The organism is Pseudomonas sp. s4 (assembly GCF_046764235.1).
Lineage (GTDB): Bacteria > Pseudomonadota > Gammaproteobacteria > Pseudomonadales > Pseudomonadaceae > Aquipseudomonas > Aquipseudomonas asiatica.
Genome location: NZ_CP177209.1, coordinates 5763934 through 5879276 on the forward strand (window position 1 = coordinate 5763934; position 115343 = coordinate 5879276).

Here is a 115343-nt window from a genome sequence, read left to right on the forward strand (position 1 = left end):
AGCGGCGAGCCGATGATCCGCAAGGGCGTCGACATGGCCATGCGCCTGATGGGCGAGCAGTTCGTCACCGGCGAAACCATCGCCGAAGCCCTGGCCAATGCCAGCCGCTTCGAGTCCAAGGGCTTCCGCTATTCCTACGACATGCTCGGCGAAGCCGCACTGACCGAGCACGACGCACAGAAGTACCTGGCGTCCTACGAGCAGGCCATCCACTCGATCGGCAAGGCCTCCCATGGCCGTGGCATCTATGAAGGCCCGGGCATCTCGATCAAGCTGTCGGCGCTGCACCCGCGCTACAGCCGCGCCCAGTACGAGCGCGTGATGGAAGAGCTGTACCCGCGCCTGCTGTCGCTGACCCTGCTGGCCAAGCAATACGACATCGGCCTGAACATCGACGCCGAAGAAGCCGACCGCCTGGAGCTGTCGCTCGACCTGCTCGAGCGCCTGTGCTTCGAGCCTTCTCTGGCCGGCTGGAATGGTATCGGCTTCGTAATCCAGGCCTACCAGAAGCGCTGCCCGTATGTGATCGACTATGTCATCGACCTGGCCAAGCGCAGCCGCCACCGCCTGATGATCCGCCTGGTGAAAGGCGCCTACTGGGACAGCGAAATCAAGCGCGCCCAGGTCGAAGGCCTGGAAGGCTACCCGGTCTACACCCGCAAGGTGTACACCGACGTGTCCTACGTTGCCTGCGCCCGCAAGCTGCTGGCCGTGCCAGAAGCCATCTACCCGCAGTTCGCCACCCACAACGCCCACACCCTGTCGGCCATCTACCACATTGCCGGTCAGAACTACTACCCGGGCCAGTACGAGTTCCAGTGCCTGCACGGCATGGGCGAGCCACTGTACGAGCAGGTGGTCGGCAAGATTTCCGAAGGCAAGCTGAACCGTCCGTGCCGCGTCTATGCACCGGTCGGCACCCACGAAACGCTGCTGGCCTACCTGGTGCGTCGCCTGCTGGAAAACGGCGCCAACACCTCGTTCGTCAACCGCATCGCCGACCACTCGATCTCCATCCAGGAACTGGTCGCCGACCCGGTCGCCAGCATCGAGCGCATGGGCACCCAGGAAGGCAGCATCGGCCTGCCGCACCCACGCATCCCGCTGCCGCGTGAGCTGTATGGCAGCGAGCGGGCCAACTCGGCCGGCATCGACATGGCCAACGAACACCGCCTGGCATCGCTGTCCTGCGCCATGCTGGCCACCGCCCACAACGACTGGAAAGCCACGCCACTGCTGGCCTGCGCTGCCAGCGAAGGCACCGCCGCACCGGTCCTGAACCCGGCGGACCACCGCGACGTGGTCGGCCATGTTCAGGAAGCCACGGTCGCCGACGTCGACAACGCCATCCAGTGCGCACTGAATGCCGCTCCGATCTGGCAGGCCACCCCGCCTGCCGAGCGCGCCGCCATTCTGGAACGCACCGCCGACCTGATGGAGGCCGAAATCCAGCCGCTGATGGGCCTGCTCATCCGCGAAGCCGGCAAGACCTTCGCCAACGCCATCGCCGAAGTGCGTGAAGCCGTGGACTTCCTGCGCTACTACGCGGTGCAGGCACGCAACGACTTCAGCAACGACGCCCACCGCCCGCTGGGCCCAGTGGTGTGCATCAGCCCGTGGAACTTCCCGCTGGCGATCTTCACCGGCCAGGTAGCCGCAGCGCTCGCCGCCGGCAACCCCGTACTGGCCAAGCCGGCCGAGCAAACCCCGCTGATCGCTGCCCAGGCCGTGCGCCTCCTGCTGGAAGCCGGCATTCCTGAAGGCGTGCTGCAGCTGCTGCCTGGCCGCGGTGAAACCGTCGGTGCCGGCCTGGTGGGTGACGAGCGCGTCAAGGGCGTGATGTTCACCGGTTCCACTGAAGTGGCCCGCCTGCTGCAGCGCAACGTCGCCGGCCGCCTGGACAACCAGGGCCGCCCGATCCCGCTGATCGCCGAAACCGGCGGCCAGAACGCGATGATCGTCGACTCCTCGGCACTGACCGAACAGGTGGTGATCGATGTGGTGTCCTCGGCCTTCGACAGCGCCGGCCAGCGTTGCTCGGCACTGCGCGTGCTGTGCCTGCAGGAAGACTCCGCCGACCGCGTGATCGAAATGCTCAAGGGTGCCATGGCCGAAAGTCGCCTGGGCTGCCCGGACCGCCTGGCCGTGGACATTGGCCCGGTGATCGACGCCGAAGCCAAAGCCGGCATCGAGAAGCACATCCAGGGCATGCGCGAGAAAGGTCGCTCGGTCTACCAGGTGGCCATTGCCGATGCTGCCGAGCTCAAGCGCGGCACCTTCGTCATGCCTACCCTGATCGAGCTGGAGAGCTTCGACGAGCTCAAGCGTGAAATCTTCGGCCCGGTGCTGCACGTGGTGCGCTACAACCGTCGCAACCTGGACCAGTTGATCGAGCAGATCAACAACTCCGGCTACGGCCTGACCCTCGGCGTGCACACCCGCATCGACGAGACCATCGCCAAGGTGGTGGAAACCGCCAACGCCGGCAACATGTACGTCAACCGCAACATCGTCGGTGCAGTGGTGGGCGTGCAGCCGTTCGGTGGTGAAGGCCTGTCCGGCACCGGCCCGAAAGCCGGCGGCCCGCTGTACCTGTACCGCCTGCTGTCGACCCGCCCGGCCGACGCGATTGGCCGCCACTTCCAGCAACAGGACGGCGAAGGCAAGCCTGACCGCGCCCTGCACGAACAGCTGATCAAGCCGCTGCACGGCCTGAAGGCATGGGCCGAGAGCAACCAGCTGTCCGACCTCGCCACGCTGTGCAGCCAGTTCGCCAGCCAGTCGCAGAGCGGCATCGCCCGCCTGTTGCCAGGCCCGACCGGCGAGCGCAACAGCTACACCATCCTGCCGCGGGAGCACGTGCTGTGCCTGGCCGATAACGAAGCCGACCTGCTGGCGCAGTTCGCCGCAGTGCTGGCTGTTGGCAGCTCGGCGGTATGGGCGGACGGCGAGCCGGGCAAAGCCCTGCGTGCCCGCCTGCCGCGAGAGCTGCAGGCCAAGGTCAAGCTGGTGGCGGACTGGAACAAGGATGAAGTGGCGTTCGACGCCGTGATCCACCATGGCGACTCGGACCAGCTGCGCGGCGTGTGCCAGCAGGTGGCCAAGCGTGCCGGGGCGATCGTGGGTGTGCACGGGCTGTCCAGCGGCGACCACCAGATTGCGCTGGAGCGCCTGGTGATCGAGCGGGCAGTGAGTGTGAACACTGCTGCTGCCGGTGGTAATGCCAGCCTGATGACCATTGGCTGAGGTTGAGGGTTGTTAACGAAAAAAGGAGAGCTTCGGCTCTCCTTTTTTTTATGGGGGCTGGGGTTGGGCTGACAGGTGTTCATTCAATCGGAAGCCAAACCCTCACTGCTTCATCCCCAACTCAGCATCATCCATCAGTGCCTTGGCCATCGCACTCAGGTAATGGGCAGCCCAGATCATCATCGGCTTCTCATCCATCAGCCCGGTAATGGTCAATTCGCGGACATTACCCATCAACTCCGACGACTGCTCACGGGCGTCCCTGCACGGGATGCCAGGCTCGATGCGGCTTGGGTGTCTTCTGTTGTCATTGTTCAACCCCCTGATAATTCTCGAGTGCCTGGCCGGGCCTATTCGCGGGCGCGCCCGCTCCCACAGGATCACCACAAGCTTCATGACTTGCACCGTACCTGTGGGAGCGGGCATGCCCGCGAAAGGGCCGGCTCAGGCGACACATCATTAAGCCTCAGTGCGAAGTTCGCGACCTAGATTAGGATCTTCGAGTGAATCTGCGTTCAGGGGTGGATCAGGAACTATCACCACCTGCTGTCAAACAAGAGGGTGGCAGCTGTGCATGGGTTGACTGACCGGTAGAAAAATCCAAAAAACCCGGCGCACACCGTTACCCGCGCTTTCGCCAGAGCCACAATAGGCACCAGCCTTTCCCAGCCTCCGAAATCAGCATCAGCCCAATCCACACCGAGTTACTGATACTGGAAGCCAGCATCGGCAACAACAGGATTATGGATATCGACGGAACGATAAAAAAGATGCGAAAGGGGATCTGCACCATCGCCAAGTAGACAGCCAACCGGCAACGCATAAGAAACAACCCGCAGGTCGCTATCAACGAAAGCTGCAGAATCAGGCCTAGCCAGACGATTAGCTCTAGCCCTCCTCCCCAGATCTGCATGTTGCTCAATGCGTCCTTGAAATCCGTCCAGAAAGGTATGGCACCTCGCTCCGTACTGCGGAAAACATAAAGGCAGATGTAGAACGCGTCCATGCCTCCCCAAAACAGGAAAGCGATCGCATGCCAGCTCAAGTTCGAGTTCTTCAATATGCTCCCTCTTCGAACCGCGCCGGAATACCGAGCTTCGCAGGGGCGGCCTTTCGCCGCGAAAGGGCCGCAAAGCGGCCCCGGCAAATTCTGCTGCGACGCTGCTCAAGCCATGGACGAAAGTGTGATCAAAGCAAACAGCTGCGCTGCTGTAATTACGGCAGCCAGCAGCATCCACAACCAATTGGCCAGCGTGAAACGGCTGTTGGCCACTCCTGCCTCATCCCCCGCGCTGAAATTGGCGCCTTTCTGCATGGACACCAGAATGACCAACCAAGCTGCTTGAATGACTACACCCGCAAAATACGCCGCCCACAACTGATCATCCAGAATCACAGTGGCAGCCACCCAGACAGCACACATACCGTAGTAGCCCAGCGTGAGCCCCAGAATGGACCAAGGGTAGGTTCTGCCTGACTCGCGAATATGATCATTCACCCTTCTCAATAACGGGTAGATGAAGAACACTGCAAAAGCGCTTCGCCAGAATGGGCTGACCTTTTCTCCTGTCCTCACTCCATACAGCTTCCAGCTCTGATAAAAGCAATACAGCCAGTAAAAACCAAGGGTGAAGAAGGTCATTACGCCAAACTTCAGGGGCGAGACTACGAAGAAGGGAAGTTGCTTGCCCTCGAAATCAGTCAAGTCGTTCTTGTGGACATCACTCATCAGAAAAGCCTCATTGCGAACACCAAAGCACACATTCAAGGCCAAATGGCATTCGATCCGCAGTAGTCCAGTTCCACTCTGACTTGTGGGAAACGTCTCTACATTTTCCTGCGCCTGCTCCGGCCCTTTCGCGGGTAAACCCGCTCCTACAGGTGCAGCGTTGATGGCTGGGGCTGCGCAGTACTTGTGGGAGCGGGTTTACCCGCGAAAGGGCCCGAACAGGCAAAACAACAACTGCCCCCACCCCGCGTGATCTGTTCGACCAACCACCAGGCATCCCGGAGTTCTCAACCCATATCACCCAAACCTATTAACCTGTCCCCCACCCCACCACCCTCCTACACTCGCAGCATCCCGCCTCAGGACCGCGACCATGCCCGAGACCCTGCTCAACCCCCGCAACCTCGCCTTCGAACTCTACGAAGTCCTCGACGCCGAGGCCCTGACCCAACGCCCGCGCTTCGCCGAGCACAGCCGCGAAACCTTCGATGCGGCGCTTTCAACTGCCCGCACCATCGCAGAGAAATTTTTCGCCCCGCACAACCGCAAGGCCGACGAAAACGAGCCGCGCTACGTGGATGGCCGCGCCGAACTGATCCCTGAAGTGAAACCCGCCGTCGACGCCTTTCTCAAAGCCGGCTTCCTCAACGCCAACCGTGACTTCGAAGCCGGCGGCATGCAGCTGCCGAGCCTGGTTTCGCAGGCCTGCTTCGCCCACTTCCAGGCGGCCAACGCCGGCACCACGGCCTACCCGTTCCTGACCATGGGCGCGGCCAACCTGATCGAGAGCTTCGGCAGCGATGAACAGAAACGCCTGTTTCTGCAGCCGATGATCGAAGGCCGCTACTTCGGCACCATGGCCCTGACCGAACCCCACGCTGGCTCGTCGCTGGCCGATATCCGCACCCGCGCCGAACCTGCCGGTGACGGCAGCTACCGGCTCAAGGGCAACAAGATTTTCATTTCCGGCGGAGATCACGAGCTGTCGGAGAACATCGTGCATATGGTTCTGGCCAAGCTTCCGGATGCTCCGCCCGGCGTGAAGGGCATCTCGCTGTTCATCGTACCCAAGTACCTGGTCAACGAAGATGGCAGCCGTGGCCCGCGCAACGATGTGCTGCTGGCAGGGCTGTTCCACAAGATGGGCTGGCGCGGTACTACCTCCACCGCGCTGAACTTCGGCGACAACGGCCAGTGCGTCGGCTACCTGGTCGGCCAGCCGCACCAGGGCCTGGCCTGCATGTTCCAGATGATGAACGAGGCACGCATCGGTGTCGGCATGGGCGCAGTGATGCTCGGTTACGCCGGCTACCTGTATTCGCTGGAGTACGCCCGCCAGCGCCCGCAGGGTCGGTTGCCGGACAACAAAGACCCGCACAGCCCCGCTGTGCCGATCATCGAGCACAGCGATGTGAAACGTATGCTGCTGGCACAGAAGGCCTACGTGGAGGGCGCCTTCGACCTGGGTCTGTATGCCGCGCGCCTGTTCGACGACACCCAGACTGCCAGCGACGAAAGGGCCCGCAAGCAGGCGCAGGAACTGCTCGACCTGCTGACCCCGATCGTCAAATCCTGGCCCTCGACGTTCTGCCTCAAGGCCAATGAACTGGCGATCCAGATCCTCGGGGGCCACGGCTACACCCGCGAGTACCCGGTAGAACAGTACTACCGCGACAACCGCCTGAACCCGATCCATGAAGGCACCGAGGGCATCCAGTCGCTCGACCTGCTGGGCCGCAAGCTGGCGCAGAACAATGGCGCCGGCCTCAAGCAGTTGATCCGGTCGATCGCTGCCACCGGTGAGCGCGCCAGCCACCATGCGAACCTCGACCCACTGCGCCAGCCGCTGGAGCAACTGGTCAACCGCCTGCAAGGTGTGACGCTGGCGTTGCTGGGTGACCTGGCCGAGGGCAAAGTCGCCGGCGCCCTGGCCAACTCGGCTCTCTACCTCAAGGCCTTCGGCCACTGCGTGATTGGCTGGCGCTGGCTGGAACAGGCGATCCATGCCGAACTCGGCCTGCTCAAGGGCAAACCCACCGACCGCGACTTCTACCTCGGCAAGCTGCAGGCAGCGCGTTATTTCCTGACCTGGGAGGTACCTGGCTGCCATAATGAGCTGGCATTGCTCGAGGCGCGCGACGACACTTGCCTCGCCATGCAGGACGAGTGGTTCTAAGGGGGAGCCACCGTGTACACGGAGGCTTCCACATGTTCGATACCAGCGCCCTGCTGCGCCAGCGCTTTGCCACGCTGCGCAGTACGGCCGAGCTGTTTTCCCTGCGCCATGTGAAACAGTCGCACCAGGCGCTGTCGGTTCGCCGCAACGTCGCGGAACCACCCTTCTTCAGCCAGGACGAGGGCGCCATGCTCACCGTGCGGGTGAATGGCGTGGAAGCCTATGCCGCCACCGCCGACCTGTCCCAGGCCGGCCTGCAGCGCGCCCTGGAGCAGGCCGAGGCGCTGGCTAGGCAGATCGCCCGATACAACCTGCTGGACCTGCGCGAGCAACCGGTGACCAGCGCACGCCACGACCACATTTCGCCCAACTTCGACCAACCCGTGCCCAACCTTGCCGACTGCCTTGGCCTGCTCGCTGCCGAATCGGCCAGCGTGCCCAAGGACAGCCGCCTGGTGGACTGGCAGGCCAGCCTGGGCCTGAGCCTGGTCGAGCAGACCTACCTGAACTCGGCCGGCGCCGAGCTACGCCACGCCCAGCGCTTCCTGTTCCCGGGCCTGGGGGTGACCGCCAGCGACGGCCAGGACAGCCAGAGCCGCAGCCTGGGCCGCGACAACTTCGGCCAGCAGGGCGGCTTCGAGGTCATCGAGCGCTGCGGCCTGGTCGGTGCTGCCCGCCGGGTGGCCGACGAGGCGCTGCAACTGCTGCTGGCGCCGAACACCCCCAGCGGCCCGCGCGACCTGCTGTTGATGCCGGACCAGATGATGCTGCAGATCCACGAATCCATCGGCCACCCGCTGGAGATGGACCGCATTCTCGGCGACGAACGCAACTACGCAGGTACCAGCTTCGTCAAAGCCGATGACTTCGGCCACCTGCAGTACGGCTCCGCGCTGCTCAACGTGACCTTCGACCCGACCATCGGCGAAGAGCTGGCCAGCTACAGCTTCGATGATGACGGCACCCAGGCCAGCAAGCAGTTCCTGATCCGCGATGGCCTGCTGCTGCGCCCGCTGGGTGGTGCGCTGTCGCAGTTCCGCTCCGGCCTCGACGGCGTGGCTAACAGCCGCGCCTGCGGCTGGAACCGTGCGCCGATCGACCGCATGGCCAACCTCAACATCGAGCCGGGCGACCAGAGCCTGGATCAGCTGGTGAAAGGCATCGAGCACGGCATCCTGATGCGCACCAACCGTTCCTGGTCCATTGATGATGCTCGAAACAAGTTCCAGTTCGGCTGTGAATGGGGCCAACTGATCGAAAACGGCGAGCTCAAGGGCATCGTCAAGAACCCCAACTACCGTGGTATCTCCGCGCAGTTCTGGCGCAACCTGGCGGCGGTCGGCGACAGCAGTACCTTCCAGGTGCTGGGCACGCCCAACTGCGGCAAGGGCGAACCCAACCAGGTGGTACGGGTGGGGCATGCCTCGCCGGCCTGCGTGTTCCGCCAGATCGACGTATTCGGAGGAGACGCCTGATGAAACACGCTTTCGAAACCCTGGTCGGGGATGTGCGCAAAGCCCTGCAGACGGGCGAACAGTTCACCCTCGGCTACAGCGCCGAACAATCGCAATTCGTGCGTTTCAACCATGCCAAGGTGCGCCAGGCCGGCACCGTGAACCAGGCCGGCGCGCAACTGCGGCTGATCCGCGATGGCCGCCAGGCAGAGCAACAGGTGACCTTGAGTGGTGACACGCAACTGGATAGCCAGCGTCTGTTCACGGCCCTGGAGCAACTGCGCCAGACCTTGCCACTGCTGGCGGTCGATCCGTACCTGCGCCTGGACGAAAGCGCCTGGCACAGCCACAGCCAGCAGGAGCAGCCGCTGCCCGAACTGAGCGATGTGCTGACCTTGCTCGAGCGCGAAGCCGGCGACCTTGACCTTGTCGGCATCTACGCCGCCGGCCCCATCTGCCGGGGCTTCGCCAGCTCGTTCGGGGCCTTCGGCTGGCACCAGGCCAACAGCTTCAACTTCGACTGGAGCCTGTTCCACGAAAACGGCGAGGCGGTGAAGGCCAATTATGCCGGGCAAGTGTGGAGCGCCGACGACTTCACCGCACGCCTGCGCCAGGCGCGGGAACAGCTGGGTTTCCTTGGCCGCCCTGCCGTCACGCTGAAGCCTGGCAGCTACCGCGCCTACCTGGCCCCGGCGGCCATGGACGAAATAGCCGGCATGCTGTGCTGGGACGGTTTTTCCGCACAGGCCCTGGCCACTGGCAACAGTGCCCTGCAGCGCCTGTACAACGGCGATGCGCGGCTGAGCCCACTGGTGAGTTTCACCGAGCAGGTCAGCGGTTCGCTGAGCCCTGCGTTTTCCGATGAAGGCTCGCCGCGCCTGGATGTGCCGTTGATCCAGCAAGGCGAGGCCCGGCAGCGATTGATCAGTGCGCGCAGTGCGGCCGAGTTCGAGCTGTTGGCCAATGGCGCCGATAGTTACGAGTCACCGTGTGCGCTGAGCCTGGCAACAGGTAGCCTGCCGAGCGAGCAGATTCTGGAGCGGCTCGGTACCGGGCTGTACATCAGCAACCTGTGGTACCTGAACTATTCCGACCTGCCGGCGGCACGCATGACCGGGCTGACCCGCTTCGCCACCTTCTGGGTGGAGAACGGGCAGATCCAGGGCCCGGTGAGCACCATGCGCTTCGATGACAGCCTGTACAGCTTGCTCGGCAGCCAGCTGGAGGACCTGACAAGCGAGCGCGAGATGATCCTGTCGACCAGTACCTATGGACAGCGCAGTACCGGGTCGAGTCATTTGCCGGGGGCACTGGTCAAAGGCCTGACCCTGACACTGTGATAGGCATTACCGGCCTCTTCGCGGGCATGCCCGCGAAAGGGCCGGCACTGACAAACGAGGAAGTCATGCCCGAACGCACCCCGCTGGACCCTGTCACCGCCCGCTGGATCCCTTGGGTGGTGGCCATCGCCTTTTTCATGCAGTCCCTGGACGGCACCATCCTCAACACCGCACTGCCAGCCATGGCCCGGTCGCTGGCCGAAGACCCGCTGCGCATGCAGGGCGTGATCATCGCCTACATGCTCACCGTGGCCCTGCTGATCCCCGCCTCAGGCTGGATCGCCGACCGCTTCGGCACCAAGCGCATCTTCTTCAGCGCCATCCTGCTGTTCAGCTTCGGCTCGCTGCTGTGCGCCGCCGCCAACAGCCTCGGTTTCCTGATCTTTGCCCGTGTCGTGCAAGGGCTGGGCGGTGCGCTGATGCTGCCGGTCGGGCGCTTGGTAGTCCTACGTGCCTACCCGCGCACCGAGCTGGTGCGCATCATGAGCTTCATCACCATCCCCGGCCTGCTCGGGCCGCTACTGGGCCCGACGGTTGGCGGCTGGTTGGTGGAAATACTGAGCTGGCACTGGATCTTCCTGCTCAACCTGCCGGTCGGCCTGATCGGCTGCTATGCCGTGTGGAAGTTCATCCCCGACCTGCGCGGCGCCGAGCGCACCACGTTCGACGGCCCTGGGTTCCTGCTGTTTGGCGCAGCGATGGTATTGATCACCATCGCCATGGAAGGCCTGGGCGAACTGCACCTGCCGCACCTGCGGGTGATGTTGCTGCTGTTCGCCGGCATGGCCTGCCTGGCGGCCTACTGGCTGCGCGCCGGGCGCGACCCGGAGCCGTTGTTCTCACCCAGCCTGTTCCGCGTGCGCACCTTTGCCATCGGTATTCTCGGTAACCTGTTCGCCCGCCTGGGCAGCGGCGCCCTGCCGTTCCTGGTGCCGTTGCTGCTGCAAGTGGCGCTGGGCTACTCGCCGGCCCAGGCCGGCATGAGCATGATCCCGCTGGCGGCTGCGGCGATGCTGGCCAAGTCCATCGCCCGGCCACTGATCGAACGCTTTGGCTACCGCATCATCCTCACCGGCAACACCCTGCTGCTGGGCCTGCTGCTGGCCAGCCTCGGGCTGGTCGACGAACAGACGCCCTATGCCGTGCTGCTGATTCAGCTGGGCCTGCTCGGCGCGGTCAACTCGATGCAGTTCACCGCGATGAACACGGTAACCCTGATCGACCTCGACGACGCCAGCGCCAGCAGCGGCAACAGCCTGTTGTCGGTGGTCGCGCAGCTGGCCCTGAGCCTGGGCGTGGCATGTGCAGGGGCATTGCTCGGCGGCTTTACCGCAGCCGGAAACGCCGACGGTGTGGAAACCACCTTGGGTGCATTCCAGCTGACCTTCGTTACCATCGGCGTGATGGCCATGCTGGCGGCGGCAATATTCCTGCAGCTGTCGCCGACGGACGGAAGGCGTGCCCGTCGTCCGGAACAACACATGGAGTCGTAGGGTGAATGGCCATGAGGCTGGTAGACTATGCGGCATTTTTCGCTTCGCACCGCAGGCCCGCCTCGTGACCACCGAATCCACCGCCTTTGCCACCTTGCCGCTGTCCACTGCCATGCTGGCCAACCTGGACGCCCTCGGCTATGCCTCGATGACACCGATCCAGGCCCAGAGCCTGCCGGTCATCCTCAAGGGGCAGGACCTGATCGCCCAGGCCAAGACCGGCAGCGGCAAGACCGCCGCCTTCGGCATCGGCCTGCTCAACCCGATCAACCCGCGCTACTTCGGTTGCCAGGCGCTGGTGCTGTGCCCTACCCGCGAACTCGCCGACCAAGTGGCCAAGGAGCTGCGCCGCCTGGCCCGCGCCGAGGACAACATCAAGATCCTGACCCTGTGCGGCGGCGTTTCGCTGGGCCCGCAGATCGCTTCGCTGGAGCACGGCGCACACATCATCGTCGGCACCCCAGGGCGCATCCAGCAGCACCTGGACAAAGGCACCCTGGTGCTCGACGGGCTGAACACCCTGGTGCTGGACGAGGCCGACCGCATGCTCGACATGGGCTTCTTCGATGCCATCGCCAGCATCATCGGCAAGACCCCGTCGCGCCGCCAGACCCTGCTGTTCTCGGCCACCTACCCGGCCGGCATCAAGCAACTGGCCGCCGACTTCATGCGCAACCCGCAACAGGTCAAGGTCGAGAGCCTGCATGCCGACAATCAGATCGAGCAGCGCTTCATCGAGATCGACCCGCAACAGCGCCTCGAGGCGGTCACCCGCGTGCTCGGCCACTACCGCCCGCAGTCCTGCGTGGCGTTCTGCTTCACCAAGCAGCAGTGCGAGGATGTGGTCGCCCACCTGACCGCCAAGGGCATCGTTGCCCAGGCCCTGCATGGCGACCTGGAGCAGCGCGACCGCGACCAGGTGCTGACCATGTTCGCCAACCGCAGCAGCTCGGTGCTGGTGGCTACCGATGTGGCCGCCCGCGGCCTGGACATCGATGGCCTGGACATGGTCATCAACGTCGAACTGGCGCGTGATGCGGAAATCCATGTGCACCGTGTCGGCCGCACCGGCCGTGCTGGCGAGAAAGGCATTGCGGTCAGCCTGGTGGCACCGGCCGAAGGCCACCGCGCCCAGGCCATCGAAGACCTGCAGAAGAGCCCGCTGCGCTGGGACCAGCTGGACAGCCTGAAGCACAAGGGTGGCGAACCGCTGCTGCCGCTTATGAGCACCCTGTGCATCGCTGCCGGGCGCAAGGACAAGCTGCGCCCGGGTGACATCCTCGGGGCGTTGACCGGTGATGCCGGTATCCCCGGCAAGCAGGTGGGCAAGATTGCGATCTTCGATTTCCAGGCGTTCGTGGCCGTGGAGCGACCGCTGGCCAAGCAGGCCATGCAGCGCTTGAACAGCGGCAAGATCAAGGGGCGCTCCCTGAAAGTCCGCATCGTCTGACCTAATTTTGGGGCCGCTTTGCGGCCCTTTCGCGACACAAGGCCGCTCCTACAGGGGATCGCAAACTCCTGTAGGAGCGGCCTTGTGTCGCGAGAGGGCTGCAAAGCAGCCCCCAGCAATCCTGAAGAGGTAACACCGTGCACTCCACCGACGTGATCATCCTCGGCGCCGGCGCCGCCGGCCTGATGTGCGCACAGCTCAGCGCCCGCCGTGGCCGCCGGGTACTGGTGCTCGACCACGCCAACAAACCGGGCAAGAAAATCCTCATGTCCGGCGGCGGCCGCTGCAACTTCACCAACATGTATACCGAGCCGGGCAACTTCCTCTCGCAGAATGCGCATTTCTGCAAGTCGGCCCTGGCTCGCTACACCCAGTGGGACTTCATCGAGCTGGTGTGCAAGCACGGCGTGGCCTACCACGAGAAGAAACTCGGCCAGCTGTTTTGCGACAACAAGGCCAGTGACATCCTCGACATGCTGCTGGCCGAATGCGATGAGGCCGGCGCCGAGATCCGCATGCACACCAGCATCGAGCAGATCGAGAAGACCGAAGGGGGCTACCTGCTGCAGACCAGCGGCGGCCAGTTCGCCTGCCAGTCGCTGGTGATCGCCACCGGCGGCCTGTCGATCCCGACCCTGGGTGCCACCGGCTTCGGCTACCAGGTGGCCCGCCAGTTCGGCCACACCCTGCTGCCGACCCGCGCCGGACTGGTGCCGTTCACCATCACCGAGCCCCAACTGAAGGCACTGTGCACCGAGTTGTCCGGCACATCGCTGGATTGCACCGCCAGCTGCAACGGCACCAGCTTCCGCGAGAACCTGCTGTTTACCCACCGCGGCCTCAGCGGCCCGGCGATTTTGCAGATTTCCTCGTTCTGGGAAGCAGGCGACACAGTCGAGATCAACCTGCTGCCCGACCGTGATGCACTGACCTGGCTGCAACAGATGCAGGCCGAACGCGCCAACACCGAGCTGAAAACCGTGCTGGGCGAGGTATTTACCCGCAAGCTGGCCAACCTGCTGGCCGAGCAGTGGTTCGAGTCCCGGCCCATGAAGCAGTACACACCGGCGGAACTGGCACAGATCGCCGAGAAGCTGGCGAACTGGCAGGTGGTACCGGCCGGTACCGAGGGCTATCGCACTGCCGAAGTGACCCTGGGCGGCGTGGATACCCGAGAGGTGTCGTCCAAGACCATGGAATCGCTGAAAAGCCCTGGGTTGTATTTCATTGGTGAAGTGCTGGATGTGACTGGCCATTTGGGCGGTTTCAATTTCCAGTGGGCCTGGGCCTCCGCCAACGCCGCGGCGCAGTTCGTGTAGAGTAGAATCCATTCAGCAGCACGGAATGCTTCTTGCCGGCCCGTGCTGGGAGTGCCGAAATTCGCATGGGGCTGCCATGCAGCCCATTCGCGGCACAAGGCCGCTCCTACAGGGGACGCGATCGACTGTAGGAGCGGCCTTGTGCCGCGAATGGGCCGCACAGCGGCCCCAATGACACGGCCTCGAACGGTATTTCTCTGATCACTGCCTAGCAGGCCATCATGTCATCGAGCTCGTTCCGTCAGTCACTGCGTCGCCTGTGGGGTCAAGACAAGTTCAGCTACAGCATCCGGGTCACCATCGCCCTCACCGGCAGCCTGGCCCTGTGCTGGTACCAGAACGAAATGGCCCTGCTGATTCCGCTGTTCCTCGGCATCATCGCCAGCGCCCTGGCCGAAACCGATGACAGCTGGCAGGGCCGCCTCAGCGCCCTGGCCGTCACCCTGGTGTGTTTTGCCATCGCCGCACTGGCGGTCGAACTGCTGTTCCCCTACCCGTGGGTATTCGTCATTGCCCTGGCCTTGGCGGCCTTTGGCCTGACGATGCTCGGTGCCTTGGGCGAACGCTATGGTGCCATCGCTTCAGCGACCCTGATCACTGCGGTGTACACCATGATCGGCGTGGACCAGCGCGGCGGCCAAGTCACCGATTTCTGGCACGAACCGCTACTGCTGGTGGCGGGCGCAGCCTGGTATGGGCTGCTGTCGGTGCTGTGGCAGGCGCTGTTTTCCAACCAGCCGGTGCAGCAGAGCCTGGCCAAGCTGTTTTTCGAGCTGGGCAGCTACCTCAAGCTCAAGGCCAGCCTGTTCGAACCCGTCCGCACCCTAGACGTCGAAGCCCGGCGCCTGGAGCTGGCCCAGCAGAACGGCAAGGTGGTGGCGGCGCTCAACGCGGCCAAGGAAATCATCCTGCACCGGGTGGGCAACAGCCAGCCGAACTCCAAGGTCAGCCGCTACCTCAAGCTGTACTTCCTGGCCCAGGACATCCATGAACGGGTCAGTGCTTCGCACTATCCCTACAACGCCCTGACCGAGGCTTTTTTCCACAGCGACGTGATGTTCCGCTGCCAGCGCCTGCTACGCAAACAGGGCTCGTCCTGCCAGGAGCTGGCCCGATCGATCCGCCTGCGCCAGCCGTTCGTGCTGGCCAGCGGTTATCCCGAAGCCCTCGAAGACCTCAACGCCTCGCTGGAACACCTGCGCACGCAGAACAACCCGGCCTGGCGTGGCCTGCTTCGCTCGCTGCGGGCACTGGCGGCCAACCTGGCGACGCTCGACCGCCTGCTCAGCGCCGCCAGCAACCCGGACAGCCTGGCCGACACCAGCGATAGCAGCCTGCTCGACCGCTCGCCACGCTCGCTGAAGGATGTGTGGACCCGACTGCGCACCCAACTGACGCCGACCTCGCTGCTGTTCCGCCATGCCCTGCGCCTACCCCTGGCGTTGTCGATCGGCTATGGCATGGTGCACCTGATCCACCCCACTCAGGGCTACTGGATCATCCTAACCACGCTGTTCGTGTGCCAGCCCAACTACGGTGCGACCCGACGCAAGCTGGTGCAGCGGATAGCCGGCACCGCCGTCGGCCTGACAGTAGGCTGGGCATTGTTCGACCTGTTCCCCAACCCGGTCATCCAGTCGTTGTTCGCCGTGGTCGCCGGGGTGGTGTTCTTCGTCAACCGCACCACCCGTTACACCTTGGCAACAGCCGCGATCACCCTGATGGTGCTGTTCTGCTTCAACCAGATCGGCGATGGCTATGGCCTGTTCCTGCCGCGTCTGTTCGATACCCTGGTCGGTAGCCTGATCGCCATCCTTGCGGTGTTCCTGTTCCTTCCCGACTGGCAGGGGCGACGGCTGAACAAGGCGCTGGCCAATACGCTGGCCTGCGCCAGCGTGTACCTGCGGCAGATCATGCAGCAGTATGCCCACGGCAAGCGCGATGATTTGGCCTACCGCCTGGCCCGGCGCAACGCCCACAACGCCGACGCGGCGCTGTCCACCACCTTGGCCAACATGCTGATGGAGCCGGGGCATTTCCGGAAGGAGGCCGACGTCGGCTTCCGCTTCCTGGTGCTGTCGCATACCTTGCTCAGCTACCTCTCGGGGCTGGGCGCGCACCGCGACACCGCCTTGCCGGCGGAGGTGCAGGAGCAATTGATCGAAGGTGCCGGGCAAAGCCTGGCCAGCAGCCTGGACGAGATTGCCAACGGCCTGGCCGCGCGGCTACCAGTGGCGATTCACAGTGATGCCGAAGAGGCGCTGGCCAATGCCCTGGAGCAGATGCCGGAAGAGCTGGACGAGCACCAGCGGCTGGTACAGACGCAGTTGGCGTTGATCTGCCGGCAGTTGGGGCCGCTGCGGACCTTGGCAGCGCATTTGATCAAGGAAGGTGCACCGGCCTGAGTTGTAATATCGTCTGTGCCGGCCTCTTCGCGGGTGAACCCGCTCCCACAGGAACCCCACAAGTTTCAAGTCCTGTGTAATACCTGTGGGAGCGGGTTTACCCGCGAAGAGGCCGGCACAGGCGATATAGATCAAAAGCCATGCTGGCGCATGAGCCGCGCATAGCTGCCATCCGCCTTCATCGCCGCAATCGCCTGCTCGAACCGCTCGACGATCCGCGCATGCTCCGGGTTTTTCAGGCTGACCAGGATATGCAGGGTGTTCTCTCCCAACGGCGGCTCCACCAGCATCACCCCATCGCGTACCTCCGGCAGCTCGCGCTGCAAGTTGTAACGGGCCACGTACTCGTCTTCCACCGCCAGGTCCACCCGCCCTGCCGCCAGCATGCGTACCGCAGAGGGAAAGTTGCGCACCGCCACCTTGTGCAGGCGAGTGTCGCGGTCGAACGCGGGAGAATAGGCGTAATCACGCACCACAGCGATGCTGTAGGGGTACAAATCTGACTGGCGCTTGTAACGAAACGCCTCGCCCTTGCGTTGCAACAGGCGAATGCGGTTGACCAGGTAGGCTTCGGAAAACTGCCCGATGCTGGCGCGCGAGTCGTTGTACCAGGCGTTGATCAGTACGTCGTAACGCCCCTCGCTCACCCCCAGCAGAGCCCGCGCCCAAGGAGCCTCTTCGACCCCACTGGTGTAGCCGGCCCGGGCCAGCGCCGTGGTGACGATGCTGGTCGCCAGGCCACCGCCCGGCATGCTGGCATCGGTGAACGGCGGCCAATTGTCGGCCACCAGCCGCAGCTTTTCGTGACCCAGGGCGGGTGTTGCAAGCATCATTGCCAACAATCCCAGAACACAAAGCAGTGGCCGCATGCTCACGTCCTTTCGCAATGGAGGGCACACACTGCCAATGAGATTACACAAAGGCGTCGCCGAGGGCAGCGGCCAATAGTGTCATTTAGCCTCTATTTTGGCCGTGGCACGTGCATCATGCGATGATCGACGGTCCACTCAAGGAGTTCGCACCAATGTCCATCGACTGGCTTTGCAAGCACCACACCGATCTCAGCAAGGACCAGCTCTACGCCATTCTGCAGTTACGCACGGAAGTGTTCGTGGTCGAGCAACGCTGCGCCTACCAGGAAGTCGATGGCCAAGACCTGACCGGCGATACCCTGCACCTGATGGGCTGGCAGGATGACAAGCTGGTGGCCTACCTGCGCCTGCTCGACCCGCAATCCCAGGGTGGGGATGTGGTGATCGGGCGGGTGGTGACTGCACCCGCGGCGCGCAAGCTGAAGCTGGGGCATACCTTGCTGCTCAAGGGGTTGAAGGCAGCGGAGCATTGCTGGCCGGGGGTGCCGGTTTATCTGTCGGCGCAGGCGCATTTGCAGGCGTTCTATGCCCGGCATGGGTTCGCTGTGGTGGGCGAGGAATATCTTGAGGACGACATTCCGCATATCGGGATGCGCAAGGGATGAGATCGCCGGGCTGCAAAGCAGCCCGCAGTGGATCAGGGATACCCCAGCACTTCGCGAACCTGCCGCAGATGCTGGATGATCCACTGCTTGTCGATCGCCCCCCAGTCATGAATGCGGTAATGCCCGGCGTGGTTGCGCGCGCCTTCCTGCTGTTCGAACTCGCAGACGATATCCAGGTCGGCTAGTGCCGCAATGGTGTCCTGGGCGGTGCGCCGGGGCATGCCGGTCGCTTCCATCAGGGCCGGAACGCTGGTCGCGGTCTGGCTGTCGATCAGCCAGGCTACGTACAGGCGCCGGTAGAAGCTGCTCTTGGTCTTGCTCACTTCCATGCTGCGTGGTCCTTAACAGTTGCCCGGCAGCTCCCGATAGGTCAGGTAGACGCGCAGGTCGAATTCCAGTTGGTGGTAGTCCGGCTCCATGTGCTGGCAGAGCTGGTAGAACGCCTTGTTGTGGTCGCGCTCGCGCAGGTGTGCCAGTTCGTGCACCACGATCATGCGCAAGAACTGCGGCGCGGCCTCCTTGAACAGCGAGGCAATGCGGATTTCCTTCTTCGCCTTGAGCTTGCCGCCCTGCACCCTTGATATCGCCGTATTCAGGCCCAGGGCCCGATGGGTCAGGTCGAGACGATTGTCGAACAGCACCTTGTCCAGGTTCGGCGCGCTGCGCAGGTATTGCTGGCGCAAATCCTGGGCATAGCCGTACAACGCCTTGTCGTTCTGCACGTCATGGCGGTCGGGGTAGCGGCGCTGCAGGTACTCGCCCAGGCGGTCGCTGTCGATCATCTGCCGCACTTGCTGCTGCAGGTGCGGCGGATAAGCTTGCAAATATCGTAATACGGTCATGGCGCTGCATTCGGTGTAACGAATGCCGATTCTAGCCAATCATGGCCCCGGCCAGGAGAAAATCGCCGGGAAGCTGCTGGCATCCGTGGCGGTCATCGGGTAAGCCACCAGGAACCCCTGCACGTACTCACAGCCATTGGCTTTGAGCCAGGCTGCCTGAGCCGGGGTTTCCACCCCCTCGGCGATCACCGTGATGCTGTAGTCGAGGCACAGGCCGATGACGCTGCGCACCAGCGCGGCATCCACCACCGAGTCGGGCAAGCGCGCCACCAGGTGGCGGTCGAGCTTGAGGGTATCGATCGGCAGGTCGCGCAACATGCGCAACGAACAGTCGCCGGCACCAAAGTCATCCAGCGCCACCCGCACACCCAGCTCACGCAAGCGGTGTATCTGTTTCACCGCCGCATCGATGTTGTACATCAGCGAGGTTTCCGCCACTTCCACCTCCAGCTGCGCCGGGTCCAACTGGTAAAGCTGGATGACCCGGTGCAGTTCGTCTACCAGGCTGGGCATGGCGAACTGCGCGCGGCTCAGGCTGATACCCAGCACCAGGTCCGCCGAGAAACGCTGGCACCAGGCCTGGCGCTGGGCCGCGCCCTGGCGGTAGATCCAGCTGGCCAGGCGGTTGATCAAGCGCGCCTCTTCCAGCAACGGGATGAACAGCCCCGGCGGTACGTCGCCGACACTGGGATGCTGCCAGCGCAACAAGGCCTCGAAGCCACGCAGGCGGCCATCGATGAAGCCGACCTGCGGTTGATAAACCAGAGTGAAGTCTTGCTGCTCCACGGCCGTGCGTACGCTGTCCTCGAGCATCAGCCGCGAACGTGCCCTGCCATTGAGTTCCTGATCGTAGAAGCGATATTGCTGGCGCCCGGCCTGCTTCGCTGCGTACATCGCCGCATCGGCCGCGCGCAGCAGGCCTTCGACATTGGCCCCGCAATCCGGATAAGTGGCGATGCCAATGCTCACCCCAAGGCTCACATCCAGCCCTTCCACCTGGTGGCTGATGGAAATGCGTTCCAGCAACCGCTCGGCATAGCGCCCAGCCTGCTCCGGGTAAGGCAGGCTGTCGAACAGTGCAGTGAACTCGTCCCCGCCCATGCGCGCCAGCAGCGCTTCACTGCCCAGGCAATCCTTGAGCTGTTCGGCCACCCAGTGCAGCACCCGGTCGCCCGCGTCGTGGCCGAGCGAGTCGTTTATGCGTTTGAAGCCATCCAGGTCCATGTACATCAGCGCCTGTGCCTTGTCCGAGCGCTCGTTGCGCAGCAGCGCACCTTCGGCGGCCTGGTAGAACCCGCGGCGGTTGAGCAGGCCGGTAAGCGGGTCGGTGACGGCCTGGTACTCCAGCTGCTGGTGCAGGTTGCGCACCACCGACATGTCCAGCACGGTGACCACCATGGCCTGTTGCTCGGCCGGCAGTGGAGCACAGGACAACGCCACCGGCACCAGCTCCCCGCCAAGGGTGCGCAGCTGGGCATCGTGAACACGGAAGATGCGCCCCCCTAAGTAAGCCTGGTAGAACTCCGACTCGTTCCACAAGCAGGCACTGGCCAGTTGCACCAAATCGAGCAGATGGGCGCCCTGCAACTGCTGGACTGGCGCTGACAACAAACGGGAAATGGCCGGGTTGGCAAAGCTGATGATGCCTTGGGCATCCACCACCAGAATGCCCTCGGCAGCGTTCTCCAGGATCGACGCGTTGAAAGCCCTGGCCGTTTCCAGCTCACGGGTCAGGCGCTGCAGCATGCGCCGATTGCGCTGCTGGTCGAGCAGGGCCTGGACCTTGGGCTTGAGAATTTGCGGGTCGAACGGTTTGAACATGTAGTCCACGGCGCCACTGGCGTAACCCTTGAGCACGGCCGCTTCGGACTGTTCATTGGCGGTGAGGAAAATGATCGGGGTCAGCCGAGTGCGCTGGCTGCCGCGCATCAGTCGGGCGACTTCGAAGCCGTCCATCTCCGGCATCTGTACATCCAGCAGCACCAGGTCGACATCGTGTTCAAGCAAAGCACCCAGGGCTTCCATCCCCGAGTTTGCCGTCAACACCTGCCAATCCTGACGGGCCAGCAATGCCCGCATGCTGATGAGGTTTTCGGGGTAATCGTCTACCACCAGAAGAACCGAGTTGCCATCCAGTGGCTGAGGGTGAGGTTGAGCGCCATCCATGCTGCTTCTCTATTATGTGACCGACTTCAAGATACGGTTGGATCCACTAGTACTCTAGACCTGAGCGGATAACACGCAATGCAATCAGAACGCTATCAGTGCCTCAACTATACGGTAGCCGACTAACGGTCGCTTTGCCGGGAATATGTGCCGGCCTTTTCGCGGGCATGCCCGCGCAAGGTTCTAACACCCAAAAATGAAAAAACCCGCATCGCTGCGGGCTTTTTCATTAATACCAGAAGATCAGTTGACCTTGGCGGCCAGCTCACCTTTCAGGTAGCGCTGGTACATGCCTTCCAGGGAGATCGGCTTGATCTTCGAGGCATTGCCAGCGGTGCCGAAGGCTTCGTAACGAGCGATACACACGTCACGCATGGCCTTGATGGTTTCACCGAAGAACTTGCGCGGGTCGAACTCGCTCGGGTTCTGCGCCATCAGGCGGCGCATGGCACCAGTGGAAGCCAGACGCAGGTCGGTGTCGATGTTGACCTTGCGCACGCCGTACTTGATACCTTCGACGATTTCCTCGACCGGTACACCGTAGGTTTCCTTGATGTCGCCGCCGTACTGGTTGATGATCGCCAGCCACTCTTGCGGCACCGAGGACGAACCGTGCATCACCAGGTGGGTGTTGGGGATGCGCTTGTGGATTTCCTTGATGCGGTCGATGGCCAGCACGTCACCGGTTGGTGGCTTGGTGAACTTGTAGGCACCGTGGCTGGTACCGATGGCGATGGCCAGGGCGTCGACCTGGGTCTTCTTGACGAAGTCGGCAGCCTCTTCCGGGTCGGTCAGCATCTGGCTGTGGTCCAGCACGCCTTCGGCGCCGATGCCGTCTTCTTCACCAGCCATGCCGGTTTCCAGCGAACCCAGGCAGCCCAGCTCGCCTTCTACCGAAACACCGCAGGCGTGCGCCATGGCAACAGTCTGCTGGGTAACGCGAACGTTGTACTCGTAGTCGGTCGGGGTCTTGCCATCTTCACCCAGCGAGCCGTCCATCATCACCGAGCTGAAGCCCAGCTGGATCGAGCGCTGGCAGACGTCAGGGCTGGTGCCGTGGTCCTGGTGCATGCACACCGGGATATGCGGGAATTCTTCGATGGCCGCCAGGATCAGGTGACGCAGGAACGGGGCACCGGCATATTTGCGGGCACCGGCCGAAGCCTGGACGATCACCGGGGAGTCGGTCTTGTCGGCCGCTTCCATGATGGCGCGCATCTGCTCGAGGTTGTTGACGTTGAAAGCTGGTACGCCGTAACCGAACTCGGCGGCGTGGTCCAGCATCTGGCGCATGCTAATGAGTGCCATTGTGTATCTCTCTCCCGACAAGCGTCGTTTGTTTCGTGCAAGCCTGCCGCAGGGGCGGTTGCTGTTCAAGTAGTGTGGGCCACCCTCGCGGCCCGGCCAGTCACGGTGCCTTGCAGCCCCGCCCAATCAGATCGTTGGTTGCCACCCAGTACACCAGGCCTTCTTCGCCCTTGGTATGGAAGGCCAGCATGCCATCGCTGTACAGCGCACCCGAGGCACCCGGCTCGGCCTTGAGCCGGTAGACCTGGTCGCCGCCACCAAGGCGCACATCGACCTGATCGCGCTGCACATCGGCGAAGCGCCACAGCACTTCAGCCTGAGTGTCGCAGACCCAGCGGGTCCAGTCGTCTGCCGGAGCGGGTTGCGCCGGCTTCAGCAGCGAGCATCCTGCCAGTGTCGCCAGGGCCGTCACGGCCAAAAGCGCTTTCATTACATATCCTCTAGATGACCATGCAGCGGCCGCTTGGTTGCCCGACCCGACGAAATGCCGGGTTCAAGGGCAACCAGGCGCCTTGCGCTGGTGGTCTTCGTCGTACTTTTCCAGGCCTTCCGGGCCCACGCGCTTGCTGATTACCGGCACGGTCTCGGCCTGCCACTCGGACTGGTAGCAACCGCCCTTGGGCGGCTGCGCCGGGTCGGTATCCGAGGACGGGCTGCCGGCGCATGCGCTCAGCAGGCCAGCCAGCATCATCACAGGCAATTGCTTGACCATCAGGCCGCTCCCTTTGCCAAGCGCCGACGTCATCAGGCCTTGGCCCGCTCTTCCAGGATCGCCACGGCCGGCAGTACCTTGCCCTCGACGAACTCGAGGAAGGCGCCACCACCGGTAGAAATGTAGGAGATATCGGCGCCAACGCCATATTTGTCGATGGCAGCCAGGGTGTCACCGCCACCGGCGATGGAGAACGCAGCGCTGTCGGCGATGGCCTTGGCCAGCACCTTGGTGCCGTTGCCGAACTGGTCGAATTCGAACACGCCGACCGGGCCGTTCCACAGGATGGTCTTCGACGACTTCAGCAGCTCGGCGAAGTGGGCTGCGGTTTGCGGGCCGATGTCCAGGATCATGTCGTCAGCGGCAACGTCGGCAATGGCCTTGACGGTGGCTTCGGCGCTCTCGGCGAATTCCTTGGCAACCACGACATCGACCGGCAGAGGAACGCTGACCTTGGCAGCGATGGCCTTGGCGGTATCGACCAGGTCAGGCTCGTACAGCGACTTGCCTACCGGGTGGCCGGCTGCGGCCAGGAAGGTGTTGGCGATGCCGCCACCGACGATCAGCTGGTCGCACACCGAGCTCAGGCTGTTCAGCACATCCAGCTTGGTGGAGACCTTGGAACCGGCAACGATGGCCGCCATCGGCTTGGCCGGGGCCTTCAAGGCTTTGCCCAGGGCATCCAGCTCGGCTGCCAGCAGAGGGCCAGCAGCAGCGACCTTGGCAAACTTGGCAACACCATGGGTCGAACCTTCGGCACGGTGGGCAGTACCGAAAGCGTCCATGACGAACACGTCGCACAGGGCGGCGTATTTCTGCGCCAGCTCGTCGGCGTTCTTCTTCTCGCCCTTGTTGAAGCGCACGTTCTCGAACAGCACCAGGTCACCAGCCTTGACCTCGACACCGTACAGGTAGTCGGCAACCAGCGGCACGTCGCGGCCCAAGGCCTTGCTCAGGTAGTCGGCGACCGGCTTGAGGCTGTTCTCGGCGGAGAATTCACCCTCGGTCGGGCGGCCCAGGTGCGAGCAGACCATTACCGCCGCACCCTTCTCCAGGGCCAGCTTGATGGTCGGCAGCGCTGCCAGGATACGCGCGTCGCTGGCTACCACACCGTCCTTCACAGGCACGTTGAGGTCTTCGCGGATCAGTACGCGCTTACCTTGCAGGTCGAGGTCGGTCATCTTCAACACGGTCATGAATGCAGTCCTTCAGGGCTGTTTGTTGCGGGTTGGGTGGACGACGTGCAGATAGTGTTCGGCAACGTCGAGCATACGGTTGGCGAACCCCCATTCGTTGTCGAACCAGGCCAGCAGGTTCACCAGGCGAGGGCCGGAAACACGGGTCTGGCTGGCATCGACGATCGCCGAATGCGGGTCATGGTTGAAATCACAGCTGGCGTGGGGCAACTCGGTGTAGGCCAGCAAGCCTTTCAGCGGGCCTTCCAGCGCCGCCTCGCGCAGCACCCGGTTGACTTCGGCCGCGCTGGTATCGCGGGCGGTCTGCAGGGTGATATCCAGGCACGAGACGTTGACGGTCGGTACGCGTACCGCTTTGGCCTGGATTCGCCCGGCAAGTTCCGGAAGCAGGCGTTCGATGCCTCGCGCCAGACCAGTGGACACCGGGATCACCGACTGGAAGGCCGAGCGCGTGCGGCGCAGGTCTTCGTGGTGGTAGGCGTCGATCACCGGCTGGTCGTTCATCGCCGAGTGGATGGTGGTGATCTGCACGTACTCGATACCGAATGCCTGGTCCAGCACACGCAGCAGCGGCACGCCGCAGTTGGTGGTGCAAGAGGCGTTGGACACCAGGCGCTCGCTGCCGGTCAGGCAGGCCTGGTTGACGCCGTAGACCACCGTGGCATCGACATCGGCCTCGCTGGCCATCGGCTGCGAGAACAGCACCCGAGGCGCGCCGGCGTCGAGGAAGCGCTGGCCATCGGCGCGGGTGTGGTAGGCGCCGGAGCACTCCAGTACCAGGTCGATGTCCAGGGCGGCCCAGTCGATGCCCTCGGGGGTGGCACTGCGCATCACCTTCACGCAGTCGCCATTGATATGCAGACAGTCCCCATCGACCTTCACCTCACCGGGGAAGCGCCCGTGGGTGGAGTCGAAGCGTGTCAGGTATTCAAGGCTGGCCTGGTCGGCCAGGTCGTTCAGCGCGACGATCTCGAAACCGGCCTTTGCCCCCCGCTCGAACAGCGCGCGCAGGACACAGCGGCCGATACGGCCATAACCGTTGAGTGCAACTTTGTAGGGACGCAGGTGGGGCATAGGTAGCTCTTGAACTCCGGCAGTTGAACGGGGCCGCTGCGCAGCCCATTCGCGGCACAAGGCCGCTCCTACAGGGGACGGCGTGCGCAATACCCTGTAGGAGCGGCCTTGTGCCGCGAACGAGGGCCAAAGGCCCTCGCCTTCCTTGTATCAGTCTTCCAGCAGCTCTTCGGCAGTACCGAGGATGTTCTCCAGGGTGAAGCCGAACTCTTCGAACAGTGCCGAAGCCGGCGCCGACTCACCGTAGGTGGTCATGCCGATGATACGACCTTCCAGGCCGACGTACTTGTACCAGAAGTCGGCGTGAGCGGCCTCGATGGCGATACGCGCACCCACTTCCAGCGGCAGCACGGACTGCTTGTAGGCAGCGTCCTGGGCATCGAACACGCTGGTGCACGGCATGGAAACCACGCGCACCTTGCGGCCTTGCTCGGTCAGCTTGGCGTGCGCCTGAACAGCCAGGCCCACTTCGGAACCGGTGGCGATCAGGATCAGCTCAGGCTCGCCGGCGCAGTCCTTGAGCACGTAGCCACCGCGGCTGATGTCGGCGATCTGCTGGGCATCGCGGTCCTGGTGCTGCAGGTTCTGGCGCGAGAAGATCAGCGCCGAAGGGCCGTCCTTGCGCTCCAGGGCGCTTTTCCAGGACACGGCAGATTCCACCGCGTCGGCTGGGCGCCAGGTGTCCAGGTTCGGCGTGCTGCGCAGGCTGGTCAGCTGCTCGATCGGCTGGTGAGTCGGGCCGTCTTCGCCCAGGCCAATGGAGTCGTGGGTGTAGACGTGGATCACGCGCTGCTTCATCAGTGCCGACATGCGCACGGCGTTACGGGCGTATTCCATGAACATCAGGAAGGTCGCGCCGTAAGGCACCAGGCCACCGTGCAGGGCAACGCCGTTCATGATGGCGGTCATGCCGAACTCGCGCACGCCGTAGAACACGTAGTTGCCGCTGGCGTCGTTGGCTTCGACACCCTTGCAGCCCTTCCACAGGGTCAGGTTGGAACCGGCCAGGTCGGCCGAACCGCCGAGGAACTCTGGCAGCAGCGGGCCGAAGGCGTTCAGGGCGTTCTGGCTGGCCTTGCGGCTGGCGATGGTTTCGCCCTTGGCGGCCACTTCGTTGATGTAGGCCTGGGCCTTCTCGCTGAAGTCGGCCGGCAGCTCGCCGCTGTCACGGCGCTTGAACTCGGCAGCCAGCTCCGGGTAGGCCTTGGCGTAGGCGTCGAAGCGCTGGTTCCAGTCGGCTTCAACCTTGGCACCGGCAGCCTTGGCGTCCCACTCGGCATAGATGTCGGCCGGGATTTCGAACGGGCCGTGGTTCCAGTTCAGTTCCTTGCGAGCCAGGGCGATTTCGTCGTTGCCCAGCGGTGCGCCGTGGCAGTCTTCCTTGCCCTGCTTGTTCGGCGAGCCGAAACCAATGATGGTCTTGCAGCAGATCAGGGTCGGGCGATCGCTCTTGCGAGCGGTCTCGATGGCGGTCTTGATCTCGTCGGCGTCATGGCCGTCGACGTTGCGGATCACCTGCCAGTTGTACGCTTCGAAGCGCGCCGGGGTGTTGTCGGTGAACCAGCCGTGCACTTCGCCGTCGATGGAAATGCCGTTGTCGTCGTAGAAGGCGATCAGCTTGTTCAGGCCCAGGGTGCCGGCCAGCGAGGCGACTTCATGGGAGATGCCCTCCATCATGCAGCCGTCGCCGAGGAACACGTAGGTGTGGTGGTCGACGATGTTATGGCCATCACGGTTGAACTGGGCAGCGAGCACTTTTTCGGCCAGGGCGAAGCCCACGGCGTTGGCGATACCCTGGCCGAGCGGGCCGGTGGTGGTCTCGACGCCTGGGGTGTAGCCGTATTCCGGGTGGCCCGGGGTGCGGCTGTGCAGCTGGCGGAAGCCTTTGATGTCATCGATGGTGACGTCGTAGCCGGTCAGGTGCAGCAGCGAGTAGATCAGCATCGAACCGTGGCCGTTGGACAGTACGAAGCGGTCACGGTCGGCGAAACTCGGGTTGCTCGGGTTGTGCTTCAGATAGTCGCGCCAAAGCACTTCGGCGATATCCGCCATGCCCATGGGGGCACCTGGGTGGCCGCTGTTGGCCTTTTGCACGGCATCCATGCTGAGGGCACGAATGGCGTTGGCACGTTCACGACGGCTGGGCATCGCTGATCTCCTGGGGGCTTGAATAGGTGGTGTCACGAAAAAAGGCGGCCATTTTCGCCCACTGGGGGGGCTTGGGGCAATGACGTATGGTCGCAGTCGGGGGATTTTCCTGCGATTGGCATTCAATTCGGGGTAAAACCGGGAGAACCACCCCACTCATCACTCAATATCAAAACTTTTTGATATTGCCCTTGCTAGGGCAACGATGCCTGTCTAGACTGCCGCACCATGAACCTCCGTGCGCAATCGATCCCCGAGCAACGCGAAGCATTGGCTGCCCTGTGCAAAGCCAGTGGCGACGAGCTGCGCCTGAACGTATTGCGCGCCCTGGCCAACGACTCGTTCGGCGTGCTGGAGCTGGCGCAGATCTTCGACGTGGGCCAGTCGGGCATGAGCCATCACCTTAAAGTGCTGGCCCAGGCCGAGCTGGTGGCGACCCGCCGCGAGGGCAATGCCATCTTCTACCGCCGCGCCCTGCCCGACAGCTTGCGCCTGGGCGGTCGGCTGCACGCGGCGCTGCTCGAAGAGGTGGACGACCTGACTCTTCCGCCTGACGTGCAGGCGCGCATTGCCCAGGTGCAGCAACGCCGCGCAGCCACCAGCCAGGACTTCTTCCTGCGCGTGGAAGAGAAGTTCCGCGCCCAGCAAGACCTGATCGCCGGCCTGCCGCAGTACCGCGAAAGCCTGCTGGCGCTGCTCGACAAACTGAATTTCGACCCGGCCGCCAGCGCCCTGGAGGTCGGCCCCGGTGACGGTGGCTTCCTGCCCGACCTGGCCCGGCGCTTCGCCCAGGTCACCGCCCTGGACAACAGCCCGACCATGCTCGAACTGGCGCGCCAGGTGTGCCAGCGCGAAGGGCTCGACAACGTGAACCTGCAGTTGGCCGATGCACTGGGTGCAACGGATGTGGCCGCCGACTGCGTTGTGCTGAACATGGTGCTGCACCATTTCAGCGACCCGGCCCTGGCCTTGCGCCAGCTGGCCAAACGGGTGAAGGCAGGCGGCAGCCTGCTGGTAACCGAACTGTGCAGCCATGACCAGGGGTGGGCGCGCGAAGCCTGCGGCGACCTGTGGCTTGGCTTCGAACAGGACGACCTGGCCCGTTGGGCCAACGACGCCGGGCTGGCCCCCGGGGACAGCCTGTACGTGGGCTTGCGTAACGGTTTCCAGATCCAGGTCCGCCATTTCCAGCGGACGGCTGGCGACATACACCATCGGTAAATTTCAGGAACCTTCGAGATGAGCGAATACTCCCTTTTCACCTCCGAGTCCGTGTCCGAAGGGCATCCGGACAAGATCGCCGACCAGATTTCGGACGCCGTCCTTGATGCCATCATCGCCCAGGACAAATACGCCCGCGTAGCCTGCGAAACCCTGGTCAAGACCGGCGTCGCCATCATCGCCGGCGAAGTCACCACCTCCGCCTGGGTCGACCTGGAAGAGCTGGTGCGCAAGGTCATCATCGACATCGGCTACAACAGCTCCGACGTCGGTTTCGACGGCGCCACCTGCGCCGTGATGAACATCATCGGCAAACAGTCGGTGGACATCGCCCAGGGCGTCGACCGTTCCCGCCCGGAAGACCAGGGCGCCGGTGACCAGGGCCTGATGTTCGGCTACGCCAGCAACGAAACCGATGTGCTGATGCCGGCACCGATCTGCTTCTCGCACCGTCTGGTCGAGCGCCAGGCCGAGGCGCGCAAATCGAAACTGCTGCCATGGCTGCGTCCGGACGCCAAGTCGCAGGTCACCTGCCGTTACGAAAATGGCAAGGTGGTCGGCATCGACGCCGTGGTGCTGTCGACCCAGCACAACCCTGAGGTTTCGCAGAAAGACCTGCAGGAAGCCGTGATGGAGCTGATCGTCAAGCACACCCTGCCTGCCGAACTGCTGCACAAGGGCACCCAGTACCACATCAACCCGACCGGCAACTTCATCATCGGTGGCCCGGTGGGTGACTGCGGCCTGACCGGGCGCAAGATCATCGTCGACTCCTACGGCGGCATGGCCCGCCATGGGGGTGGCGCGTTCTCCGGCAAGGACCCATCCAAGGTCGACCGTTCCGCCGCCTACGCCGGCCGCTACGTGGCCAAGAACATCGTCGCCGCCGGCCTGGCCGAGCGTTGCGAGATCCAGGTGTCGTACGCCATCGGCGTGGCCCAGCCGACCTCCATCTCGATCAACACCTTCGGTACCGGCAAGGTCTCCGACGACAAGATCATCCAGCTGGTGCGCGAGTGCTTCGACCTGCGTCCTTACGCCATCACCACCATGCTCGACCTGCTGCACCCGATGTACCAGGAAACCGCTGCCTACGGCCACTTCGGCCGTACCCCGCAGCAGAAGACGGTCGGCGACGACACCTTCACCACCTTCACCTGGGAGCGTACCGACCGCGCCCAGTCGCTGCGTGACGCTGCCGGCCTGTAAGTTTCCTACAACGCCAGGCGAAAGCCCCTGCCGAGCAATCGGCAGGGGCTTTTTTGTGACATATGGGCTGACAAACGCTGCATGGCGACCCGCACGCTACCTGCCTAGGCTGAGGGCTCACACCCGCCATGCAAGGATGCTGGCCATGCCGCTCATGCTGCTTTTCGCCCTACTGTTGACGTTGAATGCTCCCCTGGCCCGTGCCGCCACATGCCCCACCTGGAACCCGCAACAAGTCGAGGCTGAAGTGAGCCGACTGCGCGCCACGCTTGCCCGCTGGGACGACCATTATCATCGTAAGGGCATCGCACTGGTGGCCGATGAACTGTACGACCAGAGCCGCCAGCACCTGGCGCACCTGCAGCAATGCTTTGGCATCACGACTACCCCGTCCCCGCTGGCCAGCGCTGGCGGGCCAATTCCGCATCCGGTGCCGCACACCGGCGTCGACAAGCTGGCCGACCGTCAGGCTGTAGAACGCTGGCTGGCCGGCAAGGCAGATGTCTGGGTGCAACCAAAGGTCGATGGCGTAGCAGTCTCCCTCATCTACCGAAAGGGCCGGCTGGTGCAGTTGATCAGCCGGGGGGACGGCGTGCAGGGGCACGACTGGAGCCGCCACATCCCCCTGCTCGTCGAACTCAACCGGCAGCTGCCCCAGGCCATTGACCTGCAACTGCAGGGCGAACTGTACCTGCGCCTGGACGCGCATGTGCAAGCCCGGGCAGGCAGCGCCAACGCCCGAGGGACAGTAGCCGGGCTGCTGGCTCGCAAGCAGCTGGGTCGTGAGCAAGGTGAGCGCATCGGCCTGTTCGTATGGGACTGGCCGCAGGGCCCAGACCAGCAGGCCGAGCGCCTCGCGCAGCTGGCGGATCTGGGTTTTGCGCACAGCCAGGATTACAGCGTCGCCATAGAAACAGCGGACGATGCAGCGCACTGGCGTGAGTACTGGTACCGCTCACCCCTGCCTTTCGCCACCGATGGCGTGGTGTTGCGCCAAGGCGTCCGGCCTCCGTCCGAGCGCTGGCAGGCCAAGGCGCCCTACTGGATCGCGGCGTGGAAGCACCCGTACACGCAGGCCTTGGCCGAAGTGCGCGAAGTACGCTTCCGCGTCGGCCGTACCGGCAGGGTTACGCCAGTCTTGCATGTACTGCCGGTTACCCTGGATGACCGGCGAATCACCCAGGTGAGCCTGGGATCGCTGGCACGTTGGCTCAAGCTCGACATCCGCCCCGGTGACCAGGTGGCCGTCAGCCTTGCCGGGCTGACCATCCCACGCCTGGAGCAAGTGGTGCACCGCGCCGCCGAGCGCCAACCGGTGATCGCACCAGCGCCCGGCCAGCATCATGCCCACAGCTGCTGGCAGATCAGCGAAGGCTGCGAAGAGCAGTTCATTGCTCGTCTCACCTGGCTCAGCGGCAAGCAGGGGCTGGCCCTGCCGCGCACCGGCCCTGGTACCTGGCGCCGACTGGTGGCTGCCGGGCTGGTGACCTCGATGACCGACTGGCTGCATCTGGATGCCGAGCGCCTGGCCCAGGTAGCGGGTATCAGTGACACAACGGCTTCGCAGTTGCTGGGCAGTTTCGACCAAGCCCGCTCACGGCCCTTTGCGCAATGGCTGCGCGGACTCGGCGCGCCTACACCCACCGGCATGCAGGTAACAGGCGACTGGCTGGAGCTGGCTGCCCGCACGAATCTTGAATGGCAAGCCATGCCCGGTATCGGCGAAAAGCGCGGGCAACAGCTTGCTGGATTTTTTGCAACCACCGAGGTTCAAGCCATTGCAACGCAACTGGCCACGGCAGGGATCGATGGATTCCGGATCGACAGGCAAAGCATCGAGCAATGATTATTTACCAATTTACCTGTAGGAAAATCCCGAGATTAAGCCGGAAAACCCCAACAAGGGTTTCTAAATGGGCAAAACCAAGGCAGGATTTCCCCCAACTTTTGCTGCCCCGCCCCCTCAAGGAGGCTTTTCATGAAACGTATTTCGACCCTTTTCCTGATCGCGACACTGGGCCTGGCCGCTGGTGCCGCACAAGCCGCCCAGCCGGATGCCGGCCTGACCGGTTGCGCCGCCAAGCGTAGCGCCATCGAGAACCAGTTGAAGATTGCCCGTGACCACGGCAACAACGAACAGGCCGCAGGGCTTGAAGAGGCACTGCGAGGGGTCGATAACTGCACCGACGCCGGCCTGCGCAAGGAACGTGAGCAGAAGGTGCTCGACGCCCGTCACGAAGTGGCGCAGCGGGAAAAGGACTTGAAGAAAGCCGAGAAGAAAGGCGATTCGGAGAAGATCAACAAGCGCAAGGACAAGCTGGCCGAGTCGCGCAAGGAACTGCAGGAAGCGGTGGAGGATCTGGATCGCTGAGGCTCCGACCGGGCAAACGCGATCATTGTAGGAGCGGCCTTGTGTCGCGATGGGCCGCAAAGCGGCCCCGGCCATTTGTGCATCAGCTGAAATCCTGGGGCCGCTGCGCAGCCCTATCGCGACACAAGGCCGCTCCTACACAGGGCAATGCAGTCCATCAATGATTGCGGAATTCCGTATGACAGGCCTTGCAAGCCGCTTCGACCTTGTCCATCGGTGCCTTCAACTGCGCAGCGTCCAGCGGCTGACCGCGGGTGACATCGACCAGTTCGCCAGTGACGCCTTCCAGCTGGCGGGCCAGGTCATGAAAGCGCGTCTGCCGCTCCCATACCTCGGCACGCGCACTACTGTCGCCACCATCACGAGCCTGTGGGAAGTGCTGCCAGGGCTGGTGCGAAAGGTTGTCCAGCTTCAGCGCACCGTCGGCAAACTTCACCCCGTCGAACGGCAACCGCCCACGCAACATGCCGCCCAGGTCTTCGCTGGTCTTGAGCATGTCCTTGAAGATCACCTTGCGCTTGCCCAGCGGGGAGTTCGGGTCAACCCGGTCACAACCACCCAGAGCCAGTGCTGCCAGCAGAACAATGGTCAATCGCTTCAACATCACGGTCACTTCGGCCTACGCAAATGGGCGGCCAGTATCGCCGCCCAGCGGCCAAAGACCAATAGCCACATAAAAAACAGGGGCGAATATCCGTGTTCACCCATGACAGGAACGTACTCATGAAATCTGCCCTGCGCCATCTGGCCTGGACACTTCCGGCGCTGGCCCTGCTGGCCGGCTGCAACGGTGGCGAAAGCACCAAACCCGAGCCCCATGCCATCGCCACCTACGCCAATGCCACTTGGCAGGACCTGCCCACCGTCAGCGACAGCGACCTGGTGGCGGGCTTCCAGGCCTGGCGCAACGGCTGTGAAAAGCTAAAGCGCGACACCGTCTGGGCCAGCACCTGCGAAGCAGCCGCCAGCGTGCCCGACAATGCCTTGCAGGTGCGTGCCTTCCTGCAACAGAACCTGCAGGTATACGGCCTGCGCTCGGCCGAGAATAACGCCAACGGCCTGATCACCGGTTACTACGAACCGGTCTACCCTGGCAGCCTGAGCCAGTCGGCAACCAACCACGTGGCGGTCTATGGCATCCCCGACGACATGATCGTGGTCGACCTGGCCAGCGTGTACCCCGAACTCAAGGGCAAGCGTCTGCGCGGTCGCCTTGATGGCCGGGTGCTCAAGCCATACGACACCGCCGAGGTGATCAACCGTGACGGCGTCAAGGCACCGGTGCTGGCCTGGCTGACCGACCCGATGGACCTGCAGTTTCTGCAGATTCAGGGTTCCGGCCGGGTACAACTGGAAGACGGGCGCCAGCTGCGCCTGGGTTACGCCGACCAGAACGGCCACCCCTACCGGCCGATCGGGCGCTGGCTGGTGGAACAGGGCCAGTTGAAGAAGGAAGAAGTGAGCATGGGCGCCATTCATGCCTGGGCCCAGGCCAACCCACAACGGGTGCCGGAACTGCTCGCCAGCAACCCCAGCTACGTGTTCTTCAGCACCCGCCCGGACAGCAACGAAGGGCCACGCGGTTCGCTGAACGTACCGCTGACCGCTGGCTACAGCGTGGCCATCGACCGCAAGGTGATTCCGCTGGGCAGCTTGCTGTGGTTGTCCACCACTCGCCCGGACGGTACGCCGGTGGTACGCCCGGTGGGGGCCCAGGATACCGGCGGGGCAATTACTGGCGAGGTGCGCGCGGACCTGTTCTGGGGCACTGGGCCGGAAGCTGGAGAACTGGCCGGGAACATGAAGCAGCAGGGGCAGATCTGGATGCTGTGGCCCAAGGGCAAGCCGCTGCCCGAGGTGCCGAAAGTACCTTGATCGACGGTGGATTCTTCGCGGGCTTGCCCGCGAAGAAGGCGACGCGGTATCAGATTGAAACCACGAAGAAAGCCACGATCATCGCCATCCCGGCAAACCACACCAGCGATCGCAGCATGGCCCAGTCGGCCAGGTAACAGATGATGTAAAGCAGCCGGCTGGTGATGTACATCACCCCCAGCACATCCTGGGTCACCTGCTCGGCATTGCCGACGATATCCGCCACCAGCACCGCCGCGGCAAATGCCGGGAAGGCCTCGTAACTGTTCTGCTGGGCAGCATGCGCGCGCCGCGGCAGCCCGGACAGGGTATCCAGGAACGCACGCGGGTCGTGGTTGTCGCGCAGTCGGAAGCGGCCACTACCGGCCTTGGCGATCAACGCGCACAGTGGCGGCAAGAGCAGCGCGATCAGGATGCACCACAGGGCAACAGTCATGGACAGGACTCCTTGTTCAGTCTTCGGGTCAAAGCTTCATTACCAGCATGCCGGCCAACACCAGCCCGCAAGCTAGGAGTCTCGGCCCGCCAAAAGGTTCTTTCAGGTAGCGCATGCCCAGCAGCACCACCAGAATCACACTCAACTCGCGCAACGCCGCCGCTTCGGCCACCGACCCGAGGTGCATGGCCCACAGCACCAGCGCGTAACTGAGCAGTACACACAGCCCCACCGCCAGCCCCAGGCGCCACTGAAGGCGCCAGAACAAGATGAATGGCGCACGTCGGGCCACGCTGGCCAGCAACGGGAAGGGCCAGGCACTGAGCAAGGTCAGCCATACCAGATAATCCCAAGGCTTGCCCCACAAGCGCACGGCCTGGCCGTCGAACCAGGTGTAGCAACCAATACACAGGCCAATCAGGACAACCACCGGCAGCATCGACCAAGGCAGCCGGTCACCGCCACCGCCCTGCCACAACAGGCAAGCCATGCCACAGGGGATCAGCAGGATGCCGATGATCTGCTGCTGGCTCAGCGATTCGCCGGCAAAGGCCAGGGTCAGCCCCAGCACCACCAACGGCGACAGCCCGCGCATCAGAGGATAGACCAGCCCCAGGTCGCCCACGCGGTAGGCCTGGATCAACAGGAAGCGGTACAACTGCTCGGCCAGCGCCGAAGCCAGAAGCCAGGGCCAGATATTAGTCGGCGGTACCGCGGCGAAGGGCACCGCCAGCACCGCGAAGGCCAACGCCACCGTATCCATGCTGGCGATCACCAGCAGGCGCTCGCCGCTGAATTTGATCAGGGTATTCCAGGTCGCATGCAGCAGGGCAGCGACCAACACTAGGGAAGTTGCCAGCACGCGAAATCGTCCTTGCCTTCGAGTCAGATTCGTTTGCAGCACTATACATTGGGTAAAAGGTACGACTAAGGAAAAAGACTACAAACTCTGTGGAAGTTTCAATACGCCTTGCAAGCCGGGGCTTACCCCAAAACGCAATACACTCATCGCTCGCTGTGCCGCATGGAAACGCGTGATACCTCAAGGCGGCCACCCAAACGGAAACACACTCGCTTACGAAACGCGATTGACGCTTCAGGCTTTGCAGGATTAGGATCGCCGTAACGCATGGGGTTACCCGTGCCTACCTTCCGAGGCCCGCGATGCGCAAGCATGCGGGCTTTCGTGTTTCTGGGCCAAGGACACCCAGAAATCATGACGCATTATGTGGCCTACCTCGACGAATTCGGCCATGTCGGGCAATACATCTCGCGCACTCATACCCAGTTCAAGACCAGTCCAGTGTTCGGGCTGGGTGGGGTGCTACTACCTGCAGAAGAAGTACGGGAGTTCGCCATCTTCTTCTATCAGCTGAAATGCCAGTTACTTGCCTGGGATATAAACCATGAAAACCCCAGAAGCCTCCCTCCCTATCAATGGGAAAAGAAGGGCTCAAAGTTATTCACGACACGTAACGTCACACAATATCGATCGTTGAGACAGGCAACGTTTCGCCTGCTCAACCACATCAGAAAGATTGGTGGGTATGTCATTTATGCGGGTGAACATAAGACCGGCCCGGCCAGGCAGCACGACGCGACCAAGACATTCAGACGCCAACTGCTGCATGCGGTGCGAACGATCGATCGTTACTGCACGCAGTCCCGCTCAACCTTCATGCTCCTGCTGGATGAGCAGCGTGCTGGCAACGAGTGGCGTGAGCAAAATGTAGAAGCCTGCACCCTGGCAATGTTCGAGGATCCCGCAGAAAAATGTCGGAGCCTGATAGAGCCGCCGCTGCAGGGCGAAAGCCACCTCTTCCAGACCCTGCAATGCGCAGACTGGATCTGCGGCCTTGTAGGTCGTTTGATGGCAATGGCTGTCTCGCCCGAGGAATATCCCGACTGGGAGCCTTTCGACAGGTACTTCTCGACACGAATCGCCGAGGTCGCCCTACCGGGCTCCGGCTTGCAGCACCAGCCCGTCGAGCCAGAAAGCCATGAGTGCTCGACAGCAAGAACCGAAGCATGATGAAACCCGATGGAAACCTCACAACAGAAACGCGGTCTACCTGCACAGTCAAATAGTGTGTCCCGAACCCTGCGCCAGGTCATCAAAGAACTGCCCGAGCCATTCGGGTTACGACTTGGAAGCCACTGTTACAGGATTCGGGATGCTTGAACTAGTTGCCGCGTTTATCTGCCTCACCACCCTCCTCACCTATGTAAATTACCGTTTCATCGGCCTGCCCCCTGCCATCGGCGTGATGGTCACGGCGCTGCTGTTTTCCCTGATGCTGCAGGGCCTGAGCCTGATCGGCTTCCCTGGCCTGGAAGCGCGCGTCGAAGGGCTGATGAACCAGATCGACTTCAATGACCTGCTGATGCACTGGATGCTGGCGTTCCTGCTGTTCGCCGGCGCCTTGCACGTGAACCTTTCCGACCTGCGCAGCTACCGCTGGCCCATCGGCCTGCTGGCCACCGTCGGCGTACTGATTGCCACCGTCGTCATCGGCTACCTGTCGCACTGGGTGTTCGCCCTGTTCGGCTGGCAAGTGCCGCTGATCTACTGCCTGCTGTTCGGTGCACTGATCTCGCCCACCGACCCGATCGCCGTGCTTGGCGCGCTACGTACCGCCAACGCCTCCAAACCACTGAAAACCACGATCGTCGGCGAGTCGCTGTTCAATGACGGCACAGCGGTAGTGGTGTTCACCGTGTTGCTGGGCATCATCCGTTTGGGCGAAACGCCGAGCATGACCGATACGGCGATCCTGTTCGCCCGCGAGGCCATCGGCGGGGTGCTGTTCGGCGGCCTGATCGGCTATGCCACCTACCGCATGATCAAGAGCGTCGAGCAATACCAGGTGGAAGTGATGCTGACCCTGGCGCTGGTCATCGGCGGCTCGGCAATGTGCTACGAACTGCACGTTTCGGCGCCGATCGCCATGGTGGTGGCCGGGCTGATAATCGGCAACCTGGGGCGCAACCTGGCGATGAACGACATGACCCGTCGCTACATGGACGGCTTCTGGGAGCTGATCGACGACATGCTCAACGCCTTGCTGTTCGCGTTGATCGGCCTGGAGCTGTTGCTGCTGCCTTTCAACTGGATGCACATGGTAGCCGGCGGCGTGCTGGCGCTGGCGGTGCTACTGTCGCGGTTGCTGACCGTGGCCCCGGCGATCGTGCTGCTGCGGCGCTGGCGCCCGGTGCCAAAGGGCACGGTTCGGGTGCTGACCTGGGGTGGCCTGCGCGGTGGGGTATCGGTTGCCCTGGCACTGTCGCTGCCACTGGGCGAGGAACGTGACCTGCTGCTGTCGATCACCTACATCGTGGTGCTGTCGTCGATCCTGGTGCAGGGGTTGAGCATCGGGCGGGTGGTGCGCAAAGTGAGCGCTCAGCCTTGAGAATGCAGGGGCCGCTTTGCGGCCCCAGAATGTTCATTCCACTGCCGAATCCGGGAACTGGTCCTGGATGTACTTGATCTCGGTCCGCCCATGCGCCGCCGGCAACCCATCCTCGCCAAGGTTGACGAAGACCATCTTGTCGACCGTGAGGATGGCCTTGCGGGTGATCTTGTTGCGCACTTCGCACTTGAGGGTGATCGAGGTACGGCCGAACTCGGTGGCAGTGATGCCCAGCTCGATGATGTCGCCCTGACGCGAGGCACTGACGAAGTTGATTTCCGATATGTATTTGGTCACCACACGCTGGTTGCCCAACTGGACGATGGCGTAGATCGCAGCCTCTTCGTCGATCCAGCGCAACAGGCTGCCACCGAACAAAGTGCCATTTGGGTTGAGGTCTTCGGGTTTAACCCACTTGCGGGTATGAAAGTTCATCTGTACTCCTGACCTGCTTGGCTAACGTGCAGCAATGATGGCAGAGCGGCCGCTGCCGCTCCATTGAACATCGACTATCGTCGCGATTAATCGACAGAAAACCTTGGGCAAGCCGACGGGCGCGGCTATAATCTCCGCCGCTTCACATGGCCGCCCACAGCGGCGCCATGCCCGCCACCCGTCCGAGGGGCGCTGCAGCAGGCTAGGCCTGTCAGGCTCGGATGGGGCGTTGCTCGCTCTCGCGAGCGCTTAACGCACAACGGCGCCCATTCGCACACTACGAATGGAGGCTCTCATGAGCGCTGCAAACATGCCTGCTGGTTTTACCGATTACAAAGTCGCCGACATCTCCCTGGCCGCCTGGGGGCGTCGCGAAACCATCATCGCCGAGTCGGAAATGCCTGCACTGATGGGCCTGCGTCGCAAGTACCTGGCCGAGCAACCGCTCAAGGGTGCGAAGATCCTGGGCTGCATCCACATGACCATCCAGACCGCCGTGCTGATCGAAACCCTGGTTGCGCTGGGTGCCGAAGTGCGCTGGTCGTCCTGCAACATCTTCTCCACCCAGGACCAGGCCGCCGCGTCCATCGCCGCCGCCGGTATCCCGGTTTTCGCCTGGAAAGGTGAAACCGAACAGGAGTACGAGTGGTGCCTGGAGCAAACCATCCTCAAGGATGGCCAGCCATGGGACGCCAATATGGTCCTCGACGACGGTGGCGACCTGACCGAGCTGCTGCACAAGAAATACCCGCAAGTGCTGGAGCGCGTGCACGGTGTGACCGAAGAGACCACCACCGGCGTGCACCGCCTGCTGGACATGCTGGCCAAGGGCGAGCTGAAAGTCCCGGCGATCAACGTCAACGACTCGGTTACCAAGAGCAAGAACGACAACAAGTACGGCTGCCGTCACAGCCTGAACGACGCCATCAAGCGTGGTACCGACCACCTGCTGTCGGGCAAGCAGGCCCTGGTGATCGGCTACGGTGACGTGGGCAAGGGCTCGGCCCAGTCCCTGCGCCAGGAAGGCATGATCGTCAAGGTCACCGAAGTTGACCCGATCTGCGCCATGCAGGCCTGCATGGACGGTTTCGAAGTGGTTTCGCCGTTCATCGACGGTATCAACAATGGCACCGAAGCCAGCATCGACAAGGCCCTGCTGGGCAAGATCGACCTGATCGTGACCACTACCGGTAACGTCAACGTCTGCGACGCCAACATGCTCAAGGCGCTGAAGAAGCGTGCCGTGGTGTGCAACATCGGCCACTTCGACAACGAGATCGACACCGCCTTCATGCGCAAGAACTGGGCCTGGGAAGAGGTCAAGCCGCAGGTGCACAAGATCCACCGCACCGGCGCTGGCAGCTTCGACCCGCAGAACGACGACTATCTGATCCTGTTGGCCGAAGGTCGCCTGGTCAACCTGGGTAACGCCACTGGCCACCCAAGCCGCATCATGGACGGTTCGTTCGCCAACCAGGTACTGGCGCAGATCTTCCTGTTCGAGCAGAAGTTCGCCGACCTGCCGGCCGAGAAGAAAGCCGAACGCCTGACCGTCGAAGTACTGCCGAAGAAGCTCGACGAAGAAGTGGCACTGGAAATGGTCCGCGGCTTCGGTGGCGTGGTCACCCAACTGACCAAGCAGCAGGCCGACTACATCGGTGTCACCGTCGAAGGCCCGTTCAAGCCACACGCCTACCGCTACTAAGCGGCCAGCTTGAAGCGTCAAGCGGCAATCAAAGGCAGACCGTGCCATTGCCGCTTGCAGCTCAAGCATCAAGGATCTTGAACGATGCCCAAGCCAGGCCGGCCATAACCGATCTGGCTTTTACTTGCAGCCTGCCGCTTGAAGCTTGCTGCTAGAGGAACGCCAGATGTCCCAGGAACGCCGTTACAGTTTCGAGTTCTTCCCGACCAAGACCGATGCCGGTCACGAAAAGCTGATGGGCGTCGCCCGCCAGTTGGCCGCTTACAACCCGGACTTCTTCTCCTGCACCTACGGTGCCGGTGGCTCGACCCGCGACCGCACGCTGAACACCGTGCTGCAGCTGGAAAGCGAAGTGAAGATACCTGCCGCGCCGCACCTGTCGTGCGTAGGCGACACCAAGGCCGAACTGCGTGCCCTGCTGGCCGAATACAAGGCTGCAGGCATCAAGCGCATCGTCGCCCTGCGTGGCGACCTGCCATCGGGCATGGGTATGGCCAGTGGCGAACTGCGCTACGCCAGCGACCTGGTCGAATTCATCCGCCAGGAAACTGCCGACCACTTCCACCTGGAAGTGGCCGCCTACCCCGAGATGCACCCCCAGGCCCGCAACTTCGAGGCTGACCTGGCCAACTTCGTGCACAAGGTCAAGGCCGGTGCCGACAGCGCCATCACCCAGTACTTCTTCAACGCCGACAGCTACTTCTACTTCGTCGAGCGCGCACAGAAGCTGGGCGTGGACATCCCGGTGGTACCCGGCATCATGCCGATCACCAACTACAGCAAGCTGGCGCGTTTCTCCGACGCCTGTGGCGCCGAGATCCCGCGCTGGATCCGCAAGCAGCTGGAAGCCTATGCCGACGACACCGCCAGCATCCAGGCATTCGGCGAGGAAGTGATCACCGGCATGTGCGAACAGCTGTTGCAAGGTGGCGCACCGGGCCTGCACTTTTACACCTTGAACCAGGCCGAGCCGAGCCTGGCGATCTGGAACAATCTGCAGCTGCCGCGCTGAAATTTTTTGCAAAATCTGTTTAAGATTTGATTAAGGCTTTGGTCATAGACTAAAGCCTTATTCATTTTCCGGTTAAACAGGTCTTGCCTGCCATGCAGCCCCCTCAGCCATTGCGTCCCCAGCTCGTCTACCTGGCTTTTGGCCCGGCAACCTACCATCAGGAAGCCTGCTTCAGCATCATCAGCGCCCTCGCCCATCTGGGCACGGGCGAAGCCATGGACATTCAGGTTTACACCGACAACCCGCAGCCCTATGCCGGTCTGCCGGTCACCGTGCACCTGTTGGACGAAGCCACACGCCAGGCATGGAACGCGCCTCACGGTTATCACTTTCGCAGCAAGCATGTGCTGTTGCGCCAGGTGCTGCAGCAACACCCGCTGGCAGTGCTGATCGACACCGACACCTTCTTCCGCAAGTCGCCGCTGGAGCTGTTCGCTCGGGTAGCCCCTGGCCGCCTGCTGTGCAATGCCATCGGTGCGCGCTACGGCAGCAACCAGAAGTGCCTGCTGTACAAGAACCTGCTGGCCATCCTCGAGTCCAGAGGCCTGGCTGATTGCCAGATGCCACTGGTCAATTCGGGGGTGATCGGCCTCACCGTCGAAGACGCCGGCACCCTGGACCGCTCCATCGCCATGATGGACGAGTTCCACCCCCTGGCTCGCGAGGCCTATACCCTCGAGGAGTTCTGCCTGGCGGTGGCGGCCTACCGCACGCTGGAATTGGCCGAATGCACAGATGTCATCCACCACTACTGGAGCCGCAAGGCGCAGTTCCGCGCCAAGATCCAGGCCTGGCTGCGCAAGCACGGCCACGAGCCGCTGAGCCAGGCGGCGCTGGCTGATGTGTCCCTGGTCAATGACCAGTTGCCTCGCCCCCCGGCTCTGCAACGCCTGGGTTACAAGGCACTGAGCATGACCCTGCCCAGCCACGAGCGCCAGTTCGCCCGCGAGCTGCTTTATGGCTGCTACCCCTACCCCAATGAGTTCGACCGCGCCTGCGCGCCGGCCTGGTGGGACAAGGCCCTGGAAAACCTCAACGCCCGCCATGGCCACGTGGAGCCCGAGCAACTGCGCCAGTGCCTGCGCCACCCGGGGTTGCGCCTGTCGCTGGGCGAGCGGCGCAAGGATATCGAGGCGCACCTGCTGAGGTCATCCCACACTTGAGTAAACCTGTGCCGGCCTCTTCGCGGGTAAACCCGCGCCCACAAGTACATCGCGAGCCTGCAAGCCAGCAGAGATCCTGTGGGAGCGGGCTTACCCGCGAAGAGGCCGGCACAGGAGAACATCATCCTCACTGGCCTTGAACAGGCCGAGCGCGTAATCTCCGGCCATGCCACACGTCGCCCGTCTGTTCTGGATCCTGTTGCTCGCCTGCCTGAGCCCGCTGGCCCTGGGCGAGCGCCTGCGCCTGGTGACCGACGACTGGGCACCTTATGCGTACCAGCACGACGGCCAACCGCGCGGCATCGACTACGAAGTCACCACCCAGGTGTTCGAGCGCCTTGGCGTCGAGGTGGAGTGGGAGTTCCTGCCGTGGAAGCGCTGCCTGGCAATGATCGAGCAGGGCTTGGCCGACGGCATCATGGATATCTTCCAGAACGAGTCGCGCCAGCACTACCTGGTGTACGCCCCCGAGCCCATGTCGGAGGTAGAGTTCGTCCTGTTCCACGCCCGCACTCGACGCCATGCCGTCAAGACTCTCGATGACCTTGCCGGCCTCACCGTCGGCACCTCACCCGGCTACGCCTACGGTGCCGCTTTCAACGAAGCCGTACATTTCCGGCGCGAAGCTGCACCTACCCATGAAGCCAACTTCGGCAAGCTGATGCTGGGCCGCATCGATCTGGCAATCACCGACCGCAAGGTCGGCCATTACCTGCTGCGGCATCTGGGCCTCCAAAAGCAGGTCGAGGAGCTGCCCTTGGTGATCAGCCGCCAGCCCCAATACCTGGCGCTGGCGCGCAAGCCAGGGCGGGAGGCACTGGCCCAGGCCTTCGCCGTGGAACTGCGGCGCTTCAAGCAGGAACCGGCCTATGCAGCGATCAGCAACCGCTACACAGGCGACATCGGAAACATTCTCAACGCCGTTGAGCAGCAGGAAAGCAGCACAGCGCGATAGCTCTGTTATACTCGGGCCTTCCCGCCCGGCTCACGCCCGGACGCTCGGCCTCGCAACAGGCATCCCGATCGGCATCGACGCACTTTCGCGTCCACCCTCTGCTACCCGGATGTGCAGTGAAAGCCCAGCTGGACCGGACGCGATCGCATCCCACCGATGCCCGTCGCGCCAGGCAGAACATCCCAAACGGGCCCAGCCCACACGAGAACAGGATTGCCCATGTCCTTTGCTTCCCTCGGTCTCTCCGAGGCTCTTGTCCGCGCTATCGAGGCTGCGGGCTATACCCAGCCGACCCCCGTGCAACAGCGGGCGATTCCCGCCGTGTTGCAAGGCCGCGACCTGATGGTCGCCGCACAGACAGGTACTGGTAAAACCGGCGGTTTCGCCCTGCCGATCCTCGAGCGCCTGTTCCCGGCCGGCCACCCCGACAAGTCGCAGCGCCATGGCCCGCGCCAACCTCGCGTGCTGGTCCTGACCCCGACCCGCGAACTGGCAGCCCAGGTGCATGACAGCTTCAAGGTCTATGCCCGTGACCTGCCACTGGTCAGCGCCTGCATTTTCGGCGGCGTCGGCATGAACCCGCAGATCCAGGCCATTGCCAAGGGTGTGGACGTGCTGGTCGCCTGCCCTGGCCGCCTGCTCGACCTGGCCGGCCAAGGCAAGGTTGACCTGGCCCACGTGGAAATCCTGGTGCTGGACGAAGCCGACCGCATGCTCGACATGGGCTTCATCCATGACGTCAAGAAAGTCCTCGCCCGCCTGCCGGCCAAGCGCCAGAACCTGTTGTTCTCGGCCACCTTCTCCAAGGACATCACCGACCTCGCCGACAAGCTCCTGCACAACCCGGAGCGAATCGAGGTCACCCCGCCGAACACTACCGTCGAGCGTATCGAGCAGCGCGTCTACCGCCTGCCCGCCAGCCACAAGCGCGCGCTGCTGGCGCACCTGATCACCCAGGGTGCCTGGGAACAGGTACTGGTGTTCACCCGCACCAAGCACGGCGCCAACCGCCTGGCCGAGTACCTGGAAAAGCACGGCCTGACCGCCGCCGCAATTCATGGCAACAAGAGCCAGAACGCTCGCACCAAGGCCTTGGCCGACTTCAAGGCCAACAGCGTGCGCGTACTGGTCGCCACCGACATCGCCGCCCGTGGCCTGGACATCGACCAGCTGCCGCACGTGGTCAACTTCGAGCTGCCGAACGTAGAGGAAGACTACGTCCACCGTATCGGCCGTACCGGCCGTGCCGGGCGTTCGGGCGAGGCCATTTCCATGGTCGCGCCGGATGAAGAGAAACTGCTCAAGAGCATCGAGCGGGTAACCAAGCAGAAGATTCCTGACGGCGACCTGATGGGTTTCGACGCCAGCCAGGTTGAAGCAGAAAAGCCTGAAGTACGCGAACGCCAGCAGAACAATGGCCGTGGTGGCCGTAACCAGCAGGCCCGCGGCGAAGGCGGCAAAGACGCCAACGGCGGCCGCAAGGACAAGGGCAAGGATAAAGGCAAGGCCAAGCAACAGGCTGCGGACAAGCCGGCCGACAAGGAAAAGAGCGGCGACAAGCAACAGCAGCAACGCAAGCCGCGTGACAAGAAGCCACGCCAGCAGCAACAGCAGGCCAGCAACGGCAGCGTGCCGAAAGTGCCTGCCGACCGTGATCCTGAAGAGTTCCTGGACGACGATATCGACAACTTCGGCAACCGTGCCGACTATGTCAGCCCGTACCAGGGCAAGAACCAGGGCCGGAATCGTCGCCCGGGTGCCAATGCCGGCCAAGGTCAGGGCCAGGGTAATGGCCGCAGCAACACCGGTGGCCAAGGTCGCAACAGCGGCCAGCAGCGCAACGGCGGTGGCGGCGAGAAACGTCCAGCCCGCGCTAACAACGGTGGCGGTGCCCGTCGTGATGGGGGTGGCCGTGGCCGCCCGGCCCGTGACGATGCTGCCCGGCAAGAGCCAGCCGTTCGCAACCCGCGCCAGCCGGAAAAACAGCCAGTGATCATCCGCAAGGAATCCAAGCTCGACCGTTACCCGACGCCTGAGCAGCTGGATGATCTGCCGAGCCGCCCGCGCGGTGAGCGCCCGGCGCTGTTGACCCGCAAGGGCTGACAGAAGCACCGAGGGGGCTGCTTCGCAGCCCTATCGCGACACAAGGCCGCTCCTACAGGGTTACGTAAATCCCTGTAGGAGCGGCCTTGTGTCGCGATAGGGCCGCAAAGCGGCCCCCTCGGTTTTCAGCAGGTAAGAATTACTTCTGCTTCACACCTTCAACACTGATATCCAGGTCCAGGGTCTGCGAGGTAGCGCCCGGGCCCTTGATGCCGAAGTCGTTCAGGTTCAGCGTGGTGGTAGCGTTGAAACCAGCGCGCTCGCCGCCCCATGGATCCTTGCCTTCACCGTTGAAAGTGGCCTTGAAGGTGACCGGCTTGGTCACACCGTGCATGGTCAGGTCGCCAGTCACGTCAGCAGTCTTGTCGCCAGTCGGCTTGACGCTGGTGGAGACGAACTTGGCTTCGGGATACTTCTTCACGTCGAGGAAGTCGGCGCTGGCAATGTGCTTGTCACGCTCGGCGTGGTTCGACCACAGGCTGGCGGTTTTCAGGTCGACGTTGATCTTGCTGGCTTCAGGCTTTGCACTGTCCCAGGTGAAGTTGCCGTCGAAGTCCTTGAAGGTACCGTGAATGAAGCTGTAGCCCAGGTGGCTGATCTTCCAGTCAACGAACGCGTGCTGGCCTTCCTTGTCGATCTTGTACTCGGCAGCCATGGCCTGGCCGGCGGAGAGCAGAGCGGTACCGAGCGCCAGAGCGGCAAAAGTCTTTTTCAACATCCTTACTTCCTTCCTTTGCAATTGAGGTTGAGAGTCAAGCTTTGCGGCCCAGCATGCGGGTCAGGGTCGCGTCACGGTCGATGAAATGGTGCTTGAGCGCTGCCAAGCCATGCAGCACGGCAAAAATCACCAAGCCCCAGGCCAGCCAGAGATGGATCACGCCTGCCAGGTCTGCCTGGTCGGGCAGGTCGCTGACCAGTGCCGGCACTTCGAACATGCCAAACACCGGAATGCCGACACCGTCGGCGGTGGAAATCAGGTAACCGGCGATCATTACCGCGAACAGCCCCAGGTACAGGGCCAGGTGGCCCAACTTGGCTGCCAGGCGGGTGAATGCGCCGTGGCTGGCTGGTGCCGGTGGTGGCGGGCTGATGAAGCGCCAGAGCACCCGCAGCAGCATCACCGCCAGCAGCACCAGACCAATGCTTTTGTGCAGGTCCGGGCCGGCCTTGCGCCAAGGGCTGTAGTAGTCGAGGCCGACCATCCACAGGCCCAGGCCGAACAGGCCGAAGACTGCCAGAGCCACGCCCCAGTGCAGGACGATGCTGACCACGCCGTAGCGAGAAGGTGAATTGCGCAGTTGCATGTTGCGTGTTTCCCCGTGAAAGCTGTGCACAGACTAACGCGTAACGCATCGAATAAAAGCGTAAAAAACTGCTTTGGATTATCGATAAATACGATATGTATTCTGTAAGTTTCCCATTAAGGAAACATTAACGATAGACGGAGCGTTCGCGGTTGCCAGTGCCGCCCCTTTCGCAGCACAAGGCTGCTCCTACAGGACGGCGCAGAACCTGTAGGAGCAGCCTTGCGCTGCGAAGGGGCCAGCACTGTAATAAATCAACCCGCTTTGGCCTGGGTATTGGCCACAGCTTTCTTGGCCGGTTCGGACTTGGCAGTCGCCTTTTTGGTCTGGGCTGGCTTGTGCGCCGGTGCGCGCTTGGCAGGCGCAGCCTTGGTCGCAGCAGGCTTGGCCGCTGCTTCCTTGACCACAGGCGCTGGCGCAACCGGGGCCGGCGCTGCTTGCGGGGCTGGGGCTGGCGCAGGCGCCACTTCCTCGGCCTTGGCAATCGGCTCGGCCTTCACCTCAGGCTTGTCCGCCCCACCAAAAAGGCGCTTGAAGAAGCCCGGCTTATCCTGCTTGGCCTCATCGACCGGCTTCGGCTCGGCCTTGACCGGGGCCTTGTCAGCCTTGTCGCCCTTGTCGGAAGAACCACCGAACATGTTGGAGAAGAACCCGCCCTTGCTCTCCTTGGCCGCCACGGCGCCTGCAGCTGCCGCCGCCGCCACTGGTGCCGCCTTGGCCGGGTCGAACGACTTGCCGGCCAGCAGGTCCTGCACCTGGCTGGCCGCGCGCTGGCCACTGCGCAGGGCGCCTTCCAGGGTGCCTGGGTAGAGGGCGTCGGTATGCTCACCGGCAAAGGTGATGCGCTGCACCGGGCGCTCCCACAGGCGCCAGTACTTGCTGATCTGGCCCGGGCCATAGGCCAGGTAGGCGCCGCCGGTACCGGCGTCGGTGCTGTAGCGCTTGACCTCGTAGCCGGTGAACGAGCCACGGGCCTGTGGGTAGAACGCATGCAGGCGGATCAGCACCTGGTCGACCATCTGTTTGTCGCCGAACGCCTGCAGCAGGCGGGCGTTGTCGCCCGACAGGTTGATCACCACGTTGGCGCCACCCTTGAGCGCGGGTTCGATCCACAGCATGCCCAAGCCTGCGTTACTGAAGATTTCGCCCGACATGCGCGCCCGGCTTTCCCATACCGGCTTCTTGAACTTGAGCATCAGCTGGTCGCGCCAGCCATAGTTGGTACCCTTCAACGCCGCCAGGTGCTGGCTGTCCAGGCCCGGGGTCATCTGGATCTTGGCCAGGGCGCGCAGGGGCACGGCCATGACCAGGTAATCCGCCTGGTAGCCGACGCTGCCGACCTTGACCGTGACACCGTCCTTGTCCTGGACGATGGAGGTCACGGGTGAACTGGTCTTGATGGTCTTCAGTTGCTTGACGAACGCTTGGGCCAGCACCGGGCTGCCACCAGGCAGGCGCGCGGCACGCAGGTCACGGTCGCTGACGCCGCGATACACGCGGTTCTGCTGGGCAAAATACAGCAGCGACAGGCGCGATGGCTCATCGTAGCGGGTACGGATCTGCTGGTTGACCAGCTGGCGGGCGGTGGTCGGCAACTGCAGCTTGTCCAGCCAGGTGGAGACGTTGATCTGGTCGAGGGCGAACAGCGTGCTGTTGGCTTGCGGGTTCAGCGGGTCTTCGATCGAACGGGCCAAGTCATCAAGGGTTTTCTCGTAACGCTTGAGCGCCTCGGCAGTGGCCGGTTGCTTGGTAGCCAGGTCGGTGGCACTGAAATACTCGCCGTCGATCAGGTAACCGGGGGTACGCACGAACTCCGGTGCCGGCAGTGTTTCAAGTTTGAAACGGTCGAGGTACTGGTTGAGCACCGGCTGCGCCTTGGCGTTGCCGATCCACTCGCTGGTGGCCAGGCCCGAGCGCCCGCCCATGCCTGCCTTGGCTTCCAGCAGCGTCACCTGCCAGCCTTTGTTCTGCAGCTCGTAGGCGGCCGTCAGGCCCGCCAGGCCGCCACCCACGACGATCGCCGAAGGTGTCTTGTCCTTTGCCAGCGCGGCGCCGCTGGACACACCAATCAATACCAACGCGCACAGGCGCACCCAAGCAGCAGCCATGTCGGCGAACTCCGAGTCAGGGGGTTACAGAAACGTGGAGAGGCAGGAATGCCCCGGGAGAGATGCGTTAAGAATACGTCAGGTCTACCGACCCTGCCAGCGCAGTGACATCAAGTCCTTTTCGCCACAGACATTTTTGCCTGCAGCGTTTCCACGCGGTAGCAAGCGTAGCTGGCAACCCGATGAACAGCGGCGGTTGTCCTGCCCTGCGGCATTGCTTAGGCTTACGCGGTCGAACCAAGCCGCAAAGCCAGGAGAAGTGCCCATGGGCCTCAATGATCAGTGGATGCAACGCGACCTCAAGGTCCTGTGGCACCCCTGCACCCAGATGAAAGACCACGAGCAGCTGCCGCTGATCCCGATCAGGCGCGGCGAAGGCGTGTGGCTGGAAGACTTCGAAGGCAAGCGCTACCTGGATGCGGTGAGCAGCTGGTGGGTCAACGTGTTTGGCCACGCCAACCCGCGTATCAACCAGCGCATCAAGGACCAGGTCGACCAACTGGAGCACGTGATCCTGGCCGGTTTCAGCCACCAGCCGGTGATCGAGCTGTCCGAGCGCCTTGTAGCCATGACCCCGGCCGGCCTCGACCGGGTGTTCTATGCCGACAACGGTTCGTCGTGTATCGAAGTGGCGCTGAAGATGAGCTTCCACTACTGGCAGAACGTCGGCAAGCCGGGCAAGAAGCGCTTCGTCACCCTGACCAACAGCTACCACGGCGAAACCATCGCCGCCATGTCGGTCGGCGATGTGCCGCTGTTTACCGAAACCTACAAGGCGCTGCTGCTCGACACCCTCAAGGTGCCCAGCCCCGACTGCTACCTGCGCCCCGAAGGCACGAGCTGGGAAGAGCACTCGCGCACCATGTTCCAGGCCATGGAACAGACCCTGGCCGAGCACCACGCCTCGATCAGCGCGGTGATCGTCGAACCACTGATCCAGGGTGCCGGCGGTATGCGCATGTACCACCCGGTGTACCTCAAGCTGCTGCGCGAGGCCTGCGACCGCTACGACGTGCACCTGATCCACGACGAAATCGCCGTGGGCTTCGGCCGCACCGGCACCATGTTCGCCTGTGAACAGGCCGGTATTCGCCCGGACTTCCTGTGCCTGTCCAAGGCCCTGACCGGCGGTTACCTGCCACTGGCCGCCTGCCTGACCACCGACAAGGTGTACCAGGCGTTCTACGACGACTACCCAACCCTGCGTGCGTTCCTCCACTCGCACAGCTACACCGGCAACCCGCTGGCCTGCGCCGCGGCGCTGGCGACCCTGGATATTTTCGAGCAGGACAACGTGATCGAGGCCAACAAGGCCCTGGCCACACGCATGGCCAGCGCCACCGCGCACCTGGTCGACCACGCGCATGTGGCCGAAATTCGCCAGACCGGCATGGCACTGGCCATCGAGATGGTCCAGGACAAGGCCGGCAAGGTCGCCTACCCGTGGCAGGAGCGTCGTGGCCTGAAAGTGTTCGAGCATGCCCTGACGCGTGGCGCCCTGCTGCGCCCGCTGGGCAGCGTGGTGTACTTCCTGCCGCCGTATGTGATTACGCCAGATCAGATCGACTTCCTGGCAGAAGTGGCCAGCGAAGGCATCGACATTGCCACCCGCGATAGCGTCAGCGTGGCCGTACCGGCCAACTTCCACCCCGACTTCCGCGACCCGGGCTAAGCCCGGAAGCCCGCCGCGTACTCTGTGGGAGCGGGTTCACCCGCGAATGCAATAGTGGAGTCACCGCCGCATTCGCGGGTGAACCCGCTCCCACAGGGACCACCTTCTCCCTTTAGCTTGAGCTCAACCATGAGACTGTCCCGCTTTTTCATCGACGCCCCCCTGAGCCTTGGCGAGCATGACCTGCCCGAAGCCCAGGCCCACTACATCGGCCGCGTACTGCGCATGGCCCCCGGCGACGCCGTGCAGCTGTTCGACGGCAGTGGCCAGGAGTACCGCGGCCAGTTGCTCGAAGTGGGCAAGAAAACCGTGCGCGTCAGCCTCGACCAGGCCCTCGCCGGCCAGGCCGATTCACCACTGCACGTACACCTCGGCCAAGGCTTGTCCCGTGGCGAGCGCATGGACTGGGCGATCCAGAAAGCCACCGAGCTGGGCGCCAACGAAATCACCCCGATCGTCAGCGAACGCTGCGAAGTGCGGCTGAAGGACGAACGCGCCGACAAGCGTCTGGCCCACTGGCGACAGGTGGCAATCAGCGCCTGCGAACAATGCGGCCGCTCGACCTTGCCGGTCATCCACCCGCCAGTGACCCTGGCCGAGTGGCTGAGCAGTGCCAAGGCCGACCTGAAACTGGTCCTGCACCCGGTGGCCGAACCGCTCACCAGCCATGGCAAGCCGGCCACCCTGGCCTTCCTGATCGGCCCCGAAGGCGGCCTGAGCGAAGCGGAGGTCGAGCAGGCCAAGGCTGCCGGTTTCCACGCCGCACGCCTCGGCCCACGCGTGCTGCGCACCGAAACCGCACCGGTGGTGGCACTGTCGGTGGCACAGCAACTGTGGGGTGACTTTTAACTAACGCACGTAGAACGACACCGCCACGAAATGCATGAGGCTGCCGGCGATCACGAACAGGTGCCAGATGCCATGCCAGTGGCGGAAGCGGCTGTCGAAGGCGAAGAAGATGATGCCGACGGTGTAGAACACCCCACCGGCAGCCAGCCAGGCAAAGCCGGCGCTACCGAGCGAGTGCAGCAGCGGCTTGACCGCCACCAGCACGATCCAGCCCATCACCGCATAGATGATGATCGACAGGATGCGCGCCTCGGAGCGCGGCTTGATCTCCTGCAACATGCCGATCACCGCCAGCCCCCAGACCACCCCGAACAGGCTCCAGCCCCAGGGCCCGCGCAGGCTGACCAGGCAGAACGGCGTGTAGCTGCCGGCGATCAGCAGATAGATCGACAGGTGATCGAGCTTGCGCATGATCACCTTCGCCCGCCCGCGAGTGCTGTGGTACAGGGTAGAAATGCTGTACAGCAACAGCAAGGTGCTGCCGTAGATGGAGAAACTGACGATCTTCCACGGGTCGCCCTGCAGGCCCGCGACCACGATCAGCCAGATGGCACCGATACAGGCCAGGACGGCACCGACCAGGTGGGTCCAGGCGTTGAAGCGTTCACCGTAGTACATGCAAACACAGACCTCCTGAGGTGGGCTGGGTTCCTGTTGTGATGCTGATGGCCTCTTCGCGGGCACGCCCGCTCCCACAGGTATCCACTTGCCTTGAAGTGTATGATTTTCCTGTGGGAGCGGGCGTGCCCGCGAAAGGGCCCTGTGCCTTACATCCTAACCAATCTCAGGTTGCAGTTCCGCGTCACGCACCAGCCGTTCCAGCCCGGCCAGGTCCGGCACACGCGCTACCTGTTCGCCCACCTGCACCGCCGCCAGTTCCAGGCGACCCAGCGCCACGTCCACGTAGTTCAGCTGGCTGTCCAGCTTGCAGGAGCGCGGTATGTCCTGCAGCAACAACGCCAGGTAGCGCAGGCCGGTATCACCCAAGGCATTGAGCACCACCACGCGTGCCCGCTCGCCGCAGGGTGTCTCGCCACCGCACGCGGCTTCGAAGCCGATCAGCGGCAGGCGCTGCTGGCGCCAGTCGATCCAGCCCAGGTGCCAGGCCGGCTCGCCGCGTTGGCACACCACGTTGCGCTGGCCACTCAACTCCGCCACCGCCACGTTGGGCAACACCAGGGTACGGTCGCCCAACGGCAGCAAAAGCCCGGTCAGGCTGCTGCGTTGGCCGGCGATCAGTTCAAGCATGGGTCTGGCTCCAGTGGGCAATGCTCTGCAACAGGACCGACTCCTGGTACGGCTTGCCCAGGTATTCGTTGACGCCGATGGCCATGGCACGGTCGCGGTGCTTCTGCCCGGTGCGCGAAGTAATCATTATGATCGGCAAGTCTTTCAGTCGTTCATCACGGCGGATACGTGTGGCCACCTCGAAGCCGTCCATGCGCGGCATCTCGATGTCCAGCAGCAACACATCGGGGCGGTGTTCTTCCAGCAGGGCCATTGCATCGACCCCGTCCTTGGCCGTCAGCACACTCATGCCGTGGCGTTCCAACAGGCGGCTGGTGACCTTGCGCACAGTCACCGAATCGTCCACCACCATTACCAGCAACGCCCGCCGTGGCGCCGGGCCGAACACCTGGCGCCGAGCCGCACCGCCACCCGGCAGGCGCGCCAGGCGCCGCTGCTGGCCACGCAACTGGCCCAGCAGGTCGAGAATCAGTACCACCCGACCATCGCCCAACAGCGTTGCCCCCGACAACCCGGCAACTGCGGCAAACTGCGGCCCCAGGCTCTTCACCACGATCTCGCGGCTGGGCGACAGGCTATCGGCCTGGATGGCGAACGACTGCTCCTGGGAATGCACCAGCAGCACCGGCAGCGGCACGCTCTGCCCGAGCAATGCCGGGCGCGGCATGCCCTGCAGCAGCTCACCCAGGTAGCGCAGCTCGTATTCGTGGCCGGCGTACACATAACGCGGGGCGTCCAGCTGGTAGCACGCCGCCAGTTCGGCCGGCGGCACGCGGACGATGCCCTCGATGGTATTCAGCGGAATGGCGTACTGCTCTTCGCCCAGGTGCACCATCAGCGCGCGGTTCACCGACACGGTGAACGGCAGGCGGATCAGAAAGCGCGCGCCCTTGCCCTGGGCTGACTCGATACTCATCGAGCCGCCCAGCTGCTTGACCTCCTCGTGCACCACGTCCATGCCCAGGCCACGCCCGGAAATCTGGGTAATCTTCTCGGCAGTGGAAAAGCCCGGGCGCAGAATGAATTGAAGGATCTCGTGATCGCTCAATTGCGCCTGCGGGTCTAGCAGGCCGCGCTTGATGGCCTTGCGGCGCACCGCTTCCAGTGGCACGCCGGCACCGTCGTCGGTCATTTCGATAACGATATCCGCGCCTTCGTGCAGCAGATTCAGGTGAATGGTGCCCTGCTCCGGCTTGCCCGCAGCCAGGCGCATTTCGCGGCTTTCCAGGCCATGGTCGACGGCGTTGCGCAGCATGTGCTCCAGCGGTGCCACCATACGTTCGAGCACGCTGCGGTCGAGTTCACCCTCGGCATTGCCGACCACCAGCTCCACCTGCTTGCCCAGCTCGCTGGCCACCTGCCGTACCACACGCTGCAAGCGCGGCACCAGGCGCTCGAAGGGTACCATCAGGGTAGCGGTCAGGCCTTCCTGCAACTGGCTGTTCACCCGCGCTTGCTGCTGCAGGAGGCTGTGGGCTTCCTGTGCGCGCTGTGCCAGGGTTTCCTTGAGGTCGAGCAAATCCGAGGCGGACTCGAACAAGGCCCGCGACAGCTGCTGCAGTTGCGAGTGGCGGTCCATTTCCAGCGGGTCGAAGTCGTCATAGGCATCGCCTTCGAACTGCTGCCGGCTGGACATCCGCCCTTGGGTCTCGATATCCAGGCGCAGCAACTGGTCGCGCATGCGCTCGAGGGTGGTTTCCATCTCGTTGAGGGTGAACTGCGCATCGTTCACCTGCTGCTCGATGCGCCCACGGATGATCGAGTGCTCACCGGCCAGGTTGCCCAGGTCGTCGAGCAGCTCGGCATCGACCTTGACCATGTCGCCCGGTGCCCGCTCCGGTGCCACCGCCGGGGCCTCACTGGTTGCGGCTTCGACCGGCCCCTGGCCGGCGGCGCTATCGGCCAGGGCCGAGAAGCTGAAGTTGCGGATGTAGTCGATCAGCGCGGTGGCGGCATGCAGCGGTTGCCCCAGGCGCACGGCATCGAGCATGTGCGCCAGGCGGTCATGGCAGTTCTGCAGCAAGGCGAACAGTGGCGCGCTCGGTGGCATACGGCCTGCGGCCAGCAGTTCGTAGAGAAACTCCAGCTCGTGGGCCAGGTCGCCGATCGGCGCAATTTCGACCATGCGCGCCACACCCTTCAGGGTGTGCAGGTCGCGCATCAGGTTGTCCACCTCGACACTGTTGCGCGGGTCGGCCTGCCAGCGCGCCAGGGCTGCGGCGGCACTCTCGACGATGTCCGAGCTTTCTTCGAGGAAGACTTCCAGCAGCTCTTCGCCTGGGCTTTCCGGCTCTTCGACCAGCGGCTCGGCCACAACCGGCAGCAAGGGGTTGTGCGCAGGCCCCAGGCCAAGGGTATCGGCCAGGTCCATGTCCGGATGCAACGGCGTGACCGTGTCGATGCCCACCAGGCCAGTGGCCTCCGGTGCCAGGGCCTGGCCAAGCAGGTGGCGCAGGCTGTCGACCAGCTCTGGCCTTGGCGGGATGTCCTGCCCGGCCGCCACTTCGTCGAGCATGTCCAGCAGTGCTTCATGGGCCCGCTGCACGTGGGCGAAGAACCGTGCATCGGCGGGCAGGCTGCCCTCCTCCACGGCGCCGTACAAGTCGAGCAAGGCCTCGCACACGTCATCCATCTGCCACAGGTCGGCCAGATGCGCGGCGTGGCCCAGGGTAGTCAGTTCGTCGAGCAGGGTGTCCAGCGCATCGCGCTGGCCGGGCTGTTCCTGCCAGCGCGACAGCAACGACTCGGCATCAAGCAGGATATCCATGGCCTGGGCCAGGAAACTGGCAATCGATTGCGGGTCGCGCTTGCTGCGCCGCCCATGCTGCGGGTCGTCATGCAAGCTGGCCAGGTGCCCGTCAACCGCCTGGCCGACCTGCTCGATCAGTTCTGCGGCACCGGGGATGGCTGCCAACGGCGTGCTGTCGAGTTGCACCAGGCCCAGGTGGAACAGCGAGCGCGCAGCTTCCAGCCATTCGATCTCGGCCATTCGCAGGGGCAGTTGGTGGCCCTTGTATTCACGTGCCAGGCGGTCGAAGGCGGTGGCCAGTTCGGCGACCGGCATCACCCCGGCCATGGCGGCACTGCCCTTGAGCGTGTGCAGGGCGCGCTGCAGGCCATCGCTGACCTGCGTATCGTGGCCGTCGGCGCCCTGCAGGAAAGCATCCAGGCTGGCCAGGTGGCCCTGCGCCTCGCTGCGGAAAATGTCGAGCAGTTGCGGATCGAGGCCGTCGATGTCGGCCGCCACCGGGGCATCGTTTTCGGCGAGGGCATGCAGGTGCCCGGCCAGTTGCTCGATTTCCGTCAGTTGCGGCAACTGGCCTGCGGCGAAGTCGGCCAGCAGGTCGGGCAGGTAGACGAATACCTGCTGCAGGGCCACCACGCCTTCCGGGCTGAGCACGCTGCGGCCCTCGAGTACCCGGTTCAGCAGGTGTTCTGCGCCCCAGGCCAGCTCGGCCACCGCCTCGGCATGCACCATGCGGCCGCTGCCCTTGAGCGTATGCAAGGCGCGGCGTACTTCTCCCAGTGCCTCGCGCTGCTGGTTGTCGGCACGCCAGCGCAACCAGTGGCGCTCGATTTCAGGCAGCAGTTCACCGGCCTCGTCGAGAAACACTTCACGCAGCTCGTCATCGATGCCATCAGCGCTGCCATCCTGGCCTGCGGTGGCCTCGACCATCGCGCAGTGCACACCCAGTGTCGCCAGGCTGGCGCGCGCCATGTCGATGAAGGGCTGGCCATCCGCCAATGGGTCCGCCACCCGCCATTGCAGGTAGCATTCGGCGGCGCTCAAGGCCTCGGCCAAGTGCGTCAGCTCATCGGCTGGCGGCTCCACCTCCAGGTGCTGCAGCCACCGCTGCACATAGCTGGCGCAACCGGCAAACAGCTCGGCCACGGTCGGCAGCATCAACATCGCCAGTGCACCACGAATCTGCTGCAACAGCCCTGGCAAAGGTTGCAGGCGTTGCCGAGGCCAGCCGGATTCCAGGCAATCGCCGATCAGGTCCTTGGCCTGCTGCAGCACGTTCAGCGACTCGTTCAACACCAGCTGGCGGATTTCGGCCAGGTCCGAGCCCGGCAGGCCGCCCTGGCCGTTTTCCTCCAGCGGGCCGACCATGCCATTGAGCGTGGCCTCCACGTACAGCAGGGCCCCCGCTACATCCATCAACACCGCGTCGTCCACGGCCCGCTCGCCCTGGGCCAGGGCCTGCAGCGCCAGCACCTGGTCGATGATCACCCGGCGTGGCTGCTGGAAGCCAAGCACCGCCAGGGTGTCGGCCACGTGGCGCAGCGGTGCCAGCAGGGCATCGAGCTGCTCGCTGTGCTGGCGATCGCCACGCACGAACTGGTCCAGGCGCTCCTTGATGCGCATCAGGTCGTCGCACAGCGCGGTCACCACCGAGCGCAGGGCATCGCGGCCAGGCCCTGCCTGCAGCTGCTCGCGCCAGTTGCCCAGCGACAGGTCGAGGTTGGCCAGGTCGTCGGCACCGGCAAAGCGTTGGGTGGCGCCGCTGATCAGGCTGGCCTGGGCCAACGGCTCCTCGCCACGGCAGGCACGCAGTTGGTTGAGCAGCGGCAGCATCACCAGTGGCAGGTCGTGGCGGGCGCCGCGTAGGCGCTCCAGATACGACGGCAGTTGCTCCAGGCCGCGAAACAAAGCGCCCAGGCAATCACCGCGGGGGCTGACCTGACCATCGGCCAGGGCCTTGGCGAACAGCTCCAGTTCTTCAGCCAGGCGCGTGGCACCGCGCAGTTCGAGCATGCGCAGGCAGCCGTGCACCTGGTGCAGGTTGTCTACCACGAATGCCAGCATCGACAGGTCGCCAGGCTCGCCGGCAAAGCGCTCCAGCGCCTGGCGCGCCTGGCCCAGGCAGTCGAGGATGGCGGCTTTGGTCCAGGCCAGCGCCACTGTGTCGTGGCGTTCGGGGCTTACAGCTGCTACAGCCATGGGCACTCCTCGGCGCGGCTTTTCAGTAGAGCTCATCAGTAGGGCTCTTCACTTGGGCTCTGCTGGTGGCGGCAGGGTGAACCCGGACACCGAACGGCGCATCTCGCTGGCCATGCGTGCCAGGTGGCGGATGCTGTCGGCAGTGGCGCCGGAGCCGGCGGAGGTCTGCGCGGTAATCTGCTGGATGACCGCCATGGTGTGGGAGATCTGCCCGGCAGACGAAGTCTGCAGCTGGGCGGCATCGGAGATGCTGTGGATAAGGTCGGCGAGGTTCTGCGAGACGCCTTCGATCTCGGCCAGCGCCACCCCGGCATCCTGGGCCAGGCGGGCACCGCGCACCACCTCGGCGGTAGTCTGCTCCATGGAGATCACCGCCTCGTTGGTGTCGGCCTGGATGGTGCGCACCAGCGCTTCGATCTGCCGGGTGGCCGATGACGAGCGCTCGGCCAGGCGCTGCACTTCGTCGGCGACCACGGCGAACCCACGGCCGGCCTCGCCGGCCAGCGAGGCCTGGATCGCCGCGTTGAGGGCGAGGATGTTGGTCTGGTCGGCAATGTCGTCGATCAGGCTGACGATATCGCCGATTTCCTGGGAAGACTCACCGAGGCGCTTGATCCGTTTGGCGGTGTCCTGGATCTGTTCGCGAATGTTGTCCATGCCGTTGATGGTGTTGTGCACCACCTCGTTGCCCTTGTTGGCGATCGCCACCGAGCGCTCGGCCACCTTGGCCGACTCGTAGGCATGCGCCGAAACCCGGTCGATCGATTCGACCATGTCGCCAACCGCCTCGGAAGCCTCGCTGATCTGCTCGGCCTGGTGTTCAGAGGCCTTGGCCAGCTGGCGTGCGGTGTTCTGTGTGTCCTGCACGGCGGCAGCGACCTGCATGGCACTGTGGTTGATGGTGGCGACCAGGTCGCGCAATTGGTCCACGGAATAGTTGATCGAGTCGGCAATGGCGCCAGTGAAGTCTTCGGTCACCGATACGGTCACGGTCAGGTCGCCGTCAGCCAGCTCTTCGATTTCGTCGAGCAGGCGCATGATCGCCTGCTGGTTGCGTTCGTTCTTTTCCGCCGTCTCACGCAGCTGGCGGTTGGTGGTGCGTACCATGACCAGGCCGATGAGGATGATCGAAGCCAGCGCCAGAAGGCCCAGGACATAGCCGCCGACGGTGTCGAGCGTGCGCCCGCCGGCCAGGTTCTCGAAACCGTTGGCCAGGTGCGAGGCCTCGTCGAGCAGGGTTTGCGACAGGCTGAAGATGTTGCCCGCAGCCTCGCGCACGCGGAACAGTTCCGGCGAGGTTTCGAGGATTTCATCCACCGAGCCGGCAACGAACTGGAACAGCTCTGCAATTTCAGCCAGGCGCGCACGGGCATCGGCGTCCTCGACACGGGTCACCTGGATCGCCGCGTTGCCACTGAGCATGCCCTCGAGCACCTGGCCGAAGCGCCCGGCATCGCGGCCGAAGGCATCCGCCGCCTGGGCCGCGGCGTCGTCACCGGCCAGCACAGTGTTGACCGAGCCGAGAATGCGTTCGGCCAGCAGCAACTGGCGCTGGGCCACCGCCACCTGGCTGGCCGGGGCGCCACTCTGCAGCAGGATCTCGACCACTTTCTCGTATTCCACCTGCAACTGCGGCACGGTCTCGGCCAGGGTCGCCGCCACCTGGTGCAGCGACAGCACGGTCTGCTCGCTGGCCAGGATGGTGTCGGTGTTCTTGCGCAGGTTTTCCCAGTCGCGGCGTACCGCTTCCATTTCGTCACGCACCATGGGCGGCGCAGGTGGCAGGCCGGTGGACTTGTCACCTTCACGCAGGTAGCCCCAGCGCCGTTCGAAATCGTTGCGCGCGTCCGACAGCAGCTTGAAGGCCAGGGCCTTGCCGGTGGCGGCTTCGGTGGCGTTCTTGGCGATGCGCTGCGACAGCACCCGCAGTTCGCCGGCGTGGCCGATGTACTGCTTGTCGTAGTTGGACTGGGTGTTCAGGTAGGCAAAGTTGGCGAACAGCAGAATGATCGACAGGATCAGGATCAGGAACAGCACGGTGATCTGCGCGATGCTGCGGGTACGTGGGGTCACGGTGGTGACGGGGGTGGCAGGCTTGTTCACGTTCGCAGGTCCTATAACGCCACATCGAGAAAGCCCGGCGCCTGGGCCAGGGCGAAGGGGCTGAAGATCGCCCAGTTGCGTTCACGCGGGAAGTGCCCCTGCACGAAAGGTGCAGCGGCGCGGATCAGGGGCTGTGGCGGCGACAGTTGCAGGCTGTCGAGGGCAAAGTGCTGCAGGCCCAGCACCTCGTCTACCAGCAGGCCGACGAACAGGTCCTCGTGGTCCAGCACCAGCACCCGCCGCTGCTTGCCCGGGGCGGCGTGGCCCAGGCCGAAGAAACTGCTCAGGTCCATCACCGGTAGCAGCCGTCCGCGCAGGTTGGCTACCCCGCACACCCACGGCTGCACGCCGGGGACGCGGCTGCTGCGCGGTTCGCGCAGCACCTCGGCAACCTCGCCCATGGGCGCGACGAACCATTGCCCGGCTATGCGGAAGCCGATGCCGCTCCACTGTTGCAGGCGGTTGTCCTGCGGCGGCTGGTCGGCGACCAGCAGGCGGCAGCGCCGGTCGATGTCCAGCAACAACTCGAAGGCGGTCAGCGACGCGCCCTGCGGGCGGGTGGTCAAGCCCCGAGCACTTCTTTGAGCTTGGCGATCAGCGCGTCCTCTTCCACCGGCTTGGTCAGGAAGTCACGAGCGCCCTGGCGCGTGGCCCAGATACGGTCGGTTTCCTGGTCCTTGGTGGTGACCACGATCACCGGGATGGTGCTGGTTTCCGGGTCCTTGCTGAGCTGACGGGTTGCCTGGAAGCCGTTCATGCCGGGCATCACGATGTCCATCAACACCGCGTCGGGCTTGTCCTGCCGTGCCAGGGCCACGCCATCGGCACCGTTGTTGGCCTTGAGCACCTGGTAGCCGTGCTTTTCCAGCCATTCGGTCAATCGGTACATCTCTGTCGGCGAGTCGTCGACAATCAGAACTCGGGCCATGCTGGTTCCCCATCAGGAAAGAAAGACCGTGCCATGGCGAGGCGCGGTCAGGGTGCGTGTTGTTGGGCTGCGGCAAAACCGGGCACGTGGGCGCGGATCGCGTCGAGCAGTTCTTCCTTGCTGAACGGTTTGGTCAGGAACTGGTCGGAGCCGACCACCCGGCCGCGGGCCTTGTCGAACAGGCCGTCACGTGACGACAGCAGAATGACCGGGGTGTCCTTGAAGGCACTGTTGTGCTTGATCACCGCGCAGGTCTGGTAGCCGTCCAGGCGCGGCATCAACACATCGACGAAGATGATGCTGGGCTGGTGGTCGACGATCTTGGCCAGGGCATCGAAGCCATCGCTGGCGGTGATCACCTCGCAGCCCGCTTCACCGAGCAACATCTGTGCGGTGCGGCGGATCGTGCGCGAGTCGTCGATCACCATCACCTTCAGGGGTTGTTCCATCACTTGGGCTACCGTCGCTGCTTATGCCGAATTCCTGGAGCTGCTGCGCAGCCCCAAAGGCCTGTTGTATAGCGCTATGACTGGCATTTTTAGCACACTCCGGGTGGCCGTTCCATCTGCGGCGCCCCTTGACCGGCGGCGTTCACGGCGCCACCCTGAGCCACTTTTCTTTCGATCCATCGCGGCCACGTGCCGCCAAGAGGAACCACCCCATGAGCGTTCGCCTCGGCATTGTCATGGACCCCATCGCGTCCATCTCCTACAAGAAGGACAGCTCGCTGGCCATGCTGCTGGCCGCACAGGCGCGCGGCTGGAGCCTGTTCTACATGGAACAGCGAGATATGTACCTGGGCGCCGGCCAGGCCCGTGCGCAGATGCGCCCGCTGAAAGTGTTTGCCGACCCGGCCCGCTGGTTCGAGCTGGGCGAGGAGCAGGACAGCGCGCTGGCCGAGCTGGACGTGATCCTGATGCGCAAGGACCCGCCCTTCGACATGGAGTTCGTCTACAGCACCTACCTGCTGGAGCAGGCCGAGCGCGAGGGGGTACTGGTGGTCAACCGCCCGCAGAGCCTGCGCGACTGCAACGAAAAACTGTTCGCCACCCAGTTCCCGCAGTGCATGGCGCCTACCCTGGTCAGCCGCCGTGTCGACATCCTGCGCGAGTTCGCCGACAGCCGTGGTGACGTAATCCTCAAGCCGCTGGACGGCATGGGCGGCGCCTCGGTGTTCCGTCACCGCAAGGACGACCCTAACCTGTCGGTGATCCTCGAGACCCTGACCCAGCACGGCGGCCAGCAGATCATGGCGCAGGCCTACCTGCCCGAGATCAAGGACGGCGACAAACGCATCCTGATGATCGACGGCGAGCCGGTGGACTACTGCCTGGCGCGTATCCCGGCCAGCGGCGAGACCCGTGGCAACCTTGCCGCCGGCGGCCGTGGCGAAGCACGCCCGCTGACCGACCGCGACCGCTGGATCGCCGCCCAGGTCGGCCCGACCCTGCGCGAGAAGGGCCTGACGTTCGTGGGCCTGGACGTGATCGGCGACTACCTCACCGAAATCAACGTCACCAGCCCCACCTGCATCCGCGAGATCGATGCCGCCTACAACACCGATATCGGCGGGCAATTGATGGATGCCATTGATCGCCAGCTGAAGGCGCGCTGACCGCCGACGCACGGCAACAACCCAGAGTGGGGTATGATGCGGGTCCTTTTAGCCTGGCCTGCTGCCCCGCCCTGCGGTTGCTGGAAACCCGATGACGCTGCCCGCTGACATCCCCGCCGACCTGCTGCCCCCCCGTGTTCGCCCGGTGGACCGGCTCGGCTTTACCCTGTTCCTGGCTGCCCTGGTGCACCTGGCGCTGATCCTCGGCGTCGGCTTCAGCGTGGTCAAGCCTGCAGAAATCCGCCACACCATGGACATCACCCTGGCCACCTTCAAGAGCGAGAAACCGCCGGAGAAGGCCGATTTCCAGGCCCAGGACAACCAGCAGGGCAGCGGCACCCTGGACAAGAAAGCGGTGCCCAAGACCACCGAACTGGCACCGTTCCAGGACAGCAAGATCAACAAGATCACCCCGCCACCCGCCGCGAAGCCCGAGGTGGTACCGCCCCCTGTCCCGCAGAAGTCGGCGGTAGTGACCACGGCGCCCAAGCCGCAGAAGGTCGAGCCCAAACCCAGGGAAAGCAAACCGCAGCCCAAGCCGGCAGCCCCGGCACCGGACTTCGACAGCTCGCAGTTGTCCAGCCAGATCGCCAGCCTGGAGGCGGAGCTGTCCAACGAACAGCAGATGTACGCCAAGCGCCCGCGCATCCATCGGCTCAACGCCGCCTCGACCATGCGCGACAAGGGTGCCTGGTACAAGGAGGAGTGGCGCAAGAAGGTCGAGCGGGTGGGCAACCTGAACTACCCCGATGAAGCGCGCCGGCAACAGATCTACGGCAACCTGCGCATGATGGTGTCGATAAACCGCGATGGCTCGCTGTACGAGGTACTGGTGCTGGAGTCGTCCGGGCAACCGGTGCTTGACCAGGCGGCGCAGCGCATCGTGCGGCTGGCGGCGCCGTTTGCGCCGTTTACCGGGGACCTGGCCGAGTTTGACCGGCTGGAGATCATCCGCACCTGGCGCTTTGCCCGTGGGGACCGTTTGTCCAGTAACTGAATCAGGGCCGCTTCGCGCCCCATCGCCGGCAAGCCAGCTCCCACAGGGATAGCATGTGGCTTGAGATCGATGCGATCGGTGTGGGAGCTGGCTTGCCGGCGATGGGCTGCACAGCAGCCCCAAAACAGCCATGCCGAGCACCTTGTCAGCCTCGCCACCTGGCGCCACACTATCCCCCATGAAAACCCTCACGCCGAGCTACCTCAAGCATCAGTTCCTGATCGCCATGCCACACATGGCCGATCCGAACTTCGCCCAGACCCTCACGTACATCGTCGAGCACAACGCCCATGGCGCCATGGGCCTGGTGGTCAACCGGCCGCAGGAGCTGAACCTGGCCGACATCCTCGAGCAGCTGCGCCCGGACGAAATGCCACCGGCCAGCACCTTGCAGGTGCCGATCTACCAAGGTGGCCCGGTACAGACCGACCGTGGCTTCGTACTGCACAGCAGCGAATGCAGTTTCCAGGCCACCGTGGCGCTGGAAGGGCTGTCGCTGACCACCTCGCAGGATATATTGCTTGCCATCGCCGCCGGGGTAGGCCCGAAACAGAGCCTGATCACCCTGGGCTATGCCGGCTGGGAAGCGGGCCAACTGGAAGCGGAGCTTGCCGACAACGCCTGGCTCAACTGCCCGTTCGACCCGGAAATCATCTTCGGCCTGACCAGCGACCTGCGCCTGGAAGCCGCCGCCGCTAGCCTGGGGATCAACCTGAACCTGCTGACCAGCCAGGCGGGCCACGCCTGATGGCCGAACTGCACCCTGAACTGCGTCTGCTGCTGGGCTTCGACTACGGCAGCAAACAGATCGGCGTAGCCGTCGGCCAGGTGGTTACCGGCCAGGCCCGCGAGCTTTGCACACTGAAAGCACAGAACGGCGTGCCGGACTGGGCCCAGGTGGAAAAGCTGATTGCCGAATGGAAGCCCGACGCCATCGTCGTCGGCCTGCCGCTAAACATGGACGGCACCCCCAGCGAAATGAGCGCCCGCGCAGAAAAGTTCGCCCGCCGCCTGAACGGCCGCTTCAACCTGCCCGTGCACACCCACGACGAACGCCTGACCACCTTCGAGGCCAAGGGCGAGCGCATGGCCCGTGGCGGCCAGCGCGGCAGCTACCGCGACAACCCGGTCGATGCCATCGCCGCCGCCCTGTTGCTGCAAGGCTGGCTGGAGGCCAATACCTGATCATCTTTGCCGCCGGCCCCGCCCGGCGCACCCTTCCGAGGAGCCCGCAATGAGCCTACCCAATCCCGCCGACCTGATTCGGCAGATGGCTGTCGACCTTCGTGCCCACCTGGCGCGCCGGGCAATTACCGAACCGCGCTACATCGGTATCCGCACCGGCGGCGTCTGGGTTGCCCAGGCCCTGCAGGAAGCCATGGGCGACACCAGCCCCATGGGCACTCTGGACGTCTCGTTCTATCGCGACGACTTCAGCCAGAACGGCCTGCACCCGCAAGTGCGCCCGTCCGAGCTGCCGTTCGAGGTCGAGGGCCAGCACCTGGTGCTGGTGGATGACGTGCTGATGAGCGGCCGCACGGTACGCGCCGCGCTCAACGAACTGTTCGATTATGGCCGCCCGGCCAGCGTCACCCTGGTCTGCCTGCTGGACCTGGATGCCGGCGAACTGCCAATCCGCCCGAATGTACTCGGCGCCACCCTGTCGCTGCCCCCCCATGAACGGGTAAAATTGACCGGACCCGCACCGCTCGCCCTCGAGCGCCAGGACCTCGCCTCCGCTTCCGCCCTTTAAGAGTCCCCCGCGATGACGCCAATCGACGCCAAGCGCCCGCTGCAGCTCAATGATCAGGGCCAGCTGCGCCACTTCCTCTCGCTCGACGGTTTGCCCCGCGAACTGCTCACCGAGATCCTCGACACCGCCGACTCCTTCCTGGAAGTCGGTGCCCGGGCCGTGAAGAAAGTCCCGTTGCTGCGCGGCAAGACTGTGTGCAACGTGTTCTTCGAGAACTCCACCCGTACCCGTACCACGTTCGAACTGGCGGCCCAACGCCTGTCGGCCGACGTGATCAGCCTGAACGTGTCGACCTCCTCGACCAGCAAAGGCGAAACCCTGTTCGATACCCTGCGCAACCTCGAAGCCATGGCCGCCGACATGTTCGTGGTGCGTCACTCCGATTCCGGGGCCGCGCACTTCATCGCCGAGCATGTGTGCCCGGAAGTTGCCGTGATCAACGGCGGTGACGGCCGCCACGCGCACCCGACCCAGGGCATGCTCGACATGCTCACCATCCGCCGCCACAAGGGCAGCTTCGAGAACCTGTCGGTGGCCATCGTCGGCGACATCCTGCACTCGCGCGTGGCCCGCTCCGACATGCTGGCGCTCAAAGCGCTGGGCTGCCCGGACATCCGCGTGATCGGCCCGAAAACCCTGATCCCGATCGGTATCGAGCAGTACGGCGTGAAGGTCTACACGGACCTCGCCGAAGGCCTGAAGGACGTCGACGTGGTGATCATGCTGCGCCTGCAGCGTGAGCGCATGGCCGGCGGCCTGCTGCCCAGCGAAGGCGAGTTCTACCGCCTGTTCGGCCTGACCACCGCGCGCCTGGCCGGGGCCAAGCCCGACGCCATCGTCATGCACCCGGGCCCGATCAACCGCGGCGTGGAAATCGAGTCGGCGGTGGCCGACGGCAAGCACTCGGTGATCCTCAACCAGGTCACCTACGGCATCGCCGTGCGCATGGCCGTGCTGTCCATGGCCATGAGCGGGCAGAACGCGCAACGTCAATTCGACCAGGAGAACGCCCAGTGACCATCAGTATTCTCGGCGCCCGGGTCATCGACCCGAACAGCGGCCTGGACCAGGTCACCGACCTGCACCTGGACGGCGGCCGCATTGCCGCCATCGGTGCAGCCCCGGCCGGCTTCAGCGCCAGCCGCACGATCCAGGCTGATGGCCTGGTCGCCGCACCCGGCCTGGTCGACCTCGGCGTGTCCCTGCGCGAGCCGGGCTACAGCCGCAAAGGCAACATCGCCAGTGAAACCCGCGCCGCCGTCGCCGGCGGTGTCACCAGCCTGTGCTGCCCGCCGCAGACCAAGCCGGTGCTGGACACCTCGGCCGTGGCCGAGCTTATCCTTGACCGCGCCCGCGAGGCCGCCAACAGCAAGGTCTACCCGATCGGCGCCCTGACCAAGGGCCTGGAAGGCGAGCAACTGGCCGAGCTGGTGGCCCTGCGCGACACCGGCTGCGTGGCCTTCGGCAATGGTCTGAAGGAAATCCCCAACAACCGTACCTTGGCCCGCGCCCTGGAATACGCCGCCACCTTCGACCTGACCGTGGTGTTCCACTCCCAGGACCGCGACTTGGCCCAGGGTGGCCTGGCCCACGAAGGTGCCATGGCCAGCTTCCTCGGCCTGCCGGGCATTCCGGAAACCGCCGAGACAGTGGCCCTGGCGCGCAACCTGCTGCTGGTGGAACAGACCGGCGTGCGTGCGCACTTCACCCAGATCACCAGCGCCCGTGGCGCGCGGCTGATCGAGCAGGCCCAGCAGCTTGGCCTGCCGGTGACCGCCGATGTGGCGCTGTACCAACTGATCCTTACCGACGAGTCGCTGCGTGAGTTCTCCAGCCTGTACCACGTGCAGCCACCGCTGCGCACCGCCGCCGACCGTGACGGCCTGCGTGCGGCGGTGAAGTCGGGGGTGATCCAGGCGATTTCCAGCCACCACCAGCCGCACGAGCGCGACGCCAAGCTGGCCCCGTTCGGCGCCACCGAGCCGGGCATCAGCAGCGTCGAGCTGCTGCTGCCGCTGGCCATGACCCTGGTGCAGGACGGCCTGCTCGACCTGCCAACCTTGCTGGCCCGCCTGAGCAGCGGCCCGGCGGCGGCCCTGCGCCTGCCGGCCGGCGAGCTGAAAGTGGGTGGCGCGGCCGACCTGGTGCTGTTCGACCCGCAAGCCTCGACCGTGGCCGGCGAGCAGTGGTTCTCCCGCGGTGAGAACTGCCCGTTCATCGGCCACTGCCTGCCGGGTGCGGTGCGTTATACCTTGGTCGATGGGCATGTCTGCCACGAGGCCTGAGTAACCCTCACTGGCCTCATCGCCGGCAAGCCAGCTCCCACAGGAAATCACTGCCCTCAATGCCTGTGATATCCGTGTGGGAGCTGGCTTGCCGGCGATGAGGCCAGTACAAGGGAACACCTACCATTCATCCCCCACGGTTGAAATCCTTCCCCCCACCCCCATATGAGTCTGCATCAGGCACTTTCGCCCCGCTGCGTGGAGACTCTCCCCTTGACCACCATCGTTTCTGTCCGCCGTAACGGCAAAGTCGTCATGGGCGGCGACGGCCAGGTATCCCTCGGCAACACCGTGATGAAAGGCAACGCCAAGAAGGTGCGCCGCCTGTACCACGGCCAGGTCATCGCGGGCTTCGCCGGCGCCACCGCCGATGCGTTCACCCTTTTCGAGCGCTTTGAAGGCCAGCTTGAAAAACATCAGGGCCACCTGGTCCGCGCCGCCGTCGAGCTGGCCAAGGAATGGCGTACCGACCGCTCCCTGAGCCGCCTGGAAGCCATGCTGGCCGTGGCCAACAAGGACGCCTCCCTGATCATCACCGGCAACGGCGACGTGGTCGAACCCGAAGACGGCCTGATCGCCATGGGTTCCGGCGGCGCCTACGCCCAGGCCGCAGCCCGCGCCCTGCTGAACAAGACCGACCTCTCGGCCCGTGAAATCGCCGAGACCGCCCTGAACATCGCCGGCGACATCTGCGTGTTCACCAACCACAACCTGACCATCGAGGAGCAGGACCTGGCCGACTGATCAGCTGTTCTGGCGCCTCATCCCGGTGATGGGGTTTTTCCACGCTGATTCATTCCGCCCGAGGACCATTTTCATCATGTCCATGACCCCCCGCGAGATCGTCCACGAACTCAACCGCCACATCATCGGCCAGGACGACGCCAAGCGCGCCGTGGCCATCGCCCTGCGCAACCGCTGGCGGCGCATGCAGCTCCCCGCCGAGCTGCGCGCCGAAGTGACCCCGAAGAACATCCTGATGATCGGCCCTACCGGCGTCGGCAAGACCGAAATCGCCCGCCGCCTGGCCAAGCTGGCCAACGCGCCGTTCCTCAAGGTCGAAGCCACCAAGTTCACCGAAGTGGGCTACGTGGGCCGCGACGTCGAGTCGATCATCCGCGACCTGGCCGATGCCGCGCTGAAGATGCTGCGTGAGCAAGAGATCATCCGCGTGCGCCACCGCGCCGAAGACGCCGCCGAAGACCGCATCCTCGACGCCCTGCTGCCGCAGGCGCGGGTCAGCAGCTTCGCCGAAGAAGCCGCGCAGACCAGCACCGATTCCAACACCCGCCAGCTGTTCCGCAAACGCCTGCGCGAAGGCCAGCTGGACGACAAGGAAATCGAGATCGAAGTGGCCGATGCCGTGGGCGTCGAAATTGCCGCGCCGCCCGGCATGGAAGAAATGACCAACCAGCTGCAGAGCCTGTTCGCCAACATGGGCAAAGGCAAGCGCAAGGCGCGCAAGCTGAAGGTTAAAGAGGCGCTGAAGATGGTTCGCGATGAAGAAGCGAGCCGCCTGGTCAACGAGGAAGAACTCAAGGCCAAGGCCCTGGAAGCTGTCGAGCAGCACGGCATCGTGTTCATCGACGAAATCGACAAGGTTGCCAAGCGCGGCAATGTTGGCGGCGCCGACGTGTCCCGTGAAGGCGTGCAGCGCGACCTGCTGCCGCTGATCGAAGGCTGCACCGTCAACACCAAGCTGGGCATGGTCAAGACCGACCACATCCTGTTCATTGCCTCGGGTGCGTTCCACCTGAGCAAGCCGAGCGACCTGGTGCCCGAACTGCAAGGCCGCCTGCCGATCCGTGTGGAGCTCAAGGCCCTGACCCCGGAAGACTTCGAGCGCATCCTGCAGGAGCCGCACGCGTCGCTGACCGAACAGTACCAGGCCCTGCTCAAGACCGAAGGCCTGAATATCGAGTTCCTCGCCGACGGTATCAAGCGCCTGGCCGAGATTGCCTACCAGGTGAACGAGAAGACCGAGAACATCGGTGCCCGCCGCCTGCACACCCTGCTCGAGCGTTTGCTCGAAGAGGTGTCGTTCAGCGCTGGCGACCTGGCCAGCACCCATGACGAAGCGCCGATCCAGATCGACGCGGCGTATGTGAACAGCCACCTGGGTGAGCTGGCGCAGAACGAAGACCTGTCGCGTTACATCCTGTAAGACCGCAGGGGGCCGCCTTGCGGCCCATCGCGACGCAAGGCCGCTCCTACAAGGTAACGCGATCTCCTGTCGGAGCGGCCTTGTGTCGCGATGGGCTGCAAAGCAGCCCCTTGCACAATCCCCCGAATCTCCTGAAGCTGTGCACCATCAGCTCCCGAGAGATTCCGCCCATGGCCCGCCTGCCCACCGCCATCAACCTGCACAAAGCCTCGAAAACCCTCAGCCTCACCTACGCCCCCGGCGAGGTCTACCACCTGCCCGCCGAATTCCTGCGCGTGCACTCCCCCTCCGCCGAGGTTCAGGGCCACGGCAACCCCATCCTGCAGTTCGGCAAGATCAACGTCGGCCTCAGCGGGCTGGAACCTGCCGGGCAATACGCACTGAAACTGACCTTCGACGACGGCCATGACAGCGGCCTGTTCACCTGGGAATACCTCGAGCAGCTGTGCCTGCGCCAGGAACAGCTGTGGGCCGAGTACCTCGACGAACTGCACAAGGCCGGCAAATCCCGCGACCCCGCCGAGTCGGTGGTCAAACTCATGCTCTAGCGCAAGGCCTTCAGGATTTAGAGCGCATTTTCTAAATTCATTTGTTTGAATACCTTACAGACAGCCCAGTGACGGGCTGTCTTGCGCATTACATGAAAGTCGGGTAACCAATGGGGGGTGGCAAGTTCCCTGCATCAAATTGCAGGTAGCCAGAACCCTCGCAGCACCGCTGTTCCTTATCACTGGTCACCCGAGTAGCAGTACCGGGCTCAGAACTGTGCACCCGCCACAGAAACCGGTACTCGTCTCAGGACAACGGAGCGTCGTAGATGAGTAACAAGAACAACGATGAGCTGCAGCGGCAGGCCTCGGAAAACACCCTGGGGCTGAACCCGGTCATCGGTATCCGTCGCAAGGACCTGTTGAGCTCGGCACGCACCGTGCTGCGCCAGGCCGTGCGCCAACCGCTGCACAGCGCCAAGCATGTGGCCCACTTTGGCCTGGAGCTGAAGAACGTGCTGCTGGGCAAGTCCAGCCTTGCCCCGGAAAGCGACGACCGTCGCTTCAATGACCCGGCATGGAGCAACAACCCACTTTACCGCCGCTACCTGCAAACCTATCTGGCCTGGCGCAAGGAGCTGCAGGACTGGATCGGCAGCAGTGACCTTTCGCCCCAAGACATCAGCCGTGGCCAGTTCGTCATCAACCTGATGACCGAAGCCATGGCGCCGACCAACACCCTGTCCAACCCGGCAGCGGTCAAACGCTTTTTCGAAACAGGCGGCAAGAGCCTGCTCGATGGCCTGTCCAACCTGGCCAAGGACCTGGTCAACAACGGCGGCATGCCCAGCCAGGTGAACATGGACGCCTTCGAGGTGGGCAAGAACCTGGGCACCAGTGAAGGCGCCGTGGTGTACCGCAACGATGTGCTGGAGCTGATCCAGTACAGCCCCATCACCGAGCAGGTGCATGCCCGCCCGCTACTGGTGGTGCCGCCGCAAATCAACAAGTTCTACGTATTCGACCTGAGCCCGGAAAAGAGCCTGGCGCGCTACTGCCTGCGCTCACAGCAGCAGACCTTCATCATCAGCTGGCGCAACCCGACCAAAGCCCAGCGCGAATGGGGCCTGTCCACCTATATCGATGCGCTCAAGGAGGCGGTCGACGCGGTGCTGGCGATAACCGGCAGCAAGGACTTGAACATGCTCGGTGCCTGCTCCGGCGGCATCACCTGCACGGCATTGGTCGGCCACTATGCCGCGCTCGGCGAGAACAAGGTCAATGCCCTGACCCTGCTGGTCAGCGTGCTGGACACCACCATGGACAACCAGGTCGCCCTGTTCGTCGACGAGCAGACCCTGGAGGCCGCCAAGCGCCACTCCTACCAGGCCGGCGTGCTCGAAGGCAGCGAGATGGCCAAGGTGTTCGCCTGGATGCGCCCCAACGACCTGATCTGGAACTACTGGGTCAACAACTACCTGCTCGGCAACGAGCCGCCGGTGTTCGACATCCTGTTCTGGAACAACGACACCACGCGCCTCCCGGCCGCCTTCCATGGCGACCTGATCGAGATGTTCAAGAGCAACCCGCTGACGCGCCCGGACGCCCTGGAAGTGTGCGGCACTCCGATCGATCTGAAACAGGTCAAATGCGACATCTACAGCCTCGCCGGCACCAATGACCATATTACCCCTTGGCAGTCGTGCTACCGCTCGGCGCACCTGTTCGGCGGCAAGATCGAATTCGTGCTGTCCAACAGCGGCCATATCCAGAGCATCCTCAACCCGCCAGGCAACCCCAAGGCGCGCTTCATGACCGGTGCCGATCGCCCGGGTGACCCGGTGGCCTGGCAAGAAAACGCTACCAAGCATGCGGACTCCTGGTGGCTGCACTGGCAAAGCTGGCTGGGCGAACGTGCCGGCGAGCTGAAAAAGGCACCGACCCGCCTGGGCAACCGTGCCTATGCCGCTGGCGAGGCATCCCCGGGCACCTACGTTCACGAGCGTTGAGCTGCAGCGCCGTGGCCCCCTGCGGGGCGCCACGGTGTTCATTTCACCCCATGAGTCACGCGCATGCCGCAACCCTATATCTTCAGGACCGTCGAGCTGGACAACCAGTCCATCCGCACCGCCGTCCGCCCGGGCAAGTCGCACCTGACGCCGCTGCTGATCTTCAACGGCATCGGCGCCAACCTGGAGCTGGTGTTTCCGTTCATCGAGGCGCTGGACCCGGACCTGGAAGTCATCGCCTTCGATGTGCCCGGGGTCGGCGGCTCGTCCACGCCGCGCCACCCTTACCGCTTTCCCGGGTTGGCCAAGCTGACGGCACGCATGCTCGACTACCTCGACTATGGCCAGGTCAATGTCATCGGTGTGTCCTGGGGCGGCGCCCTGGCCCAGCAGTTCGCCCACGACTACCCCGAGCGCTGCAAGAAGCTGGTGCTGGCCGCCACTGCCGCCGGTGCGGTGATGGTGCCGGGCAAGCCCAAGGTGCTGTGGATGATGGCCAGCCCGCGGCGCTACGTGCAGCCGTCGCATGTCATCCGCATTGCGCCGACGATCTATGGCGGCGGCTTCCGGCGTGACCCGGACCTGGCCATGCAGCACGCCGCCAAGGTGCGATCCGGCGGCAAGATGGGCTACTACTGGCAGCTGTTCGCCGGGCTTGGCTGGACCAGCATCCATTGGCTGCACAAGATCCAGCAGCCGACCCTGGTGCTGGCAGGCGACGACGACCCGTTGATCCCGCTGATCAACATGCGCCTGCTGGCCTGGCGAATTCCCAATGCCCAGCTACACATTATCGACGACGGCCATCTGTTCCTGATCACCCGGGCCGAGGCCGTCGCCCCGATCATCATGAAGTTCCTTCAGCAAGAGCGTCAGCGCGCTGTCATGCACCCTCGCCCGGTTTCGGGCGTGTAGGGGCGTGCTTGCCCGCGAAGCGGCGCCATGGTTAGAACGAGGGAGTGTTGCCATGAAAGACAAAACGGCCAAAGGAACGACAACGCTTCCCGCCACCAGCATGAACGTGCAGAACGCCATCCTCGGCCTGCGCGGCCGTGACCTGATTTCCACGCTGCGCAATGTCAGCCGCCAAAGCCTGCGTCACCCGCTGCACACCGCGCATCACCTGTTGGCCCTGGGTGGTCAGCTGGGCAGGGTGATGCTGGGTGACACACCGTTTCAGCCGAACCCGCGCGATCCGCGCTTCAGCGACCCGACATGGAGCCAGAACCCGTTCTACCGGCGCGGCCTGCAAGCCTACCTGGCCTGGCAGAAGCAGACCCGCCTGTGGATCGAGGAAAGCCACCTGGACGACGATGACCGGGCCCGTGCGCACTTCCTGTTCAACCTGATCAACGATGCACTGGCGCCGAGCAACTCGCTGCTCAACCCGCTGGCGGTCAAGGAACTGTTCAACAGCGGTGGCCAGAGCCTGGTACGCGGCGTGGCCCACCTGCTCGATGACCTGCGCCACAACGATGGCCTACCACGCCAGGTCGACGAGCGCGCCTTCGAAGTGGGCGGCAACCTGGCTGCAACCGCCGGCGCCGTGGTGTTTCGCAACGAGCTGCTGGAGCTGATCCAGTACAAGCCGATGAGCGAAAAGCAGCACGCCCGGCCACTGCTGGTAGTGCCGCCACAGATCAACAAGTTCTACATCTTCGACCTCAGCTCGACCAACAGCTTCGTCCAGTACATGCTCAAGAGCGGCCTGCAGGTGTTCATGGTGAGCTGGCGCAACCCCGACCCGCGACACCGCGAATGGGGCCTGTCGAGCTACGTGCAGGCCCTGGAAGAAGCGCTCAACGCTTGCCGCAGCATCAGCGGCAACCGCGACCCCAACCTGATGGGTGCCTGCGCCGGCGGCCTGACCATGGCCGCGCTGCAGGGTCACCTGCAGGCCAAGCACCAGCTGCGTCGGGTGCGCAGCGCCACCTACCTGGTCAGCCTTCTGGACAGCAAGTTCGAAAGCCCCGCCAGCCTGTTCGCCGACGAGCAGACCATCGAAGCCGCCAAGCGCCGCTCCTACCAACGCGGCGTGCTGGATGGCGCCGAGGTGGCGCGGATCTTTGCCTGGATGCGGCCCAACGACCTGATCTGGAACTACTGGGTCAACAACTACCTGCTCGGCAAGACACCACCAGCCTTCGACATCCTGTACTGGAACGCCGACAGCACGCGCCTGCCCGCCGCGCTGCATGGCGACCTGCTGGACTTCTTCAAGCTCAACCCGCTGACTCACCCAGCCGGCCTGGAGGTATGCGGCACCCCCATCGACCTGCAGAAGGTCGATCTGGACAGTTTCACCGTAGCCGGCAGCAACGACCACATTACCCCGTGGGATGCGGTGTACCGCTCGGCCTTGCTGCTGGGCGGCGACCGTCGCTTCGTGCTGGCCAACAGCGGGCACATCCAGAGCATCATCAACCCGCCCGGCAACCCCAAGGCCTATTACCTGGCCAACCCCAAGCTGTCCAGCGACCCCCGTGCCTGGTTCCACGACGCCAAGCGCAGCGAAGGCAGCTGGTGGCCGTTGTGGCTGGAGTGGATCACCCCGCGCTCCGGCCCGCTCAAGGCACCACGCAGCGAACTGGGCAATGCCACCTACCCACCGCTGGGCCCCGCGCCGGGTACCTACGTGCTGACTCGATGAGCATGCCAATTGGATGAAGACTCGCGACCGTATCCTGGAATGCGCCCTGCAGCTGTTCAACCAGCAAGGCGAACCGAACGTATCCACCTTGGAAATTGCCAACGAACTGGGCATCAGCCCCGGCAACCTCTACTACCACTTCCACGGCAAGGAGCCGTTGGTGCTGGGGCTGTTCGAGCGCTTTGAAGAAGCGCTGATGCCCCTGCTCGACCCGCCGCTGGAGGTACGCCTGGATGCCGAGGATTACTGGCTGTTCCTGCACCTGATCGTCGAACGCATGGCGCAGTACCGCTTCCTGTTCCAGGACCTGTCGAACCTGACCGGGCGCCTGCCCAAACTGGCCCGCGGCATGCGCAGCCTGATCAACGCACTCAAGCGCACACTGGCAGCGTTGCTGGCCAGCCTCAAAGGCCAGGGGCTGGTAGAGAGCGAGACCCAGGCGCTGGGACAACTGGTGGAGCAGATCACCCTGACACTGATGTTCTCGCTGGATTACCAGCGGGTACTGGGGCGCGAGGGGGATGTGGGGATTGTGGTGTACCAGGTGATGATGCTGGTGGCGCCGCATCTGCAGGCCCAGGCGCGGGGGGCGGCGGAGCAGTTGGCGGTGCGGTATCTGGAGGGGTAAGCCTGACTGGAATGTATTGCGGCAGCCGACGCATTCGCCGGTGAACCCGCTCCTACAGGTACGGTGCAGAGCTTACAAGCGGCGCAGTACCTGTGGGAGCGGGTTTACCCGCGAAGAAGGCGACGCGGTATCAGATCAGGGTACCGGTGCCTGTTTGTGCCGAAGGCGGGTTGCTGGCCGGAGCCGCGGTTGGTGCCGGAGCTGCGCTAGCGGCCGGAGCGGCGCTGGCCGCTGGAGCTGCCGGCTTGGCGGCCGCCGGTTTGGCCGGCGCCTTCTTCACTGCAGGCTTCTTCGCCACAGCCGGCTTGGCCGCTGCCGGTTTCGCCGCAGGCTTGGCCGCTGCAGTCTTGGCAGCAGGTTTCGCCGCAGCAGTCTTGGCCGCCGGCTTGGCCGCCGCAGTTTTCGCCGCAGGCTTGGCCGCTGCCGTCTTGGCCAGTGGCTTGGCCGCCGCCTTGCTCGCAGCCGGTTTGGCCGCAGCGCGCGACGAAATCGGGGTAACCGAAGCGCCGGTAAGTTTCTCGATCTGCTTGGTCAGGCTGTCCACCTGCTGGTGCAGGGCCTTGATCTCGTTGCGGCTCGGCACGCCAAGGCGCGAGATGGCGCTGTTCAGGCGCTTGTCGAAGGCCTCTTCGAGTTCGCTCCACTTGCCCAGCGCACGGTCCTTCACGCCCGACACACGCGAAGTGGTCGACGACTTGGCAGTTTCAGCAACATCTTCGGCGGTCTTCTTCGCCTGCTTCTCGGCCTTCTCGCCATCCTTCACCAGCGAGTCGAACAGCTTCGGGCCGTCCTGGTCGATCTTCGAATAGATACCAAGCCCCGCCAGCCAGATCTTGCGGGAGTACTTCTCGATCCCGCCGACCCAGGAGCTGCCTTCTTTCTCGGAATTCTTCTTGCCAGCCATCCTGCTCTCCTTATGGTTTGTGCGCGACGCGCTCGAGCAGCTCGTGCAGCTGTTCAAGCTTGATGGACAACGCCTCAACGTCATGTTTAGACGGAATGCCAAGGCGATTCAAGGCGCGACCTACCCGCGCGTCGAAAGCTTTTTCGATCTTGTCCAGTTGAACTTCGACCTTGCCGCGTACGCGACTGACTTCCTGGGTCGCTTCTTCGATCTGATTGTTGGCAGCATCGAGCTCCTTGTCGATGCGCTTCTTGCCACGCTTCTCGACGCCTTCGCCGGCCTTGACCAGCTCATTGAAGTAGTCGGAGCCTTCCTGGCCCACACGCGCATAGGCGCCGATGCCCGCCAGCCAGATCTTGCGCGCGTAGCCGCGCACCTCGCCCAGCGTGCCCGGGGCGTCGTCCTTTTTCTTCACAGTCACTTTGGCCATGCTCTGTACCTCATGCTCATGAGTGGAGGATAAACCGCCCATGGAGGTTGGGCTTGAGCACAAGGTAGAGAGGGAAATTAGAATCTTCACCCTAAGGTGAACGAGCATGGCCCCCGGAAGGGGTCAGGCCAGGGCTTTGTCCAGCGCCCGCTCGATCTCGCCCTTGATGGTGCCGCTCATCATCGACAGCATCATGCCCAGCTTCAATTCGACGCGGATGCGGTCATCGAAGATGTGCACGCTGCCGTTGGCACCGCTGCGCGCCACGTCGACCCTGTCGCCGTTCCAGGTGGCCTTGAGGTCGTATTCGCGGGTCAGTTTGTCGACCAGCGCTTCAGCCTTGGCACGGGCGGCATCGCGGCCGAGGGAATGTTTGCGTTCGACGCTGATCTGGGTCATGCGGGTGTTCCTGAAGATGAAGACATAATGGGCATTATGCCCGCCCCTGCCCACTGGCACACCCCGCCAAGACAAATCTGCCCGTTCGCCCTAGAATGGCGGTAATTTTTTCCGGTGAAGCGATATGAACGACCAGCGCAAAGGCGACCACGCCGAACCCACCACCCATTTCGGTTACCAGGACGTCCCTGAAAGCCAGAAGGCGAAGAAAGTCGCCGAGGTGTTCCACTCGGTAGCGGCCAAGTACGACCTGATGAACGACGTGCTTTCCGGCGGCATGCACCGCCTGTGGAAGCGCTTCACCATCGAGCTGTCGGGCGTACGCGCCGGCAATCGTGTACTGGACATCGCCGGCGGTACCGGCGACCTGGCCGCCAAGTTCTCGCGGCTGGTCGGCCCGACCGGTCAGGTAGTGCTGGCCGACATCAACGAATCGATGCTCAAGGTCGGTCGTGACCGCCTGCTCGACCGTGGCGTGGCCGGCAACATCGAGTTCGTTCAGGCCGACGCCGAGAAGCTGCCATTCCCGGACAACCACTTCGACTGCGTGACCATCGCCTTCGGCCTGCGCAACGTCACCCACAAGGACGAAGCCATCCGCTCGATGCTGCGCGTGCTCAAGCCAGGCGGTCGCCTGCTGGTGCTGGAGTTCTCCAAGCCGACCAACAAGCTGATGTCCAAGGCCTACGACGCCTACTCGTTCGCCTTCATGCCGCTGGCCGGCAAGCTGATCACCAACGATTCGGAGAGCTACCGTTACCTCGCCGAGTCGATCCGCATGCACCCCGATCAGGAAACCCTGAAGGCCATGATGGTCGAGGCCGGTTTCGACCGGGTCACCTACCACAACATGACCAGCGGCATCGTTGCCGTGCATCGGGGGATCAAGCCCTGATGCTGCTGGCCGGGCTGCTCGCCAGCGCCGAACATGGCCTGAACCGCGTCCTGCGCATGGACAGCACGGCCCTGCCGCGGCTGGCCGCGCTGGAGGGCAAGGTCATCGAGATCGACTGCCGCCAGCCGGCCTTGCAGGTTTTCATCCTGCCCGATGAAGAGGGCCTGATGCTCGCCGCCCACTGGCAAGGCGAGGTCGACTGCAGCCTGCGCGCCCCGGCCGGCAGCCTGGCGCAACTGGCCCTGGCCAGGGACAAGACCGCCGTGCTGCACAGCCCGCAAGTCGAATTGCATGGCGACAGCGCCGTGCTGCTCGACCTGTTCGGTGTGCTGCAGGACCTGGAGCTGGACTGGGAGCACGAGCTGCAACGCTGGCTTGGCCCGGTCGCCACGGCGCTGCTGGCCGGCCACATCCGCCTGCGCGCACGCTGGACCCGCCAGGGCCTGGCGCGCTTCAGCCAGAACCTTTCCGAGTACCTGGCCGAAGAGTCCCGTACCTTGGTCGGCAAGCGCGAAGCCGAAGCCGCCTTCAGCGAGCTCGATACCCTGAAGCTCGATACAGAACGCCTCGAGGCGCGCCTCAAGCGCCTCTCCCGATCCCTTGATACCAGCGATAACGCATGAAGCTGCTCGCCGTCCGCCGTCTTTTTCGCATCCAGCGTGTGGTGATTCGCTACCGTCTCGATGACCTGCTGTTCGACCTGCCGCTGCCCTGGTGGCTGATGAGCCTGCGCCTGCTGATGCCGTGGCGCTGGCTGCCGCGCAAGCCGTCAGAGCTCAACCGAGGCGCGCGCCTGCGCCTGGCCCTGCAGGACCTGGGGCCGATCTTCATCAAGTTCGGCCAGTTGTTGTCCACCCGCCGTGATCTGCTGCCCAACGACATAGCCGATGAACTGATGCTGCTGCAGGACCGCGTGCCGCCGTTCGACCCCAAGCAGGCCGTGGCACTGATCGAGGCGCAGCTGGGCGCCCCGGTAACGCAACTTTTCAGCCGCTTCGACGTCGAACCACTGGCCTCGGCCTCGGTGGCCCAGGTGCATGCTGCGCGCCTGAAAAGTGGCGAGGAAGTGGTGGTCAAGGTGGTGCGCCCGGGCCTGAAGCCGGTGATCGCCCAGGACCTGGCCTGGCTGTTCCTGATCGCCAAGGCCGCCGAGCGCGCTTCGGCCGACGCCCGCCGCCTGCACCCGGTGGAAATCGTCGGCGACTACGAAAAAACCATCTACGACGAGCTCGACCTGCTGCGCGAAGCGGCCAACGCCAGCCAGTTGCGGCGCAATTTCGAAGGTTCCGAGCTGATGTACGTGCCCCAGGTGTACTGGGACCTGTGCCGCCCCAAGGTGCTGGTGATGGAGCGCATCTACGGCGTGCCGGTGACCGACATGGCCACCTTGGCCGATCAGCGCACCGACATGAAGCTGCTGGCCGAACGAGGCGTGGAGGTATTCTTCACCCAGGTGTTCCGCGACAGCTTCTTCCATGCCGACATGCACCCGGGCAACATCTTCGTCAGCACTGTCAAACCATGGAGCCCGCAGTACATCGCCATCGACTGCGGCATCGTCGGCAGCCTGACCGCCGAGGACCAGGACTACCTGGCGCGCAACCTGATCGCTTTCTTCAAGCGTGACTACCGCCGCGTCGCCCAACTGCACATCGACTCGGGCTGGGTGCCGGCGCACACCAAGGTCAACGAGTTCGAAGCGGCGATCCGCACCGTGTGCGAACCGATCTTCGAAAAACCGTTAAAGGATATTTCCTTCGGCCAGGTGCTGATGCGCCTGTTCCAGACCGCCCGGCGCTTCAACATGGAAGTGCAGCCGCAGCTGGTATTGCTGCAGAAAACCCTGCTCAACATCGAGGGCCTGGGCCGCCAGTTGTACCCAGACCTGGACCTGTGGAGCACCGCCAAGCCATTCCTCGAGCGCTGGATGCGCGACCGCATGAGCCCCAAGGCCGTGCTCGGCAACATCCACAGCCAGGTCGAGCAACTGCCGCACCTGGCCGACATGGCCCGCGACCTGCTCGAGCGCCTGTCGCAACCGCACCTGCACGATCCGCAACTGCCGGAGCGGCGCCGCCAGGGCGACCGCTGGGCGCTGCGCCTGCTCGGCGCCGGCCTGCTCGGCGGGGGCGCGGTACTGGCCGCTGGTGCCGCCGCAGCCACCAGCCTGGCCGCCCCTGCCGCCTGGCCGGCCTGGCTGATGCTGGCCGCCGGCCTTTACCTGATCGTGCGCCAATAGCCAGCCGCGCCCATGGCTGGCACACTAGCGCAAAGGGCCCGGCACAGGAGCGGGCCCGCTTTGGAGTCGACGATGAAAGACTGGCTGGACGAGATCAAGTGGAACAGCGAGGGCCTGGTACCGGCGATCGCCCAGGACCACAAGACCGGACGCGTGCTGATGATGGCCTGGATGAACCGCGAATCGCTGGCCCTGACCGCCGCCGAGCAACGCGCCATCTACTGGTCGCGTTCGCGTGGCAAGCTGTGGCGCAAGGGCGAGGAATCCGGGCATGTGCAGAAGCTGCATGAAATGCGCCTGGACTGCGATGCCGACGTGATCATCCTGATGGTCGAGCAACTGGGCCATATCGCCTGCCATACCGGCCGTGAAAGCTGCTTCTACCGCGTCTTCGAAGACGGCCAGTGGAAAACCGTCGACCCGGTCCTGAAAGACCCGGATGCCATCTACAGCGCAGGACACTGACATGAGCGACACCCTGAACCGCCTGGCCGAAGTGCTTGAAGAACGCAAGCAAGCGGCCCCCGACAGCTCCTACGTGGCCAGCCTGTACCACAAGGGCCTGAACAAGATCCTCGAAAAGCTCGGCGAAGAGTCGGTCGAGACGATCATTGCCGCCAAGGACGCCGCGGTCAGCAAGGATTACAGCGATGTCATCTACGAAACCGCCGACCTGTGGTTTCATAGCCTGGTAATGCTCAGCGCGCTGGGCCAGCATCCGCAGGCCGTGCTCGATGAGCTGGAACGCCGCTTCGGGCTTTCCGGGCATGATGAGAAGGCTGCACGAACGCCTGCTGCCTGACGTATTTTCGGGGCCTGTGGGAGCGGGTTCACCCGCGAACACCGGCAAAGCCGGTGCCATACACCGCGTTGCATTCTTCGCGGGTGAACCCGCTCCCACAATGGTTGCAATGCAGCCCCGATAGGGCCAACACACATTTTTCAGGAGTACGAAATGGGTATCTTTGACTGGAAACACTGGATCGTCCTGCTAGTGGTCGTGGTCCTGGTGTTCGGTACCAAGAAGCTGAAGAACTTCGGCAGTGACCTGGGTGAGTCGATCAAGGGCTTCCGCAAGGCCATGAGTGACGAAGAGAACAAGCCAGCCGAGCAGACCCCGCCGCCTGCCCAACCCGTTCCACCGGTGCAGAACACTGCCCAGCAGAACCAGGGCCACACCATCGAAGGCCAGGCCCAGCCGGTCCAAGAGCCGCAGCGGAAAGACTGACCCATGTTCGGCATCAGTTTCAGCGAGCTGCTGCTCGTCGGCCTGGTCGCCCTGCTGGTGCTCGGCCCCGAGCGCCTGCCCGGTGCCGCGCGCACGGCAGGCCTGTGGATCGGCCGGCTCAAGCGCAGTTTCAACAGCATCAAGATGGAAGTGGAGCGCGAAATCGGCGCCGACGAAATCCGCCGCCAGCTGCACAACGAGCACATCCTGCAGATGGAAGAGGAAGCCAAGCGCATCCTCAACCCGATGACGCCACCGGCGCAGCCGCCTGTCACCACCGCAACCGTTCAGCCCCCCGCCGGGCTCGAAGCCAGGCCGGTCGAGACCGCTGCCGCCCCGGCCACGCCTTCTGAACCGCCTCAACCGCCGCGAGCCCCATGAGCGAAAATCCGGAACACGACCAGCCAATGCCGCTGGTTTCGCACCTGACCGAACTGCGCACCCGCCTGTTGCGCTGCGTTGCCGTCATTTTCCTGATCTTTGCCGGGCTGTTCTCCTTCGCCCAGCAGATCTACACCCTGGTCTCCGCACCGCTGCGCGAGCACTTGCCGGCCAATGCCACGATGATCGCCACCGACGTGGCATCGCCGTTCCTCACGCCGTTCAAGCTGACCATGATCGTCTCGCTGTTCCTGGCGATTCCGTTCATCCTCCAGCAGATCTGGGGCTTCATCGCACCCGGGCTGTACCGCCATGAAAAGCGCATTGCCATTCCGCTGCTGGTGTCGAGCATCTTCCTGTTCTACGCCGGCATGGCCTTCGCCTATTTCCTGGTGTTCCCGCTGATCTTCGGCTTCTTCGCCAGCGCCACGCCAGAAGGCGTGTCGATGATGACCGACATCGCCAGCTACCTCGACTTCGTGATGACGCTGTTCTTCGCCTTTGGCGTGGCCTTCGAAATCCCGGTGGCGGTGGTGCTGCTGGTATGGATCGGCGTGGTCGACGTGAAGTACCTGAAGAAGATTCGCCCCTACGTGATCATCGGCTGCTTCGTGGTCGGCATGGTCCTTACCCCGCCGGACATCTTCTCCCAGACCCTGCTGGCCGTACCCATGTGGCTGCTGTTCGAGATCGGCGTGCTGTGCGGCAGTCTGATCCGCAAGCGCAGCGCCCACGACGAAACCGCCAACGACCACAACGACCAGCCACCAGCGACCCAACCGTGAACCTGTTGCTCCTTGAAGAGGCCGACTTCGTCTCGGCCGACCGCGTCGTCCTCGCAGATAGGCGCTTCACCCACATGCAGGACATCCACCGTGTGGCGGTGGGCGACAACCTGCGCGTGGGGCGAATCAACGGCCTGATGGGCAAGGCCACGGTGCTGCGCCTGGAAAAGCACGAAGCCGAACTGGAAGTCGCCTTTGACCAGCAGCCACCGGCCAAGCTGCCGCTGACCCTGGTGCTGGCCGTACCTCGGCCGAAAATGCTGCGCCGGCTGTTCCAGACCGTGGCCACCCTCGGCGTGCCGCGGCTGATCCTGCTGAACAGCTACAAGGTCGAGAAAAGCTTCTGGCAAACACCGTTCCTGCACCCGGACAGCATTCGCGAGAACCTCATCCTGGGCCTGGAACAAGCCCGCGACACCGTGCTGCCCGAAGTGATCATCGAGAAGCGCTTCAAACCGTTCGTCGAAGACCGCCTGCCGGCCATCGCCGCAGGCACCCTGGGCTTGGTCGGCCACCCCGGCCCCTACCCCGCCTGCCCGCGCGCCGTGGAGCAGCACGTGACCCTGGCCATCGGCCCGGAGGGCGGCTGGATCCCCTACGAGGTGGACCTGCTGGGCAAGGCAGGCCTGGCTCCGGTCCAGCTGGGCGACCGCATCCTGCGGGTCGAGACCGCGGTGACAGCGCTGCTTTCACGGATTTTCTGACACTCTAGTCAATTTTTACCCATAAAGTTTCCCTTCCCCAGGCCGATTGTCTTGGCAACACAACAATTAATCGTGCTGCCAAGGCGCCGGGGAGTCGTACATGTATCAATGGTTCGCCCAATCATTGGGCAATGTGAGCGTCAATCGCAAACTGGGGCTGGGCTTCGGCCTGGTGCTGCTGTTGACCCTGGCCATTACCCTGGCTGGCTGGCACGGCATGGACAGCATCATCAACCGTGGCGACAAGCTGGGAAACATCTCGGTCATCCAGCAGTACACCCAGGAACTGCGCATCGCCCGCCAGCATTACCAGCGCCAGCCTGACGAAGCCTCGGTGGCAGAGCTGGAAAAAGCCCTGGGCAATCTCGAGCGCCAGGTGCAGCTTATGCTCGGGCAGATCGAGCAGCCCGCTGACAGACAGCGCCTTGAGCAGCAGCGCGAGGCCGTGCGCGGCTACCAGCAGGCATTCAACGACCTGAAACAGGCCGGCCAGCGCCGCGAGGCCAGCCGCGCCGTGCTAGGCGACACTGCCGACAAGGCCGCGGAGCTGATTGGCCGGGTGCAACGCGGCCTGCTGCAGGGTGGCGATATCAGCCAGTACCAGCACGCGGTGGAAGTCAGCGCCCTGTTGCAACAGGCGCGGTTCCAGGTACGCGGTTACACCTACAGCGGCAACGCCGACTACCAGCAAACGGCGCTGAAGGCCATCGACCAGGCCTTGGCCGAGCTACGCGCGCTACCGGCCAAAGTGCCGGCGGAGCACGCTGCCAGCCTGGACGATGCCACCACCGCCCTGGCAGGCTACCGCGACGCGGTCACCCAGTTCGGCAATGCCCAGGCCGCCAGTGAGCAGGCCCTGCAGAGCATGGTCGAGCACGGCACGGTACTGCTGCAGACCAGCCAGGCGATGACCACATCGCAAACCGCTGTGCGCGACGCCGGGGCGGCCCAGGCCAAGACCGTGCTTGCCGTGGCTACCGTGCTGGCCCTGGCCCTCGGCCTGCTGGCGGCCTGGGCCATCACCCGGCAGATCATCGTCCCGCTGCGCCAGACCTTGCACGCCGCCGAGCGCGTGGCCAGTGGCGACCTGACCCTGAACCTGCAGGTACAACGCCGCGACGAACTGGGCCAGTTGCAGGCCAGCATGCAGCGCATGACCCAGGGCCTGCGCGAACTGATCAGCGGTATCGGTGATGGCGTCACGCAGATCGCCAGTGCTGCCGAGGAGCTGTCGGCGGTGACCGAGCAGACCAGTGCCGGAGTCAACAACCAGAAGGTCGAGACCGATCAGGTGGCAACCGCCATGAACCAGATGACCGCCACCGTGCATGAGGTGGCGCGCAATGCCGAGCAGGCCTCGGAAGCTGCGTTGATGGCCGACCAGCAAGCCCGCGAAGGCGACCGTGTGGTGGGCGAGGCGGTGGCGCAGATCGAGCGCCTGGCCGGCGAAGTGGTCAATTCCAGCGAAGCGATGAACCAGCTCAAGGCCGAAAGCGACAAGATCGGCAGCGTGCTCGACGTGATCAAGTCGGTGGCCCAGCAGACCAACCTGCTGGCCCTCAACGCGGCGATCGAGGCGGCCCGGGCCGGCGAGGCCGGGCGTGGCTTTGCTGTGGTGGCTGATGAGGTGCGCAGCCTGGCGCAGCGCACCCAGCAATCGACCGAAGAGATCGAAGAGCTGATTGCCGGCCTGCAGAGCGGCACCCAGCGTGTGGCCAGCGTGATGGACAGCAGCCGCCAGTTGACCGACAGCAGCGTCGAACTGACCCGCCGAGCCGGCAGTTCGCTGGAGACCATCACCCGTACCGTGTCTTCGATCCAGGCCATGAACCAGCAGATTGCCACGGCAGCGGAAGAACAGACGGCTGTTGCTCAGGAGATCAACCGCAGCGTGATGAACGTGCGGGATATTTCTGACCAGACCTCGGCGGCCAGTGAAGAGACGGCCAGTTCCAGCGTGGAGCTGGCGCGGTTGGGTACCCACCTGCAAGGGTTGGTGGGGCGGTTCAGGCTCTAGGCTGATGTGTAGGTCACCTGTACTGGCCTCTTCGCGGGTAAACCCGCTCCCACAGGTACCGCACAGTTCTCAAAATCTGTGCAGTACCTGTGGGAGCGGGTTTACCCGCGAAGAGGCCGGCGCAGGTGGAGTATTCCTACCTGTTGAAGTGAAATTTCCTACCTGATTATCAGGTCAAGTCCTACAGCTCCGCTGCCGATTGGCAAAGGTGTGATGCCAGCAATGCGCCTGCATCCTCGCCCCCAATCGCACGGAGATTCCTCATGCTCGGCTACCTCAACCGCAAGCTCGGCAACATCAGTGTCGCAGCCAAGCTCGCCCTCGGCTTTGCCGTAGTCCTGCTGCTTACCCTGGCCACTACCGTCAGTGGCTGGCGTGCACTGGATGACGCCATTGTGCGCTCGCAGCAACTCAGCGAAATCGGCCTGATCAACGACCTGACCAAAGACTTGCGCGCAGAGCGCATCACTTACCGCGTACTCAACGACAATGCCAGCAGAACGCGGATAGCCAACATTCTCGACCAGCTCAACAGCATGCTGAGCACCTTGCAACAACGTAGCAGCGTGGATGAATCCCGGCAGATGCTGACCGAAAAGCTGGCGTTGCTGCAGCGCCTGCGCGGCGATTTCAGCGCGCTGGAGAATACTGTCGCCAAGCGTATCGCCCTGCGCCAGGCCATGCAGGCCCATGAGCAGAAGCTCACCGAAGTAATCGACGATCTCCAGACCCAGGCCTTGCTGAGGATGCCTGCCGACAGCCAGCAAAGCGGTGTGCTGGGGCTGATGGACACGCTTGGCCGACATATCGACGGTGCCAACCAGCAGAGCCTGATTCCGGCCTATACCTTCTCCCCTGTGGAAAGCTTCGCCAAGGTCGGCGACACCTCCCTGGATGCCGCCGCCAGCAGCCTTGCGCAACTGCTCAAAGGCCTTGCTCCACTTGGCTTGCCCCATGCGCTCACCCAGCAGCCCGGCGAGCAGCTGGCCAAGTACCGCGCCAGCCTGGATGAGTATCGTCGGGCTGCGGTGCGTGTCGAACAGCTGCAAAACAACATGGAGAACATGGGCAACGAGCTGCGCGCGGTAAGCCTGGAACTTGGCAAACGCAAGATCGAGCAGCGCGACAGGGAAGCCCTTGAGGCCCGCTCGCTGCTGACCACTGTAGCCCTGCTGGCGTTGGTCGTAGGCGTCGTGGCCGGCTGGCTGATCACCCTGCAGATCACCCAACCTTTGCGCCAGACCCTGGCCGTGGCCGGGCGCATCGCCAAGGGCGACCTGAGCCAGGTCGAACCGGTGCAACGCCGCGACGAGATGGGCCAGTTGCAAACCAGCATGCGCGAAATGACCTTGAGCCTGCGCGAGCTGATCGGTGGCATCGACCAGGGCGTCAGCCACCTGTCACAGGCCGCCACACAGCTGGCGGCCAGCAGCGAAGACACCAAGCTGCGCATCAACCAGCAACGCGAGGAAACCGACCAGGTGGCCACGGCCATGAACCAGATGAGCGCCACCGTGCAGGAAGTGGCGCAGAACGCTGAACAGGCCTCGCTGGCGGCGACCAACGCCGACCAGCAGGCGCAGATCGGCGACCAGGTGGTGGCCGAAGCCATTGGCCGTATCGAACAGCTGGCCGGGCAGATGGACCATTGTCTGGCGGCCATGCAGCACCTGGCGGGCGAGAGCCAGCGCATTGGCAGCATCCTCGATGTGATCAAGTCAGTGTCCGAGCAGACCAACCTGCTGGCCCTGAACGCGGCGATCGAAGCGGCACGGGCGGGTGAAGCCGGGCGTGGTTTTGCCGTGGTGGCCGATGAAGTGCGCGGTCTGGCCCAGCGTACCTCGACGGCGACCGAGGAAATCGGCCAACTGATCGACAGCCTGCACAACGGCACCGACGAAGTGACCCGCCTGCTGGACAACAGCAAGAGCCTGACCGAGCAGAGCGTGGAGCTGAGTCGCAAGGCAGGCCAGGCCCTGAGCCAGATAACTGACACCGTGTCGAACATCCAGGGCATGAACCAGCAGATCGCCACGGCCAGCGAAGAGCAGAGCGTGGTCGCCGAGCAGATCAATCGCAGTGTGCTGAATGTGCGCGATGTGTCGGATCAGACCAGTGCGGCCAGTGAGCAGACGGCGGCGTCGAGCGGGGAACTGGAGCAATTGGGGCAGCAGTTGCGGGGGATGGTGGGGCGGTTCAGCATTTGAGATTGCGGGGGGCTGCTTTGCAGCCCGATTCGCCGGCAAGCCAGCTCCCACAGGGACCGTACAGTTCTCAGTACCTGTGGCACTCCTGTGGGAGCCGGCTTGCCGGCGATTGGGGCGCAAAGCGCCCCCCTTCGGTTAAAGCACCTGGCGCAGGAACGCCTGCGCGCGCGGGTCTTTCGGCGAGTCGAAGAACGCGGCCGGGGCCGAATCTTCCAGCAGCTTGCCATGATCGAAGAACAGCACGCGGTCCGCCACTTCACGGGCAAAGCCCATTTCGTGGGTAACGCAGACCATGGTCATGCCTTCCTGGGCCAGGGTCTTCATCACGTCCAGCACCTCGCCGACCATTTCCGGGTCAAGCGCCGAGGTTGGCTCGTCGAACAGCATCACTTTCGGGTCCATGGCCAGGGCCCGGGCGATCGCCACCCGCTGCTGCTGGCCACCGGACAGGCGCGACGGGTATTCGTTGGCTTTCTGCGCAATGCCTACCTTCTCCAGCAGCGCCCGGGCCTTGGCTTCGCGGTCGGCCTTGTTGCGCTTGCGCACCACCTTCTGCGCCAGGCACAGGTTCTCCAGCACGGTCATGTGCGGGAACAGGTTGAAGTGCTGGAACACCATGCCGACTTCGCGGCGGTAGGCGTTGATGTCGGTCTTCGGGTCGGCCAGTTGCAGGCCGTCGATGGCCACATGGCCTTCGTCGAAATGCTCCAGGCCGTTGAGGCAGCGCAGGAAGGTCGATTTGCCCGAGCCCGACGGGCCGAGCACCACCACCACCTCGCCCTTGGCGACCTGGGTGGTGACGTTATCCACAGCCCGTACCACGTGGCCACGGGTGTCGAAGACTTTAAGCAGGTCACGGACTTCAATCACTTTGCGCAAGCCTCCGCTCGAGCCGGCTGGCCAGGTGCGACAGCGGCAGGTTGATCAGCAGGTACAGGCCTGCCACGCAGAACCAGATCTCGAAGGTCGAGAACGAGGTGGTAATGGCCTCGCGGCCGCTCTTGGTCAGTTCGGTGATGGCGATCACCGAGACCAGCGAGGTGTCCTTGACCAGGCTGATGAACTGGCCGGCCAAAGGCGGCAGCACGCGCTTGAAGGCCTGCGGCAGGATGACGTGGCGCATCGACTGGCCCGCGTTCAGGCCCAGCGAGCGGGCCGCTTCGTTCTGGCCCTTGGCAATGGACTGCACGCCGGCACGAACGATTTCGGCCACGTAGGCGCCAGTGAACAACGCCAGTGCGGCCACCCCGGCAAACTCGCGGGACAGGTTGAGCACGGTACCGATGAAGAAGTAGAAGATGAAGATCTGTACCAGCAGCGGTGTACCGCGCACCAGCTCGACGTACACCGTCGACAGGTCCCGCAGCGTAGGGTTGCTGGACAGGCGGCAGAGGCCGGCGAACAGGCCGATCAATAGCCCCAGGGCACCGGACACCACAGAAATCCAAAGCGTGGTCCACAGGCCCCAGGCCAGCGGGCCGGCCGCCCAGTGGCGGGTGACGCCAATCTGGTCGCCTTCGGAAACGTCGTCGCCACGGGCCAGCTGCAGGCTGTCCTTGTCTACATCGAGCACCTGCTCGGCACCGCTCTCATCTTTCAGCGTGACACGGGCATTGTCGCCAGAGATGACGATGTCCTGCACGGTGCCGTAACCGGCGGCGCGCTGTGCTTCCTCGGCCTTGTAGGCGAAGTACTGCGGGACGCGGTTCCAACGCCACTCGTAGGAAATCATCGAGGTGGCCATGTACAGGCTGAACGCCAGGCCCACCAGGACCAGAGCAGTCAAACCGTGCCAGGGCCACTGGGCTTTCTTGTGTTTGATCACGTGGGGTACTTCCGTAAATGCAAACGCGCAGGGTTTGCCTGCGCGTCGGGGTCATAAAGCCGGCTTGTGGCCTGGGCCTTATTCCATTTCCTTCAGCCAGTCCTTGTTCTTGAACCACTTGTCGTGAATACGATCGTAGGTCCCGTCATGCTTGATCTGGTGCAGGAAGTTGTTGATGAAGTTGATGCTGTCGTAGTCGCCTTTCTTCAGGCCGAAGGCCAGCGGCTCGTAGGTGAAGGGTTCGTCGAGGAACAGCAGCTTGCCGGCACCGGCCTTGTCCACTGCCACCACGTTGTACGGCGCGTCGTAGACGAAGGCGTCAGCCTTGCCGTTGACTACGTCCATCACCGCTTCCTGCTCGTTGTCGTAGCCGTGGTACTTGGCCTTGGCGATCAGCTTCTTGGAAACCATTTCGCCGGTGGTGCCGAGCTTGGAGGTGATGCGGTACTTCTCGTTGTTCAGGTCCTTGTACGACTTGATCTCGCCCGCCAGTTCCTTGCGGATCAGCAGGGTCTGGCCAACCACGATGAAGGGTTCGCTGAAGTTCAGGCGCAGGTTGCGTTCCTGGGTCAGGGTCATGCCGCTGCCGATCATGTCGAACTTGTCGGTCAGCAGGGCCGGGATGATGCCGTCATAGGCCGTGGATACCGGCTCGAACTTGACGCCCATGGACTTGGCCATGGCCTTGAGGATATCGACTTCGAAGCCGATGATCTCGCCACGCTTGTTGGTCATCTGGAACGGCATGTAGGTCGGGTCCATGCCCACCCGCAGGGTGCCGCGCTTGACCGCGTCATCGATCGCGCCCGCCTGGGCGGCCGTTACGGCGACCAGGGCGGTGACACCGACCAGCAGTCGCGAAAGGTATTTCTTGATCATCACCAAGTCCCCTAGCAAGAAAAGTAGCGAATCTTATTGTTGGCATGGCCGTGGCGGCCGATGCGTCATATCGGAGAGGGATGCTAACGCATGGCGGCTCGGGGACCTAGAGCCGGGGGGGACTTTGTTGGCCAAAATCCATCATGCAGGGACATTGCTAGCGAGGGCTTTGCCCTCGTTTCGCGACACAAGGCCGCTCCTACAGGGGCATGCATTCCCTTGTAGGAGCGGCCTTGTGTCGCGATAGGGCCGCAAAGCGGCCCCTGGGCCGATCAGGCGCCGACGAGTGCCGGTTGGCCTTCATTCTCCGGATGCAACGGCAACAGCGGCGAATGCGGGTCGTTCTTGATCGACGCACGCCACACGTCGATCCACGCCGCATTGTGCTCGGCCCAGACCTGCTCGTGCAGGCGGGTCAGCGCCACCGGGTCGCTGAGCAGGGCCAGGCGGGTATTGAGGTCCAGCCCTTTCGGCCCTACCTCCATCGCCTTGGCCACGCGCTCGGCGCGCAGTGCCTCGATCGGCGCTGCCTGACCATGACGGGCAGTGGCCATGGCACAGGCCAGGGCGTTCTGCCGCGGGTCGACCACAGCCCGCACGAAGCCGTCATGCAGGGCATGCCAGCGGTTTTCGTGGGTGTACTGGTCGGTGGCCAGCAGTTCTTGCGGGGTGGCATATTCCTCGGGGATGAGGAACAGCTTCTCGTCCTTGGCGGCAAGGCCCAGGCGGGTGCGGCTGGAGATCACCGAAACCGGGATCGACAGCACCAGCGAACCAACGATTGGCGCCAGCCACCACAGGAAGCTCGGGTTCAGCCAGGCGACCAGCGCCGCCCAGCCGATGCCCAGCAGGGTCTGCGGGCCGTGGCGGCGCACCGCTTCACTCCACGGCGTGGAGTCGTCGTCACGCTGCGGCGAGTTCCAGGTCGCGGCCCAGCCGAGGAACGCGGCCAGCACGAAGCGGGTGTGGAAGATCATGCGCACCGGTGCCAGCAGCATGGAGAACAGCATCTCCATCAGCATCGACAGGGTGACCTTGATGCGCCCGCCAAACTCGGTCGCGCCCTTGGCCCAGATCAGAATGACGCTGAGCAGCTTGGGCAGGAACAGCAGCACGATGGTGGTGGAGAACAGCGCCACGGCCTTCTCCGGGTGCCACTGCGGCCACAGCGGGTAGAGCTGGTACGGCTCGATGAAGTACTGCGGCTCCATCAGCGTGTTGGTGGCCAGCAGCGCGGTCGACAGCACCAGGAACAGGAACCACAGCGGCGCCGACAGGTACGACATCACACCGGTGAGAAACACCGCACGGTGCACCGGGTGCATGCCCTTGACCAGGAACAGGCGGAAGTTCATCAGGTTGCCGTGGCACCAGCGGCGGTCGCGCTTGAGCTCATCGAGCAGGTTCGGCGGCAGTTCTTCGTAGCTGCCCGGCAGGTCGTAGGCAATCCACACGCCCCAGCCGGCACGGCGCATCAGCGCGGCTTCGACGAAGTCGTGGGAGAGGATTGCACCGGCGAACGCACCCTTGCCCGGCAATGGCGCCAGGGCGCAGTGCTCGATGAACGGCTTCATGCGGATGATCGCGTTGTGGCCCCAGTAGTGCGACTCGCCCAGCTGCCAGAAGTGCAGGCCGGCGGTGAACAGCGGGCCGTACACGCGGGTGGCGAACTGCTGCAGGCGCGCATACAGGGTGTCCATGCCCGAGGCCTTCGGCCCGGTCTGGATGATGCCGGCGTCCGGGTTGGCCTCCATCAGGCGCACCAGGCTGCTCAGGCACTCGCCGCTCATGACGCTGTCGGCGTCGAGTACGACCATGTACTTGTATTCGCCGCCCCAACGACGGCAGAAGTCGTCGAGGTTGCCACTCTTGCGCTTCACCCGGCGCCGACGACGGCGGTAGAAGATGCGGCCGAAGCCTTTGGTTTCGCGGCACACGTCCAGCCAGGCCTGTTGCTCGGCAACGGCGATGTCGGTGTCGTTGGTGTCGCTGAGCACGAAGAAGTCGAAGCGATCGAGGTTGCCGCTGGCGGCCACCGACTCGAACGTTGCGCGCAGGCCGGCGAACACGCGCGGCACGTCTTCGTTGCAGATCGGCATCACCAGCGCGGTACGCGCCTCGGGCGCGATCGGCTCGTTGCCTGCACTGCTACCCGAAATCTTGTACTTGTCGCGCCCGGTGAGCAGCTCGAGGAAGCCCATCAGCGCAGTCCAGAAGCCCGCCGATACCCAGCAGAACAGGATGCCGAAGAGAACCAGGATGGACGTCTGCAAGGCATACGGCCAAACCTGCACCACGGTGTCCCACAGCGGCTGGTTGACGACTTCGTCAAAGTCCACGAACGACCAGCCCTGGTACGGCAGGATGCCCTTCATGTACCAGCCGGCAACGATGGTCTGGCCGATCATCAGCGCCAGCAGGATGTAACGGCGGATCGAACCGACCGTACGCCAGCGGGCTGGCGGCAGCTCGCGCTTGGGCGGCTGCGGGGCGTTGGTGCGGCCAGTCATGCGCCGCCACATGCGGATCAGCACGTTGGTACGCCATGGCTCGGGCACGACCTTGGTGCGCTTGATCGGCGGGGCGATCTTCAGGCACAGGCGGCCGCTGCCGTCGACACCAAGCATTTCGGCGTCTTCCAGCTCGGCGGCGCTGCCTACGGTCAGGCGCGGGCCCACCGAGGCCTGCACGGCCTCGGCAGAGCTGGCGGCCGGGTTGGCCGCCAGGCGTTGGTGCAGCTCACTGAATGACGTGCAGCTGGCGAGTTCCGCCCGTTGCTCGTCGCTCAGTGGTAGGTGGGCCAGGTACTCGCGAAGCGATTCCGGCCTTGCGCTTGAGTTACTCATCGGCAGGCAACTGATAGCTCCAGGTCTCGGTCAGCACCTTCTCGGTGGTGGCCGGGGTCCCGTTGGTGGGCGCCGCATCGGCGGCAGGTTGTTCGGCCTTGGCGGCTTTCTCGGCCTTGGCTTGCTTGGCTGCAGCCTTGTCCTGCTTGGCGTCCTTGGCAGGCTTGGCGGCTTCGACCGGCACGTCACGCACAAGCGCGGCACGCATTTCGGTCGATTTGTTGGCTTCCTTGACCTTCAAACGCAGGGTCAGGCGCCAGCCCTTGGTCTCAGGGTTATAGCGCAGGTTGTTCTCGACCACCTCGGCGTTGTCGCCCACGCTGATCTGGCTGCGCACGGCGGTGTCTTCCGGCAGGGCGGCCAGCGCCGGGCCGGCGAAGTCGACCAGGAAGGCCACGCTGCCGTCTGGCTGGCGGATCAGGTTGGATTGCTTGACGTCGCCGGTGGAACGCAGGGTCTGCTTGACCCAGCCCAGCTCGGGAGCCTGGAACTTCGGCTCGTCGATGGTCCAGTGCAGGCGGTACGCGTACTCGAATGGCTTGCCTGGCTCAGGCAGCTTTTCCGGGCTCCAGAAGGCCACGATGTTGTCATTGGTCTCGTCGGCAGTCGGGATTTCGACCAGGTCGACGGTGCCCTTGCCCCAGTCCCCCTTCGGCTCGATCCAGGCGCTCGGGCGCTTCTGGTAGTTGTCGTCGAGGTCTTCGTAGTCGCTGAAGGCGCGCTGGCGCTGCATCAGGCCGAAACCACGCGGGTTCTCGACGCTGAAGTTGCTCACGGCCAGGTGTTTCGGGTTGTTCAGCGGGCGCCACAGCCATTCGCCGTTGCCGGCATGGATCGACAGGCCTTCGGAGTCGTGCAGGGCCGGACGGTAGTTGAGGACCTTGGACGGCTGGTTGGGGCCGAACAGGTACATGCTGGTCAGCGGGGCAATGCCCAGGCGGCTGACATGGTCACGCAGGAACACGCGGGACTGCACGTCGACCACGGTATCGTTGCCTGGGCGCAGGGTCAGCTTGTAGGCGCCGGTGGAACGCGGCGAGTCCAGCAGGGCGTAAATGACCAGGTGCTTGTCGGCCGGCTTGGGCTTCTCGACCCAGAACTCGGTGAAGCGCGGGAACTCCTCACCCGACGGCAGTGCGGTGTCGATGGCCAGGCCACGGGCCGACAGGCCATATACATGGCCCTTGCCGACCACGCGGAAGTAGCTGGCGCCAAGCAGGGTCATGATCTCGTCCTGCTTGTCGGCCTTGTTGATCGGGTACAGCACGCGGAAACCGGCGTAACCCAGGTTCTTGGTGGTTTCCGGGTCGTGTGGCACGTCACCGAACTCGAAACGGCTCGGGTCGTACTTGATTTCCTCGACCTTGGTGGCGGTGACCTCGTTGATCTTCACCGGGGTATCGAAGTGCATGCCCTGGTGATAGAACGACAGCTTGAACGGGGTCTTGTCCTTGGCCCACTCGGCCTTTTCCTGCAGGAAATGAATCTTCTGGTAGTCCGCGAACTTCATGTCGCGGAATACGGCCGGCAGGTTGCTTTTCGGTGCTTCGTACTTCTGGCCGGCCAGATCCTTTGCCTTGGCTGCAACATCGTCAAGATTGAATGCCCACAGCTGGCCCGCGCTCATCAGGCCGACCAGTGCAACACTGGCCATCAGGGCCTTGCGCAGCCCGGTACCGGGGATTCTTGATGCTTTTTGGGGACTAACAATCACGAGCAACCCTCGCCGAAAACAGATCATGAAACCAACGGCCAGCGACAAATGCCGGGTTGGCGAGCACTGTTCGGACCCCGTGAGGGCGTAATGATTCCCCAAACGGATCCAGACAATACTCGAGTCAGAGTGAAACGAACCTGCGAACGCAGGTCCATGCAGCGCGCGATTATCCAGCAGGTCGCGTGACAACGCATCAGGCTGGAACAACTATTTATCGTACAAAACCCCTTGTTTTCCTGTGAACAAGGGGTTTTTTAACCTCATATTTGTAACATAAATGTTACGGGGCCATCATTGACCAGGTGCACCTGCATGTCTGCGCCAAATTGCCCGCTTGCCACATCGGCGTGCCGGGCCTTCGCCTGCTGCAAAAGATAGTCGAACAACTCGGCGCCAAGGGCCGGTGGCGCTGCCGTCGAGAAGCTCGGGCGCATGCCGTTGCGGGTGTCTGCCGCCAGGGTGAACTGCGACACCAGCAACAAACCTCCCCCCACATCCTTGAGCGACAGGTTCATCTTGCCCTGCTCGTCGCTGAACACCCGGTAGTTCAACAGCTTGTGCAACAGTTTGTCGGCCTGCTCACGGGAATCTTCAGGCTCGACGGCCACCAGCACCAGCAAACCCTGGTCGATGGCACCGACCACCTCCCCTGCTACCTCCACCCGTGCACCGCGCACGCGCTGCAGCAGGCCCCTCATGCTTCTTCCAGGGGCAGGTCGAGCAGGCGCCGGGCCATCTGGTCGGCGGCACGCACCAGGGCATCGGTGATACCCGGCTCGGAAGCCGCGTGGCCAGCGTCACGGATCACCTTGAGCTCGCTGTTGGGCCAGGCCTGGTGCAGCGCCCAGGCGTTGTCCAGCGGGCAGATCACATCATAGCGGCCATGCACGATCACGGCCGGCAGGTGGGCGATCTTCGGCAGATCGCGGATCAGCTGGTCCGGCTCGAGGAAGGCGTTGTTCATGAAGTAGTGGCATTCGATACGGGCGATCGACAGTGCACGCTGCGGCTCGGAGAAGCGGTCGACCACCAGCGGGTTGGGACGCAAGGTGGCGGTACGGCCTTCCCAGGTGGACCACGCCTTGGCCGCGTGCATCTGGGCGATCTGGTCGTTGCCGGTCAGGCGCTTGTGGAAGGCCGTGACCAGGTCACCGCGCTCCTCCGGCGGGATCGGCGCGATGTAGTCCTGCCAGTAATCGGGGAACAGGCGGCTGGCGCCTTCCTGGTAGAACCACTGGATCTCCTGGGGCCTGCACAGGAATATGCCGCGCAGGATCAGGCCATGCACCCGCTCGGGGTGGGTCTGGGCGTAGGCCAGGGCCAGGGTGGAGCCCCACGAGCCGCCGAACAGCACCCACTTGTCGATGCCAAGGTGCTCGCGGATGCGCTCAAGGTCCTCGACCAGGTGCCAGGTGGTGTTGTTCTCCAGGCTTGCATGCGGCGTGGAGCGGCCACAGCCGCGCTGGTCGAAGGTGATGATGCGGTACAGGGTCGGGTCGAAGTAGCAGCGGCTCTGGGCGTCGCAACCGGCGCCCGGGCCGCCGTGGATGAATACCACCGGCAGACCTTCTGGCGAGCCGCTTTCGTCGACATACAGCACATGCGGCGCTTCCACGGCCAGATCGTGCCGGGCGTAGGGTTTGATCTGCGGGTACAGGGTCTGCATTGCGCACTCCGTGTGAGGATTATTCGGCCGTGGGCCATCATAAACCTGAATTGCGCTTTGAGCACTGCCCGCGCTGATGCCGCCGCACCTCGAGGGCACATATATCTACCTCCAGCAGCTCAGACAGGCCCGCGATAGTCCCTCGCCCCAAATCAAGCAAGGGCTTCGCCATGCCAACTGCAGTCACTGCCGCACCTAGTGTTCATTACGCCACCATCGAGCGCAGAATCCCCACCTGGCTCAAGCAGGCTCCGCCAGAAACCCAGAGCGCGATGCGCAACTGGCATCAAGCCCCTGCCTGGCTGGCGACGGCAATCCAGCAACAGCCGGAAGTCGCCAAGGCATGGCAGGAAGAGCACGCACGTCACCGCGAGCACCAGGTGCAGGTGCACAAGCTGTTCGAAAAGCTTCCAACCCTGGAAGCGTACGGCACCAAGACACTCACCGAAGCCATCAAGCAGCGATTCAGGCTTGACCTGGACGTGCGCAACACCTACCTCGTCGATGCCCGCCAGATCGAAACGACCAATGCCATCGACAGCCGCCAGGCCGTCGACCGGGCTACACGCTCGCTGCTGCACTGCGCCTTGCACAACTTCGACCAGGATGCCGCTGCCGAGCATGGCATGGACGCGCCCGCCTCCCTGCTCAAGAGGTCGGTCATAGTCGATCACCGGCGCTTCATGGGCACCCTGCCGATCAACAATGCACTGGATATCGCCGCCGAAGATTTCGCCGATTTGTGTCGTACGCTGGATATCGGCGGCAAATACCATCAACAGGTACATGCCATCTACTATCCAGCGGCCACGCCGCCACTCGGCGCGGATGAAGCCGCACTGGCCGTTTATGAAACACTGGGGCGTGCGGAGGTCTCGGCATTCCGGCAATCCCTGCATTTCGCCCGCCTCAAGGGGGATATCAGCGAGGCGCTATATTCCGCCGCTCTTGCCACGCCACTTGACCAGGCGCCATCGCCCTCTTCGCCGGTGACGTTCAGCCTGCTCGACTTGTGGGAAGCCGAGCTGACCGGCGTTGTGCTCATCACCCTGCAAGCTGAAGAGCATCAGGCAGTGGCGCTGTACATCCCCGAAGACAGCACAACGCCCCTCAAGGAATTCGCCAGCCAGGAAGCCATGAACGAAGAGTTGCGCGACAGGCTCCAGGCCGATATCGGCTACCTGGACAAGCACCTCGCCGACCGCGACAAGGCGCCGATAACCACCCGCCTGAAGGACCGGCTCATGCCCCTCGCCTGGAGTGTCCGCGGCTTGCATGAACGTGTTCCGGACCCGCACGCCACCCTGTATCCGGTCAAAAAGCCTTTCAGCCACGCCTTCCAGGGCGTGATGACGTTCCAGAAGACCCAGCGTCATGAGAAGGATGTGCTGTTCCACGCCACGCCAACCGAAATCGTCGATCGGCGCACCGCCCAAGCCCACCGAGAGCTGATTGCCGGCCGTGTGCTCACGGCCTTGAACATCGCCGGCTTCTTCGTGCCGGGGCTTGGCGAGGCAATGCTTGCCGTTTGCCTGGCCCAGCTGGCCCATGAGGTGTATGAAGGGATCGACGCCTGGGAAAACGACGAGCGTGATACTGCCTATGGCTATCTGGTCGATGTGATCGAAAACGTGGCCGTCATGGCCGCCCTCAGCGCAGTAGCCAAAGCATTGAGAGGCTCGCAGGGCAGCGAAACTGGCACGGCGCCGGAAGGGCCGGAAATAGAAGATCCAGAGGATGAGGAGCCAGGGATACCCCGCATTCCTGTAGAAACGCCTTCATTTATCGAAGAACTGGAAGTCGTGGAAACATCCGATGGTCAGATGCGGTTGTGGAAACCCGACCTCACACCCTACCAGAGTCACGAGACACTGCCCCATGACCTGGTACCGGACGAACTGGGCCTACGGCATCACCAAGGCAAACGCTGGCTGGTACTGCAGGGCAATCAGTACATCGTCAGCCAAACGCCAACGACTGGCGAATATCGTTTGCAACACCCTGCAAGTCCTCGCCGTTACCAGCCGCCAGTGCGGCACAACGGTGCCGGAGCATGGTTGCACGTTACGGATAAGCCACTGAGTTGGTCGGGCATGACACTCCTGCGCCGCATCGGCCACTTGAGTGGGCACTTCGACGAGCCGACGCTGCAACGGATTATCGCCGTCAGCGGCGTACACGAAGACGAGCTGCGCCGGGCCCTGGCCGAAAGCCAGCGGCTGCCGGCCTTGCTGGAAGACACCCTGCAACGCTTCAAGCTGGACGAAACGGTCCGCCAGCTGGCGGACGAGAGCACTCGGCCCGCTGAGTTTGCCAGGGCCTACGCCGGCCTTTCGCACGACCTGGCGCCGGGTGCCGAGGCCATCCAGAGGGCGTATCCGAAATTGCCATCAGCAGTCGCCAATGCGCTGGCACGCGAGGCCAGTGCCCTCGAACTGCAGATGCTCGACAGTGGCAAGGTACCACTGCGCCTTGGCGAGGAGGCCCGCGTCTACCAGCAACAAATTCGCCTTGCCCGCACCTGCGAAGGGCTGTACCTGTCCAGCGTGCCGAGCTGGGATAGCGACCTGTTGATCATGCATACGCTCGAACGCTTGCCAGGCTGGCCTGCACAGACCAGGCTCCGGCTGCTCCAGCGCATGTCCTGGCCAACCCAAGATCATGCCATTGGCACGCCGGGCACCCGCCCATACACGACCATCACCCATGCCCCGGCAGGGTACATCGTCCACGACGAAAGCCTGCCCAGTGCGGCGGTCAAGGTGTACCCAAGCCTTTACGCTGCATTGTACGAGGCACTGCCCGCGGCGATGGCGAGCATGGACGTCACCGATCAGCAAGCGCTGCAGCGCCTTGTACAGGAAAGCCCGTTACTACCCCGCCCAGCCTTGAGGGTGCTGCTGGGCATGCAGCCCGTACGCCCCGGCTACCGTTCTCCCATGCGCCTGGCCGATGGTCGCCTGGGCTACCCACTCAGTGGCGGCGGCCCGGCCACCCACGGCATCACCCGTCAGCGCCTGCTCGAAGCTATCGAAGCCACAGGGCTCGCCACACGCACCGGCCGCTCGGCAGATCAGATTCTGCTGGCACTTGCCAGCCGCGGCCGTACACAGCTGCAGATATTCGAGCATTTGCAGACGCTGGTGGAGCAACGCAACGAGCTGCAAAGCAGCCTGGACGATTGGAGCGAAGCCATTTCGCCGGCAAGCGACCAGGCAGCCCACGACTACGACAGCCTGCGTGACTCGATCATGCAACATTGGTACGAGACTGCGCTGGAGGAGAGTGCAGAGCCCACGACCGAACTGCGTATCGCCCGCGTCCCACTTGCCGACGTACCCCTCACCTTGCCCGCTTTTTTCAACACACGCGTGCGCAGCCTGAGCCTGATCGACCTACCGTCAGGATCGCTGGCGGGCTGGGCGCAAAACGAGCGCCTGCTGCAGCGCCTGCTCAGGCAGATGCCGCAGATCGAGTCGCTGGAAATCAGCCGTGCGTTTGACCCCAGGGCAACGCCCTCGCCCTTCCTGTTCAGCGTGCCCACCATCACCGAGTGCCTGCCAGCGTTGCAACGACTGGTGCTCACCAACCAGAACATGACGCTCTCCGAAAGCGACCTGAACCTGCTGTCAGGGCTTCGCCAATTGAGATATCTGGACCTGAGTGGTAACCGGCTGGCGCAGAGCAACAGGCCAAGTTTCCATGAATTGACCCTGGACTACCTGGGCCTGGACCAGATGCAGCTGGCCCAATGGCCGATCGGGATTGGCAGCGACGCCCTGGCGCGCATTTCCCATCTGTCGTTGCGCCACAACAATCTCAGGTCGTTGCCCTCGTTCCTGCTTCATGAAGCGGACATGCTGACCACCCCACCGGTGATCTCGCTGGAAGGCAACAGCATCAATGAATCTCACCTGCAGCGATTGTTGCTGAACGAGCGCGTCGACACCTCGGGCATCACCACGGACCAGCCAGAAGCACTATCCGAACAACTCGCACGCATTCGCGATGAGCGACGACAGATGCGCGATGCGATCGATGGCTGGGCCCAGGCATCCAGTTCGAGCAACCCATTGACCCAAGCCGCGCTAGCAGACAGGCAACGTATCGCGTCAGCGATCGGTCAATTCTGGGAACAACAAGAGCAGGGCCAGTCCTACCTGCGCCTGCAACTCGAGGACGTGGCCATCGAACATTTCCCCAGGCGGCTTCCAGCGTTCTTCGGCGCCCGTGTACGCGCACTCAGCCTGACGCGGTTGCGAGGCAGCGCCTCACAGCTCGATGAACTACTCAGCCGGTTCCCTAACATCAGCCGGTTGACCATCGATGAGCACCAGGCCGCCATGCCCTCGCTGGCATCCGCTCTGGCTCGCCTTCCCCAGCTCACCTTCCTGGAGTTTCGCAACATGGGCCTTGAGGTCGATCAGGCCATGCTCGACATTTTCGCAGGGCTGCGAAACCTGACGTCGCTGGACCTGTCGGGCAACCGCATGGGCAGCATCGACCGGGTGCCCGCATCGCTGGCCAGCAACCTGCAGTCACTCGCATTGACCAACATGAACCTGCAAGCCTGGCCCAACTGGTGTGACAGTTTGCTGCCACTGGAACTTCTCGACCTGAGCTCGAACAACATCACCCAGTTGCCCGAGCACATCCTGTCGAACCTGAACAATCCCATGCCGATCTCGTCGATCGCCTTGTTCGACAACCCGTTGCCTCTTGAAACCATCCTGCGGGTACGCACGTTCTCGGACAGCCAGCACAGCTATTCCTTTGCCCTGGATATCCCCGACGACCTGATGTTCTTCGATACTTCCAGCGAAGGATCTCTCGACCACCCTCACTTCCCACTGCTCGGCGATGATACGCCCAGGCTGGAGGACTGGATGCTGGGTAACGAGGCACAGAATGCAGCATTGCGGGAGTGTTGGGAGCAGCTTGAAGGCAGCGATCTGTTGCGTCTGACAGGCCGTCTGCACAATGCCGCTCCGTACGTTGACCCGAATACGCGAACCACCTTCTGCGAACGGGTACGCATCATGCTGGTGGTGGCTGCAAGCAACGAAACCGAACGCCCGATCATGGAGAGCATCGCCGCTGCGGCATTGCCCGACCCGGCAACCGGCTCGCAGACCTGCCACGATGGAGCGCTGCAGGAGTTCAACAATATTGAACTGTATCTGATGAGCCAACGCCTGTTGATCGACGCCGGCGACTCCCTCCAAGCACTGCGTCGTCGCCTGTTGCAACTTTTCCGGGTCGAACAGCTGGAGCTGATGGCCAACCAACGGACTGGCACGGGTGACCGGGTATCGGTACGCCTGGCCTACCGACGGGAACTGGCCAAGGAACTGGACCTGCCGATCGCCGACAGCATGCGTTTTCGAGGTGCTGCAAACCTGGCGCGCGATGAGCTATCCAGCGTGCTGGAGAAGGTCCGGAAAAGTGAACTGAGCGATGCACTGGTCGATTACATGCTGGCGAATACGGATTGGACCACGCGTCTGCGAGCCGAATTTGCCGACCGATTCGCCGAAATAGAAGCACGTTTCCGCCTGCGGGTGCTTGAGCTGGCAAGCAAGGACCACTCGCTTCAGGACGAGTTGAACTTGCAGCAAGGCCTGCAAGATGACAAGGATCAGGAAGAGAGGGAGCTACTGCGCGAACTCACCATCAAGCAAATCAACAACAACTGAGCAGTAGTGACTGGCGACGCGAACAACCTGCATCGCGTCGCCATTCTCACCGGTGAACTTCACCGCCCGTAACGCGCCTGGCCCCAGTCCAGCAGCGCCTGCAGAAGCTGCTTCAACACCTCCTGTGTCGGTCGTGCCAGGTTTTCGCGGTAATCGAACGGCTCGGCTTCTTCCATATAGGTGCTCTGCGCCAGTTCCAGCTGCACCGCATGGATGTGGTTGGCCGGATCACCGTAATACCGGGTGATATGCCCGCCCTTGAAGCGGCCATTGAGCACGTGGCTGTAGCCTTGGGCCTGGGCACAGACCTCTTTCAGCTGTTCGGCCAGAGCCGGGTCGCAACTGGCGCCGTTGAAGGTACCCAGGTTGAAATCCGGCAGCTTGCCGTCGAACAGGTGCGGGATCAGCGAACGGATCGAATGGGCGTCCCACAGCAGGGCGTAGCCGAATTGCTCGCGCAGCCGTGCCAGCTCACGACGAATCGTGTCGTGGTAGGGGCGCCAGATCTGCTCCAGATACTGCTTGCGCTCCTCGCCTGTCGGCACCAGCCCGTCCTTGAACAATGGCTCGCCATCGAAGAGTGTGGCCGGGTACAGGCCAGTAGTGGCGCCGACGTAAAGTGGTTTGTCGTCATCCGGCCGGTTCAGGTCGATGACGAAACGCGAATACTCCGCGGCTACGACACTGGCGCCCATCTCGCGGGCAAAGTCATACAGCCGCGGAATATGCCAGTCGGTGTCCGGCAGGCTGCGCGCCTGCTCGACCAGGCCGTCTCGAACAGCCGGCGACAGTTTCAGGCCGGCGTGGGGCATGCTGATCAGCAGCGGCAGGCGCCCCTGGTGAAAACTCAGTACCTTGTCCATCGTGCCTCACTCAATTGGAAATTTCGTGGCCCTTGCGCACTACGCGCTTGGGCAGGTCGCCGCCCAGCCAGTAGGCCAGGTCGGCGGGGCGTTCGATCTGCCAGGCGACGAAGTCGGCGACCTTGCCCACTTCCAGCGAGCCATGGCTGTCGCCCAGGCCCAGCGCCGTGGCGGCGTGCACGGTGACACCGGCCAGGGCTTCTTCCGGGGTCATGCGGAAACATGTGCAGCCCATGTTCAGCATCAGCCGAAGCGACAACCCTGGCGAGGTGCCGGGATTGAGGTCGCTGGCCAGGGCGATCTTCACACCGTGGCGGCGCAGGGCGTCCATCGGCGGCAGCTGGGTTTCGCGCAGGAAGTAGAACGCGCCCGGCAGCAGCACGGCGACCGTGCCGGCTTTTGCCATGGCAATGGCGTCTTCCTCGGTCATGAACTCCAGGTGGTCGGCCGACAGCGCCTGGTAGCGCGCCGCCAGGCTGGAACCGTGCAGCGACGACAACTGTTCGGCGTGCAGCTTGACCGGCAGGCCCAGTTCGCGCGCCTTGATGAACAGCCGCTCGACCTGGGCCGGGGAGAACGCCAGGTGTTCGCAGAAGGCATCCACTGCGTCCACCAGGCCTTCGGCGGCCAGGGCCGGCAGCATTTCATCGCAGATGTGCGCGATGTAGTCATCAGCCCGGCCGACGTATTCCGGCGGCAAGGCATGGGCTGCCAGACAGGTGGCGCGCACCGCCAGAGGCAACTCGTCGGCCAGGCGCCGGGCCACACGCAGCATCTTGCGCTCGTTGGCCAGGTCCAGGCCGTAGCCGGACTTGATCTCGATGGTGGTCACGCCATCGCGCATCAGCGCCTGGACCCGTTGGCGGGCACTTGTGAACAGCTCGTCCTCGCTGGCCGCGCGGGTGGCCCGCACGGTGCTGGCGATGCCACCGCCCTGTGCGGCGATTTCGGCATAGCTCACGCCCTGCAGGCGCTGCTCGAACTCGCCGCTGCGGTTGCCACCGAACACCGCGTGGGTGTGGCAGTCGATCAGCCCGGGGGTAACCCAGGCGCCGCCCAGGTCCACCGTACGTTCGGCCTCGACCGACGCCAGCTCGACGCGCGGGCCGATCCACTCGATCAGCCCGGCGTTGGTGACAATGGCCGCGTCCTCAATGGCCGAGTAACGGCCCTCGGCCATGGTTGCCACATGGCAGTGCTGCCAGACGGTTCTCATACATCGACTCCTTTACTTAGCGGTGCAGCTCGGCCGGTTCCGCTACTGGCTTGCCCTGCCCTGCGCGCGGCTTGCACCACAGCAGGTAGGACGCCACCAGGAACACCACCCAGACCACGCCGACGAGCAGTGCCGCCTGGGTATCCGGGAAGTAACCGAGCACGCCAAAGATGAACACCATGAACGCAATGGCCATGGCTGGGCCGTATGGCCAGAATGGTACCGGGAACTGCAGCTGGGCCACTTGTTCACGGCTCATGCTGCGGCGCATGGCCACCTGGGTGAGCAGGATCATCAGCCACACCCAGACGGTAGCGAAGGTGGCGATCGAGGCGATCAGCAGGAACACGTTCTCCGGGATCAGGTAGTTGAGCAGCACGCCGATCAGCAGCGCAGCACCCATCACCACAACGGTCATCCACGGCACGCCGTGCTTCGACAGCTTGCTGAAGCCGCGCGGCGCGTGGCCTTGCTGGGCCAGGCCGTACATCATGCGGCCGGCGCCGAAGATGTCGCTGTTGATGGCCGAGATCGCGGCAGAAATCACCACGATGTTCAGCACCGCGGCGGCAGAGCCGATGCCCAGGTTACTGAAGATTTGCACGAACGGGCTGCCCTGGCTGCCAATCTGCGGCCATGGGAACAGGCACATCAGCACGAACAGGGTGAGCACGTAGAACAGCAGGATGCGCAGCGGCACGGCGTTGATCGCCTTGGGGATGACCCGCTGCGGGTCCTTGGCCTCACCGGCGGTCACGCCGATGATCTCGATGCCGCCGAACGCGAACATCACCACGGCAAAGGAAGCGATCAGGCCACCCACGCCATTGGGCATGAAGCCGCCGTGGTCGAACAGGTTGTTGACACCCACGGCCTGCCCGGTGCCTACCTGGCTGAAGCCGAAGGCCATGATGCCGAGGCCGGCCAGGATCATCGCCACGATGGCGCCGACCTTGAGCAGCGACAGCCAGAATTCCATTTCGCCGAAGACCTTGACGTTGCACAGGTTGAGGCCGCCGATCAGGAAGACGATGCCCAGCACCCAGATCCAGCGGGCCACTTCCGGGAACCAGAAGCCCATGTAGATACCGAAGGCGGTGACGTCGGCGATGGCGACGATGACCATCTCGAAGGCGTAGGTCCAGCCGAGGATGAAGCCGGCCATGGGGCCGAGGTAGGTGCTGGCGTAGTGGCCGAACGAGCCGGCGACCGGGTTGTGCACAGCCATTTCGCCGAGGGCGCGCATGACCATGAACACGGCGGCGCCGCCGATCAGGTAGGCCAGCAGCACGGCCGGGCCGGCCATCTGGATGGCCGAGGCGGAACCGTAGAACAGCCCGGTGCCGATGGCGGAACCGAGGGCCATGAAACGGATGTGGCGGGCACTTAGCCCGCGCTTTAGACCTTGAGCTTGTTGCATGTCACGTCCTTAAATTGTTTTTGTGGTCGTGAGATCGAGGGGGGCTGCCTTGCAGCCCAATCGCCGGCAAGCCAGCTCCCACAGAGATGGTGTGTCGCATCTCCATCTGTGGGAGCCGGCTTGCCGGCGATGGGCCGCACAGCGGCCCCTGGGAGCATTACAGGCTTGGCAGCACACCAGCCGGCAGCAGGCCGGTCAGGCGCCCCTTGGCCAACAGTTCCACGGCCTTCTCGATGTCGGGCGCGAAGAAGCGGTCACGGTCGTAGTGCGGCACTTCGCTGCGCAGCGCCTGGCGCGCCTGCTCCAGCTTGGCCGAGGTCTTCAGGCCCTTGCGCAGGTCCAGGCCCTGGCAGGCGCCCAGCCATTCGATGGCCAGCACGCCGCGGGTGTTTTCAGCCATTTCCCACAGGCGCTTGCCGGCAGCCGGGGCCATCGACACGTGGTCTTCCTGGTTGGCCGAGGTCGGCAGGCTGTCGACACTGTGCGGGTGCGACAGGGCCTTGTTCTCGCTGGCCAGGGCAGCAGCGGTGACCTGGGCGATCATGAAGCCCGAGTTGACCCCACCGTTTTCCACCAGGAACGGCGGCAGCTGGGACATGTGCTTGTCCATCATCAGCGAGATACGGCGCTCGCTGAGCGAACCGATTTCAGCGATGGCCAGGGCGATGTTGTCGGCGGCCATGGCCACCGGCTCGGCGTGGAAGTTACCGCCGGAAATCACGTCACCTTCGGCAGCGAACACCAGCGGGTTGTCCGACACGGCGTTGGCTTCGATGCCCAGTACCTCGGCGGCCTGGCGCAGCTGGGTCAGGCAGGCACCCATGACCTGAGGCTGGCAGCGCAGCGAGTACGGGTCCTGGACCTTGTCGCAGTTCTTGTGCGACAGCGACACTTCGCTGGAGTCGCCCAGCAGGTCACGGAAGCAGGCAGCAGTGTCGATCTGGCCGCGCTGGCCACGCACTTCGTGAATGCGCGCATCGAATGGCGAGCGCGAGCCCAGTGCGGCTTCGACGCTCAGGCCGCCGCAGGCGATGGCAGCGGCGTACAGGTCTTCGCCCTGGAACAGGCCACGCAGGGCATAGGCGGTGGACGCCTGGGTGCCGTTGAGCAGGGCCAAACCCTCCTTGGCGGCCAGGGTCAGCGGCTCGAGGCCGGCCACGGCCAGGGCTTCGGTGGCTGGCAGCCACTGGCCCTTGTAGCGGGCCTTGCCTTCACCCAGCAGCACCAGCGACATGTGCGCCAGCGGGGCGAGGTCGCCGGAAGCGCCCACCGAACCCTTCAGCGGGATGTGCGGATAGACTTCGGCGTTGACCAGGGCGATCAGCGCGTCGATGACTTTGCGACGGATGCCGGAGAAGCCACGGCTGAGGCTGTTGATCTTCAGCACCATGATCAGCCGCACCAGGTCGTCATCCAGCGGCGCGCCGACACCGGCGGCGTGGGACAGCACCAGCGAACGCTGCAGGTTTTCCAGGTCGTGGCTGGCGATGCGGGTCGAGGCCAGCAGGCCGAAACCGGTGTTGATGCCGTAGGCGGTACGGTCTTCGGCGATGATCTGCTCGACGCAGGCAACGCTGGCGTCGATGGCCGGCGCGGCGCTGGCGTCCAGTTGCAAGCGCACGGGCGCCGCATGGATGGAGCGCAGTTGGGCCAGGGTCAGGGTGCCGGGCTTGAGGGTCAATTCGGTCACTTCACTACTCCAATCGCGTGGAGCCGCAGGCCCGTTTGTAAGTGCCTGCGTGCTCCTTCTTGTTGTTCAGTATCACCCCTTGTGGGGTGCGATCCAAAGCGTGGCGATCAGCCAGTGATCATCGGCAGGTCCAGGCCCTGCTCCTTGGCGCAGTCGATGGCGATGTCGTAACCGGCATCGGCATGACGCATCACACCGGTCCCTGGGTCGTTGGTCAGCACGCGAGCGATACGCTCGGCGGCTTCATCGGTACCGTCGCAGACGATGACCATGCCAGAGTGCTGGGAGAAGCCCATGCCCACGCCACCACCGTGGTGCAGCGAAACCCAGGTAGCACCGCCGGCGGTGTTCAGCAGGGCGTTGAGCAGCGGCCAGTCGGAGACAGCGTCGGAACCGTCGCGCATGGCTTCGGTTTCACGGTTGGGGCTGGACACCGAACCGGAGTCCAGGTGGTCACGACCGATCACGATCGGTGCCGACAGCTCGCCGCTGCGTACCATTTCGTTGAACGCCAGGCCCAGCTTGGCGCGCAGGCCCAGACCAACCCAGCAGATACGTGCCGGCAGGCCCTGGAAGCTGATGCGCTCGCGAGCCATGTCCAGCCAGCGGTGCAGGTGGGCGTCGTCGGGGATCAGTTCCTTGACCTTGGCGTCGGTCTTGTAGATGTCTTCGGCATCACCGGACAGCGCCGCCCAGCGGAACGGGCCGATGCCACGGCAGAACAGCGGGCGGATGTAGGCCGGCACGAAGCCCGGGAAGTCGAAGGCATTGGCCACGCCTTCTTCCTTGGCCATCTGGCGGATGTTGTTGCCATAGTCGAAGGTCGGGACACCCTGCTTCTGGAAATCGAGCATGGCTTGCACGTGCACGGCCATCGACTGCTTGGCGGCCTTGACCACTGCAGCCGGTTCGGTCTGTGCGCGGTCGCGGTACTGTTCCCAGGTCCAGCCGACTGGCAGGTAACCGTTCAGCGGGTCGTGGGCGCTGGTCTGGTCGGTGACCATGTCCGGGCGCACGCCACGCTTGACCAGCTCTGGCAGGATTTCGGCAGCGTTGCCGTGCAGGGCGATGGAGATGGCCTTGCCTTCGGCGGTGTACTTGGCAATGCGTGCCAGGGCGTCGTCGAGGTCAGTGGCCTGCTCGTCGACGTAGCGGGTTTCCAGACGGAAGTCGATGCGGCTCTGCTGGCATTCGATGTTCAGCGAGCAGGCACCGGCCAGGGTGGCGGCCAGTGGCTGGGCGCCGCCCATGCCGCCCAGGCCGGCGGTCAGTACCCACTTGCCTTTCAGGCTGCCGCCGTAATGCTGGCGACCGGCTTCGACGAAGGTTTCGTAGGTGCCCTGGACGATGCCCTGGCTGCCGATGTAGATCCAGCTGCCGGCGGTCATCTGGCCGTACATGGCCAGGCCCTTGGCGTCCAGTTCGTTGAAGTGTTCCCAGTTGGCCCAGTGCGGCACCAGGTTGGAGTTGGCAATCAGTACGCGCGGGGCGTTGCTGTGGGTCTTGAACACGCCGACCGGCTTGCCCGACTGCACCAGCAGGGTTTCGTCGTCTTCCAGGCGGGTCAGGGTCTCGACGATCTTGTCGTAGCACGCCCAGTTACGGGCAGCGCGGCCGATACCGCCGTACACCACCAGTTCCTTCGGGTTTTCCGCGACCTGTGGATCGAGGTTGTTCATCAGCATGCGCAGTGGCGCTTCGGTCAGCCAGCTTTTGGCAGTCAGCTTGTTGCCACGTGGGGCACGGATTTCAACGTCACGGTATTTGTTGTTGTCGGTCACGGGAAAGGTCCTCTGCGGTCGTCCGCGGGCGGGTATGTCGTGGTAGATATACAAACACACCTTTACTTGTATGTACAAGCATGGACAACCAAAATAATTGGATCTTTCCGCTGAATGGCAAAAGAAATGGGGCCGCTGCGCGGCCCTTCGCGGGCTTGCCCGCTCCCACAGAGAGCTCCACTGCCTTCAAGGCGTGCGCTGTACCTGTGGGAGCGGGCAAGCCCGCGAAGGGCTGCGCAGCAGCCCCCGGCTATTTCAACGTGAAACGAGTTCGATCAGGCAGAACCGCCCCTGCACATCCAACCCCAACAACTGGTCATTGCCCTCCAGCCGCAAGCAGTCATACAACCCCAACCGCTGCGTCTCACGCCCGGCAATACCCACCTCGACCTGGCTGCTGGCAGCGAACAGCAACACCGTCGACGCCGAACTGTACAAACGGCTGGTGCCATCGAACCACTGCAACCGCGCCCGGTAGCGCTGCGGTGCATATATCAGGTTGAAATCACGGATCGCCCCGCCCAGCAGCTTGCAGCTGACCTGGCTCTCGCCGCTGAAGGCAAAGGCATCGAACGGCAGCAACGGCCGGCTGGCCTGGCCGTCCACCAGCAAGCGCATGCCGTCGCCCTGCAACACAGTGATGATTCGCTGGTAGCCGGCGAAGGTGGAAAAGCCACCGGACTCCTCGATATCGGCAATCGACAAGCGCCAGCCAAAGCCGTCCAGGCCTTCGCCACTGTCGCGGGTAATCTCTTCGGTGAAACCGCCACCGTTCTTCCACGGCATGCGCGGGTAGCCCTGCGCACGCAACAACTGCAGCTGACTCATTTACTGAAACGTCCTTCCAGGCGATGACGGGAACCGGGGTGGATCAGCCGCGCGGCAGTCACCGGCTGGCGGCCGGACCAGGTGCGACGGCGGATCAGCAGGCAGGGCTCGCCCCTCTCGATCTGCAACAGGCGGCATTCTTCCGGCTCGGCCAGGATTGCCTCTACCACGTGCTCACCCTCGGTCAGCGGCGCCACCTGCGACAGGTAGGCGTATGGCGTCTGCCGGGTGAAGTCCTGCTTGAGGTAGTCGGGGGCAATCGCCGCATTGACGTAGCGGTCCTCGATCTGCACCGGCACGCCGTTCTCGAAATGCACGATCAGCGAGTGGAACACTCGCTGGCCTTCGCGCATATCCAGGGCCAGGGCCCGCTCGGAACCGGCCGTTTCCTCGGTGAGGGTGATCACCTGGCAGCTATGCTGGTGGCCACGCGCGGCAATTTCGTCGGCAATGTTGTTGACCTCGAACAGCGCCGAACGCCCCTTGGGCTCGGCCACGAAGGTACCGACCCCTTGCATGCGCACCAGCAGGCCTTCGGCAGTGAGCTCGCGCAGGGCGCGGTTGATGGTCATGCGGCTGAAGCCCAGCTCACTGACCAGTTCGCTCTCCGAGGGTACCCGGTGATGCGGTGGCCAGCTGCCGTTGTCGATCTGCTGGATGATCATCTGTTTGACCCGGGCGTAAAGCGGAGCCGGGCCCTCGCCCATCTGGGCAACCAGCGCGGAGACAGGAGGTGTCGGCACGGCGTTGGATCCTTGTGCAAATGGAATGAGCGGTAGCTTGCCGCAGTTTACCCGGCAGGCAAACGCCTGTATATGTATATACAAGTTAACAATAACAGGATTTTCACCGATGTCCGCCTACTTCGCCGAACGCGCCCTGCTACCCACGGGTTGGGCTAGCCATGTCCGCATCGAGGTCACCAGTGATGGCCATGTGGCCCGCATCGAACCGGGCGCCTCGGCCGAAGGCGCCGAGCGGCTGGCCGGCCCGCTGCTGCCCGGCATGCCCAACCTGCACTCGCATGCCTTCCAGCGCGCCATGGCAGGGCTGGCGGAAGTCGCCGGCAACCCCAACGACAGTTTCTGGACCTGGCGCGACCTGATGTACCGCCTGGTCGGCCAGATCAGTCCAGAGCAGCTGCAGGTCATCGCCCGCCAGCTGTACATCGAAATGCTCAAGGCCGGCTATACCTCGGTCGCCGAGTTCCACTACGTGCACCATGACCAGGCCGGCAGGGCCTACGCCGACCCGGCCGAACTGTCCCGCCGCATCAGCGCGGCTGCAGCCGACAGCGGCATTGGCCTGACCTTGCTGCCGGTGCTGTACAGCCACGCAGGCTTCGGCGGCCAAGCCCCGAATGACGGGCAACGGCGCTTCATAAATTCCACTGAACAGTACCTGCAACTGCAAGCGCAGCTGGCCCCGCTGCTGGCCGCGCAACCCGCGCAGCAACTGGGTCTGTGCTTCCATTCGTTGCGCGCGGTGACGCCCGGGCAGATCGCCGAAGTGCTGGCAGCCAGCGACAAACAGTGCCCGGTGCATATCCATATCGCCGAGCAGCAGAAGGAAGTCGACGACTGCCTGGCCTGGAGCGGCCTGCGCCCGTTGCAGTGGCTGTACGAGCACGTGGATGTGGACCCGCGCTGGTGCCTGGTGCACGCAACCCACGCAGAGCCGGATGAAGTCACCGCAATGGCCCGCAGCGGCGCGGTAGCCGGGCTTTGCCTGACCACCGAGGCCAACCTGGGCGACGGGATTTTCCCGGCAGTGGACTATCTGGCACATGGTGGGCGCATGGGCATTGGTTCGGACAGCCATGTATCGCTGAGCGTGGTGGAGGAACTGCGCTGGCTGGAATATGGCCAGCGACTGCGCGACCAGCGGCGTAACCGCCTGTATCGCGGCGACCAGCCGATGGTCGGGCGGACTTTGTATGACGCTGCCCTGGCGGGCGGTGCGCAGGCGCTGGGGCAGGCGGTCGGGGAACTGGCCGTGGGCAAGCGCGCCGACTGGCTGGTGCTCGATGGGCAGGACCCTTACATCGCCATGGCCGATGGGGATGCGATTCTCAACCGCTGGCTGTTTGCAGGCGGCGATCGCCAGGTGCGGGATGTGATGGTGAATGGGCTGTGGGTGGTGCGCCAGGGGCGGCATGCGCAGGAAGAGCAAAGCGCGCTGGCGTTTGCCGAGGTGTTGCGACAGCTGTTGGGGTGAGTTTATTGGGGCCGCTTTGCGGCCCATCGCGACACAAGGCCGCTCCTACAGGAATGTGCGTTCCCCTGTAGGAGCGGCCTTGTGTCGCGATGGGCTGCAAAGCAGCCCCCAGAAATTCAGTGCATCTTGACGATCTGCTGGTCCGACGCGCGCCAGATCAGCCGACTGGTGTCATAACCCTGCTGCCGGGCCTTGGACATCAGGTTCTCGCGCTCCCAGGCTGGTAGCGTCGGCGTACGCGACAGTAGCCACAAGTGCTTGCGGTCCGGGCTGCCGACCACCGCCGTGCGATAGCGATCATCCACATACAGGATCCAGTACTCGCCCCTCGCCACCCCTGGCACCAGCTTGGTGAACCAGTTGTCGAACTCGACCCACAACTTGTCGGTGTGCCCTGGCTCCTGGATGTTCGCATGCCCTTCGGCGCGCAGCCATTCGTCACCCATGGTGCGGCAGCGGTTGAGCACGCCGAGGCTACCATCGAGCCTGAGGTTGTAGTGCGCTTCGGACTGCTCACAGCCGGTCTGGTAGCGCATTGGCAGGCGCGCCAGTTCGTACCACTTGCCCTGGTAGCGCTTGAGGTCGATGTTGCCCGCGGTTTTCGGCGCCAGCGGGTCGTGCACGGAGCCGGCACAACCGCCCAGCAGCAACGCCAGGCATACCCCCATCAGCAGATAAACGCGCCTCATTTGAGACCCTGCCCTGAATACATGAGCACCTTGTCAGCCGCGTACTGCACACTGATGAAGCTCTTCTCGTCCCCCCAGGTGCAGCTGCTCATGCCCAGCGCGCCAGAGCACTCGGTCGGCGTGCCGAGCAGCTGCTCGACCTCGGCCTTGTTCATACCGGCCTTGATCTTGGAATAGTTTTCCTGATTGATCTTGCTGCAGGCAGTCAGAACGACGCACAGCGACAACAGGGCGAGGGAACGCAACGACATGAAGGACACTCCTGGAGAGGGGATACAGGCGAGTGGCCTGCAGTGACCTTCGACGGTAAAAACCCTCCCAGGTTCCCTGCTCCCCCTCCTCTACCCCTACACCATTGGTCGGATGGCCACTACTGTGCGATTAATCACAAAGAATTACCCCGCACAAACAAAAAGGCCGCCCCTACGTACTGTAGGAGCAGCCTTGTGCTGCGAAAGGGCCGGTGAGGCCAACAGGGATGCATGGGCAGCGAGGGACACTTCGCAGCACAAGGCTGCTCCTACAAGGATCCCGCCAACCCTGGAATCAGAACCTGGACCCAGGCTCCAGCAAAAAGTCCATCTCTTCGCTGGTACTCGGCCGCTCCAGCACCAGGTTGCGGTGCGGGAAGCGCCCGAAACGGGCAATTACCCGCTGGTGCTGCTCGGCATAGTCGAGGAAGCCTTCGAACAACCGGCGGTTGGCTTCGGGCTGCTCGTCCAGCAGCACCTGGTAGCGCTCGACGCACAGGTTCTGCCAGTCCAGCACTTCGGCATGTTCCAGTACCAGCAGCACGAACACCCGCTGTATCGGCAGCAGCTGGTAATCCCAGTTCTTCTGCAAACCCTGCATCGCCACCACCTGAGCACGCCGGTCGCCCTCGAAGGCACGCGGCGTGTCGCGGTAGATCATGCGCGGCAGCTGGTCCAGCAGGATCAGCAGGCCCAGCCAGCCCTGCGGGCTTTGCTGCCACTCGTCGAGCCCACCCGCCAGGGCATGCTCGACCAGATCGCCAAACAGCGCATGGGCGTCGGCGTCATGATGCTTGCCGAACCACAGCGTGCTCTTCTCGTCAGCCACGGCCTGGGGACTGGTGCCCCAACCGAACCACCACTCCAGCAACGGCTGCCAAGGTGCGAGCATGACTTACTCCTTGTGGTAGGCGGTGACGCGCTCTACCTCTTCCTTCGAGCCGAGAATTACCGACACACGCTGGTGCAGGCTTTCTGGCTGGATGTCGAGGATGCGATCGTAACCGTTGGTGGAGGCGCCGCCGGCCTGTTCGATGATGAAGGACATCGGGTTGGCTTCGTACATCAGGCGCAGCTTGCCCGGCTTGCTCGGTTCGCGGGCGTCACGTGGGTACATGAACAGGCCGCCACGGGTCAGGATGCGGTGTACGTCGGCCACCATCGAGGCGATCCAGCGCATGTTGTAGTTTTTCTTCAGCGGGCCGGTCTCGCCTGCCAGCAGTTCCCCCACGTAACGCTGAACCGGGGCTTCCCAGTGGCGCTGGTTGGACATGTTGATGGCGAATTCTGCGGTAGTTTCCGGCACGCGGATGTTTTCGTGGGTGAGGACGAAGCTGCCCAGTTCGCGGTCCAGGGTGAAGCCCTTGACGCCGTTGCCCAGGGTCAGGATCAGCATGGTCTGCGGGCCGTAGATGGCGTAACCGGCGGCAACCTGCTGTGTGCCTGGTTGCAGGAAGGCTTTTTCGTTCAGGGTTTCGTTCTGGCTCAGGTATTCGTTAGGGCAACGCAGTACCGAGAAGATAGTGCCGACCGAAACGTTGACGTCGATGTTGGACGAGCCATCCAGCGGGTCGAATACCAGCAGGTAGGCGCCTTTCGGGTACTTGCCCGGGATCTGGTAGGCGTTGTCCATTTCTTCGGAAGCCATGCCGGCCAGGTGGCCGCCCCACTCGTTGGCTTCCAGCAGGATATCGTTGGAAATCACGTCCAGTTTCTTCTGGACTTCGCCCTGCACGTTTTCAGTGCCCATGCTGCCCAGCACGCCACCGAGGGCGCCTTTGGAAACGTGATGGCTGATTTCCTTGCACGCACGCGCCACCACTTCGATCAGGAAGCGCAGATCGGCAGGGGTATTGTTGCTGCGGGTCTGCTCAATCAGATAGCGACTAAGGGTAACGCGGGACATGTATGGCTCCGAAAGGATTGGGGGATAAAAACCCCCGCAGTTTACAGGGAGAGTTGCAGGCTAGCGAGTGATGAGACTCGCAACGGCTCTCAGACGGCACAATAGGTCGGTAGTTCAGCGCGCGCCAGGCCGGTGGTCTGGTTGTGGGCCCATTCGCGGGCACGCCCGCTCCCACAGGGACTGCACAAGATTTCCAAGGTCGTGCGAATCCTGGGAGAGCGGGCGTGCCCACGAAGAGGCCGGCACAGGCTTACCTCAATCCAAAGCCTTCCAGATCTCGCTGGCATATTCCCGAATGGTCCGGTCCGAGGAGAACCAGCCCATCCGCGCGGTATTCAGCACCGCCATACGCCACCATTCCTGCGGCGTGTGCCAAAGCTCCTCGACCCGTCGCTGGGCATCCCAGTAGGCATCGAAATCGGCACACACCAGGAAACGGTCATGAGCTACCAGCCCGTCGATCAGCGCGCTGTAGCGCGACGGGTCGT

98 protein-coding genes, 3 pseudogenes and 1 riboswitch (2 of these 102 only partly in view) are annotated in these 115343 nt (G+C 63.8%); of the genes and pseudogenes, 51 read left to right on the forward strand and 50 right to left on the reverse strand.

Annotated elements, in window-relative coordinates:
* Positions 1-3246, forward strand: partial view of a trifunctional transcriptional regulator/proline dehydrogenase/L-glutamate gamma-semialdehyde dehydrogenase gene (gene putA, locus ACK56M_RS26780; RefSeq protein ID WP_411959151.1) — the 3' portion only. 708 nt of this gene lie to the left of the window's left edge; 3246 of the gene's 3954 nt are visible here — the last part of the coding sequence; its start codon lies off the left edge, out of view; its stop codon occupies positions 3244-3246.
* Between the two features lie 102 nt (positions 3247-3348).
* Here the strand turns inward: putA and ACK56M_RS26785 are convergent, their stop codons facing one another.
* The 3 genes from ACK56M_RS26785 to ACK56M_RS26795 form a co-directional block, all read right to left on the reverse strand.
* Positions 3349-3600, reverse strand: coding sequence for a DUF3077 domain-containing protein (locus ACK56M_RS26785; RefSeq protein ID WP_043936290.1), 252 nt, complete (start codon positions 3598-3600; stop codon positions 3349-3351).
* Between the two features lie 268 nt (positions 3601-3868).
* Positions 3869-4306: a hypothetical protein gene (locus ACK56M_RS26790; protein ID WP_054572167.1), complete on the reverse strand. Its 438-nt coding sequence runs from the start codon at positions 4304-4306 to the stop codon at positions 3869-3871.
* A 105-nt stretch (positions 4307-4411) separates the two neighbouring features.
* Positions 4412-4975, reverse strand: a complete 564-nt coding sequence (locus ACK56M_RS26795; RefSeq protein ID WP_100413006.1) for a hypothetical protein — start codon at positions 4973-4975, stop codon at positions 4412-4414.
* A gap of 373 nt (positions 4976-5348) precedes the next feature.
* Here ACK56M_RS26795 and ACK56M_RS26800 point away from each other — a divergent pair, with 373 nt between their 5' ends.
* From ACK56M_RS26800 to yccS, 7 genes are all read left to right on the forward strand, one after another.
* Entirely contained in the window at positions 5349-7151 is a 1803-nt protein-coding gene (locus ACK56M_RS26800; protein WP_015272045.1) for an acyl-CoA dehydrogenase, read from the forward strand.
* Between the two features lie 32 nt (positions 7152-7183).
* A complete protein-coding gene (locus tag ACK56M_RS26805) occupies positions 7184-8626 on the forward strand; it encodes a TldD/PmbA family protein (protein ID WP_054572169.1) in 1443 nt (480 codons plus the stop codon).
* The gene (locus ACK56M_RS26810; RefSeq protein WP_054572170.1) at positions 8626-9945 is read left to right on the forward strand and encodes a TldD/PmbA family protein; all 1320 of its coding nucleotides are present in this window, start codon (positions 8626-8628) and stop codon (positions 9943-9945) included. The genes ACK56M_RS26805 and ACK56M_RS26810 overlap by 1 nt, the downstream gene beginning before the upstream one ends.
* Before the next feature lie 65 nt (positions 9946-10010).
* Positions 10011-11438 (forward strand): multidrug transporter subunit MdtD, encoded by a 1428-nt coding sequence (gene mdtD, locus ACK56M_RS26815; RefSeq protein ID WP_015272048.1) that lies wholly within the window; start codon positions 10011-10013, stop codon positions 11436-11438.
* Positions 11439-11550: 112 nt separating this feature from the next.
* Positions 11551-12888 carry an ATP-dependent RNA helicase DbpA gene (dbpA, locus tag ACK56M_RS26820; RefSeq protein ID WP_230396947.1) on the forward strand — a complete coding sequence of 446 codons (1338 nt, stop codon included), beginning with the start codon at positions 11551-11553 and terminating at the stop codon, positions 12886-12888.
* 137 nt (positions 12889-13025) lie between these two features.
* Complete coding sequence (locus ACK56M_RS26825) at positions 13026-14207, forward strand: NAD(P)/FAD-dependent oxidoreductase (RefSeq protein ID WP_015272049.1); 1182 nt, start codon at positions 13026-13028, stop codon at positions 14205-14207.
* A gap of 221 nt (positions 14208-14428) precedes the next feature.
* Positions 14429-16612, forward strand: a complete 2184-nt coding sequence (gene yccS, locus ACK56M_RS26830) for a YccS family putative transporter (RefSeq protein ID WP_054572171.1) — start codon at positions 14429-14431, stop codon at positions 16610-16612.
* 131 nt (positions 16613-16743) lie between these two features.
* On the opposite strand, the gene ACK56M_RS26835 is transcribed toward yccS, so the two are convergent.
* Entirely contained in the window at positions 16744-17481 is a 738-nt protein-coding gene (locus tag ACK56M_RS26835; RefSeq protein ID WP_043935950.1) for a substrate-binding periplasmic protein, read from the reverse strand.
* 155 nt (positions 17482-17636) lie between these two features.
* Between ACK56M_RS26835 and ACK56M_RS26840 the strand changes: the two genes are divergently transcribed.
* Positions 17637-18089 carry a GNAT family N-acetyltransferase gene (locus tag ACK56M_RS26840; protein WP_054572172.1) on the forward strand — a complete coding sequence of 151 codons (453 nt, stop codon included), beginning with the start codon at positions 17637-17639 and terminating at the stop codon, positions 18087-18089.
* Positions 18090-18121: 32 nt separating this feature from the next.
* On the opposite strand, the gene ACK56M_RS26845 is transcribed toward ACK56M_RS26840, so the two are convergent.
* The 9 genes from ACK56M_RS26845 to tkt all read right to left on the reverse strand — a co-directional run bounded on the left by ACK56M_RS26845 (position 18122) and on the right by tkt (position 27535).
* On the reverse strand, positions 18122-18418 hold the full coding sequence (locus ACK56M_RS26845; RefSeq protein WP_013974495.1) for a winged helix-turn-helix domain-containing protein: 297 nt from the start codon (positions 18416-18418) through the stop codon (positions 18122-18124).
* 12 nt (positions 18419-18430) lie between these two features.
* Positions 18431-18931 carry a M48 family metallopeptidase gene (locus tag ACK56M_RS26850; protein ID WP_003259625.1) on the reverse strand — a complete coding sequence of 167 codons (501 nt, stop codon included), beginning with the start codon at positions 18929-18931 and terminating at the stop codon, positions 18431-18433.
* A 39-nt stretch (positions 18932-18970) separates the two neighbouring features.
* Positions 18971-21097: a putative bifunctional diguanylate cyclase/phosphodiesterase gene (locus ACK56M_RS26855; RefSeq protein ID WP_015272053.1), complete on the reverse strand. Its 2127-nt coding sequence runs from the start codon at positions 21095-21097 to the stop codon at positions 18971-18973.
* Between the two features lie 243 nt (positions 21098-21340).
* Entirely contained in the window at positions 21341-22405 is a 1065-nt protein-coding gene (fba, locus tag ACK56M_RS26860; RefSeq protein ID WP_015272054.1) for a class II fructose-bisphosphate aldolase, read from the reverse strand.
* Positions 22406-22505: 100 nt separating this feature from the next.
* Positions 22506-22835 (reverse strand): MliC family protein, encoded by a 330-nt coding sequence (locus tag ACK56M_RS26865; RefSeq protein WP_015272055.1) that lies wholly within the window; start codon positions 22833-22835, stop codon positions 22506-22508.
* 63 nt (positions 22836-22898) lie between these two features.
* Positions 22899-23150, reverse strand: a complete 252-nt coding sequence (locus tag ACK56M_RS26870; protein WP_015272056.1) for a hypothetical protein — start codon at positions 23148-23150, stop codon at positions 22899-22901.
* Positions 23150-24313 carry a phosphoglycerate kinase gene (locus ACK56M_RS26875; protein ID WP_411959152.1) on the reverse strand — a complete coding sequence of 388 codons (1164 nt, stop codon included), beginning with the start codon at positions 24311-24313 and terminating at the stop codon, positions 23150-23152. The genes ACK56M_RS26870 and ACK56M_RS26875 overlap by 1 nt, the downstream gene beginning before the upstream one ends.
* A gap of 12 nt (positions 24314-24325) precedes the next feature.
* Positions 24326-25387: an erythrose-4-phosphate dehydrogenase gene (epd, locus tag ACK56M_RS26880; RefSeq protein WP_015272057.1), complete on the reverse strand. Its 1062-nt coding sequence runs from the start codon at positions 25385-25387 to the stop codon at positions 24326-24328.
* Between the two features lie 150 nt (positions 25388-25537).
* Positions 25538-27535: a transketolase gene (gene tkt / locus ACK56M_RS26885; RefSeq protein ID WP_015272058.1), complete on the reverse strand. Its 1998-nt coding sequence runs from the start codon at positions 27533-27535 to the stop codon at positions 25538-25540.
* 228 nt (positions 27536-27763) lie between these two features.
* On the opposite strand from tkt, the gene ACK56M_RS26890 reads away from it, so the two are divergent.
* The 4 genes from ACK56M_RS26890 to ACK56M_RS26905 all read left to right on the forward strand — a co-directional run bounded on the left by ACK56M_RS26890 (position 27764) and on the right by ACK56M_RS26905 (position 32336).
* A complete protein-coding gene (locus tag ACK56M_RS26890; protein ID WP_015272059.1) occupies positions 27764-28756 on the forward strand; it encodes an ArsR/SmtB family transcription factor in 993 nt (330 codons plus the stop codon).
* Positions 28757-28774: 18 nt separating this feature from the next.
* Positions 28775-29965 carry a methionine adenosyltransferase gene (metK, locus tag ACK56M_RS26895; RefSeq protein WP_015272060.1) on the forward strand — a complete coding sequence of 397 codons (1191 nt, stop codon included), beginning with the start codon at positions 28775-28777 and terminating at the stop codon, positions 29963-29965.
* Between the two features lie 145 nt (positions 29966-30110).
* On the forward strand, positions 30111-31811 hold the full coding sequence (gene ligB / locus ACK56M_RS26900) for an NAD-dependent DNA ligase LigB (protein ID WP_015272061.1): 1701 nt from the start codon (positions 30111-30113) through the stop codon (positions 31809-31811).
* Positions 31812-31943: 132 nt separating this feature from the next.
* Positions 31944-32336 carry a DUF1090 domain-containing protein gene (locus tag ACK56M_RS26905; protein WP_015272062.1) on the forward strand — a complete coding sequence of 131 codons (393 nt, stop codon included), beginning with the start codon at positions 31944-31946 and terminating at the stop codon, positions 32334-32336.
* Positions 32337-32493: 157 nt separating this feature from the next.
* Here the strand turns inward: ACK56M_RS26905 and ACK56M_RS26910 are convergent, their stop codons facing one another.
* Complete coding sequence (locus tag ACK56M_RS26910; protein ID WP_015272063.1) at positions 32494-32940, reverse strand: c-type cytochrome; 447 nt, start codon at positions 32938-32940, stop codon at positions 32494-32496.
* Between the two features lie 119 nt (positions 32941-33059).
* Between ACK56M_RS26910 and ACK56M_RS26915 the strand changes: the two genes are divergently transcribed.
* Entirely contained in the window at positions 33060-34211 is a 1152-nt protein-coding gene (locus ACK56M_RS26915) for a murein transglycosylase A (protein WP_015272064.1), read from the forward strand.
* Between the two features lie 49 nt (positions 34212-34260).
* Here ACK56M_RS26915 and ACK56M_RS26920 read toward each other — a convergent pair whose 3' ends face one another.
* Together ACK56M_RS26920 and ACK56M_RS26925 are read right to left on the reverse strand one after the other, a co-directional pair.
* Positions 34261-34647 (reverse strand): MAPEG family protein, encoded by a 387-nt coding sequence (locus ACK56M_RS26920; protein WP_015272065.1) that lies wholly within the window; start codon positions 34645-34647, stop codon positions 34261-34263.
* 28 nt (positions 34648-34675) lie between these two features.
* The gene (locus ACK56M_RS26925; RefSeq protein WP_015272066.1) at positions 34676-35509 is read right to left on the reverse strand and encodes an EamA family transporter; all 834 of its coding nucleotides are present in this window, start codon (positions 35507-35509) and stop codon (positions 34676-34678) included.
* A gap of 354 nt (positions 35510-35863) precedes the next feature.
* Between ACK56M_RS26925 and ACK56M_RS26930 the strand changes: the two genes are divergently transcribed.
* Positions 35864-36679: a DUF3800 domain-containing protein gene (locus tag ACK56M_RS26930; RefSeq protein ID WP_015272067.1), complete on the forward strand. Its 816-nt coding sequence runs from the start codon at positions 35864-35866 to the stop codon at positions 36677-36679.
* A gap of 142 nt (positions 36680-36821) precedes the next feature.
* Positions 36822-38057 (forward strand): cation:proton antiporter, encoded by a 1236-nt coding sequence (locus ACK56M_RS26935; protein WP_015272068.1) that lies wholly within the window; start codon positions 36822-36824, stop codon positions 38055-38057.
* Positions 38058-38090: 33 nt separating this feature from the next.
* Here ACK56M_RS26935 and ACK56M_RS26940 read toward each other — a convergent pair whose 3' ends face one another.
* Entirely contained in the window at positions 38091-38492 is a 402-nt protein-coding gene (locus tag ACK56M_RS26940; protein WP_003257757.1) for an acyl-CoA thioesterase, read from the reverse strand.
* A 178-nt stretch (positions 38493-38670) separates the two neighbouring features.
* A riboswitch (S-adenosyl-L-homocysteine riboswitch) is annotated at positions 38671-38767 on the forward strand.
* Positions 38768-38787: 20 nt separating this feature from the next.
* On the opposite strand from ACK56M_RS26940, the gene ahcY reads away from it, so the two are divergent.
* The 5 genes from ahcY (at position 38788) to ACK56M_RS26965 (ending at position 45430) form a co-directional block, all read left to right on the forward strand.
* Positions 38788-40197, forward strand: a complete 1410-nt coding sequence (ahcY, locus tag ACK56M_RS26945) for an adenosylhomocysteinase (protein WP_015272069.1) — start codon at positions 38788-38790, stop codon at positions 40195-40197.
* Positions 40198-40363: 166 nt separating this feature from the next.
* Positions 40364-41209 (forward strand): methylenetetrahydrofolate reductase [NAD(P)H], encoded by an 846-nt coding sequence (gene metF / locus ACK56M_RS26950; RefSeq protein WP_015272070.1) that lies wholly within the window; start codon positions 40364-40366, stop codon positions 41207-41209.
* Positions 41210-41301: 92 nt separating this feature from the next.
* Complete coding sequence (locus ACK56M_RS26955) at positions 41302-42372, forward strand: hypothetical protein (protein ID WP_015272071.1); 1071 nt, start codon at positions 41302-41304, stop codon at positions 42370-42372.
* A 166-nt stretch (positions 42373-42538) separates the two neighbouring features.
* Positions 42539-43327: a substrate-binding periplasmic protein gene (locus ACK56M_RS26960; RefSeq protein WP_015272072.1), complete on the forward strand. Its 789-nt coding sequence runs from the start codon at positions 42539-42541 to the stop codon at positions 43325-43327.
* Positions 43328-43546: 219 nt separating this feature from the next.
* Positions 43547-45430, forward strand: a complete 1884-nt coding sequence (locus ACK56M_RS26965; protein WP_015272073.1) for a DEAD/DEAH box helicase — start codon at positions 43547-43549, stop codon at positions 45428-45430.
* Positions 45431-45569: 139 nt separating this feature from the next.
* On the opposite strand, the gene ACK56M_RS26970 is transcribed toward ACK56M_RS26965, so the two are convergent.
* The 3 genes from ACK56M_RS26970 to ACK56M_RS26980 all read right to left on the reverse strand — a co-directional run bounded on the left by ACK56M_RS26970 (position 45570) and on the right by ACK56M_RS26980 (position 48842).
* On the reverse strand, positions 45570-46148 hold the full coding sequence (locus tag ACK56M_RS26970; protein WP_013974517.1) for a YceI family protein: 579 nt from the start codon (positions 46146-46148) through the stop codon (positions 45570-45572).
* 34 nt (positions 46149-46182) lie between these two features.
* A complete protein-coding gene (locus ACK56M_RS26975; protein ID WP_411959153.1) occupies positions 46183-46734 on the reverse strand; it encodes a cytochrome b in 552 nt (183 codons plus the stop codon).
* Positions 46735-46988: 254 nt separating this feature from the next.
* Entirely contained in the window at positions 46989-48842 is a 1854-nt protein-coding gene (locus tag ACK56M_RS26980; RefSeq protein ID WP_411959154.1) for an FAD-dependent oxidoreductase, read from the reverse strand.
* 265 nt (positions 48843-49107) lie between these two features.
* Here ACK56M_RS26980 and ACK56M_RS26985 point away from each other — a divergent pair, with 265 nt between their 5' ends.
* Together ACK56M_RS26985 and ACK56M_RS26990 are read left to right on the forward strand one after the other, a co-directional pair.
* The gene (locus ACK56M_RS26985) at positions 49108-50514 is read left to right on the forward strand and encodes an adenosylmethionine--8-amino-7-oxononanoate transaminase (protein WP_054572175.1); all 1407 of its coding nucleotides are present in this window, start codon (positions 49108-49110) and stop codon (positions 50512-50514) included.
* Between the two features lie 129 nt (positions 50515-50643).
* Positions 50644-51363 carry a 16S rRNA (uracil(1498)-N(3))-methyltransferase gene (locus ACK56M_RS26990; RefSeq protein WP_054572176.1) on the forward strand — a complete coding sequence of 240 codons (720 nt, stop codon included), beginning with the start codon at positions 50644-50646 and terminating at the stop codon, positions 51361-51363.
* On the opposite strand, the gene trhA is transcribed toward ACK56M_RS26990, so the two are convergent.
* From trhA to ACK56M_RS27025, 7 genes are all read right to left on the reverse strand, one after another.
* Complete coding sequence (gene trhA, locus ACK56M_RS26995) at positions 51364-51981, reverse strand: PAQR family membrane homeostasis protein TrhA (RefSeq protein WP_013974522.1); 618 nt, start codon at positions 51979-51981, stop codon at positions 51364-51366.
* Positions 51982-52137: 156 nt separating this feature from the next.
* Positions 52138-52611 (reverse strand): chemotaxis protein CheW, encoded by a 474-nt coding sequence (locus ACK56M_RS27000; RefSeq protein ID WP_054572177.1) that lies wholly within the window; start codon positions 52609-52611, stop codon positions 52138-52140.
* A complete protein-coding gene (locus ACK56M_RS27005; RefSeq protein ID WP_015272078.1) occupies positions 52604-57556 on the reverse strand; it encodes an Hpt domain-containing protein in 4953 nt (1650 codons plus the stop codon). Before ACK56M_RS27005 ends, ACK56M_RS27000 begins: the two co-directional genes overlap by 8 nt.
* A 48-nt stretch (positions 57557-57604) precedes the next feature.
* Entirely contained in the window at positions 57605-59659 is a 2055-nt protein-coding gene (locus tag ACK56M_RS27010; RefSeq protein WP_015272079.1) for a methyl-accepting chemotaxis protein, read from the reverse strand.
* A gap of 11 nt (positions 59660-59670) precedes the next feature.
* Entirely contained in the window at positions 59671-60225 is a 555-nt protein-coding gene (locus ACK56M_RS27015) for a chemotaxis protein CheW (RefSeq protein ID WP_003257767.1), read from the reverse strand.
* Complete coding sequence (gene pilH / locus ACK56M_RS27020) at positions 60222-60587, reverse strand: twitching motility response regulator PilH (protein ID WP_003257768.1); 366 nt, start codon at positions 60585-60587, stop codon at positions 60222-60224. The genes ACK56M_RS27015 and pilH overlap by 4 nt, the downstream gene beginning before the upstream one ends.
* 47 nt (positions 60588-60634) lie before the next feature.
* On the reverse strand, positions 60635-61036 hold the full coding sequence (locus tag ACK56M_RS27025; RefSeq protein ID WP_003257770.1) for a response regulator: 402 nt from the start codon (positions 61034-61036) through the stop codon (positions 60635-60637).
* Between the two features lie 212 nt (positions 61037-61248).
* On the opposite strand from ACK56M_RS27025, the gene gshB reads away from it, so the two are divergent.
* The 14 genes from gshB (at position 61249) to ACK56M_RS27095 (ending at position 75176) form a co-directional block, all read left to right on the forward strand.
* The gene (gene gshB / locus ACK56M_RS27030; protein WP_015272080.1) at positions 61249-62202 is read left to right on the forward strand and encodes a glutathione synthase; all 954 of its coding nucleotides are present in this window, start codon (positions 61249-61251) and stop codon (positions 62200-62202) included.
* A gap of 91 nt (positions 62203-62293) precedes the next feature.
* Positions 62294-63199, forward strand: coding sequence for an energy transducer TonB (locus ACK56M_RS27035; protein WP_013974528.1), 906 nt, complete (start codon positions 62294-62296; stop codon positions 63197-63199).
* Positions 63200-63377: 178 nt separating this feature from the next.
* Complete coding sequence (locus tag ACK56M_RS27040; protein WP_015272081.1) at positions 63378-63947, forward strand: YqgE/AlgH family protein; 570 nt, start codon at positions 63378-63380, stop codon at positions 63945-63947.
* Positions 63947-64384, forward strand: a complete 438-nt coding sequence (gene ruvX, locus ACK56M_RS27045; protein WP_013974530.1) for a Holliday junction resolvase RuvX — start codon at positions 63947-63949, stop codon at positions 64382-64384. The genes ACK56M_RS27040 and ruvX overlap by 1 nt, the downstream gene beginning before the upstream one ends.
* A gap of 49 nt (positions 64385-64433) precedes the next feature.
* On the forward strand, positions 64434-64952 hold the full coding sequence (gene pyrR, locus ACK56M_RS27050) for a bifunctional pyr operon transcriptional regulator/uracil phosphoribosyltransferase PyrR (RefSeq protein WP_015272082.1): 519 nt from the start codon (positions 64434-64436) through the stop codon (positions 64950-64952).
* A 12-nt stretch (positions 64953-64964) separates the two neighbouring features.
* Complete coding sequence (locus ACK56M_RS27055) at positions 64965-65969, forward strand: aspartate carbamoyltransferase catalytic subunit (RefSeq protein WP_003257774.1); 1005 nt, start codon at positions 64965-64967, stop codon at positions 65967-65969.
* Entirely contained in the window at positions 65966-67237 is a 1272-nt protein-coding gene (locus ACK56M_RS27060; RefSeq protein WP_015272083.1) for a dihydroorotase, read from the forward strand. The genes ACK56M_RS27055 and ACK56M_RS27060 overlap by 4 nt, the downstream gene beginning before the upstream one ends.
* A gap of 213 nt (positions 67238-67450) precedes the next feature.
* Positions 67451-67981, forward strand: coding sequence for an ATP-dependent protease subunit HslV (hslV, locus tag ACK56M_RS27065; protein WP_003249309.1), 531 nt, complete (start codon positions 67451-67453; stop codon positions 67979-67981).
* Positions 67982-68057: 76 nt separating this feature from the next.
* The gene (gene hslU / locus ACK56M_RS27070) at positions 68058-69401 is read left to right on the forward strand and encodes an ATP-dependent protease ATPase subunit HslU (RefSeq protein WP_015272084.1); all 1344 of its coding nucleotides are present in this window, start codon (positions 68058-68060) and stop codon (positions 69399-69401) included.
* Between the two features lie 170 nt (positions 69402-69571).
* A complete protein-coding gene (locus tag ACK56M_RS27075) occupies positions 69572-69949 on the forward strand; it encodes a gamma-butyrobetaine hydroxylase-like domain-containing protein (protein WP_003249306.1) in 378 nt (125 codons plus the stop codon).
* A 269-nt stretch (positions 69950-70218) separates the two neighbouring features.
* Positions 70219-71898 carry a class II poly(R)-hydroxyalkanoic acid synthase gene (phaC, locus tag ACK56M_RS27080; protein ID WP_015272085.1) on the forward strand — a complete coding sequence of 560 codons (1680 nt, stop codon included), beginning with the start codon at positions 70219-70221 and terminating at the stop codon, positions 71896-71898.
* A gap of 63 nt (positions 71899-71961) precedes the next feature.
* Positions 71962-72813, forward strand: coding sequence for a poly(3-hydroxyalkanoate) depolymerase (phaZ, locus tag ACK56M_RS27085; protein ID WP_015272086.1), 852 nt, complete (start codon positions 71962-71964; stop codon positions 72811-72813).
* A 52-nt stretch (positions 72814-72865) separates the two neighbouring features.
* Positions 72866-74548: a class II poly(R)-hydroxyalkanoic acid synthase gene (phaC, locus tag ACK56M_RS27090; protein WP_024087840.1), complete on the forward strand. Its 1683-nt coding sequence runs from the start codon at positions 72866-72868 to the stop codon at positions 74546-74548.
* A 13-nt stretch (positions 74549-74561) separates the two neighbouring features.
* On the forward strand, positions 74562-75176 hold the full coding sequence (locus tag ACK56M_RS27095) for a TetR/AcrR family transcriptional regulator (RefSeq protein WP_025340913.1): 615 nt from the start codon (positions 74562-74564) through the stop codon (positions 75174-75176).
* Between the two features lie 166 nt (positions 75177-75342).
* On the opposite strand, the pseudogene ACK56M_RS27100 reads toward ACK56M_RS27095, so the two are convergent.
* The 4 genes and pseudogenes from ACK56M_RS27100 to ACK56M_RS27115 all read right to left on the reverse strand — a co-directional run.
* A pseudogene (locus ACK56M_RS27100) lies at positions 75343-75654 on the reverse strand (hypothetical protein); the annotation flags it as partial.
* Positions 75655-75741: 87 nt separating this feature from the next.
* A pseudogene (locus ACK56M_RS27105) lies at positions 75742-76164 on the reverse strand (phasin family protein); the annotation flags it as partial.
* The gene (locus ACK56M_RS27110) at positions 76091-76510 is read right to left on the reverse strand and encodes a phasin family protein (RefSeq protein ID WP_015272090.1); all 420 of its coding nucleotides are present in this window, start codon (positions 76508-76510) and stop codon (positions 76091-76093) included. The pseudogene ACK56M_RS27105 and the gene ACK56M_RS27110, both read right to left, overlap by 74 nt.
* Positions 76511-76633: 123 nt before the next feature.
* Positions 76634-76909, reverse strand: coding sequence for a polyhydroxyalkanoic acid system family protein (locus tag ACK56M_RS27115; RefSeq protein ID WP_015272091.1), 276 nt, complete (start codon positions 76907-76909; stop codon positions 76634-76636).
* Between the two features lie 124 nt (positions 76910-77033).
* Here ACK56M_RS27115 and ubiE point away from each other — a divergent pair, with 124 nt between their 5' ends.
* The 12 genes and pseudogenes from ubiE to ACK56M_RS27175 all read left to right on the forward strand — a co-directional run bounded on the left by ubiE (position 77034) and on the right by ACK56M_RS27175 (position 87365).
* Positions 77034-77804, forward strand: a complete 771-nt coding sequence (gene ubiE / locus ACK56M_RS27120) for a bifunctional demethylmenaquinone methyltransferase/2-methoxy-6-polyprenyl-1,4-benzoquinol methylase UbiE (RefSeq protein WP_013974541.1) — start codon at positions 77034-77036, stop codon at positions 77802-77804.
* A complete protein-coding gene (locus ACK56M_RS27125) occupies positions 77804-78427 on the forward strand; it encodes an SCP2 domain-containing protein (protein WP_003259850.1) in 624 nt (207 codons plus the stop codon). The genes ubiE and ACK56M_RS27125 overlap by 1 nt, the downstream gene beginning before the upstream one ends.
* Complete coding sequence (gene ubiB / locus ACK56M_RS27130; RefSeq protein WP_015272092.1) at positions 78424-80043, forward strand: ubiquinone biosynthesis regulatory protein kinase UbiB; 1620 nt, start codon at positions 78424-78426, stop codon at positions 80041-80043. The genes ACK56M_RS27125 and ubiB overlap by 4 nt, the downstream gene beginning before the upstream one ends.
* Before the next feature lie 72 nt (positions 80044-80115).
* Positions 80116-80508: a phosphoribosyl-AMP cyclohydrolase gene (hisI, locus tag ACK56M_RS27135; protein WP_013974544.1), complete on the forward strand. Its 393-nt coding sequence runs from the start codon at positions 80116-80118 to the stop codon at positions 80506-80508.
* 1 nt (position 80509) lies between these two features.
* Entirely contained in the window at positions 80510-80845 is a 336-nt protein-coding gene (locus ACK56M_RS27140) for a phosphoribosyl-ATP diphosphatase (protein WP_015272093.1), read from the forward strand.
* Between the two features lie 153 nt (positions 80846-80998).
* Positions 80999-81271 (forward strand): twin-arginine translocase TatA/TatE family subunit, encoded by a 273-nt coding sequence (locus ACK56M_RS27145; protein ID WP_003259853.1) that lies wholly within the window; start codon positions 80999-81001, stop codon positions 81269-81271.
* Positions 81272-81274: 3 nt separating this feature from the next.
* On the forward strand, positions 81275-81652 hold the full coding sequence (tatB, locus tag ACK56M_RS27150) for a Sec-independent protein translocase protein TatB (protein WP_003259854.1): 378 nt from the start codon (positions 81275-81277) through the stop codon (positions 81650-81652).
* The gene (gene tatC, locus ACK56M_RS27155; RefSeq protein ID WP_013974546.1) at positions 81649-82437 is read left to right on the forward strand and encodes a twin-arginine translocase subunit TatC; all 789 of its coding nucleotides are present in this window, start codon (positions 81649-81651) and stop codon (positions 82435-82437) included. Before tatB ends, tatC begins: the two co-directional genes overlap by 4 nt.
* Positions 82434-83141, forward strand: coding sequence for a 16S rRNA (uracil(1498)-N(3))-methyltransferase (locus tag ACK56M_RS27160; protein ID WP_054572184.1), 708 nt, complete (start codon positions 82434-82436; stop codon positions 83139-83141). Before tatC ends, ACK56M_RS27160 begins: the two co-directional genes overlap by 4 nt.
* 217 nt (positions 83142-83358) lie before the next feature.
* A pseudogene (locus tag ACK56M_RS27165) lies at positions 83359-84255 on the forward strand (methyl-accepting chemotaxis protein); the annotation flags it as partial.
* Between the two features lie 198 nt (positions 84256-84453).
* The gene (locus ACK56M_RS27170) at positions 84454-85158 is read left to right on the forward strand and encodes a methyl-accepting chemotaxis protein (RefSeq protein ID WP_411959640.1); all 705 of its coding nucleotides are present in this window, start codon (positions 84454-84456) and stop codon (positions 85156-85158) included.
* A gap of 263 nt (positions 85159-85421) precedes the next feature.
* Entirely contained in the window at positions 85422-87365 is a 1944-nt protein-coding gene (locus tag ACK56M_RS27175) for a methyl-accepting chemotaxis protein (protein ID WP_015272096.1), read from the forward strand.
* Positions 87366-87500: 135 nt separating this feature from the next.
* On the opposite strand, the gene ACK56M_RS27180 is transcribed toward ACK56M_RS27175, so the two are convergent.
* From ACK56M_RS27180 to pip, 7 genes are all read right to left on the reverse strand, one after another.
* A complete protein-coding gene (locus ACK56M_RS27180; RefSeq protein ID WP_411959641.1) occupies positions 87501-88235 on the reverse strand; it encodes an amino acid ABC transporter ATP-binding protein in 735 nt (244 codons plus the stop codon).
* Entirely contained in the window at positions 88228-89190 is a 963-nt protein-coding gene (locus ACK56M_RS27185) for an amino acid ABC transporter permease (RefSeq protein WP_015272097.1), read from the reverse strand. The genes ACK56M_RS27180 and ACK56M_RS27185 overlap by 8 nt, the downstream gene beginning before the upstream one ends.
* Before the next feature lie 78 nt (positions 89191-89268).
* Positions 89269-90066: a transporter substrate-binding domain-containing protein gene (locus tag ACK56M_RS27190; RefSeq protein WP_054572209.1), complete on the reverse strand. Its 798-nt coding sequence runs from the start codon at positions 90064-90066 to the stop codon at positions 89269-89271.
* Between the two features lie 275 nt (positions 90067-90341).
* Positions 90342-92915, reverse strand: a complete 2574-nt coding sequence (gene mdoH, locus ACK56M_RS27195; protein ID WP_102085072.1) for a glucans biosynthesis glucosyltransferase MdoH — start codon at positions 92913-92915, stop codon at positions 90342-90344.
* Complete coding sequence (locus tag ACK56M_RS27200; protein WP_015272100.1) at positions 92908-94629, reverse strand: glucan biosynthesis protein G; 1722 nt, start codon at positions 94627-94629, stop codon at positions 92908-92910. Before ACK56M_RS27200 ends, mdoH begins: the two co-directional genes overlap by 8 nt.
* Before the next feature lie 263 nt (positions 94630-94892).
* A complete protein-coding gene (gene dtd, locus ACK56M_RS27205; protein WP_013974555.1) occupies positions 94893-95330 on the reverse strand; it encodes a D-aminoacyl-tRNA deacylase in 438 nt (145 codons plus the stop codon).
* On the reverse strand, positions 95327-96298 hold the full coding sequence (gene pip, locus ACK56M_RS27210; protein WP_013974556.1) for a prolyl aminopeptidase: 972 nt from the start codon (positions 96296-96298) through the stop codon (positions 95327-95329). Before pip ends, dtd begins: the two co-directional genes overlap by 4 nt.
* Before the next feature lie 170 nt (positions 96299-96468).
* On the opposite strand from pip, the gene ACK56M_RS27215 reads away from it, so the two are divergent.
* Positions 96469-101994 (forward strand): dermonecrotic toxin domain-containing protein, encoded by a 5526-nt coding sequence (locus ACK56M_RS27215; RefSeq protein ID WP_411959155.1) that lies wholly within the window; start codon positions 96469-96471, stop codon positions 101992-101994.
* A gap of 59 nt (positions 101995-102053) precedes the next feature.
* Here ACK56M_RS27215 and hutG read toward each other — a convergent pair whose 3' ends face one another.
* From hutG to hutC, 7 genes are all read right to left on the reverse strand, one after another.
* The gene (gene hutG, locus ACK56M_RS27220; RefSeq protein WP_015272102.1) at positions 102054-102857 is read right to left on the reverse strand and encodes an N-formylglutamate deformylase; all 804 of its coding nucleotides are present in this window, start codon (positions 102855-102857) and stop codon (positions 102054-102056) included.
* 10 nt (positions 102858-102867) lie between these two features.
* Complete coding sequence (hutI, locus tag ACK56M_RS27225; protein WP_054572188.1) at positions 102868-104073, reverse strand: imidazolonepropionase; 1206 nt, start codon at positions 104071-104073, stop codon at positions 102868-102870.
* 16 nt (positions 104074-104089) lie between these two features.
* Complete coding sequence (locus tag ACK56M_RS27230) at positions 104090-105493, reverse strand: amino acid permease (protein WP_054572189.1); 1404 nt, start codon at positions 105491-105493, stop codon at positions 104090-104092.
* A gap of 157 nt (positions 105494-105650) precedes the next feature.
* Complete coding sequence (gene hutH / locus ACK56M_RS27235) at positions 105651-107183, reverse strand: histidine ammonia-lyase (RefSeq protein WP_015272105.1); 1533 nt, start codon at positions 107181-107183, stop codon at positions 105651-105653.
* Positions 107184-107290: 107 nt separating this feature from the next.
* Positions 107291-108964, reverse strand: a complete 1674-nt coding sequence (hutU, locus tag ACK56M_RS27240; RefSeq protein ID WP_411959156.1) for a urocanate hydratase — start codon at positions 108962-108964, stop codon at positions 107291-107293.
* A gap of 255 nt (positions 108965-109219) precedes the next feature.
* Positions 109220-109792, reverse strand: a complete 573-nt coding sequence (locus tag ACK56M_RS27245) for a HutD family protein (protein ID WP_013974562.1) — start codon at positions 109790-109792, stop codon at positions 109220-109222.
* Positions 109789-110499, reverse strand: a complete 711-nt coding sequence (hutC, locus tag ACK56M_RS27250; protein ID WP_013974563.1) for a histidine utilization repressor — start codon at positions 110497-110499, stop codon at positions 109789-109791. Before hutC ends, ACK56M_RS27245 begins: the two co-directional genes overlap by 4 nt.
* A 145-nt stretch (positions 110500-110644) precedes the next feature.
* Here hutC and ACK56M_RS27255 point away from each other — a divergent pair, with 145 nt between their 5' ends.
* A complete protein-coding gene (locus tag ACK56M_RS27255; protein WP_411959157.1) occupies positions 110645-112009 on the forward strand; it encodes a formimidoylglutamate deiminase in 1365 nt (454 codons plus the stop codon).
* 116 nt (positions 112010-112125) lie between these two features.
* Here the strand turns inward: ACK56M_RS27255 and ACK56M_RS27260 are convergent, their stop codons facing one another.
* The 5 genes from ACK56M_RS27260 to ACK56M_RS27280 form a co-directional block, all read right to left on the reverse strand.
* On the reverse strand, positions 112126-112698 hold the full coding sequence (locus tag ACK56M_RS27260) for a lipocalin family protein (protein ID WP_003259870.1): 573 nt from the start codon (positions 112696-112698) through the stop codon (positions 112126-112128).
* The gene (bamE, locus tag ACK56M_RS27265; RefSeq protein WP_003249234.1) at positions 112695-112949 is read right to left on the reverse strand and encodes an outer membrane protein assembly factor BamE; all 255 of its coding nucleotides are present in this window, start codon (positions 112947-112949) and stop codon (positions 112695-112697) included. Before bamE ends, ACK56M_RS27260 begins: the two co-directional genes overlap by 4 nt.
* A gap of 295 nt (positions 112950-113244) precedes the next feature.
* The gene (locus ACK56M_RS27270) at positions 113245-113841 is read right to left on the reverse strand and encodes a DUF924 family protein (RefSeq protein WP_013974567.1); all 597 of its coding nucleotides are present in this window, start codon (positions 113839-113841) and stop codon (positions 113245-113247) included.
* A gap of 3 nt (positions 113842-113844) precedes the next feature.
* Entirely contained in the window at positions 113845-114855 is a 1011-nt protein-coding gene (locus tag ACK56M_RS27275) for a class 1 fructose-bisphosphatase (RefSeq protein ID WP_013974568.1), read from the reverse strand.
* Between the two features lie 255 nt (positions 114856-115110).
* Positions 115111-115343, reverse strand: partial view of a glycogen/starch/alpha-glucan phosphorylase gene (locus ACK56M_RS27280; RefSeq protein WP_015272110.1) — the 3' end only. It continues 2218 nt past the right edge of the window; the window shows 233 of its 2451 coding nt (coding positions 2219-2451); its start codon lies off the right edge, out of view; it ends in the stop codon at positions 115111-115113.

Bases quoted from the DNA above. Each gene is read 5' to 3' on its own strand.
- ACK56M_RS26865 (WP_015272055.1), bottom strand. From the start codon at position 22,835: ATGAAAGCGCTTTTGGCCGTGACGGCCCTGGCGACACTGGCAGGATGC.
- ACK56M_RS26970 (WP_013974517.1), bottom strand. From the start codon at position 46,148: ATGTTGAAAAAGACTTTTGCCGCTCTGGCGCTCGGTACCGCTCTGCTC.
- ACK56M_RS27245 (WP_013974562.1), bottom strand. From the start codon at position 109,792: ATGAGTCAGCTGCAGTTGTTGCGTGCGCAGGGCTACCCGCGCATGCCG.
- ACK56M_RS27275 (WP_013974568.1), bottom strand. From the start codon at position 114,855: ATGTCCCGCGTTACCCTTAGTCGCTATCTGATTGAGCAGACCCGCAGC.
- mdoH (WP_102085072.1), bottom strand. From the start codon at position 92,915: ATGAGTAACTCAAGCGCAAGGCCGGAATCGCTTCGCGAGTACCTGGCC.
- pilH (WP_003257768.1), bottom strand. From the start codon at position 60,587: ATGGCCCGAGTTCTGATTGTCGACGACTCGCCGACAGAGATGTACCGA.
- ACK56M_RS26890 (WP_015272059.1), top strand. From the start codon at position 27,764: ATGAACCTCCGTGCGCAATCGATCCCCGAGCAACGCGAAGCATTGGCT.
- ACK56M_RS26795 (WP_100413006.1), bottom strand. From the start codon at position 4,975: ATGAGTGATGTCCACAAGAACGACTTGACTGATTTCGAGGGCAAGCAA.
- tatB (WP_003259854.1), top strand. From the start codon at position 81,275: ATGTTCGGCATCAGTTTCAGCGAGCTGCTGCTCGTCGGCCTGGTCGCC.
- ACK56M_RS26835 (WP_043935950.1), bottom strand. From the start codon at position 17,481: ATGCGGCCACTGCTTTGTGTTCTGGGATTGTTGGCAATGATGCTTGCA.
- ACK56M_RS26850 (WP_003259625.1), bottom strand. From the start codon at position 18,931: ATGACCGTATTACGATATTTGCAAGCTTATCCGCCGCACCTGCAGCAG.
- ACK56M_RS26920 (WP_015272065.1), bottom strand. From the start codon at position 34,647: ATGACTGTTGCCCTGTGGTGCATCCTGATCGCGCTGCTCTTGCCGCCA.
- ruvX (WP_013974530.1), top strand. From the start codon at position 63,947: ATGGCCGAACTGCACCCTGAACTGCGTCTGCTGCTGGGCTTCGACTAC.
- phaZ (WP_015272086.1), top strand. From the start codon at position 71,962: ATGCCGCAACCCTATATCTTCAGGACCGTCGAGCTGGACAACCAGTCC.
- trhA (WP_013974522.1), bottom strand. From the start codon at position 51,981: ATGTACTACGGTGAACGCTTCAACGCCTGGACCCACCTGGTCGGTGCC.
- hslU (WP_015272084.1), top strand. From the start codon at position 68,058: ATGTCCATGACCCCCCGCGAGATCGTCCACGAACTCAACCGCCACATC.
- ACK56M_RS26810 (WP_054572170.1), top strand. From the start codon at position 8,626: ATGAAACACGCTTTCGAAACCCTGGTCGGGGATGTGCGCAAAGCCCTG.
- ligB (WP_015272061.1), top strand. From the start codon at position 30,111: ATGCCGCTCATGCTGCTTTTCGCCCTACTGTTGACGTTGAATGCTCCC.
- ACK56M_RS27075 (WP_003249306.1), top strand. From the start codon at position 69,572: ATGGCCCGCCTGCCCACCGCCATCAACCTGCACAAAGCCTCGAAAACC.
- ubiE (WP_013974541.1), top strand. From the start codon at position 77,034: ATGAACGACCAGCGCAAAGGCGACCACGCCGAACCCACCACCCATTTC.
- ACK56M_RS26960 (WP_015272072.1), top strand. From the start codon at position 42,539: ATGCCACACGTCGCCCGTCTGTTCTGGATCCTGTTGCTCGCCTGCCTG.
- ACK56M_RS27140 (WP_015272093.1), top strand. From the start codon at position 80,510: ATGAGCGACACCCTGAACCGCCTGGCCGAAGTGCTTGAAGAACGCAAG.
- ACK56M_RS26905 (WP_015272062.1), top strand. From the start codon at position 31,944: ATGAAACGTATTTCGACCCTTTTCCTGATCGCGACACTGGGCCTGGCC.
- pyrR (WP_015272082.1), top strand. From the start codon at position 64,434: ATGAGCCTACCCAATCCCGCCGACCTGATTCGGCAGATGGCTGTCGAC.
- tkt (WP_015272058.1), bottom strand. From the start codon at position 27,535: ATGCCCAGCCGTCGTGAACGTGCCAACGCCATTCGTGCCCTCAGCATG.
- ACK56M_RS27260 (WP_003259870.1), bottom strand. From the start codon at position 112,698: ATGAGGCGCGTTTATCTGCTGATGGGGGTATGCCTGGCGTTGCTGCTG.
- tatC (WP_013974546.1), top strand. From the start codon at position 81,649: ATGAGCGAAAATCCGGAACACGACCAGCCAATGCCGCTGGTTTCGCAC.
- mdtD (WP_015272048.1), top strand. From the start codon at position 10,011: ATGCCCGAACGCACCCCGCTGGACCCTGTCACCGCCCGCTGGATCCCT.
- ACK56M_RS27025 (WP_003257770.1), bottom strand. From the start codon at position 61,036: ATGGAACAACCCCTGAAGGTGATGGTGATCGACGACTCGCGCACGATC.
- hutG (WP_015272102.1), bottom strand. From the start codon at position 102,857: ATGGACAAGGTACTGAGTTTTCACCAGGGGCGCCTGCCGCTGCTGATC.
- ACK56M_RS26985 (WP_054572175.1), top strand. From the start codon at position 49,108: ATGGGCCTCAATGATCAGTGGATGCAACGCGACCTCAAGGTCCTGTGG.
- ACK56M_RS26870 (WP_015272056.1), bottom strand. From the start codon at position 23,150: ATGACGTCGGCGCTTGGCAAAGGGAGCGGCCTGATGGTCAAGCAATTG.
- ubiB (WP_015272092.1), top strand. From the start codon at position 78,424: ATGAAGCTGCTCGCCGTCCGCCGTCTTTTTCGCATCCAGCGTGTGGTG.
- ACK56M_RS26910 (WP_015272063.1), bottom strand. From the start codon at position 32,940: ATGTTGAAGCGATTGACCATTGTTCTGCTGGCAGCACTGGCTCTGGGT.
- ACK56M_RS27125 (WP_003259850.1), top strand. From the start codon at position 77,804: ATGCTGCTGGCCGGGCTGCTCGCCAGCGCCGAACATGGCCTGAACCGC.
- ACK56M_RS27005 (WP_015272078.1), bottom strand. From the start codon at position 57,556: ATGGCTGTAGCAGCTGTAAGCCCCGAACGCCACGACACAGTGGCGCTG.
- metF (WP_015272070.1), top strand. From the start codon at position 40,364: ATGTCCCAGGAACGCCGTTACAGTTTCGAGTTCTTCCCGACCAAGACC.
- dtd (WP_013974555.1), bottom strand. From the start codon at position 95,330: ATGAGGGGCCTGCTGCAGCGCGTGCGCGGTGCACGGGTGGAGGTAGCA.
- ACK56M_RS27110 (WP_015272090.1), bottom strand. From the start codon at position 76,510: ATGGCCAAAGTGACTGTGAAGAAAAAGGACGACGCCCCGGGCACGCTG.
- phaC (WP_024087840.1), top strand. From the start codon at position 72,866: ATGAAAGACAAAACGGCCAAAGGAACGACAACGCTTCCCGCCACCAGC.
- ACK56M_RS26975 (WP_411959153.1), bottom strand. From the start codon at position 46,734: ATGCAACTGCGCAATTCACCTTCTCGCTACGGCGTGGTCAGCATCGTC.
- ACK56M_RS27215 (WP_411959155.1), top strand. From the start codon at position 96,469: ATGCCAACTGCAGTCACTGCCGCACCTAGTGTTCATTACGCCACCATC.
- ACK56M_RS26875 (WP_411959152.1), bottom strand. From the start codon at position 24,313: ATGACCGTGTTGAAGATGACCGACCTCGACCTGCAAGGTAAGCGCGTA.
- ACK56M_RS26840 (WP_054572172.1), top strand. From the start codon at position 17,637: ATGTCCATCGACTGGCTTTGCAAGCACCACACCGATCTCAGCAAGGAC.
- bamE (WP_003249234.1), bottom strand. From the start codon at position 112,949: ATGTCGTTGCGTTCCCTCGCCCTGTTGTCGCTGTGCGTCGTTCTGACT.
- ACK56M_RS26845 (WP_013974495.1), bottom strand. From the start codon at position 18,418: ATGGAAGTGAGCAAGACCAAGAGCAGCTTCTACCGGCGCCTGTACGTA.
- ACK56M_RS27270 (WP_013974567.1), bottom strand. From the start codon at position 113,841: ATGCTCGCACCTTGGCAGCCGTTGCTGGAGTGGTGGTTCGGTTGGGGC.
- ACK56M_RS26955 (WP_015272071.1), top strand. From the start codon at position 41,302: ATGCAGCCCCCTCAGCCATTGCGTCCCCAGCTCGTCTACCTGGCTTTT.
- dbpA (WP_230396947.1), top strand. From the start codon at position 11,551: ATGCTGGCCAACCTGGACGCCCTCGGCTATGCCTCGATGACACCGATC.
- gshB (WP_015272080.1), top strand. From the start codon at position 61,249: ATGAGCGTTCGCCTCGGCATTGTCATGGACCCCATCGCGTCCATCTCC.
- ACK56M_RS27040 (WP_015272081.1), top strand. From the start codon at position 63,378: ATGAAAACCCTCACGCCGAGCTACCTCAAGCATCAGTTCCTGATCGCC.
- pip (WP_013974556.1), bottom strand. From the start codon at position 96,298: ATGCAGACCCTGTACCCGCAGATCAAACCCTACGCCCGGCACGATCTG.
- ACK56M_RS26800 (WP_015272045.1), top strand. From the start codon at position 5,349: ATGCCCGAGACCCTGCTCAACCCCCGCAACCTCGCCTTCGAACTCTAC.
- phaC (WP_015272085.1), top strand. From the start codon at position 70,219: ATGAGTAACAAGAACAACGATGAGCTGCAGCGGCAGGCCTCGGAAAAC.
- fba (WP_015272054.1), bottom strand. From the start codon at position 22,405: ATGGCACTCATTAGCATGCGCCAGATGCTGGACCACGCCGCCGAGTTC.
- ACK56M_RS27095 (WP_025340913.1), top strand. From the start codon at position 74,562: ATGAAGACTCGCGACCGTATCCTGGAATGCGCCCTGCAGCTGTTCAAC.
- ACK56M_RS27255 (WP_411959157.1), top strand. From the start codon at position 110,645: ATGTCCGCCTACTTCGCCGAACGCGCCCTGCTACCCACGGGTTGGGCT.
- yccS (WP_054572171.1), top strand. From the start codon at position 14,429: ATGTCATCGAGCTCGTTCCGTCAGTCACTGCGTCGCCTGTGGGGTCAA.
- ahcY (WP_015272069.1), top strand. From the start codon at position 38,788: ATGAGCGCTGCAAACATGCCTGCTGGTTTTACCGATTACAAAGTCGCC.
- epd (WP_015272057.1), bottom strand. From the start codon at position 25,387: ATGCCCCACCTGCGTCCCTACAAAGTTGCACTCAACGGTTATGGCCGT.
- ACK56M_RS27175 (WP_015272096.1), top strand. From the start codon at position 85,422: ATGCTCGGCTACCTCAACCGCAAGCTCGGCAACATCAGTGTCGCAGCC.
- ACK56M_RS27230 (WP_054572189.1), bottom strand. From the start codon at position 105,493: ATGCAACAAGCTCAAGGTCTAAAGCGCGGGCTAAGTGCCCGCCACATC.
- ACK56M_RS26965 (WP_015272073.1), top strand. From the start codon at position 43,547: ATGTCCTTTGCTTCCCTCGGTCTCTCCGAGGCTCTTGTCCGCGCTATC.
- metK (WP_015272060.1), top strand. From the start codon at position 28,775: ATGAGCGAATACTCCCTTTTCACCTCCGAGTCCGTGTCCGAAGGGCAT.
- ACK56M_RS27055 (WP_003257774.1), top strand. From the start codon at position 64,965: ATGACGCCAATCGACGCCAAGCGCCCGCTGCAGCTCAATGATCAGGGC.
- ACK56M_RS26855 (WP_015272053.1), bottom strand. From the start codon at position 21,097: ATGGATGGCGCTCAACCTCACCCTCAGCCACTGGATGGCAACTCGGTT.
- hisI (WP_013974544.1), top strand. From the start codon at position 80,116: ATGAAAGACTGGCTGGACGAGATCAAGTGGAACAGCGAGGGCCTGGTA.
- ACK56M_RS27115 (WP_015272091.1), bottom strand. From the start codon at position 76,909: ATGACCCAGATCAGCGTCGAACGCAAACATTCCCTCGGCCGCGATGCC.
- ACK56M_RS26930 (WP_015272067.1), top strand. From the start codon at position 35,864: ATGACGCATTATGTGGCCTACCTCGACGAATTCGGCCATGTCGGGCAA.
- ACK56M_RS26940 (WP_003257757.1), bottom strand. From the start codon at position 38,492: ATGAACTTTCATACCCGCAAGTGGGTTAAACCCGAAGACCTCAACCCA.
- hutC (WP_013974563.1), bottom strand. From the start codon at position 110,499: ATGGGCGAGGGCCCGGCTCCGCTTTACGCCCGGGTCAAACAGATGATC.
- ACK56M_RS27000 (WP_054572177.1), bottom strand. From the start codon at position 52,611: ATGCTTGAACTGATCGCCGGCCAACGCAGCAGCCTGACCGGGCTTTTG.
- ACK56M_RS26980 (WP_411959154.1), bottom strand. From the start codon at position 48,842: ATGGCTGCTGCTTGGGTGCGCCTGTGCGCGTTGGTATTGATTGGTGTG.
- ACK56M_RS27145 (WP_003259853.1), top strand. From the start codon at position 80,999: ATGGGTATCTTTGACTGGAAACACTGGATCGTCCTGCTAGTGGTCGTG.
- ACK56M_RS26990 (WP_054572176.1), top strand. From the start codon at position 50,644: ATGAGACTGTCCCGCTTTTTCATCGACGCCCCCCTGAGCCTTGGCGAG.
- ACK56M_RS26935 (WP_015272068.1), top strand. From the start codon at position 36,822: ATGCTTGAACTAGTTGCCGCGTTTATCTGCCTCACCACCCTCCTCACC.
- ACK56M_RS26915 (WP_015272064.1), top strand. From the start codon at position 33,060: ATGAAATCTGCCCTGCGCCATCTGGCCTGGACACTTCCGGCGCTGGCC.
- ACK56M_RS27035 (WP_013974528.1), top strand. From the start codon at position 62,294: ATGACGCTGCCCGCTGACATCCCCGCCGACCTGCTGCCCCCCCGTGTT.
- hutI (WP_054572188.1), bottom strand. From the start codon at position 104,073: ATGAGAACCGTCTGGCAGCACTGCCATGTGGCAACCATGGCCGAGGGC.
- ACK56M_RS26805 (WP_054572169.1), top strand. From the start codon at position 7,184: ATGTTCGATACCAGCGCCCTGCTGCGCCAGCGCTTTGCCACGCTGCGC.
- ACK56M_RS27170 (WP_411959640.1), top strand. From the start codon at position 84,454: ATGACCGCCACCGTGCATGAGGTGGCGCGCAATGCCGAGCAGGCCTCG.